The 115,343-nt window shown below is 34.3% G+C and carries 92 protein-coding genes and 1 pseudogene (2 of these 93 running past the window's edge); 59 read left to right on the top strand and 34 right to left on the bottom strand.

Annotated elements, in window-relative coordinates:
• The 3 genes from ABD676_RS11680 to ABD676_RS11670 form a co-directional block, all read left to right on the top strand.
• On the top strand, positions 1 to 1,601 hold the 3' portion of the coding sequence (locus ABD676_RS11680; RefSeq protein ID WP_344674864.1) for a catalase. It extends 523 nt beyond the left edge of the window; only the last 1,601 of its 2,124 coding nucleotides appear in the window; its start codon lies beyond the left edge, outside the window; its stop codon occupies positions 1,599 to 1,601.
• 331 nt (positions 1,602 to 1,932) lie between these two features.
• Positions 1,933 to 2,151 (top strand): hypothetical protein, encoded by a 219-nt coding sequence (locus ABD676_RS11675; RefSeq protein WP_344674863.1) that lies wholly within the window; start codon positions 1,933 to 1,935, stop codon positions 2,149 to 2,151.
• Positions 2,152 to 2,156: 5 nt separating this feature from the next.
• Positions 2,157 to 2,531: a nuclear transport factor 2 family protein gene (locus ABD676_RS11670; RefSeq protein ID WP_344674862.1), complete on the top strand. Its 375-nt coding sequence runs from the start codon at positions 2,157 to 2,159 to the stop codon at positions 2,529 to 2,531.
• Between the two features lie 77 nt (positions 2,532 to 2,608).
• On the opposite strand, the gene ABD676_RS11665 is transcribed toward ABD676_RS11670, so the two are convergent.
• Genes ABD676_RS11665 through ABD676_RS11655 form a run of 3 tightly spaced genes read right to left on the bottom strand, consistent with a single transcriptional unit; the run spans position 2,609 to position 8,697 of the window.
• Complete coding sequence (locus ABD676_RS11665) at positions 2,609 to 4,111, bottom strand: DUF4886 domain-containing protein (RefSeq protein ID WP_344674861.1); 1,503 nt, start codon at positions 4,109 to 4,111, stop codon at positions 2,609 to 2,611.
• Positions 4,112 to 4,142: 31 nt separating this feature from the next.
• The gene (locus tag ABD676_RS11660) at positions 4,143 to 5,672 is read right to left on the bottom strand and encodes a RagB/SusD family nutrient uptake outer membrane protein (protein WP_344674860.1); all 1,530 of its coding nucleotides are present in this window, start codon (positions 5,670 to 5,672) and stop codon (positions 4,143 to 4,145) included.
• 19 nt (positions 5,673 to 5,691) lie between these two features.
• Positions 5,692 to 8,697: a SusC/RagA family TonB-linked outer membrane protein gene (locus ABD676_RS11655; RefSeq protein WP_344674859.1), complete on the bottom strand. Its 3,006-nt coding sequence runs from the start codon at positions 8,695 to 8,697 to the stop codon at positions 5,692 to 5,694.
• A 705-nt stretch (positions 8,698 to 9,402) separates the two neighbouring features.
• Here ABD676_RS11655 and ABD676_RS11650 point away from each other — a divergent pair.
• Entirely contained in the window at positions 9,403 to 10,683 is a 1,281-nt protein-coding gene (locus ABD676_RS11650; RefSeq protein WP_344674858.1) for a WG repeat-containing protein, read from the top strand.
• A gap of 135 nt (positions 10,684 to 10,818) precedes the next feature.
• Here ABD676_RS11650 and ABD676_RS11645 read toward each other — a convergent pair whose 3' ends face one another.
• Positions 10,819 to 12,450 (bottom strand): ABC-F family ATP-binding cassette domain-containing protein, encoded by a 1,632-nt coding sequence (locus ABD676_RS11645; protein ID WP_344674857.1) that lies wholly within the window; start codon positions 12,448 to 12,450, stop codon positions 10,819 to 10,821.
• 172 nt (positions 12,451 to 12,622) lie between these two features.
• Between ABD676_RS11645 and ABD676_RS11640 the strand changes: the two genes are divergently transcribed.
• From ABD676_RS11640 to ABD676_RS11615, 6 genes and pseudogenes are all read left to right on the top strand, one after another.
• Complete coding sequence (locus ABD676_RS11640; protein WP_344674856.1) at positions 12,623 to 13,831, top strand: exo-beta-N-acetylmuramidase NamZ family protein; 1,209 nt, start codon at positions 12,623 to 12,625, stop codon at positions 13,829 to 13,831.
• A 120-nt stretch (positions 13,832 to 13,951) separates the two neighbouring features.
• On the top strand, positions 13,952 to 15,541 hold the full coding sequence (locus ABD676_RS11635) for a Na+/H+ antiporter (protein ID WP_344674855.1): 1,590 nt from the start codon (positions 13,952 to 13,954) through the stop codon (positions 15,539 to 15,541).
• A gap of 299 nt (positions 15,542 to 15,840) precedes the next feature.
• Positions 15,841 to 17,025 (top strand): annotated as a pseudogene (nagA, locus tag ABD676_RS11630) (N-acetylglucosamine-6-phosphate deacetylase).
• A 16-nt stretch (positions 17,026 to 17,041) separates the two neighbouring features.
• Positions 17,042 to 18,097, top strand: a complete 1,056-nt coding sequence (locus tag ABD676_RS11625; protein ID WP_344674854.1) for a substrate-binding domain-containing protein — start codon at positions 17,042 to 17,044, stop codon at positions 18,095 to 18,097.
• 42 nt (positions 18,098 to 18,139) lie between these two features.
• Entirely contained in the window at positions 18,140 to 19,687 is a 1,548-nt protein-coding gene (locus tag ABD676_RS11620; protein ID WP_344674853.1) for a beta-N-acetylhexosaminidase, read from the top strand.
• A 27-nt stretch (positions 19,688 to 19,714) separates the two neighbouring features.
• A complete protein-coding gene (locus tag ABD676_RS11615) occupies positions 19,715 to 21,040 on the top strand; it encodes a sugar MFS transporter (RefSeq protein ID WP_344674852.1) in 1,326 nt (441 codons plus the stop codon).
• Between the two features lie 18 nt (positions 21,041 to 21,058).
• On the opposite strand, the gene ABD676_RS11610 is transcribed toward ABD676_RS11615, so the two are convergent.
• The gene (locus ABD676_RS11610) at positions 21,059 to 22,090 is read right to left on the bottom strand and encodes a LacI family DNA-binding transcriptional regulator (RefSeq protein WP_344674851.1); all 1,032 of its coding nucleotides are present in this window, start codon (positions 22,088 to 22,090) and stop codon (positions 21,059 to 21,061) included.
• A 315-nt stretch (positions 22,091 to 22,405) separates the two neighbouring features.
• Between ABD676_RS11610 and ABD676_RS11605 the strand changes: the two genes are divergently transcribed.
• The 6 genes from ABD676_RS11605 (at position 22,406) to ABD676_RS11580 (ending at position 30,448) form a co-directional block, all read left to right on the top strand.
• Positions 22,406 to 25,420 carry a SusC/RagA family TonB-linked outer membrane protein gene (locus tag ABD676_RS11605; protein WP_344674850.1) on the top strand — a complete coding sequence of 1,005 codons (3,015 nt, stop codon included), beginning with the start codon at positions 22,406 to 22,408 and terminating at the stop codon, positions 25,418 to 25,420.
• A 10-nt stretch (positions 25,421 to 25,430) separates the two neighbouring features.
• The gene (locus tag ABD676_RS11600; protein WP_344674849.1) at positions 25,431 to 26,804 is read left to right on the top strand and encodes a RagB/SusD family nutrient uptake outer membrane protein; all 1,374 of its coding nucleotides are present in this window, start codon (positions 25,431 to 25,433) and stop codon (positions 26,802 to 26,804) included.
• A 24-nt stretch (positions 26,805 to 26,828) separates the two neighbouring features.
• Positions 26,829 to 28,271, top strand: a complete 1,443-nt coding sequence (locus tag ABD676_RS11595; protein WP_344674848.1) for a CBM96 family carbohydrate-binding protein — start codon at positions 26,829 to 26,831, stop codon at positions 28,269 to 28,271.
• A 1-nt stretch (position 28,272) separates the two neighbouring features.
• Positions 28,273 to 29,010: a glycoside hydrolase family 16 protein gene (locus ABD676_RS11590; protein WP_344674847.1), complete on the top strand. Its 738-nt coding sequence runs from the start codon at positions 28,273 to 28,275 to the stop codon at positions 29,008 to 29,010.
• A 50-nt stretch (positions 29,011 to 29,060) separates the two neighbouring features.
• Positions 29,061 to 29,810 carry a glucosamine-6-phosphate deaminase gene (locus tag ABD676_RS11585; protein ID WP_344674846.1) on the top strand — a complete coding sequence of 250 codons (750 nt, stop codon included), beginning with the start codon at positions 29,061 to 29,063 and terminating at the stop codon, positions 29,808 to 29,810.
• A gap of 188 nt (positions 29,811 to 29,998) precedes the next feature.
• The gene (locus ABD676_RS11580; protein WP_344674845.1) at positions 29,999 to 30,448 is read left to right on the top strand and encodes a hypothetical protein; all 450 of its coding nucleotides are present in this window, start codon (positions 29,999 to 30,001) and stop codon (positions 30,446 to 30,448) included.
• A gap of 93 nt (positions 30,449 to 30,541) precedes the next feature.
• Here ABD676_RS11580 and ABD676_RS11575 read toward each other — a convergent pair whose 3' ends face one another.
• The 4 genes from ABD676_RS11575 to ABD676_RS11560 form a co-directional block, all read right to left on the bottom strand.
• Positions 30,542 to 31,519: a helix-turn-helix transcriptional regulator gene (locus ABD676_RS11575; RefSeq protein ID WP_344674844.1), complete on the bottom strand. Its 978-nt coding sequence runs from the start codon at positions 31,517 to 31,519 to the stop codon at positions 30,542 to 30,544.
• 11 nt (positions 31,520 to 31,530) lie between these two features.
• Complete coding sequence (locus tag ABD676_RS11570; RefSeq protein ID WP_344674843.1) at positions 31,531 to 32,367, bottom strand: MBL fold metallo-hydrolase; 837 nt, start codon at positions 32,365 to 32,367, stop codon at positions 31,531 to 31,533.
• Positions 32,368 to 32,555: 188 nt separating this feature from the next.
• A complete protein-coding gene (locus ABD676_RS11565; protein WP_344674842.1) occupies positions 32,556 to 34,745 on the bottom strand; it encodes a glutamine synthetase III family protein in 2,190 nt (729 codons plus the stop codon).
• Positions 34,746 to 35,098: 353 nt separating this feature from the next.
• Positions 35,099 to 37,957 carry an alpha/beta hydrolase family protein gene (locus ABD676_RS11560; RefSeq protein ID WP_344674841.1) on the bottom strand — a complete coding sequence of 953 codons (2,859 nt, stop codon included), beginning with the start codon at positions 37,955 to 37,957 and terminating at the stop codon, positions 35,099 to 35,101.
• Positions 37,958 to 38,056: 99 nt separating this feature from the next.
• Here ABD676_RS11560 and ABD676_RS11555 point away from each other — a divergent pair, with 99 nt between their 5' ends.
• Positions 38,057 to 38,791 carry an SIMPL domain-containing protein gene (locus ABD676_RS11555; protein WP_344674840.1) on the top strand — a complete coding sequence of 245 codons (735 nt, stop codon included), beginning with the start codon at positions 38,057 to 38,059 and terminating at the stop codon, positions 38,789 to 38,791.
• Positions 38,792 to 38,853: 62 nt separating this feature from the next.
• On the opposite strand, the gene ABD676_RS11550 is transcribed toward ABD676_RS11555, so the two are convergent.
• The 3 genes from ABD676_RS11550 to ABD676_RS11540 form a co-directional block, all read right to left on the bottom strand.
• Positions 38,854 to 40,953 carry a TonB-dependent receptor gene (locus ABD676_RS11550; RefSeq protein ID WP_344674839.1) on the bottom strand — a complete coding sequence of 700 codons (2,100 nt, stop codon included), beginning with the start codon at positions 40,951 to 40,953 and terminating at the stop codon, positions 38,854 to 38,856.
• 19 nt (positions 40,954 to 40,972) lie between these two features.
• Positions 40,973 to 42,274 (bottom strand): BamA/TamA family outer membrane protein, encoded by a 1,302-nt coding sequence (locus tag ABD676_RS11545; RefSeq protein WP_344674838.1) that lies wholly within the window; start codon positions 42,272 to 42,274, stop codon positions 40,973 to 40,975.
• A 136-nt stretch (positions 42,275 to 42,410) separates the two neighbouring features.
• Entirely contained in the window at positions 42,411 to 43,304 is an 894-nt protein-coding gene (locus ABD676_RS11540) for a 1-aminocyclopropane-1-carboxylate deaminase/D-cysteine desulfhydrase (protein ID WP_344674837.1), read from the bottom strand.
• 64 nt (positions 43,305 to 43,368) lie between these two features.
• Between ABD676_RS11540 and ABD676_RS11535 the strand changes: the two genes are divergently transcribed.
• Both ABD676_RS11535 and ABD676_RS11530 read left to right on the top strand, forming a co-directional pair.
• On the top strand, positions 43,369 to 44,403 hold the full coding sequence (locus tag ABD676_RS11535) for an RluA family pseudouridine synthase (RefSeq protein ID WP_344674836.1): 1,035 nt from the start codon (positions 43,369 to 43,371) through the stop codon (positions 44,401 to 44,403).
• Position 44,404: 1 nt separating this feature from the next.
• Positions 44,405 to 45,262, top strand: coding sequence for an aminotransferase class IV (locus ABD676_RS11530; RefSeq protein ID WP_344674835.1), 858 nt, complete (start codon positions 44,405 to 44,407; stop codon positions 45,260 to 45,262).
• A 243-nt stretch (positions 45,263 to 45,505) separates the two neighbouring features.
• Here the strand turns inward: ABD676_RS11530 and ABD676_RS11525 are convergent, their stop codons facing one another.
• Positions 45,506 to 46,096, bottom strand: a complete 591-nt coding sequence (locus ABD676_RS11525) for a YceI family protein (protein ID WP_344674834.1) — start codon at positions 46,094 to 46,096, stop codon at positions 45,506 to 45,508.
• A gap of 247 nt (positions 46,097 to 46,343) precedes the next feature.
• Here ABD676_RS11525 and ABD676_RS11520 point away from each other — a divergent pair, with 247 nt between their 5' ends.
• The gene (locus ABD676_RS11520) at positions 46,344 to 46,841 is read left to right on the top strand and encodes a DUF305 domain-containing protein (RefSeq protein ID WP_344674833.1); all 498 of its coding nucleotides are present in this window, start codon (positions 46,344 to 46,346) and stop codon (positions 46,839 to 46,841) included.
• Positions 46,842 to 46,868: 27 nt separating this feature from the next.
• On the opposite strand, the gene ABD676_RS11515 is transcribed toward ABD676_RS11520, so the two are convergent.
• Positions 46,869 to 47,492 carry a hypothetical protein gene (locus tag ABD676_RS11515; RefSeq protein WP_344674832.1) on the bottom strand — a complete coding sequence of 208 codons (624 nt, stop codon included), beginning with the start codon at positions 47,490 to 47,492 and terminating at the stop codon, positions 46,869 to 46,871.
• A 124-nt stretch (positions 47,493 to 47,616) separates the two neighbouring features.
• Between ABD676_RS11515 and ABD676_RS11510 the strand changes: the two genes are divergently transcribed.
• Both ABD676_RS11510 and ABD676_RS11505 read left to right on the top strand, forming a co-directional pair.
• The gene (locus ABD676_RS11510; RefSeq protein WP_344674831.1) at positions 47,617 to 48,276 is read left to right on the top strand and encodes a suppressor of fused domain protein; all 660 of its coding nucleotides are present in this window, start codon (positions 47,617 to 47,619) and stop codon (positions 48,274 to 48,276) included.
• A 123-nt stretch (positions 48,277 to 48,399) separates the two neighbouring features.
• Entirely contained in the window at positions 48,400 to 50,064 is a 1,665-nt protein-coding gene (locus ABD676_RS11505) for an ABC1 kinase family protein (protein ID WP_344674830.1), read from the top strand.
• A gap of 715 nt (positions 50,065 to 50,779) precedes the next feature.
• On the opposite strand, the gene ABD676_RS11500 is transcribed toward ABD676_RS11505, so the two are convergent.
• Positions 50,780 to 51,832 (bottom strand): acyltransferase family protein, encoded by a 1,053-nt coding sequence (locus tag ABD676_RS11500; RefSeq protein ID WP_344674829.1) that lies wholly within the window; start codon positions 51,830 to 51,832, stop codon positions 50,780 to 50,782.
• Positions 51,833 to 52,487: 655 nt separating this feature from the next.
• Here ABD676_RS11500 and ABD676_RS11495 point away from each other — a divergent pair.
• The 25 genes from ABD676_RS11495 (at position 52,488) to ABD676_RS11375 (ending at position 79,822) form a co-directional block, all read left to right on the top strand.
• Positions 52,488 to 53,681: an MraY family glycosyltransferase gene (locus tag ABD676_RS11495; protein WP_344674828.1), complete on the top strand. Its 1,194-nt coding sequence runs from the start codon at positions 52,488 to 52,490 to the stop codon at positions 53,679 to 53,681.
• Positions 53,682 to 53,689: 8 nt separating this feature from the next.
• Positions 53,690 to 54,649, top strand: a complete 960-nt coding sequence (locus tag ABD676_RS11490; protein WP_344674827.1) for an NAD-dependent epimerase/dehydratase family protein — start codon at positions 53,690 to 53,692, stop codon at positions 54,647 to 54,649.
• Between the two features lie 2 nt (positions 54,650 to 54,651).
• The gene (locus ABD676_RS11485) at positions 54,652 to 55,659 is read left to right on the top strand and encodes an acyltransferase family protein (protein WP_344674826.1); all 1,008 of its coding nucleotides are present in this window, start codon (positions 54,652 to 54,654) and stop codon (positions 55,657 to 55,659) included.
• Entirely contained in the window at positions 55,656 to 57,173 is a 1,518-nt protein-coding gene (locus tag ABD676_RS11480; protein WP_344674825.1) for an MATE family efflux transporter, read from the top strand. The genes ABD676_RS11485 and ABD676_RS11480 overlap by 4 nt, the downstream gene beginning before the upstream one ends.
• 1 nt (position 57,174) lies before the next feature.
• Complete coding sequence (locus ABD676_RS11475) at positions 57,175 to 58,065, top strand: polysaccharide pyruvyl transferase family protein (RefSeq protein WP_344674824.1); 891 nt, start codon at positions 57,175 to 57,177, stop codon at positions 58,063 to 58,065.
• A gap of 1 nt (position 58,066) precedes the next feature.
• Positions 58,067 to 59,044: a glycosyltransferase family 2 protein gene (locus ABD676_RS11470; RefSeq protein WP_344674823.1), complete on the top strand. Its 978-nt coding sequence runs from the start codon at positions 58,067 to 58,069 to the stop codon at positions 59,042 to 59,044.
• A gap of 4 nt (positions 59,045 to 59,048) precedes the next feature.
• Positions 59,049 to 59,963, top strand: a complete 915-nt coding sequence (locus ABD676_RS11465) for a glycosyltransferase family 8 protein (RefSeq protein ID WP_344674822.1) — start codon at positions 59,049 to 59,051, stop codon at positions 59,961 to 59,963.
• A 4-nt stretch (positions 59,964 to 59,967) separates the two neighbouring features.
• Complete coding sequence (locus ABD676_RS11460; protein ID WP_344674821.1) at positions 59,968 to 60,945, top strand: glycosyltransferase family 2 protein; 978 nt, start codon at positions 59,968 to 59,970, stop codon at positions 60,943 to 60,945.
• The gene (locus ABD676_RS11455; protein ID WP_344674820.1) at positions 60,909 to 61,823 is read left to right on the top strand and encodes a glycosyltransferase family 2 protein; all 915 of its coding nucleotides are present in this window, start codon (positions 60,909 to 60,911) and stop codon (positions 61,821 to 61,823) included. Before ABD676_RS11460 ends, ABD676_RS11455 begins: the two co-directional genes overlap by 37 nt.
• Positions 61,824 to 61,860: 37 nt before the next feature.
• The gene (gene gmd / locus ABD676_RS11450; protein WP_344674819.1) at positions 61,861 to 62,922 is read left to right on the top strand and encodes a GDP-mannose 4,6-dehydratase; all 1,062 of its coding nucleotides are present in this window, start codon (positions 61,861 to 61,863) and stop codon (positions 62,920 to 62,922) included.
• 11 nt (positions 62,923 to 62,933) lie between these two features.
• Positions 62,934 to 63,926 (top strand): glycosyltransferase family 2 protein, encoded by a 993-nt coding sequence (locus ABD676_RS11445; RefSeq protein ID WP_344674818.1) that lies wholly within the window; start codon positions 62,934 to 62,936, stop codon positions 63,924 to 63,926.
• 152 nt (positions 63,927 to 64,078) lie between these two features.
• The gene (locus ABD676_RS11440; protein WP_344674817.1) at positions 64,079 to 65,209 is read left to right on the top strand and encodes a hypothetical protein; all 1,131 of its coding nucleotides are present in this window, start codon (positions 64,079 to 64,081) and stop codon (positions 65,207 to 65,209) included.
• A complete protein-coding gene (locus ABD676_RS11435; RefSeq protein WP_344674816.1) occupies positions 65,200 to 66,327 on the top strand; it encodes a glycosyltransferase family 4 protein in 1,128 nt (375 codons plus the stop codon). The genes ABD676_RS11440 and ABD676_RS11435 overlap by 10 nt, the downstream gene beginning before the upstream one ends.
• A complete protein-coding gene (locus tag ABD676_RS11430; RefSeq protein ID WP_344674815.1) occupies positions 66,324 to 67,442 on the top strand; it encodes a glycosyltransferase in 1,119 nt (372 codons plus the stop codon). Before ABD676_RS11435 ends, ABD676_RS11430 begins: the two co-directional genes overlap by 4 nt.
• 10 nt (positions 67,443 to 67,452) lie before the next feature.
• Positions 67,453 to 68,571, top strand: coding sequence for a glycosyltransferase (locus tag ABD676_RS11425; RefSeq protein WP_344674814.1), 1,119 nt, complete (start codon positions 67,453 to 67,455; stop codon positions 68,569 to 68,571).
• A 111-nt stretch (positions 68,572 to 68,682) separates the two neighbouring features.
• Positions 68,683 to 69,144, top strand: coding sequence for a S24 family peptidase (locus ABD676_RS11420; RefSeq protein ID WP_344674813.1), 462 nt, complete (start codon positions 68,683 to 68,685; stop codon positions 69,142 to 69,144).
• Entirely contained in the window at positions 69,141 to 69,407 is a 267-nt protein-coding gene (locus tag ABD676_RS11415; RefSeq protein ID WP_344674812.1) for a PqqD family protein, read from the top strand. The genes ABD676_RS11420 and ABD676_RS11415 overlap by 4 nt, the downstream gene beginning before the upstream one ends.
• A gap of 11 nt (positions 69,408 to 69,418) precedes the next feature.
• On the top strand, positions 69,419 to 70,516 hold the full coding sequence (locus ABD676_RS11410; protein ID WP_344674811.1) for a nucleotidyltransferase domain-containing protein: 1,098 nt from the start codon (positions 69,419 to 69,421) through the stop codon (positions 70,514 to 70,516).
• Between the two features lie 9 nt (positions 70,517 to 70,525).
• A complete protein-coding gene (locus tag ABD676_RS11405; RefSeq protein ID WP_344674810.1) occupies positions 70,526 to 72,151 on the top strand; it encodes an ABC transporter ATP-binding protein in 1,626 nt (541 codons plus the stop codon).
• A 6-nt stretch (positions 72,152 to 72,157) separates the two neighbouring features.
• Complete coding sequence (locus ABD676_RS11400; RefSeq protein WP_344674809.1) at positions 72,158 to 73,054, top strand: hypothetical protein; 897 nt, start codon at positions 72,158 to 72,160, stop codon at positions 73,052 to 73,054.
• A 3-nt stretch (positions 73,055 to 73,057) separates the two neighbouring features.
• Complete coding sequence (locus tag ABD676_RS11395; RefSeq protein WP_344674808.1) at positions 73,058 to 73,861, top strand: polysaccharide biosynthesis/export family protein; 804 nt, start codon at positions 73,058 to 73,060, stop codon at positions 73,859 to 73,861.
• Positions 73,862 to 73,871: 10 nt separating this feature from the next.
• Positions 73,872 to 76,280, top strand: a complete 2,409-nt coding sequence (locus ABD676_RS11390; protein WP_344674807.1) for a GumC family protein — start codon at positions 73,872 to 73,874, stop codon at positions 76,278 to 76,280.
• A gap of 488 nt (positions 76,281 to 76,768) precedes the next feature.
• Entirely contained in the window at positions 76,769 to 77,959 is a 1,191-nt protein-coding gene (locus tag ABD676_RS11385) for an OmpA family protein (RefSeq protein WP_344674806.1), read from the top strand.
• Between the two features lie 29 nt (positions 77,960 to 77,988).
• Positions 77,989 to 78,165 carry a hypothetical protein gene (locus ABD676_RS11380; RefSeq protein ID WP_344674805.1) on the top strand — a complete coding sequence of 59 codons (177 nt, stop codon included), beginning with the start codon at positions 77,989 to 77,991 and terminating at the stop codon, positions 78,163 to 78,165.
• A gap of 10 nt (positions 78,166 to 78,175) precedes the next feature.
• Entirely contained in the window at positions 78,176 to 79,822 is a 1,647-nt protein-coding gene (locus ABD676_RS11375) for a hypothetical protein (protein WP_344674804.1), read from the top strand.
• Positions 79,823 to 79,893: 71 nt separating this feature from the next.
• Here ABD676_RS11375 and ABD676_RS11370 read toward each other — a convergent pair whose 3' ends face one another.
• Positions 79,894 to 80,778, bottom strand: a complete 885-nt coding sequence (locus ABD676_RS11370; protein WP_344674803.1) for a bestrophin family protein — start codon at positions 80,776 to 80,778, stop codon at positions 79,894 to 79,896.
• 48 nt (positions 80,779 to 80,826) lie between these two features.
• On the opposite strand from ABD676_RS11370, the gene ABD676_RS11365 reads away from it, so the two are divergent.
• Both ABD676_RS11365 and trxA read left to right on the top strand, forming a co-directional pair.
• Positions 80,827 to 81,678, top strand: a complete 852-nt coding sequence (locus tag ABD676_RS11365; RefSeq protein WP_344674802.1) for a glycoside hydrolase family 25 protein — start codon at positions 80,827 to 80,829, stop codon at positions 81,676 to 81,678.
• Positions 81,679 to 81,691: 13 nt separating this feature from the next.
• On the top strand, positions 81,692 to 81,988 hold the full coding sequence (gene trxA, locus ABD676_RS11360) for a thioredoxin (protein ID WP_344674800.1): 297 nt from the start codon (positions 81,692 to 81,694) through the stop codon (positions 81,986 to 81,988).
• 30 nt (positions 81,989 to 82,018) lie between these two features.
• On the opposite strand, the gene ABD676_RS11355 is transcribed toward trxA, so the two are convergent.
• Positions 82,019 to 83,338 carry a hemolysin family protein gene (locus ABD676_RS11355; protein WP_344674799.1) on the bottom strand — a complete coding sequence of 440 codons (1,320 nt, stop codon included), beginning with the start codon at positions 83,336 to 83,338 and terminating at the stop codon, positions 82,019 to 82,021.
• A gap of 229 nt (positions 83,339 to 83,567) precedes the next feature.
• Here ABD676_RS11355 and ABD676_RS11350 point away from each other — a divergent pair, with 229 nt between their 5' ends.
• Both ABD676_RS11350 and ABD676_RS11345 read left to right on the top strand, forming a co-directional pair.
• The gene (locus ABD676_RS11350) at positions 83,568 to 84,683 is read left to right on the top strand and encodes a phosphotransferase enzyme family protein (RefSeq protein ID WP_344674798.1); all 1,116 of its coding nucleotides are present in this window, start codon (positions 83,568 to 83,570) and stop codon (positions 84,681 to 84,683) included.
• Between the two features lie 3 nt (positions 84,684 to 84,686).
• A complete protein-coding gene (locus tag ABD676_RS11345) occupies positions 84,687 to 85,325 on the top strand; it encodes a carbohydrate-binding family 9-like protein (protein WP_344674797.1) in 639 nt (212 codons plus the stop codon).
• A 71-nt stretch (positions 85,326 to 85,396) separates the two neighbouring features.
• On the opposite strand, the gene ABD676_RS11340 is transcribed toward ABD676_RS11345, so the two are convergent.
• On the bottom strand, positions 85,397 to 85,963 hold the full coding sequence (locus tag ABD676_RS11340; protein WP_344674796.1) for an NADPH-dependent FMN reductase: 567 nt from the start codon (positions 85,961 to 85,963) through the stop codon (positions 85,397 to 85,399).
• A 97-nt stretch (positions 85,964 to 86,060) separates the two neighbouring features.
• Here ABD676_RS11340 and ABD676_RS11335 point away from each other — a divergent pair, with 97 nt between their 5' ends.
• Together ABD676_RS11335 and pdeM are read left to right on the top strand one after the other, a co-directional pair.
• Positions 86,061 to 88,505: a ligase-associated DNA damage response DEXH box helicase gene (locus tag ABD676_RS11335; RefSeq protein WP_344674795.1), complete on the top strand. Its 2,445-nt coding sequence runs from the start codon at positions 86,061 to 86,063 to the stop codon at positions 88,503 to 88,505.
• Positions 88,498 to 89,148 carry a ligase-associated DNA damage response endonuclease PdeM gene (gene pdeM, locus ABD676_RS11330; RefSeq protein ID WP_344674794.1) on the top strand — a complete coding sequence of 217 codons (651 nt, stop codon included), beginning with the start codon at positions 88,498 to 88,500 and terminating at the stop codon, positions 89,146 to 89,148. Before ABD676_RS11335 ends, pdeM begins: the two co-directional genes overlap by 8 nt.
• A 29-nt stretch (positions 89,149 to 89,177) precedes the next feature.
• Here pdeM and ABD676_RS11325 read toward each other — a convergent pair whose 3' ends face one another.
• The 14 genes from ABD676_RS11325 to ABD676_RS11260 all read right to left on the bottom strand — a co-directional run bounded on the left by ABD676_RS11325 (position 89,178) and on the right by ABD676_RS11260 (position 106,796).
• Positions 89,178 to 89,516, bottom strand: a complete 339-nt coding sequence (locus ABD676_RS11325) for a DMT family transporter (protein ID WP_344674793.1) — start codon at positions 89,514 to 89,516, stop codon at positions 89,178 to 89,180.
• A 110-nt stretch (positions 89,517 to 89,626) separates the two neighbouring features.
• Positions 89,627 to 90,448, bottom strand: a complete 822-nt coding sequence (locus ABD676_RS11320) for a ChaN family lipoprotein (RefSeq protein WP_344674792.1) — start codon at positions 90,446 to 90,448, stop codon at positions 89,627 to 89,629.
• Positions 90,445 to 91,476, bottom strand: coding sequence for a hemin-degrading factor (locus ABD676_RS11315; RefSeq protein ID WP_344674791.1), 1,032 nt, complete (start codon positions 91,474 to 91,476; stop codon positions 90,445 to 90,447). The genes ABD676_RS11320 and ABD676_RS11315 overlap by 4 nt, the downstream gene beginning before the upstream one ends.
• An 11-nt stretch (positions 91,477 to 91,487) precedes the next feature.
• Positions 91,488 to 92,261, bottom strand: a complete 774-nt coding sequence (locus ABD676_RS11310; protein WP_344674790.1) for a heme ABC transporter ATP-binding protein — start codon at positions 92,259 to 92,261, stop codon at positions 91,488 to 91,490.
• Entirely contained in the window at positions 92,262 to 93,311 is a 1,050-nt protein-coding gene (locus ABD676_RS11305; RefSeq protein WP_344674789.1) for a FecCD family ABC transporter permease, read from the bottom strand.
• On the bottom strand, positions 93,308 to 94,174 hold the full coding sequence (locus ABD676_RS11300; RefSeq protein WP_344674788.1) for a heme/hemin ABC transporter substrate-binding protein: 867 nt from the start codon (positions 94,172 to 94,174) through the stop codon (positions 93,308 to 93,310). Before ABD676_RS11300 ends, ABD676_RS11305 begins: the two co-directional genes overlap by 4 nt.
• A 1-nt stretch (position 94,175) precedes the next feature.
• A complete protein-coding gene (locus ABD676_RS11295; protein ID WP_344674787.1) occupies positions 94,176 to 95,240 on the bottom strand; it encodes an HmuY family protein in 1,065 nt (354 codons plus the stop codon).
• A gap of 4 nt (positions 95,241 to 95,244) precedes the next feature.
• Entirely contained in the window at positions 95,245 to 97,215 is a 1,971-nt protein-coding gene (locus ABD676_RS11290; RefSeq protein ID WP_344674786.1) for a TonB-dependent receptor plug domain-containing protein, read from the bottom strand.
• Between the two features lie 656 nt (positions 97,216 to 97,871).
• Entirely contained in the window at positions 97,872 to 99,125 is a 1,254-nt protein-coding gene (locus ABD676_RS11285; RefSeq protein ID WP_344674868.1) for a TolC family protein, read from the bottom strand.
• A gap of 46 nt (positions 99,126 to 99,171) precedes the next feature.
• Positions 99,172 to 101,547, bottom strand: a complete 2,376-nt coding sequence (locus tag ABD676_RS11280; protein WP_344674785.1) for an ABC transporter permease — start codon at positions 101,545 to 101,547, stop codon at positions 99,172 to 99,174.
• 40 nt (positions 101,548 to 101,587) lie between these two features.
• Entirely contained in the window at positions 101,588 to 104,005 is a 2,418-nt protein-coding gene (locus ABD676_RS11275) for an ABC transporter permease (protein ID WP_344674784.1), read from the bottom strand.
• Between the two features lie 17 nt (positions 104,006 to 104,022).
• Positions 104,023 to 104,769, bottom strand: coding sequence for a GIN domain-containing protein (locus ABD676_RS11270; RefSeq protein WP_344674783.1), 747 nt, complete (start codon positions 104,767 to 104,769; stop codon positions 104,023 to 104,025).
• 44 nt (positions 104,770 to 104,813) lie between these two features.
• Positions 104,814 to 105,515, bottom strand: coding sequence for an ABC transporter ATP-binding protein (locus tag ABD676_RS11265; protein WP_344674782.1), 702 nt, complete (start codon positions 105,513 to 105,515; stop codon positions 104,814 to 104,816).
• Between the two features lie 39 nt (positions 105,516 to 105,554).
• Positions 105,555 to 106,796 (bottom strand): efflux RND transporter periplasmic adaptor subunit, encoded by a 1,242-nt coding sequence (locus tag ABD676_RS11260; protein ID WP_344674781.1) that lies wholly within the window; start codon positions 106,794 to 106,796, stop codon positions 105,555 to 105,557.
• A gap of 156 nt (positions 106,797 to 106,952) precedes the next feature.
• Between ABD676_RS11260 and ABD676_RS11255 the strand changes: the two genes are divergently transcribed.
• The 6 genes from ABD676_RS11255 to ABD676_RS11230 all read left to right on the top strand — a co-directional run bounded on the left by ABD676_RS11255 (position 106,953) and on the right by ABD676_RS11230 (position 114,059).
• Positions 106,953 to 108,296, top strand: coding sequence for a sigma-54-dependent transcriptional regulator (locus tag ABD676_RS11255; RefSeq protein ID WP_344674779.1), 1,344 nt, complete (start codon positions 106,953 to 106,955; stop codon positions 108,294 to 108,296).
• An 85-nt stretch (positions 108,297 to 108,381) separates the two neighbouring features.
• Positions 108,382 to 109,626, top strand: coding sequence for a sensor histidine kinase (locus ABD676_RS11250; protein ID WP_344674778.1), 1,245 nt, complete (start codon positions 108,382 to 108,384; stop codon positions 109,624 to 109,626).
• A 73-nt stretch (positions 109,627 to 109,699) separates the two neighbouring features.
• Entirely contained in the window at positions 109,700 to 110,257 is a 558-nt protein-coding gene (locus ABD676_RS11245; protein ID WP_344674777.1) for a Crp/Fnr family transcriptional regulator, read from the top strand.
• 244 nt (positions 110,258 to 110,501) lie between these two features.
• The gene (locus ABD676_RS11240; RefSeq protein ID WP_344674776.1) at positions 110,502 to 111,899 is read left to right on the top strand and encodes a TolC family protein; all 1,398 of its coding nucleotides are present in this window, start codon (positions 110,502 to 110,504) and stop codon (positions 111,897 to 111,899) included.
• Positions 111,900 to 111,901: 2 nt separating this feature from the next.
• Positions 111,902 to 112,867, top strand: a complete 966-nt coding sequence (locus tag ABD676_RS11235) for an HlyD family secretion protein (RefSeq protein ID WP_344674775.1) — start codon at positions 111,902 to 111,904, stop codon at positions 112,865 to 112,867.
• Positions 112,868 to 112,877: 10 nt separating this feature from the next.
• Positions 112,878 to 114,059 (top strand): ABC transporter permease, encoded by a 1,182-nt coding sequence (locus tag ABD676_RS11230; protein WP_344674774.1) that lies wholly within the window; start codon positions 112,878 to 112,880, stop codon positions 114,057 to 114,059.
• A gap of 92 nt (positions 114,060 to 114,151) precedes the next feature.
• Here ABD676_RS11230 and ABD676_RS11225 read toward each other — a convergent pair whose 3' ends face one another.
• Together ABD676_RS11225 and ABD676_RS11220 are read right to left on the bottom strand one after the other, a co-directional pair.
• A complete protein-coding gene (locus ABD676_RS11225; RefSeq protein ID WP_344674773.1) occupies positions 114,152 to 114,808 on the bottom strand; it encodes a L,D-transpeptidase family protein in 657 nt (218 codons plus the stop codon).
• A 4-nt stretch (positions 114,809 to 114,812) separates the two neighbouring features.
• A protein-coding gene (locus ABD676_RS11220) for a pentapeptide repeat-containing protein (protein ID WP_344674772.1) crosses the window boundary here: on the bottom strand, positions 114,813 to 115,343 show its 3' portion. Its footprint extends 45 nt past the window's final position; the window shows 531 of its 576 coding nt (coding positions 46-576); its start codon lies off the right edge, out of view; its stop codon occupies positions 114,813 to 114,815.

Raw genomic sequence — 115,343 nt, 5'->3', positions numbered from 1 at the left:
CTGCCTCAGCACATGATACTTTTTGGGATTTTATTTCTTTAATGCCTGAATCAGCACACATGTCATTATGGTTGATGTCTGATCGTGCAATTCCACGTTCATTACGAATGATGGAAGGTTTTGGAGTGCACACCTTTAAGTTTTTAAATGATCAAGGAAAAGCAACTTTTGTAAAATTTCATTGGAAACCTCGCTTAGGCGTGCATTCTGTTGCTTGGCAGGAAGCACAAAAAATATCTGGATACGATGCAGACTTTCATAGACGTGACCTATGGGAGGCTATTGAAAAAGGTGATTTTCCACAGTGGGATTTAGCAGTTCAATTAATTCCAGAGGAGGATGAAATGAAATTCTCCTTTGATCTATTAGATCCTACTAAGATTATTCCTGAAGAATTAGTACCATTAAAAATAATTGGTACAATGACTCTTAATCGTAATCCTGAGAATTTCTTCGCAGAAACAGAACAAATAGCTTTTGATCCAGGAAGACTGGTTCCAGGGATAGATTTTAGTAATGATCCACTTTTACAAGGTAGGGTATTTTCCTATGCTGATACGCAAAACTACAGATTAGGAGGTCCTAACTTCCATGAACTTCCAATCAATAGACCAGTCAATGGTAAATTCAATAATCAAAAAGATGGTTTTGGAAGACAGGATATATTAAAAGGAAATGTTTCTTATTTTCCAAATAGTCTTGCAGAAGGTTGCCCATATCATGCCATGTTAAAGGGAGAAAAAGGATTTGAATCTCATTCTGAGAAGATTGATGCTAAAAAAATAAGAGGTAGATCGCCTTCTTTTGCAGATCACTTTACACAAGCAAGACTTTTCTTTCAATCGCAGTCTGAATATGAAAAAGAACATATTATTAATGCCTATAGTTTTGAATTATCCAAAGTAAAGGACCTTAATGTTCGAAAACGTGAGTTAGCTATTTTAAATCAAATTGATCCTAACTTGGCTAAGCAGGTCGGAGTTAATCTAGGTATAGAACCGCCAAAAGAATTGGATCCTTTAACTTTACAGTTTGCTCGACAAAACTTTGAAAAGTATCCTATTAAGGCACCTAAACCAGAAATTACTAAATCTTCAGCATTAAGTATGGCGATTAATCCGGAAGAGGGAACCATCAAATCTAGAAAGGTAGCTATTTTAGTTGCAGATGGAGTAAATAAGAAAAGCGTGGATCTTATGCGGAATGCCCTTCAGAAAGAAGGAGCACATGCAGTCTTGATTTCCACCCATGTCGGTAACCTCAAATATAATGACGGTTCGGAAGAATTAGTACAATTTTCATATTTAACAGAAGCCTCTGTATGCTACGATGCTTGTTATACGCCTGATGGTGATTCCATTGCTGTTCTTTCTCAAGAACCTGATTATTTTCAATTTATAAATGAAGCATTCCGTCATTGCAAAGCTTTAGCGTTTGCAAAAGGCGCAGAAGAGTTGATCGATAAAAGTCTTTTCAATAATGAGAAAAAGGATAAAGGAGTAATCTTAGAATCTCAAGGAAATATGGTTAAAGATTTTATTTATATCATGAAAGGTCACCGAATTTGGGACAGAGAAAAAGCTCGAAAAGTCGCAGTATAATTTAATATAAAATGGAAAGGCATTAAATATATCAATTTAATGCCTTTTTAGTATCTCTGGATATTTGATGATACTTAGTATGGTTCTAAATAATAACAATGCCCTAACCTGTCTTAGGGCATTGTTAGTCCATTACAAAGCGGATTGTAATTTCTTTTACTGACAATACGAAACTGTTTGTAGTAGTATATTTAAATATTGAATCAACTAAGCTCAAAATAGTTCTTATGTTTTTAAAATTTTTTTATCATTTTTTTAATATTTCCGAACATTCCATTTTAATAAAAACAAGTTCCTTCTTGAGATTGTTTCTTAGATAAACAAAAAGAATATGAATATGGAAATTAATCCGGAAATGAATAAAAACTCGAACGAGTTAACCAAGAAGCCTGATCAAATATACTTGGATCGCCTACAAGTAGAAGCTAAAGAGAAGTCCAATGCAGAAGATCCAACAATAGGAGAGAAGGTTATCCGCGAAGGTTTGCAACAGTGGCCGGAATATATAGACCAAGAATTGCAACGATTTAAAGAACAACTAAATAAATAATCCTGATGGAAATATTAGAAAAAGAAAAGGCATATTGGAAAGGCATGGAATCTTACGATTATGAAATTGTAAGTCAGCTAACTGAATTTCCATGTATTGTTGCCAGTAAAAATGGTGTTCGTGAAGTTGATGAAATAACATTTAAAAAGCTATTTGAGCAAGGCAAGGATTACAAGATTAAAATCTTGAATATCGATCATGTTGTGGAAAAGAAATTATCAAGTGATACAGCAGTTATTGCTTATGAAATTGAGATGGAAACTGGAATGGAAGGAAATACACAACGATCTATTTGCTCTTGTACCTCTACTTGGGTTAAAAAGAATGAGGAATGGAAATGTATCCTTCATACGGAAGTAGAAAATCAAGCCCAGCAATAGATTCTAAATTTTTATATCCTCATTAAAATTAAAAGGACCACCAATTGGCGGTCCTTTTATAATTATATATTAACTGTTTAATTTGATGACATCAGCCTAACTGCAGAAATATAATAGAATCCTGTTCCATTATTATTGTTTTCTCCAGAAGTTACGGTAACCTTTATTTTTCCAGAAGCATCAGGTTTAACACCTTTAGCAACAACAATTTTATTGGTATTACTTGAGGTGTTTAATGCTACTGAAACTTCATTGGTTCCGGTACAAATGTATTTTGTTTCTCTATTATCCGAAACATTACCTCTAGCTCCAAAGAATGAAATGCTATAAGTAAGGTTTTTATCTAAACCTGTCAGCTCAAATACAGATTGTTTAATTGTCATTCCTCCAAATGCACCCTTGGAATTTCCAAAATACGAGTATTTGGAGACGGTAGCTGGCATATTTAAAGGAGTGTTAGTAGTTGTGGGCCCATCTGCATTAACTCCGTTAAATCGCTCTATAAGACTTAATTTGATGCCTACATAAGAACCCAAACTATCTTTCATGTTGATCTGTGTTCCTGCTAAGAATGAATTGACTTGATTCCATCTTTCGGAAGGTGTATTATTTCCAAAATCAATTAACACGGCACTTGTCAATGGTCCACCTGCACCTCCTTGGAAATCTGTCATTGTAGTGACTTCATATGGTTTTAGTACCGCCATGTGCGCTGCATTCTGTGCAATACTAATCTCAAAAGCAGATAAACCTTCAGGTTTATAAGCCATGCCAACAGCAGATTGACCAAATAAGGTTTCAAACCATGTGCATGCAGCCGTAAAACGTCCCATAGGAATGGTCAAATGGTAGCCGTCTCTTGTGAAATTATCTCCAACAACAGAAGTTCTTCCATTTTGAATAGCTGTTCCTGCAGGAATAATGATATCAACAGGTACGATATTTTTTACCTTTTGGGATACATCAACTATGGCTTGGTACATTTTCATTTGATCCTTATCGTAATTGGCAAATCCAGAATGTGTCGAATTTTGAGCATATGCCCATGTTTGATGATAAATGTATTTAACATTTTGATTCAACACATTTTCTTTGACAAAATTAAATACGGTAGGTAATGCAGCTTGAACAGTTTCTAATTGTCCTGAATTCTGACTGACTTGTTGAAAAGAAATATAATCCCAATGTTCATCAGCTAGGGCTGTTTTAATGGATGTTTTTTCAAATGTTCGTTTAACGCCATCAGTTCCTATCTTGCGGTAAGAGTAAATAGAGGCATTCTTTTCAACATTCAATTTATGTTGTTCTAATGAAGCCCCACCAATATAAAGATTGCCTATAATAACGGTTTTGCCAGCTTCTTTTGCTAGGTTGTATAAATGGGTTTCAATAGCATCTTCGGAGAAGCTATTTCCTATTGCTAAGATTCGGATCACACCATCATTAGAACCACCTTGTTGTCCAGTCAGATCAGCAGGTCCAATTTTATTTGGATTCCCATCCTTGGAACAAGAGAAGAAAAGCGTTAGGACCATTAGGACCGCTAATCCATATTTTAGTTTATGATATATCGTATTCATAATTTCTTAAGTATTAAGTTAAATCGCTGGTTTAATAACCTGGATTTTGAGTCAATAAATTCTTACTTAAGTCGATTTGTGTCTGCGGTATTGGTAACAAGACATCTCGGCTATTTTGAAAGTTTGTTTTTCCTGCAGCATGTAAAGCTGTTTGCGCAGTTCCCCAACGAACCAAATCAAAGAAACGATCGTGTTCCATACCTAATTCTACTCGACGCTCTTGTCTTATTCTGGTTCTTAGACTTGCCTGATCAGTTTCTGTAATGTCTGGTAGAATACCTGCTGCAGCACCTCTTCTAGCTCTTTCACGAATTTCATTCACAGCTGTACGCGCTTCTTCAGATTTACCTAATTCATTGGCTGCTTCTGCAAACATTAGGACAACATCAGCGTAACGTAATATTCTAACATTCATCCACCAAGATCCTCTACTGATTGTATTTCTAAGGTTTGGACTACTCAATACTTTATGATTATACCTTGGATTTGGAACATCCGTTGGATAAATAGGCATATCCTCACCAAAAATGGATTTATTCTTTACTGTCGAAGTACTTGAATATAGAATAGTCCTTGCTTTTCTAGGATCTCCGGCTTCATAAGCTGCCTCTAATGATTCACTTGGTGTATTCCAACCCCAACCTAAATTCCAGTTATTCGAACCACGAACACCTTGTAAGCTCGCGTATTGTATTCCATTTGCCTGCGTAACAGCAGGAGATGCTGTAGCTTGAATTTCAAAAACGGATTCTTTCGTATTTTCTCCTTCTTCACTAAAGATCTTGTTATAATCCACTGAAAGATCATATTGACCTGAATTTCTGACCAAGTTCGCTGCATCATAAGCTTGTTGCCACTTATGTTGTTGTAAGTAAACTTTTGCTAGTATGCCATTAGCTGCTCCTTTGGTAACACGACCATTGAATTTAGCATCCCAAGAAGGAGGTAAATATTGAATCGCATACTTTAGATCTTCTTCAATAAAAGTATAGATTTCAGCGGCGGTACTTTGAGGAATGTTAACTGGTGAACTTACATTTTCAATTTTCTTGTCCATTTTTGGTACACGGCCAAATAAACGCACTAAATTGAAATATGCATATCCTCTTAAGAAACGCATTTCTGCAATTCCTTGTAATCTTAATTCCTCAGTGCCTACACTTTCACCAACACTATCGATAAAACTAATAGCTGTATTACATTTATTGATAAGACCAAAATGTCCTGTCCATAAAGCGTTTGCACGACCAGAACTTGGTAACACCGGGAAATTATCCATAGAAATTACATCTGCTCCACCGTCAGAAGCTGTACTACCTTTGTCGGCATCATCACTACGAATAGAAAATGCATTGACGAATCCATCAACATGGATATTATAACTTCTTAATTCATTATATGCACCGAACAGGTAGCTATCAAAGGGACCTCCACCAGCCGGATAGGGGTAATTATCTTCTGTATATTCTCCTTGAGGCTGCGTATCAAGAAATTTGGAACATCCACTCCACAGTATCATAGATACAGCTGCTAAGAGGGTAAATTTTATATAATTTGACATAACTAATCTCATTTAATAATTAAAAACCAAAATTTACTCCGAAAGTATAAGTTGCAGGAACTGGATATGAACCATTGTCCACTCCACCAGCTGTGATGCTACCAATAGAAGCCTCTGGTGAGAATCCTGTTACCTTACTCCAAGTCTTTAAGTTTTGGGCATTAAAGAATATCCTTGCTTTTTTGACGAATGAATCACCAAAGATGGTATTCGGCAAGTTATAACCAATTTGAACTGTCCTGATTCGGAAATAATCACCTGGCTCCAAAAAGTAGTTACTGAAAAGGTAATTGTTTCCACGGCTGTTGTCTAGGATAGGTTCAACATTACTGCTGCCTGGACCTGTCCATGCATCTAAACGATTGGTTTCATAGTTTAATGGAGCAAAATTACTTGTTCTACGAATAGCATAGATTTTATTTCCAGCAACACCATTTCCTTCCAATTGTAAGTCAATTCCCTTATAACTTAAATTGAAATTCAATCCAAAAATATGTGGAGGGAAAGGGGTTCCTAAGTAAGTACGATCCTCTGGATCTATTTTGCCATCGTTATTAATATCTTCGTATTTGATGTCTCCAGGCAATGAATTCGGCATGGAAGGAGTATTGGCTACCTCATTAGCCGTTTGATAAATACCTGCTTGTTTGTATCCGTAAAAATATCCAATCGATTGACCTGATTCCGTTACGTTGGCTCCATTATTACCTAAGATTTGGAAATCTATGTTTTCTCCAATAGAATTCACGACGTTTTTGTTGAAACTGTAGTTTGCACTGACACTGTATTTCCAGTCGCCAAAGCTATTGTTCCAACCTAATGTTGTTTCAATACCCTTATTGGTAATCTTTCCTAAGTTGGAAAAGTAAGGAATAGATTGCCCAGGTGCTAAAAAGGAAGTTAAAATATCAGACGTTGTACGGTCATATAGATTGAATTCAGCACTTAGTTTGTTTTCAAATGCTTTGATTTCTAAACCTAAATCCATTCCTCGAACGACTTCCCAGTGTAAATTAGGGTCAGGGATTAATTTAGCCTCTACTGATGTATAGACATTATCGCCAAAGATAGCGGTCGCAGAGTTTCGTACTCCTGGTAGGTAGATGAAATCTGGTACACCATTCTGATTTCCAATCATCCCCCAAGCGAAGCGTAGTTTCATGAAATTAATCTTCTCCACATTCTTGAAAAAGTTTTCTTCAGAAAGTACCCATCCTAAACCTATTGAACCAAATGTTCCCCAACGATTTTTAGGAGCAAATTTAGAACTACCATCACGACGCACAGTGGCATTTACTAAATACTTATCTTGGAAAGCATAGTTAACACGGGCAAATGCACCAATGATACTGCTCTTTGAACCATAACCACTGTATGAACCCTGTGGATTACTGGTTTGGTTGATAATATTCCAATACCATAGATCAGGGTTGTTCGGAACATTTAATGTAGTATCTCTTCGAGAACCATTCATTCCCGTTTGATCATTATAAACAGTGGTCATACCGGCAACAGCAGTCAATCGATGGTCCTCATCTATTGTTTCCTCAAATGTTAATGTATGATCCTGTTGAAAGCGTCTGAATTCTTCTGAAGATTGAGAAACAGAAGTTTTTTGGTTTTCATCAAATGTTACCACGTTTTGTCCTCCATTTTCACCAATATTCATATAATGGAATGGGAGAGGTGTATAACCACGAGAGTTATTAAAACCTAAATCAGCATAAACAGTGGATTTCCATTTTAAGTTGTCTAGAATGCTAATTTCAGCAAATAAGCTTCCTACAAAACGGTAACCACGCGGTAGGGAAGTCCCTGCCAATCTATTTAAGGTTGCCATTGGGTTTCCCACTTGTGCTCTTTGGAAAGAAGGCATGCTGTAGTAGGTATTCTCATCAAATTGTATAGGTACTATAGGTGCTGCCCATAAGGCATTGGTAATGCTTACATTAGTAGGAGTCATGTTCCAGTAAGATCCAGATAAATCACCACCAACCTTTATGCGATCAGAAATTCTGATTTCTTCATTTAGGCGAGCTACAAATCGTTCATAATCTCCATTTCTAACCACACCTTCTTGTTTACTGTATCCAAGGCTAATGTAAGTAGTGGTCTTTTCACTTGAATTGCTAATACTTAAGTTATTATTGGTATTGAAAGCAGTGCGTAAGATTAAATCCTGCCAATTGGTATTTGCCGTATAGCCACTGTAATCAAAATCTGCTGAGCCAAGGTTTGCCAATTGCATATTATACAATTTCTTAAAACCCTCCGCATCAGTAACAGAAATCCGGTCTCGAACTTGATTGAATCCATAAGATCCAGAGAAGTTCACATTAGTTTGTCCTCTTGCGGCCTTTTTTAAGGTAATAGCTATAACACCACTCGCACCACGAAGTCCGTAAATGGCAATGGAAGATGGATCTTTTAAAACATCCATACTTTCAATGTCCTGAGGACTGATAAAGTCGATGTTGTCATGCAAAACACCATCAACGACGTATAGTGGATTTGAATTGTTGGTGCTATTAACACCACGAACCCGTACAGTAGGTGCTGCACCAGGAGAACCAGAGTTACTGATGGTTAAGCCCGCCACTTTACCTTGTAATGAACTGATTGGGTTTGTGTTAGGCATATTGGCAATCTCTTCCCCTTTAACTTGAGCAATAGCTCCCGTTAAATCTACTTTACGTTGAGTACCATAACCAACGACAACCACTTCTTCCAATTTCTGGTCTGTACTTTCTAAGAAAATTTGTAAATCTTTTTGGGAACCAACGGTGACAGATTGGGCGGTGTAACCTAGGTAGGCAATTTGTAAGACATCAGTAGCTGTTGCCTCAATGCTGAACTTACCAGCATCATCGGTTTGGGTAGCTTCTGCTGTCCCTTTAACCGAAACTGTCGCCCCCGCAATTACCGCCATTGTACTCGCGTCCTTTACAGTTCCTGTTATCGTGTTCTGTGCAAAAAGTAAGTGTACAGAAAGCACGAAACATAATAGAGTAAATAAATGCTTCATGTAATTTCGATTTATATTGGTACTAGAATAGTTTGTTAATTATCTAAACAAAGATTATGACGTATATGTTTTAAAACAAATTTATTATTTACACATTACTACATCAGTATATAGTGGGTATCTCACTATGTATGTGGAGTGTAATTATTTCTCTGATGTTCAGATATTTATGGAGGTTTTTAACCTATACATTTTTAGTGTATAGTGTTTTAATTACACTAATATTATTGTGTAGTAATGATGTAGTAAAATGGGGTAATTATACAGCTATTTGATTGAGGTTGTGGGCAAATATTCATAAAATTATAACTATAGAATATAAGAATATGCTAGCTGTTTCTCTTCTATTTTTGTTGGATTTTCTACTGCTTTTTGTCTGTTATCTAAAAGTCTTCCTACTGGTTTCCTTTTACACGCTTTCGGAACTCCTTCGGAACTTGTTCGGATCTCCTTCGGAACTCGTTCGGTTAGAAGCGTACGAGATCCGAAAGAGATCCCTATCAGTTCCAAGGAAATTCCCTGTGAATATCAAAGGAAAGTTGTGCGAAAAAGCATGTAAATAGTAAGTTAATAGCAAGCTAAATCATTGGAAAGGATACACATCAGCATCAAGCTACATTGGGGGAGAAAGTTATATGTCTAGCTATTTAATTTTCCTAAATTAGATGATAATATATATTAATTCGAACCTAATTTGCCATTAACATGAAATTACGTGCATTTACTTTAACTTTTACCGGTTTATTACTTAGTTCAATTGCATTTTCGCAAGCTAAAATTATTAGAGGTTATTTCCCTTCGCCAGGGATTGCTATCGAGTCTGAATTTGTTGATGACCGATTTTTTATTGAAACCGATCAAGGATTTGCAATCTTTAATTCTAAAGGTGATCAACTTGCAAATGGAATTTCCACAAATAATTCTTTAGGAGGAAAAAACCTCAGTTTGAAAAATTCAGTTTTTTTAATAAAAAATAAAGATTTGACCAATAGCCTAATGAATACTGATGGAAAAATTTTGGGAACTGGAAAATATAAAAGTGGTTTGTCTTTTATTACTGATAATACTTTTGTGAAATTTGATGATGGGATGTTTGGCTATATTAATGAAAAAGGAGAGGTAATTAATAAGTTTGATAAGAAACGTTATAAACTAATCACGAATAAACCCGATAAGGCTGGTGGATTTTCAAGTAGTGATATGTTTATTGCCAGTACAGTATTCTTGTCACATGCTGATTTCCCCCCTTATTCAGCTGAAGGGTTAACTAAAGTTTCTGATTATGAAAATAAGCTTGATGGCTTTATGAATAAGAAATTAGAATTAGTTATTCCAGCTAAATATACTGCTGTCTCCCGTTTTTCTGAAGGCTTAGCAGCGGTGTCAAATGAAAATAATTTGTGGGGATTTATAGATACTCATGGGAAGCAAATTATTGATTTCACCTATTCAATTAGACCTCGTGATTTTCATTCAGGATTAGGTTTGGTTATTAACCGTAATAGGAAAATTGGCTATATTAATAAATCTGGTGAATTAGTAATCCCTGCAGATTATGAAAGGGCTACTGACTTTTATAAGGGTTATGCCTTAGTAAAAAAAGATTACTATACTCCAGTTCAATTAATTGATTCTACTGGCAAGGAATTGGTGAAGTTTCCTAAACAAATTGTTTTTATCGATGATAGTGTTTATAAATCTAATTATTCAAATAAAAACATTGAGGTTACCTATGATGGATCTGAAACGTTAAGACAATTAGTGGATTATGGTAAAGGAATCTTCATGCATGGTAATAGTTATGGTTTAGTTGATAAGGAAGGAAATGTGGTTTTAGATTTTAAGTATACAGCATTAAAAGACTATGCAAATGGAAAAATGTTAGCTTCTCTTCGTGAATTCGTAGATAATAAAATCATAAAAACCAATGGTTTAATGGATGAAAAAGGAAATTGGTTGGTTATTATTAAAGCTCCAGAATTTTAAAAAAATAACTTATTACAAACAAAGGGCTGTATTGTTTAACAGCCCTTTGTTTGTTGGTATATTCATAAGTACATGAGTATAGAATTTTTAATATCTCAAAACTCACGTCTCACATAACATATCTCATCTCCCCACTCACTTCTCAATTTCCTTCAAGCTACTCATCTTCTTATACTCCAAGAAGCCTTTAATGTCTTCGAAGTGTTCTCTAACGCGTTTGTTTCCAAACTCAAATACTTTTGTTGCTAAACCATCTAAGAAGTCACGATCGTGAGAAACCAAAATCAATGTACCATCAAAGTCTTGTAAAGCATCTTTGATAATATCTTTGGTTTTCATATCCAAATGGTTGGTTGGCTCATCGAGGATAAGCACATTTACTGGTTCTAGCAATAATTTGATCATTGCTAGACGTGTTTTTTCTCCACCTGAGAGAACTTTCACCTTTTTGGTGGTATCATCTCCACTGAACATAAAAGCTCCTAGGAGGTCCTTTATTTTCACGCGTACATCGCCAAAGGCAATTTGATCTATTGTGTCAAAAACAGTCAGGTCTTCATCCAGTAGAGAAGCTTGATTTTGTGCGAAATACCCAATCTTCGCATTGTGACCGACTTTAAGGGAGCCTTCATAATCTATTTCACCCATAATAGCTTTGATCATGGTAGATTTACCTTCGCCGTTTTTACCTACGAAAGCGACTTTTTGTCCGCGTTCAATTACCATATTGGCATTCTTAAATACAACATGGTCTCCATATGATTTTGATAAGTCCTCCACCATAACAGGATAGGTTCCGGAGCGAGGAGAAGGCGGGAATTTCAATCGTAATGCAGAAGTATCAACCTCATCAATTTGGATAATTTCCAGTTTCTCCAACATCTTAACTCGGGATTGTACCTGTAAAGTTTTTGAATAGGTGCCTTTAAAGCGATCAATGAATTCTTGATTATCTGCAATAAAACGTTGTTGTTCCTCATAAGCTTTAAGCTGATGCTGACGACGTTCCTTACGTAATTCTAAATAATGACTGTATTTGGCCCTGTAATCATAAATCTTACCCATAGTGACCTCTATGGTTCTATTGGTGATGTTGTCAACAAAAGCACGGTCGTGGGATATGACGATTACGGCTTTTGCTTGATTTACCAAGAAATCCTCTAACCACTGAATACTTTCTATGTCCATGTGGTTCGTAGGCTCATCCAATAAGATCAAATCAGGTTTCTTCAATAGAATTTTCGCCAATTCAATGCGCATACGCCAGCCTCCTGAAAATTCAGAAGTCATTCTGTTGAAGTCTGAACGTTCAAAGCCTAAACCTTTTAAGACTTTCTCGATTTCAGCATCATAATTAACCTCTTCGATGGAATAGAATTTTTCGCTCAACTCGGAGACTCTTTCAATGAGTTTCATGTAATCATCGGATTCATAATCCGTACGTATATTCAATTGCTCATTTAATTCTTCCAGTTCTTTTTGCATTCCCTGGGCTTCATCAAAAGCCTTCGCAGTCTCTTCAAATACGGTTAAATGATCCTCTGTCAATAAATGCTGTGGAAGGTAAGCTATAACTGCCTCTTTAGGTCCAGTTACATTTCCCGTGGTTGGTTTTCCAACTCCAGCAATAATTTTTAATAAGGTAGATTTACCTGCTCCATTTTTACCCATAAGGGCTATTTTATCATTTTCATTGATGGAAAAGGATACATCGGAGAATAGGGTAGTTCCACCAAACGAAACAGAGATGTTATTTACATTTATCACGATATGCGAGGTTTTATTTTGGCGCAAAGATACTATTTCAGCTTTAGTTTAAGCAATTGGATTTATAATTATATTCCACAATAAAATCGCATGATATAGGCATGAAGACTTTTGATAAAACATAAGCTTTCAGTATCTTAGACCTGTAAATCTAAAATCACCAAACATAACAATGAAAAATCAAACCTTATTAATCCTTGTTCTTGTATTATTATTTCCAACTGAAATATTTGCCCAAATCCATTATTCCAATGCTTCAATTAGGACAGGGGCCGAACAAACTGAAAAATATATTCCTAAGCTAAAAGGGAAACGTGTTGCTTTGATCGCTAATCAAACAAGTATTATTGGCGATAGTCATTTATTGGATAGCCTAGTCAAAAGAGGCGTACAAGTTGTGAAGGTTTTTGGTCCGGAGCATGGTTTTCGAGGAAATGCAAGTAATGGGACTAGCGTAGGCGATGAGGTAGATAAAAACACGGGGGTTAGGATTATTTCCTTATATGGAAACAAGAGTAAGCCAACAAAGGAAGATTTGGCGGATGTGGATATTCTAATTTATGACATTCAAGACGTAGGCTGTCGATTTTATACAAACATCAATGTCTTACGTGATGTGATGGAATCAGCTGCTCGGCATGGTAAGGAGTTAATGATTCTAGATCGTCCAAATCCAAATGCCTATTTTATTGATGGTCCTATATTGGACATGAAGAATAAGTCAGGAATAGGACAGTTTCCAATACCCATTGTACATGGATTAACCGTTGCAGAGTTTGCACAAATGGTGAATGGAGAAGGTTGGTTAGCTGATAATTTAATATGTAAGCTGAGCGTGGTTAAGAATGCTAACTATAAGCACGATATGCTGTATAATCTCCCTGTAAATCCATCTCCAAATTTGAATACTCCTGAAAGTATCTTATTGTATCCAAGTACTTGTTTGTTTGAAGGGGTGTCCTTAAATCATGGTCGAGGAACCAATTATCCATTTACACGTGTCGGAGGCCCAATGTATAAAGGTATCTACAGTTTTAATTTCACACCATTATCGATGCCCGGAAGAGCAGAAGATCCACTATATCAAGATCAGGTATGTTATGGATTAGATTTAATGCAAACCGACCTTAACAAACTTGTGAAATCTAAAAAAATCAATTTACAGTGGATGATTGAATTATATGCTAAACATCCGAATAAGGCAAAGTTTTTTGATCGAAGTTCCCATCGACAAATTGGAAATATCGATTTCTTGGTTGGCGTTTCGGAATTTAAAGAGCAAATCAAGAATGGGATGACCGAAGAGCAGATCCGAAAATCATGGGAACCAGGCTTAAGCAAGTATAAAACCATGCGTAAAAAATACCTGCTTTATAAATAGGAATTTAGCATTTTTTGTTGTTGGAATAACTTGCGAGCAAGAATTAGCTACTTTTTTCTAAGAATATATTAAAGAGATTATGGATTTCTCTAAATTTATTCTTAGAAAAATCACACACGTATGCTGCATCATTTGTTGCCAATTATTTTGGTCTTGATCTTATTGATCGTTTTATTAACTATTTGGGCCAAAAAACTAAGAATTGCATATCCTATATTATTAGTTTTAGCAGGTTTATTAATCAGCTTTATTCCGGGTTTACCTGTTATACGGATAGATCCAGATGTTATTTTCTTTTTAGTTTTACCGCCTTTATTATTTGAGGCAGCATGGACGGTTTCGTTTAAGGAAATGAAAAAGTGGTGGAGAATCATTGGGAGTTTTGCATTTCTGGTGGTTTTCTTTACAGCTTTATTGGTCGCTCTTGTTTCTAATCAGCTCATACCAGGCTTCAGTATTGCTTTAGGTTTTGTCCTTGGCGGTATAGTTTCACCCCCAGATGCTGTTAGCACAGGAGCCATAACCAAATTTGTCAAAATCCCGAGGTCAACTACTGCTATTCTGGAAGGCGAGAGCTTATTGAACGATGCTTCATCTTTAATCATTTTTCGCTTTGCTTTAGTAGCAGTTGGTACCGGACAGTTTATTTGGCAGGAGGCAGGTTTGCAATTCCTTTGGATGTTACTTGGTGGGGTTGCTGTAGGTATTTTTGTCGGCTATATCTTTATTTTGATTCATCGACATCTTTCAACGGATACTCCATCGGATATTGCCTTAACACTAATCGAACCATTTTTCATGTATTGGATTGCTGAGCAAATTCATTGTTCAGGTGTTTTGGCTGTGGTGAGTGGAGGTTTGTTTATGTCCTCCAGACGCTTAACCTACTTATCAGGAAGTAGTAGAATTGCAAGTACTAATGTTTGGGAAAGCTTTGTGTTTCTACTGAATGGGATTGTGTTTTTAATTATTGGATTAGACCTCCCTGAAATTGTTTTAGGGATACGTTCGAAAGGAATTTCGCTTAATACGGCAGTATTATATGGGGTAGTTATAACGGGCGTGTTGATTTTAGCTCGTATTATCAGTGCATATGCGGCCATGTTGGCTACCATCATTTTTAGGCCTCAGGTAGCTCATCAAAATCAATTCAGTAGAAGACGGTGGTACATTCCGATTCTATTAGGCTGGACTGGTATGCGTGGGGTAGTTTCGCTCGCTGCAGCTCTGGCTATTCCTTTAACTCTTCCTTCAGGGGAGGCCTTTCCTTATCGTAATATGATCTTGTTTATCACCTTCATTGTTATCTTACTCACGCTATTAATTCAAGGATTAACCTTGCCTTATTTAATAGGTAAGTTCAAGTTGGCGCAAGGGCAAGAAGATGAGGAAGCAAAAGATGAAGAAGCCAGAAAGATTATGAAGGCAGCTCTAAAAAATCATGTGTATGAGTTTTTAAAAGTTAGAGTTGCATCCACGGCAGAAGGACATTTTGGAGCAGAAAGAATCCTTAAGCATTGGGAGGAACAGGCAAATCTACAGGATTCGAATTGGTTAGATGATACAAGTAGAGGATTGCTAAAAGAGATCTTTCAAGTTCAACGAGAGTTTCTCGCTGAATTAAATAAGGATTCTTATTACAGCGAAGAACTTATTAGGCAGCAAATGTATCAGGTAGATCTGGAGGAAGAGCGAATGACGGTGGTTTAGGGTGAGTAAATGATTTAATATATTCTTACAGGTTGATATTTAGTATTAAGCAAAGGATTTGATTACGGTAGAAGATTTTTCATTTCATTATCCATTAAATTCAGGACAGATGAAGTACTGCTTTACTTTACATTTACCCTAATATTTCCAATTATTTTCATGTTTATTTTGGCCATCTATTTTGGAAATTAGACTATTGCCTAGTTAAATTGTTACAACAATAGATTTGTAGCTTTATCCTTGTTTATTATATTTGTTATCGATAACAGTTCAAGTGTTAATCTCCAATTATAATAAAAATGCAGTCGATTTACATCAATAATGCTCGTTTAATAAGCAATGATCGGATTGTTTATCCCGGATATGTTTATGTACAAGGATCAAAGATTTCTGATCTAGGAGAAGGCGATATTAATGTAGGAGAAGATGTAAAAAAAATAGACGCATGCGGAAAATATCTTTCTCCTGGTTTTATTGATATTCATATACATGGAGGTGGGGGTTATGACTTTATGGATGCCACAGTAGAGGCATTTTTAGGAATAGCAAACACACATGTTCAGTATGGAACCACTGGGATGTGTCCGACTAGTCTAACAGCAGAAACCGAAAACATATATCGAGTATTAGATGCTTATGATTCGGCACTAAAAGAGAACAAACAAGGTTCTAAATTTTTAGGTGTTCATTTGGAAGGTCCCTATTTAGCTATGGGGCAACGAGGGGCACAAGATCCAAAATATATTCGAAACCCAAATCCGGAAGAATATAAAGCCATTTTAGCTTATTCAGATCATATTGTTCGTTGGAGTGCTGCGCCCGAATAACCTGGGGCATTAGAATTTGCCGATTATTTATTGCAATTGGGAAAGATTCCTGCATTAGCACATACAGATGCGTTATTTGAAGAAGCTGTATTGGGGTATGAACGAGGGTACAAGCTTGCAACACATTTTTATTCGGCAATGTCAGGGATTACCCGTCGTGATGCCAAGCGATATGCTGGTGTTATAGAGGCAGGCTATTTACTTGATGACATGGACGTAGAAATAATAGCAGATGCTGTACATGTACCTGCGCCACTTATGAAACTTATTTATAAAATAAAAGGTCCAGATCATATTGCCCTAGTTACTGATGCTATGCGTGCTGCTGCCATGCCTGAAGGTCCAAGTGTTTTAGGTCGACTAAGTGATGGGTTACCAGTAATCGTTGAGGATGAAGTGGCCAAACTGATGGATCGTAGTGCCTTTGCCGGAAGTGTGGCTACATGCGACAGGTTGTTGCGTAATTATGTTTATAAAGCAGAGGTGTCATTGCCTGAGGTGATTAAAATGCTGAGTGCTACTCCTGCAAGAATTCTTGGAATACATAATCAAAAGGGAAGTTTACAAAAAGGAATGGACGCAGATATTTTGTTGTTAAATAAGGATTTGTTCGTGGAAATGACAATGGTCGAGGGAGAAATTCGATATCAGGTTTAAATTCAGATATTTCACATTGGAAAAGAATTCAACATTAGGAGTTAAAGAAATTGCGAAATTATCTGGAGTTTCAATTGGAACGGTTGATCGAGTTTTGCATAACCGTCCTGGAGTAGCTGCCAAGACGAAGGAAAAGGTACTGGCTGTACTGGAAAACCATCAATATGAGCCGAATTTGATTGGTCGAGCCTTATCAAAAAAGAAACCTATTCACTTTGTTGCTATCATTCCAATTAGTTCACCTGAATCAGCTTATTGGGATGCTCCTAAAAAAGGAATAATACAGGCCCTGGATGAATTGAAAAATTATGAGGTCAAAATTGAAATATTACTGTTTGATCAGAATAATCGATTAAGTTTTGATGAGCAAGTGGAAACTTTCAAATCTATGGAAGTAGATGGGCTGGTGTTAGCTCCAACTTTTCTCAAGGAATCATTAGCGTTAAGTGAGTATTGTGATGAAAAAGGAATTCTTTATACTTATTTAAATTCGGATTTACCAGATACCAATAACATCGCATATTTTGGTGCTGATTTGTTTCAGACTGGATATTTAGCGGGGAGATTATTGCATAATTATGGAAATTCAAACTGTGAATTCTTGATTATTCATATTTCTAAAGAAATGGAAAATAACCATCACCTAATTAGAAAAGAAGAAGGTTTAAGAGCCTATTTTACGGATAAAACTTTAGATGCTGACATCAAAGTACTGCATATAAATGATACCAATATTGATCTTATTGCAAAGCAATTGTCTGATTTTCTAAAAATCAACCCTGTAAAATATTGGTTGGTGACAAACTCGCGAGTTTCTTCAGTTGCTAAGTTTATCCAGGATAATAAAATTACCGATGTCAAATTAATTGGATTTGATTTTTTACCAGAGAATGTTTCTTATTTAAAGTCTGGGATAATTGATTTTCTGATTTGCCATAAGCCAATTGAACAAGGTTTTAATGCGGTTATGGCTTTATTTCATAAAAAAGTACTTTATAAATCATTCGAAAAAATCAATTTCATGCCTATTGATGTCATCTGTAAAGAGAATTATATGTATTACGAAAATTGATTTGTTTAAAGACAATTGATTTTCATCTAAACCTATAACATTATGATAAGAACACTTTTTCTCCTAGCCGTATTACTTATTGGAAATTTAAACTTGTTCGCACAAGGACAATCCAAATCAAAAGATTTTAAGGTTAAAGGCTTTCACCTTGACCTTAGGGTGCAAGTTATGAAAATGCCTGCGCTCAAGAAATTCGCCAAGCAATTGAAAGATAATGGCATGAACACCTTGATTATGGAATGGGAAGCAACATATCCATTTCAAAATCATCCCTTAATCCCGAATCAATTTGCATACTCTCGCGAAGAAGTAAAAGAGTTTGTAGGTTATTGTGAAGGTATGGGGGTTGATGTGATTCCTTTACAGCAAAGTTTTGGACACGTGGAATACATTTTAAGACATTACCGTTATAAGGATTTACGCGAGGACCAAAAAGATTATTCACAGATAAATCCGTTGAAGGAGGATTTGGCAAAAGAACTTTTTACCGATTTGTTTAAAGATATGATTAGTACGCATCAATCAGAATACATTCATATTGGTGGGGATGAAACCTATTTACTTGGACACTCCAAAGAGTCGCAAAAGAAAGTTGCTGAGGTTGGAAAGGGGAGACTGTATGGTGATTATATTAAGCTTCTGTGTGAATTGGTAGTATCCTTGGGTAAGAAGCCGGTGTTATGGGCAGATATAGCTTTGAAATATCCTGATGCTTTGAAAGGTCTACCAAAAGAAACTGTATTTGTGGATTGGAATTATGGATGGGATATCAATATGTTTGGCAAGCATGAGAATCTCTTGAATTCAGGTTTTGAAATTTGGGGTGCTCCATCACTAAGGAGCCATCCTGATAATTATTTTATAACACAATGGGAAAAGCATTTTCGTAATATCCGGGAATTTATTCCGTTGGCTAGAGGATTTGGATATCAAGGGATGGTAATTACCTCTTGGTCCACATCAGGTTTATATTCTAGTTATTGGGAAAGTCCAAAGGATATCGTTGAGCTTTATCCAGTGAGACGGGTTTATCCATTGTCCGGATTTAATTTATTAGTAGAAGCATATTTTAAAGCTGCAAATCAAGAAAAACCATTGGAAGTGGATGCTTTTGTAAGAAAATACGCACAAGAAAATTATGGTTTGTCATCAGAGGAGTCCATTCGTTTTTGGAAGGTATTAGGGGCAAATCCTTATGAAATTAATCAAGGGGTGGTGAGTGATCCTAAATTGAGTATCCGTGAGGTAAAGGATTCAGCGATTTGGGTTCAAAATGAAATGAAGCGTTTTAACCCTATTAAAAATAAAGAAGAATTTAAACATTATCAATTGATGTCTGATATTCGAGCTCGTTATTTGGTTTACATGGATGTGGAGGAAGAATTAAATAGCAAGACCTTTGATAATACTAGATTGCCCGTATTAATCAAAACCTTGAAGGGATTATTGGATCAAGAAAAAGAGTTGAATGCACGGTTTATGGCTTTGAATAAAGACTTTTTATTTGAAGAAGAGATTGCACAAGAGGATTTTTTACGAAACAGCAAAATTCAACTCTTATACAATCGATTAACTCGATTAGCCAATTAATTATTCCATAAACACTAAGTCGAGAATATGTCAACTATAAAAGAGGAAGTTTCAGTATCAAGTCTAACCAAAGGACAAATGCGCTTGTCAATTGGCATAATTGCAATGATGTTTTTTGTCTTTGGTTTTGTAACCTGGATAAACGCCATACTTATTCCATATTTTAAACTAGCCTTTGAACTAAATCATTTTGAATCTTATTTAGTAGCATTTGCTTTTTACATTGCTTATTTATTAATGTCGTTGCCTTCAGGGTATTTACTGAAGCAGGTGGGCTTTAAAAAAGGAATGATGATTGGATTCTTCATCATGTCTATTGGGGCTGCCTTATTTGTTCCTGCTGGCGCCATTCGAAGTTATCCATTATTTTTAGGGGGATTATTCACGCTGGGTGTTGGTTTGTCCGTATTGCAAACAGCTGCAAATCCATATGTAACCATACTAGGGGATAAGGAGCGTGCTGCCCAGCGTTTCAGTATCATGGGCATATGTAATAAGTTTTCTGGAATTGTTGCTCCATTATTATTTGCAGCCGTGATTTTAAAGCCTGAAGATCAGGTGTTTTTAGAATCATTGAAGACTTTGGTTGGTGAAGAAAAGGAAGCTGGTTTAAGTAGTCTCCTGGAACGTGTTATGCTGCCTTATACAGTGGTTTCTATCGTGCTAATTGGATTAGGTTTGATGATCAAATTTTCTCCTTTACCTGAAATAAGAACGGATGATCAAGAGGGGGCAACTTTTGATAATAAGCAAGTAGGAGGAAAGCGTTCAATTTTGGAATTCCCACATTTGGTACTAGGTGCATTTGCTATATTTTTTCATGTTGGGTCTCAGGTAATTGCGGTCGATAGCATTATCAATTATGCACAGAGCACGGGATTATCCTTCTTTGAAGCAAAAACCTTTCCATCATATACCTTGTCGGCAACTATTGTCGGCTATTTATTGGGGATAACATTTATTCCTAAGGTCATTAGTCAATTAATGGCTCTAAGGATTTGCTGTTTGTTAGGATTGCTGTTGTCTTTTGGGCTAATCTTTATTTCTGGAGAAAGTAAATGGTTTGGTTATGATACAGATATTTCTGTTTGGTTTCTGGTGATGATGGGATTTGCAAATTCCATGATTTGGGCAGGTGTTTGGCCTTTGGCATTATCTGATTTAGGGAAGTTTCTGAAAATTGGCGCATCCTTATTGGTCATGGCGCTTTGTGGTAATGCTATATTGCCGATGGTTTATGGTTACTTTGCTGATAAGATTGGATTAAAAGATGCGTATTGGGTATTGATCCCATGTTATGCTTATTTGATATTTTATGCATTCTATGGTTTTAGAATTCGATCGTGGAAATAAGTATCTTGTAATCAATTCCTAGTGACTACTAGATTCCCTAACAATAAGTTCAGTCTTTATTAAAACTTCTTGGTAATCCAATAAATCAAGATCTCGGTCTTCGATTTGTTGGATTAATAATTTGGCAGCAACTTTTCCCATATGGTATGCACTATCATCAATAGTAGATAGTTGAGGTTCAATCATAGTTGATATTGGGTAATTACTAAAACCTATGATTTTAAGATCTTCAGGGATTCTCCTTACTTTTTTCAAGGTTTGAATAGCAGCTGCAGCAGTATAGTCGTTTGCACATACTATACCATCGAAGCTTGTTTTTCCTTGAATAAGTTCCTGAGCTAAATTTAGCCCTTCTTGATGACTTAAATGTTTGGCCTCCTTAATCAATTCTTCACGGATTTCTAAGTTGTATTGTTCTAAAGCCTTCTTGTAACCTAAAAGACGAGCTTTAAAAATGCTGACTTCCTGATCGCCTGAAATATGAGCTATGGATTTACAGCCAGCTTTAATTAAATGTTCTGTGGCCTTAAACGAGGCTTCTAAATCATTAATCATTACTTTATTGGTTTTTAATCCATCCGTACTGCGGTCGTAGACTACTAAGGGAATATTTGCTTTTTTAATTTTCTTTAGGTGATCATACTTTCTTGTTTCTAATCCAGGGCAAATGATTAATCCGGCGGCTAATGTTGATTCGATCATTTGTACAATCTCTTTCTCCTTTTGGTAATTATCCTGTGACTGGAAAATAGTTATCTGATACCCCTGTTGATATGCATACTCTTCAATACCGCTAATAACCTTAGAATGGAAGTCAATATCAATTCGAGGACATACCACGCCGATAGACTTCGTCTTTTTACTTCGAAAACTCGAGGCAATTGGGTCTATAGAAAAACCCATTTCTTTCACTTTATCATTGACTAATTTCCTTGTAGCCTCACTGATCGCAGGGTGATTGGATAGTACTCTTGAGACTGTTGATATGGATACATTTAAGGCTTTAGCTATGTCTTTAATAGTGACACGCGACGAATCTATATTCTTCATGATGTAAATCAATTTAGCTAGACAGTTCGAATTTAAAGTAAATTATTTGTTATTCAAATTTTTTATAAGTTATTGTTAATGCAATTGTTTGCATTAATTTATATGTGCAAAACATTATTAAAGCTATTAATTATGAAAAATTTAATTTTATTTATGCAAATGTTTGCATAAATAAAATGATTTTTCTAATTTGGTTATTCGAAACAACAGATTATAAACTCTAAATCTGAAATTATGATAATAGCCAACCTTCAGCTCCGATGGTCTTGTGCATTAAGAATTAATAAAAGGTTTGTACTTTTTTTGATTTTATTAATGTTTCATTTTTCCTACGGATATGCACAGCAAAGAACAATTAATGGAACAGTTCTAGATGCGAGTAGTAAAAAAGCACTTCCGGGTGTTACCATACAGGTAAGTGGGACAACTAATGCAACGAGCACCAACGAACAAGGGAATTTCACCTTGGAAAATGTCACTAACGGTCAGGAAATAGTGGTTAGTTTCATTGGTTATAGCAGTTCCCGGTTTAAAATTGATTCAAAATCTACTTATTCAATCGAACTGACTTCTTCAGCAACGGCAATTGAAGAAACAGTTGTTGTAGGTTATGGGCGCCAAAAGAAACGGAACTTGACGGGTTCAATTGTTTCTGTTGGGGCTTCTGAGATTGAAAAAACAGCTTTGCAAGATCCAATATCGGTTTTGCAAGGAAGGGCCGCCGGTGTACAGATAACTTCAAATTCTGGAGCGCCAGGAGGGGAGATGTCTATACGCGTGCGTGGTAATTCATCCTTAAATTCAGGAAACACACCACTTTTTGTTGTTGATGGTATACCCATTGAATCCAACTCGATCTCTTCATTAAATGGTACAGAAAACTTTGGGTTAAATCCATTAGCTGACATCAATCCAAATGACATTGCTTCTATCGAAGTATTAAAGGATGCTGCTTCTACAGCTATTTATGGGTCGAGAGCAGCCAATGGTGTCGTAATGATAACCACTAAAAGAGGGGCTTCGGGTAAACCAGAGATCTTGTTAAATGCTACTACTGGCGTGAGTGAATTAACCCGTAAACTAAGTGTCTTAAACGCGCAACAATATCGTGAAGCTGTATTAGACTCCTATTTTGCTGTTCCTAATCCAGAAGAACCTTATTATACCATTATTGACTCTTTAAACCCAATGAATAGTGGAGATGTTGATTGGCAGGATGAATTAATGCGAACTGCCAAACAATATAAAATCGACTTGTCAGTTCGTGGTGGAAATGAAGGGACCAAATATGCATGGAGTACTTCATACCTTGATCAAGATGGGATTATATTAAATTCGAATTACAAAAGGTTTACAACCCGTCTAAATACAGATTTTAACTTAACTGATCACATTCGTATAGGACAAAGTATTTCTTATACCAATGGTGTAAATAATCGAACAAATGCTTCTGGAACAGGTAATCTAAGTATTATCCGAAGTCTATTGGTTCGGCCGCCTAATATGTCGATGTATTTACCTGATGGCTCTATCAACGGTTATATGATAGGGATGCGAAATCCAGTAGGAATGGCACTCTATGCTACTAACTTGAATAAAAGTAATCGTATCATAGGTAGTCAGTACCTAGAGGTAGACATCTTCAAGGATTTGAAGTTTAGATCCAACGTGAACTTAGATTACATTGCGATGAAGGAGGAAGAGTTTATGCCTTCTATTCTTGATTATCGCGAAGGATATAACACAGGAGGCGTTCGATCAACTGGAAGTTTGACTTGGGGAAATGAAAGTTATTTCACTTATAATAAGAGTTTGAATGATGCCCATAATTTTGGTGGTGTATTAGGGATGAGTTTTCAGAAGTGGCGTTACGACCGAACAGGACTTGATGGAATGTATTTTCCAAGTGATGATATTAGAACCTTAAATGCTGCTTCTGTAATTTCCAATCAAGGTGTGAATGTCGCATCAGAACATGCTATGCTATCTTATTTCGGCCGAGCTACCTATGATTATTTAGGCAAGTATTTATTAGAATTCAATCTTAGAGCTGATGGTTCATCTCGTTTTGGACAGAATAAAAGATTCGGATTCTTTCCTTCTGCATCAGCTGGCTGGAGATTTAAAGATGAAGATTTCCTGAAAGACTCTAATGTGTTGAGTGACGGTAAAATAAGATTCAGTTTAGGTAGTACTGGTAATGAGGCTATAGGTGATTACACATCGCAAGGAGAATTTACATTAGGAACTAATTATCTTGATTTTTCTGGTGCAGCACCGACAGTTATGCCGAATGCTAGTTTAACATGGGAAACTACGAACCAATATAATCTTGGTTTAGAATTGGGTTTCTGGAATAACCGCGTCTTGTTTACCACTGAAGCATATTTGAAAAAAACTAGTGATTTGCTTTATAATGTTCCAATTCCTAATACAACAGGCTTTGAGTTCATTACGCAAAATATTGGAAATATTGAAAATAGGGGTTTAGAATTCAGTTTACAGACTAAGAATTTGCAAGGGCCTTTTACTTGGAGTACAGGTCTTAATGTAAGTTTAAATAGAAATAAAGTAGCATCCTTACCTGAAGATTTATTGACGAATGGCTATATCAACAACGGGAATGTCCATATTTTAAAAGTAGGCTTACCTATTGGAGTATTTTACGGTTGGAGATATCAAGGTGTTTATGCACGTGATGAAGATAACGTAAATAAAATAACGAATGGTGCAACAGGTCCAGTTTTCGTTGGAGGTGACCCGATTTGGAAAGATGTCAACAATGATAATATCATCAATCAAGATGACCGTGAAATCATTGGATATGCAGAACCAAAGTTCTTTGGTGGTTTCTCAAATGATTTCAGTTATAAAAATTTCCATCTTAATATTTTCTTACAATATTCTGTAGGAAATGAGATCTATAGTGAGCTTAATCATCAACGCAACTCCATCGTTCGCTATAATAACTTATCTACGGATGCTTTGGATCGTTGGAGAGAACAGGGTGATATCACCAATTTTCCGAGATTGATTCGTGATGATCCTAAGCAATCAGATTCTAGAGTACAAAGCCGCTGGGTTGAGGATGGATCGTACATTAAATTGAAGAATGTCAATCTTCGATATAGTTTAAAACCGGAATGGACACAGAAATTGGGGTTAAGGAAAATTGATGCTTTCGTAACAGCAAGTAATTTAATCACATGGACGAAATATACAGGATTTGATCCTGATGTGAATTCATACTCTGGATTACGTGTTGGGTTAGATGAAGGTTCTTACCCTCAAGCAAGGAGTTTTATGTTTGGATTAACCTTTGGCCTTTAATCGATTAGTCATGAAAAAAACAATAATTTATATATTCGGAACAGTTGCAATGACTTTTGCAATGAGTTCATGCTCCGATTTCTTAGATAAAGATCCGATCAGTAGTTTTTCTGGACAGGGTTATTATAAAAAGCCAGCTGATGCTCAGGCAGGGGTAAATGGAATTTACAATTCTCTACAATCCTTATTTCGGATAAATTTTGCTTATTGGGGCGAAGGAAGAGCAGACAATGTAACTACAAGACACTCTGGTGATCCATTTGCATTACAGCAAAATCAATTGACTCCAATCATCACATCGGCAAGATGGGATAATTTCTACACCTTGATATCAAGAGCAAATTATGCTATTAAGTATATTCCAGAAGTTTTTGCTGGTGAAGAAAGTGCCTTTGGCAGAGAACTTATGGGTCAAGCACGAGGATTAAGAGGATTGGCCTATTTTTATTTAGTTAGAATTTGGGGAGATGTTCCATTAGTAACGGAACCCTATGAGAGCACTGATCAAAACTTATTTGTGGAGCGAAATTCTGTTGCTGATGTGTTGAAATTAGCTATAGAGGATTTGGAATATGCGGCAGAAAATTGTGTTATAAGTTATGGAGGAGAAAGAAATCGTGTGTTTTTCACAAAAGGAGCTGCAAATGCCTTCTTGACCCAAATTGCAATGTGGCAAAAACAGTATGAAAAGGCGATTGAATATGCTACGAAAATAACAGATGATAGTCAGTACAATCTGACGAGCATTGCGGAATGGAATACAATATTCCACAAGGGCGCTGTATCTGAAAGTATTTTTGAAGTTGGTTATAATGAAGTTCAAACGAATTCATTACGTGTATTGTATGCCATCGGTTCTGATCCTGATTATGTTCCTAGCAATCGATTTATTGCTTCCATTGAACAAGATGACAAGCGTAAGCCTTTGATATATGATATAACACAGAATCCTCCTAAAAAGATATGGAAATTCTTCGGAGTAGGTTTTAACGACGAAAGTGCCGATCCTTCATCCAATAATATTGTACTAACCAGATTAGCTGATATTATGCTATTAAAAGCAGAAGCACATGCAAATATAAACCAAACTAATGAAGCGTTGGAATTATTAAACAGTATTCGTAGGAGAGCAGGTTTGGGGAATTTAGATGTTTCATCAGCAAATAGCCTTTATGGAGATTTAGTATCTGCAATTTTACATGAACGTTCCATAGAGTTATGTTTCGAAGGTCATCGTTGGTTTGATTTAGTTCGAACAGGTAAGGCAATCAACATTATGGGACCAATCAATGGCTTGTCTGATGAAAAGAATCTGGTTTGGCCAATTGCGGAGAATGCCATCATCAGAAATCCGAAACTACAACAGAACGAGTTCTATAAATAATCATGCAAACCAATATTTAGAACAATGAAAAAGTTTAAAAACATATATTCTAAATTCCTGGTAGGAATAGGGATATTGAGTTTCCTTTATAGTTGTGAAATTCAAGAGAATTTTGAATACAATCCTTCACCTGATAATACGAAATTAAACATGGATGCGTTGAGTTACATCAATAGCAATGACTCCTTGTCTTTCATGGAAGAAGCAATAAAATTGGCTGGAATGGAATCATTCTATAATAGTCAAAAAGAATATACTTTTATTGTACCCAATAATCAGGCGTTTCGTGCATATTTTAAAGCAAATGGATACAGTAAGGTAGCAGATGTACCTGTACCTATATTGAAAAACATGCTAAAATATCATATTGTCAATGGAATTGTGAATTTTAATAATCCAGAATTATCTGCCAGCAACAGACCAAAACCTTATGATACCGAGAATGGTCAGATTATGTACCTATCGCATACAAGTACATTTGTAGGTATCATCAATGAAGGAACAAAGAGTCAATGGCAAATACGAACGTCTAATTTAGTGCCTGACAATGGAGTGATTCACATAAGTAATTTTATTACTTTTTATTCTGCACCAACTGGGGATACTAATACCCAAAATCCAAACTTGATTTTAGATACTATCTACCCGAAACATGATACGTTTATTAGAGGAGGTATTGATAAAGAAAAAAACTTTGGTACTGAAACATTAATGAAGGTAAAGAATGTGACAAATAATGGTGATTATGATACAAAATCATTAATGTTATTTGACTTTAAGGATTTTGAAAAACCTGGTATTGTTACTGACTTAAGGTTACAAGTGTCGGTTTCCTTTACCCATGCCAAATCAGTGGACATGAATTTATTTGAGACTCCAAGTACATCATGGACAGAAACATCAGCTAAATTCAGTAATACGCAAATGCCAACAACACCAAGGATTGCTTTCATTAAAACAAGTAAAGTGAGCTTTTTTAACTTTGATATTACGGATTACTATAAGTCCAAGAAACCAACTGGCCTTGTATCCTTGATGTTAGACAATCAAATTGCAACAGATGAGACTAACGAGTTTGCAACAAAAGAACATCCAACGCTATTACCACCGATGTTAATTGCTACATTCGCATCGGGTTTGGCCAACCTAGTTCTAGAACATACTTTGCCTTTGGAGGTCGAGAATGGGGGAGTTTCCGTCTTTACGAAGTCTAACTTGGAAGTGTCAGGAGCATCTCCAATGGATGTGATTTATACAATTGATACTGCACCTAGTTTTGGCTGGATATTAAAAGGCGCTGATGTGTTGAAGGCTGGTAGTAAATTTTCTCAATTAGATCTGGATTTGAATAACCTATTGTTTATACATGATGGAAAAACGGTAGGATCACAATCCATCATGCTGACTGCGAGAGATCGTGCAGGTGCCGAATTGGAGAATATTGAGTTAAAAATTAACGTGAAATAAAATGGCAAAGCTTAAATTATATAAAATGTTTTATGCATCTACCATTATTCTATTTTTGAATTGTGGTACCACACCTGCTGATATGCCTGAACCAAAGCCTATTGATCGAGTTATTAAATTCTCTGGATTAGATTGGATTGTTAGAACAAATCCAAATGCTAAACAAGGACCTGGACCTAATTACTTTTCAGACTCAGAGGAAAATGTTTGGGTTGATGATAATGGAAAATTGCATTTGAAAATTACACAACGTGGTGGGAACTGGTATTGCGCTGGTGTATTTTCCAAAAACAGTTTTGGTCATGGTAAGTATACTTTTTACGTGAATTCTGATGTTACGAAGTTAGATAAGAATGTTGTCGCGGGGCTATTTACTTATTATGATGATACACAAGAAATAGATGTTGAATTTTCTAAATGGTCCTTGGAGCAGAATATGAATGCACAATTTGCGGTTCAACCATCTTCAAAGACTGGGAATGTCAAGCGTTTCGATATTCCTGCCAATGCTGGACCTACCATACATTCATTTGACTGGAGTAGTAATGCAATTCATTTTTTCAGTGGTAAAAACACAGCAGGTGGGGAAGAGTTTGCTCAATGGAATTATACCGGAGTAGATGTTCCTTCTGCACTTACAGAACGTCTAAGGTTGAATCTTTGGCTTTATAAAGGACAAATTCCATCTGATTTAAAAGAACAAGAAATTGTAATTGACAGTGTCAAATTTGAAAAATAATCTTAATCATTTATTTATTCATCACAACTAAATCTATTAATAAAAATTGTATGGATGTAAAAGAACAGAAGGTATCTGTATTTGAGCGTAAAGAAGAAGCTGGATTGGCTGCCGGAAAAGCAATTGAATCGTGTATTCTAAAGTTACTAAAGACAAAAGAAGAAATTCGAATGATTTTTGCAGCTGCTCCTTCACAGAATGATACGTTGGCTTATTTGTGTAATTCTGCAAAGATTCCATGGAATCGGATAATTGCCTTTAATATGGATGAATATATCGGCTTGCCTAAAAATTCGAAACAATCATTCTCTACTTACTTACAAGAGAATTTGTTTTCTAAGGTAGATTTTAAAGAGGTTAACCTTATATCACCGAGTAATGGTGAAAAAGAAGAATTAGTACGAATTAGCAATAAACTTGAAGGACAAGAAATAGATGCTGTTGTGCTAGGGATAGGTCAAAATGGACATATCGCATTTAATGATCCACCGGTAGCTGATTTTAATGATCCTTTAACTATTAAAGCCGTTCAGTTGGATGAGGTATGCAAACAACAGCAAGTCAATGATAATTGTTTTTCGAGCATTGATTTGGTTCCTTCCAGAGCTTTGACTTTAACAATCCCAACGATCATGCGTGCTAAACATTTGTTTTGTATAGTATCTGGGAAAAATAAGGCAGAAGCAGTTAAGCACACATTTGCAGGTAAATTGACAGTTGAATGGCCATCTAGTATTCTTCCTTTACACGATAGTTGTAGTTTTTTCTTTGACAAAGATGCTTATGCTTTAATGGATTAGAAAAGATATTGAGGGAATCGCTTAACCTGAAACGGCATATTTAATACTATAATATGCCGTTTTTCTATTTTCAAATACTTCCCCAAAAAAAATAAATAATTAATGTTATTCAGATAAACTTACGGCTTCCCGTAAGTTATTGCATTAAACTCTGCCTAACTTGCTTTCGTTTTAGGAATCATTCAGCCATGAATACTTTAGAAGCGAGTCAACCGAAATCTTTTTTTATTAGCCAAGCACTGCGTAATGTTCAATTGAGTAATAGGGCTTTTCTACAAGTGGAAATAACTGATAAACAACAAGAAGTTATTTGCAAAAGTTTGGTGGAGGAATATGAAGTGGCCATAGAAATTGATGAAGTAAAGAGTCCAAAGCATTTGTTCAAAATTCTTCAGAATCACCAAGAAAACATTATTGTTTTTAATTGTGATCTTTTGAAAAAAAGAAGGGAATATATGGTTGTATTAGAGGGTGCTGTCTGTGCTAACCCTTATACTGCAGAAAATTGGAAAGTTTCCTTTGATGGTGAAAGTTTTGATTTTAATGGTCGTGTGGTTTTGTTTAGTCCATTAAGTCTACAAAAATTAAATAAAGCAGAAAAACTATATTTTATTATGCGTGATTGTTATCGGATTTAACCAATCTATTATATCTAATTATCTATTTATCAGGTAATTTTTAAGGCTGTCGGATTTTCTGACAGCCTTTATTTTTTTGATGATTAGTAAACCCTATAAATTTACTGACATGTTTTTGCCCATAGCAAATATCAGGTTTTGCATTGTCTGACGCATATTTTCAGGTTCTATAACCTCGATATGGTCTGCAAACATCATTAACCATCGGGGGAATTCTTGATTGACATCCCTAGATTCAAAATGCATGATAATTCTATCGTTGATAATCTCTTCCTTAGTAAATCCATAGTGATTCCTTTGCCAACGGATATAGGGTGCAAAATCTCTATTGACTGCAATAACAACTTTTGTTTTCGGATAATCTATTGGTGGATGTTGTTTTATATATTCATCAATAGAAGGATGAGCGTTTAAGAATGGTAAATCTAACAATTCGGCGTGAATGATTCGGTCACTTCGAAATTGTCTAAAATCACTACGCTTAAGACAGTATGCAACGATATACCAGTAGCCTATCTCATGAACAATCCCTATGGGTTCCACTATTCTATTTTGAGCAATATCGTCATGTATACCTTGATAGGATATCTCCATTTGCTTTTGATGAGCAATCGCATTTAAAGCATGACTTAAAACTTCCGGAGCTTGATCGAGAAATAATGGAGAGTTCTGTTTTCTCATAATAATTTGATCTTGCATACTATGAACCATATCTTGATCATTGCTTTTTAAAATAGCCTTGATCTTCAACATAGCTGAATGGATTTGCTTATTGCTTTCTTTATCCAGGTATTTTTCAGCAAGTTTTTCTAATGCAACAAAAGTTAATGCCTCATCTCGAGTGAAACTGACAGGAGGGAGCCTATATCCATCCATAATGGAATAGCCATTCCCGGCTTCACCAATTAATGGTACCCCAGCTTGTTCTAAGCTTTTAATATCTCGGTAAATAGTGCGAATACTTACTTCAAAACGATCAGCTAAATCTTGCGCTTTGACAATCTTTTTGGATTGTAATTGAATAAGTATATCAACTATGCGATCAAATCTTTTCTTTATATCAACAGACATAATTATTATGATTAAATATCGGCAAGTTTGAAAGTGTCTTTAAGTCGAATTCCTTTCTCGGTGTATTGCAATGTGCAACATTCATATACAGGGTCGTGTTCTAAGAATAATATATACTCTCCATCTACAATCTCTTTCCAATAATCCTGACGTTCCTGCATGGTTACTAATGGCCTAACGTCATAACTCATAACATATGCAATTGGGATATGACCAACTGATGGCAAGAGGTCAGCCATATAGAGGATGGTTTTATCTTTGTAAGTTATTTGAGGCAGCATCATAGATTCGGTATGACCATTTGCAAAACGCATTTTTATGTGTTTATCAAATACGGGATTTTCCTCAGCTATAAAGTTTAATTGTCCGCTCTCTTGAATTGGAAGGATATTCTCTTTTAAAAATGATGCTTTCTCTCTTGGGTTTGGATTGGTAGCCCAGTTCCAATGTTTCTCATTAGACCAGAAATGTGCATTTTTAAATGCCGGACTAAGTCTGTCCCCTTCGCGTATAATTGCTCCTCCACAATGATCAAAATGTAAATGGGTTAAGATTACATCCGTAATATCATCTCTTTGGAATCCTAGTTTTTTTAATGATTTATCTAAACTATCATCACCATGAAGGAAATAATGACTGAAAAATTTATCATCTTGTTTATCGCCTAAGGCTGTATCAACAAGTGTTAATCGATTAGAATCCTCGATTAACAGCAATCTAGTTGCCCAAGTACATAAATTTTTATCATCTGCAGTATTGGTTTTTTGCCAAATTGATTTTGGAACAACACCAAACATAGCGCCTCCATCTAATTTGAAAAATCCAGTATCAATACTATGTAGTTTCATGCTTGTTATATTTACAGCCTTAAATTTTAGTTCTATAAATTTGAGGTTTTATGTTTGGAGTGGCAAATATTAATTGATTAAAACTAATCACTCAATTGGTTTTTGTTTTTTTAAATTGAAATTATTGGAAAATAAAGAATCCCTTAGGTCTACTAAGGGATTCTTTATTTATTGAGTTATTAATCTTATTAATGAATGAACAATAATTCACGTAATTTAGGCAATGGCCATTTCGAATCATCAACAATTTTCTCCAATTTATTAACGTGGTATCTAATCTCGTCAAAGAAAGGCTTAACGATCTCATCGTACATAATTGCTCGCTCACGCATATCTTCTACACTATTTGCTTTTTTACGCGCCTGACGCATTTCTTCAGCTTTCTCTAAGATCAAGTTAATGTGTTTGGAGATACGCTCAATATAATTCAATTGTGAGCTATAAGATTCAATACCTAATCCAATTTCTTTTAATCCTTTAACATTTTGAATTAATTCATTTTGGTAAATGATACAAGCAGGAGCAATTTGACTGGTAACTACATCACCGATAACACGAGCTTCAATTTGTAATTTCTTGAAGAAGTTTTCTAAAAGAATCTCATGTCTAGCTTCTGATTCACGTCTATTAAAAATTCCTAAGTTTTCAAATAAGGTAAGCGATTCTTCAGTTACATAAACATCTAAAGCTTTTGGAGTAGATTTTATGTTAGATAATCCTCTTACAGCGGCTTCTTTCTCCCATTCTTCACTATAACCATTACCTTCAAATCGAATCGCTTTAGAGTCCTTAATGTATTTACGAACTACGTTTAAAATAGCTAGGTCTTTCTTAATTCCCTTTTTGATTTGTTTATCAACTTCTATTTTAAATTCGATTAATTGATTGGCAACAATCGCATTTAAGATCGTCATTGGTAATGCCGAGTTCGCGGAAGAACCAACAGCACGGAATTCAAACTTATTACCTGTAAAGGCAAAAGGTGAAGTTCTATTACGGTCTGTATTATCTAATTTCAAATCTGGAATCTTAGGAATGCCATGCCATAAGTTAGCATCAGCTTTTACCTTCTTAGCCACTCTTGCAGATTCAACTTCTTCCAAGATTTCATCCAATTGAGAACCTAAGAAAATGGAGATAATAGCAGGAGGAGCTTCATTAGCTCCTAGACGGTGATCGTTTGAGTGACTAGCAATAGAGGCTCTTAATAAATCTGCATGCTCAAATACGGCTTTAATTGTATTTACAAAGAAAGTCAAGAACATCAAATTGTTTTTTGGAGTTTTACCAGGAGAAAGCAAATTAACACCAGTATTGGTAATAAGGGACCAGTTGTTATGTTTTCCAGATCCATTTACACCAGAATAAGGCTTCTCGTGTAATAATACCTTGAAATTATGTTTTATAGCAACTTGTTCCATCACATTCATCAACAATTGATTGTGATCGATCGCAAGGTTAATTTCTTCAAACATTGGTGCACATTCAAATTGAGAAGGAGCAACCTCATTATGACGAGTTTTTAATGGAATACCAAGTTTTAAAGCTTCATTTTCAAGATCAACCATATACGCCAATACGCGCTCTGGAATGGCACCAAAATAATGATCTTCCAATTGCTGGCCTTTAGCGGACATATGTCCAAATAAAGTACGACCAGTCAATTGTAAATCTGGACGTGCGTTGTATAAAGATAAGTCCACTAAAAAGTATTCTTGTTCAATACCTAAGGACCCAGATACCTTTGTAACAGCTTTATCAAAGTATTGAGCAACCTCAGTAGCTGCTTTGTCAATCGTTGCGATTGCTTTTAATAAAGGAGCTTTATAATCTAATGATTCTCCAGTATAAGAAACAAAGACAGTAGGAATACATAAGGTTTTACCAGCTGCAGTTTCAAAAATGAAAGCAGGGGAAGAAGGATCCCAAGCAGTATAGCCACGAGCTTCAAACGTATTACGAATTCCACCATTTGGAAAAGATGATGCATCTGGTTCTTGCTGAACAAGTGCATCTGCATTAAATTTCTCAATTGCACTACCATCCATATCTGGTTCAAAGAAAGCATCGTGCTTTTCGGCAGTAGATCCAGTTAAAGGTTGGAACCAGTGGGTGTAGTGAGTTACTCCATTTTCAATAGCCCAAGCTTTCATGGCTTGAGCAATGAAGTCAGCCATTTCTCTGCTGATTTTATTGCCACCATCAATGGCGCTTTCTAATTCTTTAAAAGTTGGCTTCGGTAAATAATACCTCATTTTGGATGGCGTAAAAACATTTTTGCCATAAATCTCAATGGCTCTTTCTGATTTTACTGCATTAGTTACATTGAAGTGATGTTTGGTTGCTGCTTCTACGGCTGCAAATCTGGAGTTTGACATATTGGTTGTTGAAGTTAATGCAAAATTAAACTCTATTTTTTCCGTTTTGTTTAAAAACTGATTCAAAAATACTGTAAAAAAATTATTTCAAACTAATTTTTGATGAAAAAATATAAAATTTTAACATTTCATTTCAAAAAAGTATAGTTTTTAATAAAAATTATAGATGAAAATAGTTTTTAACATGTGTAATTTGATTCTTTTATGAATATTTTGATATGATTTACAGCTTTTGTTTTACAATAGTATGAAATTATAGGGTTTGGTATTGAAATTATATAATTCTGATCTTTGGAATGAAAAAAGGCGGACTGTTATTTAGTCCGCCTTAGCAATTTTGATAAATAGGTTTTTTAGTTGACTTCTAATCCCCAGTCAATACCTTTCTCTGTCGCTTTTACACCTTTCTTGATCCAATTGGCAGCAGGAGCTCCTTTTAGGAAATGGTCAAAAAATTGTGCTTCGCGAATTTGTATGTCTTTTCTGTTTTGTCTTTGAATTAAATTGTGGTCATCACCATTGTAGTTCAGCAACCAAACTGGTTTATTTAAGCGTCTCAATGCCGTAAAGAATTCAATTCCTTGATACCAAGGCACTGCACCATCATTATCATTACTCATAATAGCTACTGGTGTATTTACGCGATCCATAAAAAATAAAGGTGAATTCTCAATATACAGATCTAATGCGTCCCATAAAGGTTTACCAATTCTACTTTGCGTATTTTCATACTGAAACTGTCTAGACATTCCTGTACCCCAACGGATACCACCATACGCGGATGTCATATTCACAACCGGAGCACCAGCCCAAGCTGCTGCATACATGTTGGTTCTTGTAATAAGATGTGCCACTTGATAACCACCCCAGCTTTGTCCTTGGATACCCATTTTAGTAGAATCAACCCAATTATTATTACGTGCAAGATATTGCATGCCTGAATTGATGTACTCTTCAGCTGAACGTCCAGGATATCCAGTCTCATAACGGATATCTGGTGCAAACACCAAATATTCATTACTTACAAAATATGGAATATTTAATCTTGATGGCGTAGGAGCAGGGGCCTGATAGGTATAAAGACCATCACTTAATAACTCATAGAAATATGCAATAATTGGATACTTCTTATTTGGATCAAAGTTTTCTGGTTTATATAAAATTCCTTCAGCTTGATGACCTTTTGGAGTAGTCCATTTCACTAATTCGGCTGTTCCCCAATTATAATTAGCTTGTTGCGGATTGATATTACTTAGTCTAGTTTCTTTTGTCAAGTTACTACGTAAGTATAAATCTGGTGAACTTTGATAATCTTCTTTGGTATAAATAATTTGATCTAATTTTTCATCAGTATTTAACATACGGTAGGTAAATGGACCAGACCAAAGCACATCCATATTTCTTTTACCTAATTTATAAAAACCATTTTCTTTAGTCGTTCTGTTAAATCCAGCTAAATAGATTGGTTTCTTTTCATCAATATAGGTATTACGATCTCTGGGATCTTCTTCCCTGGAAACATTAAGATAGCGGTAGCTAATTAATTGCTCTCTACCTTTACCCAATGTGATCATTTTCTTTTCTTTCCCATTCAAACTTACTTTCCATACATCAAAACGGTCATTTAAGTATACGGTATTTCCATCTTTCGACCATCCGGCTATCCCATAAGGACCCGGAAGTGCTGGAACATCATTTTCCTCATCTACAAAACTAACTTCAATACCTTCATTTAATTTTTTAGTTTCTTTGGTTTTAATGTTATAACTATTCCAGGAAGCTTCTTCTCTATTGAAATACAAAACATATTGTCCGTTTGGCGACAATAAAGCCATACCAGACAGTGCTTTAGCAACTAATTGTTGTTCACCAGTAATAGTTGAAACCACATATACATCTGATTTCATACCACCATCCCATTGAGAAGCTATTCTATATTGATTGTCACTTGTAGCTAAAGCCCACTCAGAATCGCCGTCAGAAGTTAGACTAATACGATTATAGGTTTCATCGGATAAAGGTTTAACAGCACGATTTCCATCCAAATTTAACATAGCTGTATAACTTCTTGACATGTCCCTTCTAAGGTTTGATAATTGCATTGGCTGCAAATAATCATCCTGCCAATGCCAGATATCTAGCTTAGCTGTTTCAAAGTCGACCAAAGTTGTGTCTCTTACGCGTGGTACAGGTGCTAAACCAAAGAATAATCTTTTACCACTTTTACTAAAGGATGTACTTCCGTCACCAGATACATACCAGTCTTTTGGCATTCCACTACTATTCTTATCCACAAGAATATATGCAGTATCCTGTCTTGGGGTATAGTAGTATAGTTTATATTCCTTAAGCAAAGATTTTTCTGGTGATTTATCCGCTAAGAAACTAAGTTGATTAACTTGGTCATCAAAACGGAAGGACTTATAAGTACCTTTTCCATTACTGATTTTCTTATGCGTCTTTTTTGCAACATCATAAATGTATAATCCAGCCTCATTTACGGTGTCTTTTGCAGCACCTTTTCTAGTGTACAATAAATAGGCTTCATTATCACTCCAATAATAATTGTCTGTTTTATGAATTTGAACTGTATCACCTGTTTGAAGATTCAAAATATGTAGAACTGGTGTCGGTCTTTCTTTTCGGGCTACCGGTCTTCTTACTTTAATACTATCAGTTTCAGCCTTTTCATTCTTATCTGTGGTTTTTGTGCTGTCCACTTCATCTTTTTTGTCCTTAGCAATTGGGACAATAATTTCAGAAACAAAGGCAACATAATTATTAACCTTTCTAGCAATTTGAGAGGACTTTAATGCCGGATACTTTTTAATGTTATTTTTTAAGATATCAACAACAAACAAGGAATCCTTTGGCATTTCATCTGGTCTTTTCTTTTTAATTCTCGCCTGTCTTACATCCTGAAAAAGAGGTTTTACGGTTGTGATTAAGAAGTTCTCATTCTCAGATAACTTAATGTCAGTAGCACGAGGGATTTGAAACAATACCTGATCCTTATTGTTTTTAACCATAGCGATTCCATCTCCTTCTTGAGGATTAATGGTATAGTACAATAAGTTGCCAGATTTACTGATTTCTGCACGACTAATGGACTTCCATTGGTCATAGACAGAATGGTCAATTGGTTTTTTTTGTGCATATGCTGCATTCAATGCAAAAAAACTAATTAATAAAATGCTAGAACTTCGTTTCATAAATTATGAGTTTGGAGGTTCAATATTAGGTAAAATAATCTTAACTTAGGCTTAAACAAACTATAACATTTTTATTATAAATATCCAAAATCACGCGCTATGAAATCAACAGGAGTTATTATAAGTATAATTTCAGGATTAGCATTTATTGTTTTTGCTATTGTTTTTGCGAATGCATATAAGTATAAATACAAAAATGCAAATACGATCAATGTGACCGGAAATGCCAAAACAGACTTTGAATCGGATATTGTAAAATGGTCTGCTTCCTATAGTAGGAAATCAATGGACTTAAGCGAAGCTTCTGAGCAATTGAAAAATGATAGAAATCTAGTTCGAGATTTTCTTGTAAAACAAGGAATCAAAGAATCAGAAATACTATTCAATTCTGTAAATATCAGCAGAGAGTTCAATACACAATCCGATCAAAATGGTAATAGCTATAGTACTTTCTCTGGTTATAGTTTATCACAGAATGTAAGTGTAGAATCCAAAGAAATAAATAAAGTAGATAATGCTTCTCGTGAAATCTCTGCCTTAATTTCTCAAGGTATTGAATTAAGCTCTAATCAGCCTAGTTATTATTTCTCTGGATTGGAAGACCTTAAATTAAAACTAATATCCCAAGCATCTCAAAATGCACGAGTTAGAGCTGAAAATATAGCTAAAGAGGCCGGTTCTTCATTAGGTGACTTGGTAAAAGCAGATTTAGGGATTTTCCAAATAACTGGACAAAACGATAATGAAGAGTATTCTTATGGTGGTGCATTCAATACAACATCCAGAAGTAAAACAGCTAATATTACAGTCAAAACCAGTTACTTATCCAACTAGGAGTTAATAATCTTCACTTTTGACTCTTAACCCATTAGTTTAGACCAAATTGACGAGCATTATTAAATACTAATCTTCATTCCCAGGTAAAAGTTACGAGGTGCAGAGGCATTGAAAAATCTATTGCCTATAGCATTGATGTCATTACCTAAGGAATATTTCTGGTTTAAGATATTATCAGATCCTACGAAAATACTGCCGTTATATTTGGCAGCAAATGTCTTATTCCAAGATACCTTAGCTTGTAATAAATGATATGACTTGGCGTAAAAATTGTTAGCATCTGTCAATGGGATTTTTCCGGTGTAATTGTGAAATACATTGAATTGAATACCTTGATCAAACTGAAAGCCCAATGTATTGACCCAAATCCATTCAGGAATGGAAGTCACTTTATTCCCTGCATAATTTTCATCAGCAATTTTATAATCTTCAAAACGATACTTTTGATAAGTTAAATTAGAAGAGAAAATTAAGCCTTGTAAAACTGAGGTCTGTGTAGGTTTAATCAATTGGGTCAAAACACTAGCTTCAACACCTTGCTGCTTTATTTTACCGGCATTTACAAAATATTCTTGTCCTTCTTCATTCAATTGACGAATAATACCATCGGTCAATAAGTAATGATATGCTGAAACATCCGCGATAATTCTTCGGTCAGTGGACTCCATATGAATTCCTATTTCATAATTAATACCTGTTTCTGGATTCAAATTCTCATTTATACTGTTGTCGGATGAACGGACTTCAGCAATGGTAGGTGGGGAATAACCTTTAGAAATTGATGCTCTAAATGCCAGGTTATTCCATGCCTGGTAAGATAATCCAATGCGTGGCATCCATGTGTTTTTGAAATGAATGTTGCCCTCCGAAGGATTTAGTTCAGGATAAAAGCGTTTAAAGTAATAGCTGTTCAAATTCAATCCCAAGGAAGCTTCTACAAATAACCTATGATATAAGGAAGCCCTTGCTCGATAAAATATATTAGCTTGATTGGCTGTTAAAGAATCATGATCGGTGAGTACACCCATTACGCCAAGGTTATTTTTATGATTTTTTATTCCATAAAAACCTTTCTGAATTTCCGTTCCCAATTGCATCTCCCAATTTAGAGCTTCATGATCGGACTGATCATAAGAGAAAAAGGTTCTTAATCCAATGTTTTTCTCTTTTCTTTTCTCATAATTGGTCACAAAAGGATTTTTAAAGTCGGTGGTAGTACCAAATACACTAAATACATGCTTTAAACCAAAATCAAAATTATATTCATGCGTTAGACCTGCAATAAATGTCTTATTATAGATGGCAGCTTTTTGATCCTTTGCACTAGGAAAAGGACCTCCTGCAGGTCTAGCTTGGCTTGGGTCTTCATCATATTGAGCTTGGGTTAATCCACCAGGGGTTTCATAGCCTAAGTCACTATATAAGGCAAATAATTTAAGTTTTCCACAATTATTATATGCCCATTGATGAGCTGTTTGAAAAAACTTCTTATTTAAACCACTTTGGACACGGTATCCATCTGAGCGAAGGAATGCTTGGTCAAAAGAAAAATTATATGCCTCGTTTACTTGATGTTGAACAGTTAATTGTTCATGAAAAAGACCATAAGAACCAGCCTGTACCAATAGCGATTTCTCATTGCTAGGCTGCTGGAGACCATTAGGTATTATTCGAATCACTCCTGAAGAATTGGCGCCGAATAAAGAACCATCTGGACCTTTCATGATATGAATTTGTTGTATACCTATAGGATCCAACAAATTTAAATAAGTATTGCCACTCGCATCGGTCATTGGTACTTCATCCAAATGGACTTTTGTGTTTCGAACTCCGAATGGAGAACGAATCATACTTCCGCGCATAGCCAATCTATAGCTTCCTGGAGAGCGTTCTTCCATTCGGACACCTGGAGTAGCATTTATTGCTGAAATTATCGTAGAAGTGCTTTGTGCATCTAACAAACGCTTTGTTAATACACGACTACTATTGGTCAGATTCTTTGTAGGCTGTGCATTGAAATAAATCTTTACATCAATAGGCGAAATGGCATTTATACTACTATCTTGATCTGTCGATTTCTCAGATTGGGCAAACAATGTATTTCCAACTAATATAAATAGGGCAGTAAAGTAAATAGCGCTGTTAATAGAAAATTTCATTAGTCTGATTAATAATATTTTAGAATGCTTCATTAAGACCTAGGAAAAGACCGCGCTGTCCGAATTTACCGAAAGCATAATCAATACAAAGGTTTGTTCGGGTTGCTTTATTGAATAATAGTCTTAAACCAGCACCAGCTGCAGGTTGCCAAATTTTAAAGAGTTTAGTGCCCATTTGATCATTTGCCGATTGAACATTTGTAAAGACAACTCCACTTAAAAATTGATTTCTCATTAAAGGAAAGCGATATTCCAGTTCAGAATAAAAGAAGGACTTTCCTTTAAAATAACCCATCGTATATCCACGACCACTTCTAGCATAAGGATCTTTGGCTGTGCCTGGAAGATCTACATAAGGTAATGTACCTCCTAAATTATAGGACCCAAAATTCCAAAATGCCAATACATGATTCGGCCTACTTTCTGATAATTGCCAATATTTCCTAAAGTCTGTTTGTAATTGATAGGCATTATGCTCACTACCCATCCATGATTGATTCATCCTTAAAACAACATCCACATAGTACCCTTTGTATGCACTATTTGGATTATCCCTTGTCATATACTGCATATTTAGCATAAGTCCATTGTTATTAACTCGGTTTGGGTTAAAGTTGTTCCAACGGCTGTATATCTCTACTGGTGCCATCCCTTCCTGGCTACCTACAGTCTGAAAATCTCGTTTCATTTCAAAGAAGAAACCAGCACCTACAAAAGCACCGGGAAATAAATTTTTATAAACCCGCTCACTAACGGAATACACCATAAATTTATTCACATAACGAGCCCTATCAGGGTTGTTCATGATCAACTCCTCCTCGGTAGGATTAGTCAGTGTACCACCAATCCCCATACCGTAATCTAATCCAACTGCCTTAGCAACCATCATATTTCCCTTGATATTCCAAGAGTTACCAGGTGTATAGATGTCATGAATGAGATAGCCAACAACAATCCCTCGTGTTGTAGCACTTACTGCAGCTGCTGCAATGGACATGGCAGTGTTTGGCTGATTACCTAAAACTTTACCACCAACTGCCTTAATGCCTATCTGAGCACCAATAGATGGATTGTAATTCAGATTCGGAAGGTAAGTAATGGCAGAGCGTTTATTGGATTTAATACTAGTTCCTTGATTTTTCTTTTTAAAAGGATTAATATCTTTAAATAAATCAACTACATCGTATAACTGTTGGGTAGGATGGACCGTATCCCTTTCTAATTTTGTTGTAATAGTATCTTGAATTTCTACTTGTGCATGAACATTTGAATTGCTGAATAATAGAATAAGAAAAGGGAGAAAATAGTGCCGAAATGCCATATGTTGTGAAGAGTTCCTGATATTAAGTTATTATATTCAAGGTGATATTAATTTCTCCCTAAAATTAGGATTTATTTCATGTAATTGAAGAAAATCCATGTAATTGCTAAAGGATTGTTACCATTAAATTTGATTTTTAATCGAAATCCATTTTATCCAAATGCCCCAACAAGCCAGTCAATCCACCTGTATGAATGAATAGTATCCGACTTCCTTTAGGATAGTAATCTTTATGTATCAAATCAAACATGCCATAAACCAGCTTCCCTGTATAAGTAGGCTCTATTAGAATACCACTTTTGGCAACAAAATCTTTAATAAAATCATTTAGTTCTTTTTTTGTTTTAGCATATCCTCCAAAATGATATTCAGTCAACAAATTTATCTTATCAATAGGGGCACCAAGTTCCTTAACATCCTCCAGGATAAAATCAGCATTTTTCAATACAGGAATAACCAGAAGGTTAGTGGCTAATTTTTGAGACTCAATGCCTACTGCTAATCCGGCAGCTGTTGTACCAGTACCTGCAGCCACTAAAATATGAGAATAGGTTTGTGTCAGCTCCGAAATAATCTCCTTACAACCTTTAACAGCTAATGTCGATCGACCTCCTTCATCTATGAAATAATGCGTTGACCCATCAAAATTTTCTTGGAAATATAGTGCCTTGTCTTTGTAGGGCTGCCTATCTATAAAGTGAAGGTCCATACCAAAAAGTTGAGCCATTTGCAGAACAGGATTGTTAACCTCTTCTCCACGGATAATACCAATCGAATTAAATCCAAATTGTGCTGCCGCCGCCGCAGTGGCCAAGATATGGTTCGACCATGCACCACCAAAAGTAACTAGATCTGTTTTCCCAAGTTGATGAGCATAACTTAAATTATACTTTAATTTCCGCCACTTATTACCTGAAATAAAGGGATGTATCTTATCATCTCTCTTCACAAAGACCTGTACTTGCTTCTCAATGAATAATGGATCATGCAGTTCCTCTTCAGGACTATATATCGGAAGATTAAAAACCATGGTCTAAAGATAGCTTTTTTGTCTATTGAGTTTGATAGCAGCTTAAAAATACTACTTTTGTAGCATGTTAGACCAATTGGAAAATGAGCAAGATGAACAGGAGCTATTTGAACATCTACGAATAGTTGCTGATAAGGGCCAAGCCTTATTGCGGATTGACAAATTCCTAATGAATCGTGTGGAGAACACATCTAGAAATCGTATTCAAAATGCTATAGATGCTGGTTCAGTAAAGGTGAATGAGAAGGAAATTAAGGCTAGCTATAAAGTAAAACCCTTTGATGTTATCACCGTCGTTTTACCAGATCCACCTCGTGATACAGAAGTCTATCCAGAAGATATTCCTCTAGATATCATCTATGAAGATGATGATGTGTTACTGGTTAATAAAGAGGCAGGTATGGTAGTTCATCCTGGTTTCAATAATTATACGGGTACTTTAGTTAATGCTCTAACATTTCACCTCAATCAATTACCTACATTACCTGGAAATACTGGACGACCAGGATTGGTCCACAGAATAGATAAGGACACTTCAGGTCTATTAGTCATTGCAAAGAATGAATGGGCTATGACTTTTCTGGCCAAACAGTTCTATGAGCATTCGATCAGTAGAAAATATGTTGCATTAGCTTGGGGCGATATACAGGAAGATGGAACGGTGACTGGGTATATTGGTCGCAATATTAAAGACCGTCGAATTATGGACTTATATGATGACCCTGAAAAAGGGAAATGGTCTGTAACGCATTATAAGGTTTTAGAACGATTGGGTTATGTTACTTTGATTGAATGCCAATTAGAAACCGGAAGAACCCACCAAATTCGTGCACATATGAAATCTATTGGTCATCCCTTATTCAGCGATGAATCATACGGTGGCAATAAAATTATAAAAGGAACTCAGTTTGCCAAATACAAACAGTTTGTAGAGAATTGCTTCTCCTTATTAAACCGACAAGCATTACATGCTAAATCTTTAGGCTTTATACATCCCAAAACCAAAGAATATTTACACTTCGAAGTACCAATGCCGGAAGATTTCCGTTTAGCATTAGAGAAATGGAGATCTTATAACACGAATAACCAAGAACAATAATATGCCAATTCAATATATCAATTTTAATGGAGCTATAGTTCCAGAAGACATGTCTATTTTAACTGCCGATAGCCGAGCGTTTCGATATGGTGATGGATTATTTGAAACCATGCTTTGGAAGGATGGAGATATCCGGTTTTTGGATTTCCATGTTGAACGCTTACAAGAAAGCATGAAGATCCTTTATTTTGAAGACTTTGAACAATTTGACACCTATTTTATTCGTCAAAAAATAGAAGAACTTGCTCGTAAAAATAATATGCTGGGTCAAACCTTACGTGTAAGGTTTATAGTTTTTCGTTCAGGAGGAGGGCTTTATGGTCCAGATAGCAATAAACCTAGCTATATCATTCAAATTGCAAGAAAGGCAGAAAGTCTTCGAGATAAAAAACTAGGCTTAATTATCGATGTTTATACTGAATACAAAAAACCTTATTCGGAACTGTCTAAAATAAAATCCAATAATGCATTAATTTATGTGATGGCAGGGCTATACCGTAAAAAATATGCATTTGATGAAGTGTTGATTCTTAACCAACAAGGCAATTTATGTGAAGCCTTATCTTCCAATATCTTTGTTTATTACGATAAGGTACTCTATACCCCAGCTCTTTCAGAGGGATGTATTGCAGGCGTTATGCGTCGTGTTATTATGGATATAGCGCAAGCTGAAGGTATTGAAGTCGTTGAAGCAGAAATAAAACCAGAGATCCTAAAAGTAGCAGATGAAATCTTTTGCACGAATGCTGTTGAAGGTGTGCAATGGGTGATGGGCTATAAACAAAAACGTTATTTCAATAAAATATCCAGAATCTTTCAAGAGCGTTTAAAATCATGGAGTTACGAGGAGGAGATATGATACCGCTTCGCTATTAGACGATAGATTTGAGATATGAGATAGAAAGGGAAGCCCTGCGGACAGAATTGTTAGTGTTAAGTAATTAGACATAAAGTGAGTTATTTCTAGCAGTTAAAAAATGTATGTCCGATGCATGCATCAACCGCACAGAATATATTCTATAAAATTTTATCAACTAAAAAAAAGGTCAGCTATTGCCGACCTTTCTTCATTAACAGTTAGTGTTTGAAAATATCTTCTGTATTATTTTTTGTTGATTTCAACATTCACGGTGATATCTACATTTGAGGCTATAGATTCTGCACCTGAAGGTAATTTATCCGCAGCTTTAAAATTAAATTCGGTTCTATTAATTGTGGTTTTTGCAGTAAAGCCTGCTTTGGATCTTCCTTTTTGATCAGTTACAACACTTCCGTTTTGAACAACTTTAAAAGTTACTTTTTTCGTTACGTCTTTCATGGTTAAATCACCTGTAAGACTGTAGTTGTTGCCGTTTTCCTTTTTAAGAACAGCATTCTTGAATGTTATCTTAGGGAATTTCTCAGCTGAGAAAAAATCATCACTTCTTAAATGATTATCTCTTGCTTCAATTCGTGTATCGATGGATTGAACATCGATATCAAAGTTGATTACTGCACCATCAAAATTAGTAGCATCTTTAGTTTCGATGTTTCCAGTGATCTTTTTAAACTGACCATCAATAAATGATAAACCCATGTGACCAATTTCGAAGCGTACATTACTATGAGCCGCGTCTACAGACCAAGTTTCCTGTGCAATACTTAAATTGGATAAGAATATAAATCCAATTACTAAGCTTAATAGTTTTTTCATAATTCTGCTCTTTTAATTTTACTTAAGACAAATTTCCATTATTTATTTTTTATTGGCATTGATCTATGATAAGAAATACAAAATTTTAAAATGTTCTAAAATTCTAGTTTAGATACAAGTTTTTTAAATAATTAATCCCATTCTGTAATTTAAACTTAACTAATTAGGGTTTTCAAAGAATATTAAATCGTTTTCCAATAGGAATTGTTCATTAGATACTAAAACATAAAATTTGGAGGATAAAACTATGGAACATCATCAGCAACACAACAAACCACATAAACAACATGAAAACCCTTATAGAAATTTTCTATACATGATGATTATCATGTTTGTAGCCATGTATTTTTTAATGTATGCTATGATTGATAAAATGGGTGATTTTTATTTTCACACGAACAATCTTTATATGACATTACTTATGGTATGTGCTATGATTCTTATTGAATTAGGATTTATGCTAAAGATGTATCAAAAGAAGGTTTGGAATTTAAGTATTGTGATTCTAACGATCATTGTTGCGGCATTTTCATGGGTGGGGATACGCAAGCAAATGAATATTGGCGATTCAGAATATTTAAAAGGAATGATTCCACACCATTCTGCTGCCGTATTAATGTCTGAGGAAGCTATTCTGAAAGATCCGCAAATTATAAAATTACAACAGGATATTCTGGAAACCCAAAAAAGAGAAATAGAATTTATGAAGCGAAAACTTCAGGAATTGAAGGACAAAAAGAATTAGGATGTCAGATTTATCGAACTATAATTATTACTTATTCAATTTCTGAATAACCTTTAATACTCGTTTCATTTTACTTTCTTTCTCGATTTCACCTAATCTAGCGTTTAAAGTATCAATAAACACATCCTTTGTTGATTGGTTTATCTTTGAAAGCGCCATTTCAGCATACATAGGTAACTGGTTGGTTGGACAAGTTTCCATCTGTTTAATTAAATAATCAAATGCTTTATCATGATAATCATGATTTCCCATTAAACCAACTAATATGCCTATAAAATTATCCTTGGTTATCACGGATCCTTTATTAGCAGCGTCCTGAAGATTCTCTAATTCAGCATAAAGTTCGGCTTCATAGCTGTTAATTAAAGACCTTAAAGCTGCCATGGATCCCCATTGTAAACGATTATTTTTGCTGCTTAATCCGGTAATAAATGGTGGAATGTATTCGGCGATCAGGTTAGGATTTCTTTCACCTATTTCATAAAGAACTTTTATGCTATCATTTTGATAATCTTTGTTCTTACCATGAATTAGTTCAATTAATGCTGCAACAGCCTGATGATCATTTTTATCGACAATGGCAATTGCCAAATCTATGTTGGGTTGTTCATCCTTTCTACCTAAGGCTGAAGCTAATTGTTGTGATATCATAGCTTAAAAATTGTAAAACAAGTATATGATTTCTTCCAATTAAATAAAACAAAAATGTTTAGTATTTTAAGAACACCTAGCACTAAAGCTTCATCTTGAACGTTTTAATAAAAACACATGGAATATGACTAAAGAAGAATACGAGAAATTATATCATGCTGATGATGCAGTAGGATGGATGGCAATTGATGAAAATTTAAAACGCATTTATCCAGAATTAGAACCAAGGCATTATGGACCACTTTGTGGTATTCATTATGTCGCAGGTGGAACTGATCCCATTGACGGAATTAGTGTTTATGACCATCCAGGCCAACCTGCTCATTACCACTTAGTAACTTATGGAATGAGTCAATTATACTATTCTCCAGATTCAGTGAATGAAGAATTTTCTAAATGGGGCTTTGAATTTACCTTCCGACTCGTACCCTTTGCCGAAGATGATAAAGATCCATTTTGGGCAATGCAGGTATTCAATAATTTAGCGAGATATGTTTATAACAGTGGCCGTTGGTTCGAAGAAAACCAATTTATCCCAGCAAAAGGTCCCATTCGATTGAATACGGAAACCGATATTGTTGGCTTTGTTTGTGCTCTCGATCCTGAATTAGGTAAAATCCAAACTGCTCATGGAGAAGTTTCTTTTATTCAATTAGTCGGAATCACTCAAAAAGAACTAGATTCCTTAATGGAAGCACCCTCACAAAATCAGGTAGCTAGTTTTATTGAGGATATGAAGGTTAACAATCCTTTATTGCTTACTGACCTTACTCGTAAATCATAATCGAATTAATTGTCCAAAAGGAGTAATATTTTAGAGTACTACCACTTGGCTAAATCTTTTCGGAGCAAATTTTGTTATTTTTAATGGGTTCTTTTAAAACAGGAGCTTTAAATTATCTTGTTTATGATGCACATTAATGGATTTCAGAAAATCAAACGCGTAGGACAAATTCTAAAGATTCTTTCTAAACATGGTTTTGATGAAATTATTTCTCGATCTAATCTAGACCGAATATTACCTGATAGCTTTTTATTTTGGAATAATCATGCCCGTAAGATATTTGAAGACGATTTCAATGTGCGCATTCGCTTAGCGATTGAAGAATTAGGTCCAACATTTATCAAGTTAGGGCAATTGCTAAGTAACAGACCGGACATTATTCCAGAAGATCTGCAAGAAGAGCTTATTAAGTTACAGGATGAGGTACCTGCTGAATCCATTGATATAAGAATTCGTATAGAGAATGATTTAGAAATACGATTTGAGGATCATTTCTTATCTATTGATCCAGTTCCAATTGCATCGGCATCAATTGCTCAGGTATATAAAGCTGTATTATTAGATGGTAAGGAAGTCGTATTTAAAGTCAAAAGAAGCCAAATTGATGAGGCAATTCGGGCTGATTTAGATTTTATTAAAGATCTCGTCAAACTATTGCAACGTAAATATGAGGTCATCTATAAAATGAACCTTTATCAGATTGTTCTTTCCTTTGAAAGCTCATTGCTGAATGAATTATCTTTTACAAATGAACTTAATAATATCGAAAGATTCAGAAGGAATTTTGCTGATAATAAGGAAGTTCATGTGCCTAAGGTCTACCGTAAATACAGTACTGATACCCTAATCTGTATGGAATTTATTGATGGGGTAAAGGTCAATGATGAAGCGGGATTAAAACAATATGGGCTATATCCAAAGTCCGTTTTACAGAATCTATTAGACCTGTATTTAGAACAGGTTCTTATGCATGGCTTTTTCCATGCCGATCCGCACCCGGGAAATGTATTTGTAAACCAGAAAGGGCAGGTGGTATTTATTGATTTTGGATCTATGGGTTTTATGATTCCTGAAGATCGGAATATTATTGAAGCCATGGTATTGGATTTTTTAGCCAATGATGCCAAGGGTTTAATAAAGAACATTAAAAAATTAGCCATAGTTCACCATATTGAAGATGAAAGACGTCTGGAAAGAGACGCCTACGAAATCTTTGAAATGATTAAACAAAATGCTTTAGATGATATTGATATCTCTGTTATGCTCAATAAGTTGAATATCGTCTTGCAAAGTAATCATATCCTTCTTCCTGATTTTGTTTACATCTTATTGCGTGGAGTTTCCATTTTAGAAGGAACAGGTAGACAGATTGATGCTGAATTGAATGTCCCTGAAAGTATTGCACCATTTGCGAAAAAGATAGCAGCCCAAAAACTATCTCCGGAATACCTGATTGCCCAATTAAAAGAAAAGGCAAAATTCGCCAAAGATGTTTTAACCGAAGTACCTGAGGATTTACTGGATTTATTAGAGAAAGTAAAAAATGATAAGGTGATGCTTAATCATAAAATGCAGGACTTTGATAATCTGCAATTGATCCTCCACCGAATGGGTAACAAGTTCCTATTATCCATATTAGCTATGACCTTTGGCGTAGGAGCCAGTATCCTTGCGCATGGGCGCGTTGGATATTTAATTGGGGGTATACCAGTCCTTTCTTGGTTCGGTTTCATCATGAGCTTTATAATATGCTTTATGCTGTTAAACCATTTGTATAAGAGTAAGTAAAATTAATTCTGGACTTGGTAAATAAACTTTGATGGTGAAACTCAGAGAATGCATAGTTGCTAAATAAACCTTTTGCACATACTTTCTACATCACACTTATTTAAAAACATTATGATTCTGTTTTAACTCATTATGAGTACTTATTAAGTATGATTTTGCATCGAGAACCCTAGGGAATTTCTAAGGATCTGATAGGGATCTTGTTCGGATCTCGTTCGCTTCTAACCGAACGAGATCCGAAGGAGTTCCGAACAAGTTCCGAAGGAGATCCGAAGAAGTGTCGAATCAAACCCCTAGAAAACCACTAAAAAACCTTTTGCAATAACATGGAAACTCCATGTCTTGCGTAGTGAAAAACAAAGGAAAAGAGAGGGAGTTAAAAGGATAAATAAATTATAATAGATTTTATTAGGTAATTGGTATTATTGTCTGATAAGAGTGTCTCATAAAAAGAATGACTTATTCAGGTGAAATATAAATTGAAATGTTTCAATTACTTAATAAAAATCCAACTTCTTATTAGTGTTTGTAAAGATAGTATTAGGTTACAATTTGATATTAAGTTAAAGTGAATTTGATGCATTAATAAGTACAAAATTGATTCAGAATTTTTTTTGAAATTTTAATCTTCATTTATACCAACTAAAAATAATCCAAATTATCACCATAGTTGTGAGTTCATTATTACATGAAATCACCTCTTTAATTTAATTTATTATTTGTTTTTTTTCCCCCATCTAATAAATGGTTCCTCGATATATTTGTATGTGAAAATTGAAACTAAAATAGAAATAAAAATTCCTCCAACTACTATTATTGTTGTATTCAATTTGGCATCTGTTAAAGAACACCTTTGGGTAAAAAACATTAATATTATTAAAACAATTATATGTACACAATAAATTGAATAGGATATTTTTCCTAAATATAATGACAGTTTATTATTGAAAAATAAATCTCCAATTTTATTATTGCTTTTTTGCATCCATAATACTATACACCAAAGTAACATAACGATTAAATAATGATAGCTAATTAATGATACGAATATTGTCGCAAAAAATAAAAATATAAATAAATGATTTGAACCTTTTTTAACATATCTTTTATATAGAGGATAAGAAAAAAATCCTATTAAAAAAAAGTGAAACATATTCGGTAAAAATGAAATCTGGTTCATATATCTTAAAGCAATTAGAAATAAGCTACAATAAGTAATTCCAAAAACTAATAACTTAAATTTATCTATTGGACTTTGAATCAATTTATATAAAAGCGGTATAATTATATAAAATTGCCATTCAAGAGTTAGTGACCAAGATTGGCCCATTATTGTGTACGAAAATGGAAATTTTTCATTTGGAAATAATCCATGTGTAAGAGTTAGATGACTAATTATATTAAGGAATAAATTACTATTTAAAGATTGATCCAATAAATTAAGGCGGTTAGCATTTATTGGATTTGAAAAAGATAAATTTGAAAGTATATTAAACGAAATATTAATCATAGATAGACTAATAATAAAAGCAACAATATAAATTGGAAATAATCTTAATGCTCTTCGTTTTAAATAAAATTTGTAACTTTCTTCCTTTGTTAATAATATATGGGTAACAAATCCACTCAATAAAATAAAAACTATTACAGGAAGTTTGCCATTTGTAAAAAAACCTTCAAAATAAAATGGTGTAAATGCAATAGCATGAATAAAAACAACCCAAATTGCCATATATCCTCTTAATCCTTCCAGATATGGTAGTCTCATAATTTTACGTTAATTAATTCAGCTAAATAAATTTTTTATATATTAAAAATGCAATTTTGCAAATAAGAAATTAGAAATACAACAGGAAATTTTTGTGTAATGGCTTAAAGTTAAATTTTAATTACTCAATTACTACCATCAAGAAAGAATCAAATAAGATTTTGTTTAATTTAATTTAATGTTTTCATTCAATTCATGTTTTTAAAAAAACTACCATTTAAGTATAATTGATCAAATTCACCTATTAATATTAAATATTTTTTATTAAAACCATTCCGTGTTTAAAAGAGTAAGTATTACACTTGAATATTACCTTCCCTTTGATAATTTGATTTAAAATTTCAGGACATCAATTTCATCCATTTTCAATGGAATAAGTAAATATTTTAATAATTCCCTAAATTATCCAAATATTAACTGCAGTTTAAAGGAAAATCCATCTTTAAATATGGGTTAAAGTAGCTGTAAACCATTTACTACAAAAAAACAAATAGAAGCCTATTCCGAGTTAAAGTACATATTCAAGGTGGAATAATGTTTTACCTTTGTTCAAAATAGTAGCGTTGAAGTGAAGAATTATCTAAAAATGCGAACAGAATATTTAATGCATTCTTTTATAATGAGTAAACAATACTAAAACGAATAAGCAAAAATTATGGAATACTTAATCCTATTAATTCCTTTTCTACTTGCTATTTACCTTGGAAAGGTAATTATCCCATACATTATGCTTATTACGTATAAGAAAAGGTTATTTGACCCGGTTGATGCCAGAAAATTACACCAAAGTATTATTCCAAGGTTAGGAGGGGTAGCATTTGTTCCTATACAATGTGTGCTTTTAGCAATAACCGTCATTATAGTTTATAAAATAAACTTTGTAAACCTTAATATTCATACCAACGACGTATTTCCCATGTTTATCATGCTTATCTGTGGAATGGTGATGTTATATATTATTGGCATTGCAGACGATTTAATTGGCGTAAGTTATAAATGGAAATTTGTTGCTCAAATTATGGTTGCCTGTCTATTTCCGTTGGGAGGCCTTTGGATTAATGATTTATACGGGATTTTATTTTTGGTGGATCTTCCAGCATGGGTAGGCATGCCTTTAACGGTATTTGCCGTTGTTTTGATTATAAATGCCATTAATTTGATTGATGGCTTGGACGGACTTTGTTCTGGATTGGTAGCCGTGGGCTGCTTGGTCCTTGGTGGTTTATTTGCTTACTACGAAGCTTGGATTCATGCACTTTTAGCCTTTATTACCACAGGTATCTTGATCTCATTCTTTTACTACAATGTATTTGGTCAATCCAAGCGAAGACGTAGAATCTTTATGGGTGACACCGGTAGTATGACCCTAGGATACACCATGGCCTTTCTTACCATTAGTTTTGCCATGCACAATGACCATATCAAACCTTTTTCAGAAGGTGCAATAGTAGTTGCATTTTCAACATTAATTGTCCCTGTTTTTGATGTCATCCGTGTAATCATTGTACGTTGGTTTAATAAACAGCCACTTTTTAAAGCTGATCGTAGTCATATACATCATAAACTTTTGCGTTCCGGAATCTCACATAAATCGGCGATGTTATCTATAGTTGGTCTATCATTGTTTTTTTGTATATTCAATGTGATTATGGTACAATACATCAGTAATAATGTAGTTGTCCTACTAGACCTGTTGTTATGGATAAGTTTTACATTAATTTTTAACTTTGTTGTGAAACAGAAAAAAGTAAAACTAGCTAAAAAGGAAATTGTTGAAGTGCCTAATAATAAGACTAACCTGGTAGAGAAGAAGGTCTCTCTTCCACTTGTCAACAAATACAACTATTAATTTTACACATGAAAATTTCCATTATTGGAGGTTCTGGTTTTGTCGGAACAAAACTGATTGAACGTTTACAAGATGAATCGGCATATGAACTTCTAAATATTGATAAGGCTCCAAGTACTCCATATCCCCAGATTAGTCAAATTGGAAATGTTCTCGATAAAGATCTCCTAAGCAAACAATTATCAGGAACGGATTTGGTTATATTATTAGCAGCAGAACACCGAGATGATGTAAGTCCTATTTCTGCTTATTACGACGTCAATGTTCAAGGGATGCGTAACACCTTGGAAGCGATGGAAAGTAATCATATTACCCGTATCATCTTCACGAGTTCAGTCGCGGTCTATGGCCTGGATAAAGATAATCCAGATGAAAGTTTCCCTGCAGATCCTTTTAATCATTATGGAAAAAGTAAATGGGAAGCCGAACAAGTATTGCAAGAATGGTATAAAAGCCATGAGGATTGGAATATTAATATTGTTCGACCAACAGTAATATTTGGTGAAGGTAATAGGGGGAATGTTTTCAATTTGCTAAATCAAATTGCTTCCGGTAAATTTATGATGATTGGAAATGGCAAGAATCAAAAATCTATGTCCTATATCGGTAATATTGTTGCTTTCCTTAAGTTCTTAATCGAGGACCGTACTTCAGGCTATCAGGTGTTTAATTATGTCGATAAGCCAGATTTTACGACCAATGACTTAGTTTATCATACAGGAGAGATCTTAGGCAAGAGTATTCCAACTACACATATTCCTTATTGGTTAGGGATGATGGGCGGATACGGATTTGATGTATTGGCTTTTATTAGCAGAAAGAAGTTATCTATTAGTTCTGTAAGGGTAAAGAAATTCTGTGCTGTGACAAAATATGATTCTAAAAAGGCTATGAATTCCGGTTTTATTCCTCCATTTAGTATGGAAGAGGGATTAAGAAGAATGTTAAAAGCTGAGTTTGGTAAATAGGAATGTCTATACAAGGAATTAATAACAATGTAAATTTTAATGGACTTGATCTATTTAAGTTTGTTATGGCATTCCTAGTAGTGGCAATACACGTGATACCTACAATAGACACAACAAGTTTATTTAATTCCTTATTTCAAACTATTTTAAATACAGCAGTTCCATTTTTTTTCATCACAACAGGTTACCTGCTCGAGATGAAAATAGAAAGAAGAGGTAATACATCCAAAAAAATCTATTATGGGTTTCTTAAATCCTCATTAAAACTGTATTTAATTTGGTCATTAATATATTTTCCACTGTCATTATATGGATTATGGATAAACAATGAACTAAACACAAGAGGAATAGGTCAGATAATAAAAAATATTTTAATAAAAGGAGATAATTATTTCTCTTGGCCATTATGGTATCTATTAACTTTAGTTTATTTTGGACTATTGTTATTAATAAAAGAAAGGTTAAAATGGGCTTTGTTAGTAATCTTTGTTTTAATTTCAATAATTACAATATTTTCATCGTTACTTTCTACATATTCATCTATATTTTTTATTGAAAAAGTTAATGAAATTCTTTATTCACATTTTGGTGGTTTACGCATAGTTTTTGGATTTCTATATTTATTACTAGGAATGTTAATTATGGAAAAAAAAATTTATATTCCGTTAGCAATTTCAGTAAGTCTCATATTATCATCATTAGTTTTTGAAATCGTAATTAATGATTTATTTTTTCTTCCCATAAGTGGTTTAATTGCATTTTTTGTGTTTCAAGTAGCACTTAAAGTCAAGTTAGGTAATATGATATTTTCAAATAACCTTCGGAAAAGTAGTTCCGTAATTTTCTTGACTCACATGCTGTTTTACTTTATTATTCTTAACATTTCATCAACTTATATTATTTCTAATCCAGTTATATATATCCTTGTAATTTCTTTAACACTAATATCAAGTGTTATAGTGATTAAAAATTGGGCTAATTTTCGGATTCTTAACTATATTTTTCCATGATGAGTTCATCAAATAGAATTTTTAAAAACACTATGTTTTTATATGTTCAGATGATAATTGGAGTAATAATTGGACTATATACTTCTAGAGTTATTCTTAATGTATTAGGTGTTAATGATTTTGGATTATTTAATGTTGTTGCTGGTGTAGTCACCATGTTTGGTATCATAAATTCTGCAATGACTTCATCTACAAGTCGTTTTTTAACATTTGAAATTGGAAAAGGTAATGAAAAAGAATTAAGGTCAATTTTTTCAAATAGTTTATCAATCCATTTGTTTATAGCAATTTTAATCGTTATTATTTCAATTGGTTTTGGTCCTTGGTTTATAAAGAATCAAATGCAAATTGATATAAATAGAATAGATGCAGCTGAATTTGTCTTTTATACTATGCTTGCATCTTTATTTATTAATATTGCATTTGTCCCCTATGGTTCAGCAATAATTGCACATGAAAAAATGTCTATTTTTGCTGTATTTTCAATAATCGATTCTATATTAAAATTAATCATAGTTTTTCTTATTGAAATTCTTCCATATGACAAACTTAAAGGTTATGGGATGTTATTATTAATATCTCAAATTATTATTCAAAGTTTGTACGTTTTTTATTGTTTATTTAATATTCCAGAATCTAGAATTACACCTAAGTATGATAAGAACCAATTTAATAAATTATTAAATTTTGCAGGTTGGAGCCTTTTTGGTGATGGGGCAGTATTACTTTATACACAAGGTGTGAATATATTATTAAATATCTTTTTTGGAACTACAGTAAATGCTGCGAGGGGAATCACTGTACAAGTCCAGGGAATGGTAATGAGGCTTGTTGGAGGCTTTCAAACGGCTCTTAACCCTCAAATCACGAAAAGCTATGCAACAAATGATTTGAAATTTATGCATAAACTAATTTTCTCAAGTTCCAAGTTTTCATTTTATTTATTGTTAATTATAACCATCCCACTTTTTATTGAAACAGAATATTTATTGAAAATTTGGTTAGGAAATATACCAGTCCATACTGTTTCATTTATTAGATTTATGTTAGGTATTTCTTTATTAGACAGCTTAGCAAACCCATTGGTTTTTGCAGCCAAAGCTACTGGTAAAATCAAATTATATCAATCTATTTTAGGTACTATACTTTTACTTATTTTACCAACGAGTTACGTCTTTTTAAAATTTGGATATCCACCTGAAACCGTTTATCTAATCCATTTGGTATTTGTAATAATCGGACAATTCTTTAGAGTTTATTTATTAAAAGACATGATAAAATTATCATTTAAATCTTATTTCAACAATATAATTACACCATGTTTTTATGTGTTGTTAATCACAGCACCATTCACTTGGATATCACAATATCTTTTTGAAAATTCAATTATTAAATTAATCACTATATGCAGCGTTTCATTAGTTAGTTGTATTTTTTCTACATATTTATTTGGAACAACTAAGGAGGAACGCATCTTTTTACTAAATAAAATCCCTATCCTGAACAGAAACTAAAATGAAAAAAATAAATCTTATTTATTGGAATGAGAAGAACTTTGGGGATTTATTGAATCCATGGTTAATTGACAAATTAACACCATGTGAAATTCAATATAAAAAATTCGAAGCTTCCCGTAAAAAAAGATATTTAGAATATATAAGTTCTATTTTGAAACTTGATTTTATCAAAGCAAAAGAGGTAATTATGCCTTGGCAAAAGACTTTTATTTGCATAGGGTCTATTGTCAGATGGTCAAATTTTAACACAAAAGTTTGGGGAGCTGGATTTATGAATGATCATGAATCGTTTTGGGGTGGGAAAATTTATGCAGTTCGAGGTAGATATACTTATTCTAAATTAAAAAAAGCAGGTTGGGAATGCCCTGAAGTTTTTGGTGATCCAGCATTATTACTACCAATTGTTTTTAAAAATAATATTTTAAAGACAAAAAAAATTGGAATTATTCCCCACTGGAAAGAAGTGGATTTCTTTATTAATGAGTATGGTACTAAATATTCAGTAATAGATTTTAGAACCGACAAAATTGAAAAGACCATTGAAAAAATAAATGAATGCGAATATATTCTGTCTAGCTCTTTACACGGGCTCATAGTAGCACATGCTTATAATATCCCTGCTATTTGGATAAAAAAAGGTTATATCGATACGGATGGTTTTAAGTTTAAGGATTATTTCAGTTCTGTTGATATAAAAGAATATGATGGATTTGAAAATTTTGATCTTATTCTAAAGAGTTTAGATACTATAGAAGATTTTTTTTATAAAAACAAAAATATTAGCTTAATTCAAAATTCTTTGTTAAAAATTCAAAAAGACTTGCTTAAAAGCTATCCATTTACATTAAAAAATGATTATTCCAATTATTTGGAAGAAATAAATAATTAATATGTCTCTAGATAACTATAAATTCTTAATTAGTGTAATTATTCCTGTATATAATGCGAATAAATATTTAGATAGATGCTTTTCTGGATTAATTAACCAAAGCTTAGATAGTATTGAGTTTATTTTTATAGATGACGCCAGCATAGATGGCAGTTATGAAAAAATTATTGATTTGATATCCTTGCATCCAAATAAAAAGTTCAAAATCCATAGACATACTACTAATTTAGGATCTGCATCAGCACGAAATAGTGGGTTGAAATTAGCCGAAGGAGAATATATTGGTTGGCTTGACGCAGATGATTATATAGAGTTTGATATGTTTCAAAGCCTTTATCCATTTGGAGGAATTGTAAAACATGATATGACATGGTGTGATTTTGATCTGGTTTTTTCTGATAGGTCAGAAAGAAAACCTCAAAACTTCCCTACGGACATAAGGGAATATTTAAATAAATTACTATCAGGGGAGATACAAGGTATGCTATGGAATAAGTTAATGAAACATGATATTATCAAAAAGCATGATTTAAAATTTTTGGCTGGAGAAAATATGGGAGAAGACAGGGCATTCCTGTTTAAATTTTTGTTTTTTTCAAAAACAATACATCATGTTCCTGAAAATAAATACTATTATGTTCAGACCAGTCCTGGTGCATTAACTCGAGATCCTAAAGTAGAGAGGATTTATGAAGAGATAAATAACAATAAGGATATATTGAATTTTATTTTCGAAAATAATATTCATTGGATTTCTGATTCAACTATCAATAATTTTAAATTATGGTCCAAACATAAACTATTGTTTTCCACTAGGATTATTGATTTTAAAAATTGGAAATCAATATTTCCGGATGTCAATTGGAAAATCATGAAGAGTAATATTGGGTTTCGCCATAAATTTCTTGGTATTGCAAGTACAATAGGAATATGGCCATTGATAAAATTTTGGATTTTTTTGAAGACAAGTTTTAAATAATATTATGAGTACTATTATACCTATAGTTTTTTGTTTTGATGATAACCTTTTAATGCCAGCTGGTATTTGTTTAAATTCGTTATTATTACATGCCAATAAAGATACTTTTTATGATATTTTTATTCTTCATGATTATCGCAGTAGTTTTCCAAGTAGTAATCATTTGGAAAGATTACATGAGGTTTATTCGAATTTTAAAATTCATTATCGAAACATCGGAAATTCCTTTGATAATGCATTTGAAATTAGAGGTATAACCAAAGCAGCTTATTATCGTCTGTTAATACCTGAAGTTATCAAAGAATATGAAAAGGTATTTTATTTCGATGTCGATATCATTTTTCGATCAGATTTATCGAAAATATATCACGAAACCAACTTAGACAATTTTTATGTCGCAGGTGTTGCCACTCCATATACTGACTTAGAAACTTATGTACAGAAAAATATTAAAATGAATCCCTCAGGATATATTTGTTCCGGAACTATTTTAATGAATTCTAAAAAAATGTTGGAAGACCAATTAGTCCCACAATTTAAAAAAGAAGCTGAAAAGGAATGGAAATACCAAGATCAAGATGTTCTTAATTTAGTTTGCAAAGAGCGAATTAAATTATTACCACCTTGGTTTGGAGTAGTTGGAACGGTAAATGAAATCGTAAGTAATCATGATCAGGAATATTATGATACTAATACAGTAAATGACATCCTGAATTTTGGCACCATCCATTATAATGGAGCTAAGCCATGGAAAAGTTGGTGCTATAATTTTGATATCTGGTGGGAATATTACCGAAAATCAATTTATTTTGACCAAACATTTTATTTTGAATTCTATCATAATAAATTGGTTGAACTAGATAATCTCCCACTAATAAAAAGAATCAAAATATTATTAAGATATTTTTTTGTTCGATAAGCAGATGAAACCTTGTTTAGTATCAATAATTGTCCCTATTTACAATGTATCACAATATATTTCAAAATGTATATCATCACTTTTCAAGCAAACATACTGTGACCTGGAATTTATTTTTGTAAATGATTGTACTCCTGATAATAGTATTGAAAAATTATTAAATGTTATCAATGAATTTCCGAACCGAAAAGATCAAGTAAGAATTATTAATCATGAACATAATAAAGGCTTAGCTGCTGCTCGAAATACAGGTCTATCATTTGCTAATGGTACATATATCTATCATTGTGACAGTGATGACTGGATGGAACCTACAGCAATTTCTGAAATGGTTTCAAAAATAGTTTCTGATAAGGCAGAAATTGTTTATACCAACTTTTACTTTTCTTATGCTAATAAGAATGTTTTAAGTGTTCAGCAAAAAACATCAAATTCGGAAGAATTCATTAAACTTATGTTTAAAGAAGAAGTACATGGAGCGATTTGGAATAAATTATATAAAAAATCTTTGTTTATAGATAATGACATTAATTTCCCAAATGGAAATGATATGTGGGAGGATTTATATACAAATTTTTATTTATTTTATTTTTCTAATAAAATAAGTTATTTAAATTCTTCATTTTATCATTATAATCAAGAAAACATAAGTTCGCTAGGTAGAGAAGTTAATTCTAAAAAATTGACTTCCATTTTTTCTAATATTTCACAAATAGAATCTTTTTTAAAGAAACAAAAAGACGCACGCTTTACCACCGAGCTTATATATTTGAAGTTAGCTGCAAAACAAACTTTATTATTCACATGTGATATAAAGAATTTTAGAAAATGGTTAACTATTTACCCTGAAACAAACCCTTATATTCTTAGTTATAAATCCTTACCACTACATTTACGGTTACTTGGATTTTTGTCAACAAAAAAACTTTGGACTTTTATTAGACTTTGGATATTGGTGAAGAAAAATTTGAAACCACAATGAACATTGCAATTCTAATTACTGTATTTAACAGGGTCGAAAAAACATTGGCTTGTTTTACAAGTTTAAGATATTCTTTAAAAAACTCTAAGGATGTACATATAAAAGTTTTTTTGACTGATGATGGTAGTACAGATGGTACGAAAGAAAAAGTATTAACTTCTTTTCCTGATTTAGATATTGAAATTCTCCCAGGTAGTGGACAATTATTTTGGAATGGAGGAATGATTAATTCATGGCGGGAGGCGGTAAAAGAAGGGGATTTTGACGGATATTTATGGTTAAATAATGATAGTATTATTTTACCAAATCTATGGGAAGAATTAATAGCTGCTGATAAATATTCAAAATCTCAATTTGGTAAAGGAGGAATATATGTTGGCTCTACTTATAACTTAAGCAAAACTAATATCAGTTATGGAGGCTTCAATTTTATAAATAAATGGACATTGAAAGATGAGTTTGTTATTCCTAATGGGGAGTTTCAAGCTTGTGAAGCAGCTCATGGCAATATTACATATGTATCCAATGATGTCGTTAAGACAGAAGGCGTATTTTATGAAGGCTACATTCATAGCGGTGGTGATCATGATTATTCTTATCTAGCCCACAAACATGGTTATCCCGTTTTTATTCTTCGAGATTATGTAGGTATTTGCGAAAATGATCATAAAGAAAATTATGGGTCAGATTTTAAAAGTTTATCAATGAAAGAACGGTTTAAGTATTTAAAATCTCCATTGGGTTATAACCTCAAAAATACCTTAATATTTCAAAGAAGATGTTTTCCTTACAGGTATATTCCAGTTCTAATTGCTGGTTATTTCAAAGCCTTATTTCCAAACTTGTCATTCTTTATATATAGACAATTAAGAAAATAAATATTCACAAATAATAATATTATTTACTTCATCATCAATGAAAACAGCATTAATTACAGGGGTCACAGGACAGGATGGATCATATTTAGCCGAATTGCTATTGGAAAAGGGTTATATGGTACACGGTATTAAGCGTCGAGCGTCTTCCTTTAATACGCACCGTATAGACCATTTATATGTCGACCAACATGAGGAGCATGTTAATTTCAAGCTTCATTATGGTGATTTGACTGATTCTACCAATATCATTCGGATAATTCAGGAAGTTCAACCCGATGAGATCTATAATTTAGGTGCCATGTCACATGTGAAGGTGTCATTTGATTCCCCAGAATATGTAGCCAATGTAGATGGGATAGGAACCCTTCGGATTTTAGAAGCCGTTCGGATTTTAGGCTTGGAGAAAAAGACGCGCATTTATCAAGCTTCCACTTCAGAATTGTATGGATTGGTACAAGAAGTTCCGCAAAAGGAAACAACGCCTTTTTATCCGCGTTCACCTTATGGAGTGGCTAAAATTTATGGTTTTTGGATCACCAAGAATTATCGGGAAGCTTATAATATGTATGCCTGCAATGGTATTCTGTTCAATCATGAATCACCAAGACGTGGGGAAACATTTGTTACCCGAAAGATAAGTATGGCCGTGGCAGCAATTGCCTTAGGAAAACAGGAATGCTTGTACTTAGGTAATTTAAATGCACAACGCGACTGGGGCCATGCCAAGGATTATGTAGAAGCCATGTGGCGAATTCTACAACAAGATATCGCAGATGACTATGTCATAGCAACCGGAAAGACAACTTCGGTACGTGAATTTGTTCGATTGGCTTTTTTGGAAGCTGGAATTGAATTGGCGTTTGAAGGTGCAGATGATGGAGAATATGCCATAATTAAAGCCTGTCATGATGCTGCTTATCAACTTCCGATCGATCAGGTGGTGGTTCGAGTTGATCCACAATATTACCGTCCTACTGAAGTAGATCTTTTGATAGGTGATCCTACAAAATCAGAAACAGTTTTGGGTTGGAAACCTAAATATGATTTAATGGGTTTAATTAGAGAAATGGTCCAATCCGATTTGGCATTATTAAAATAACTAATGACAATATGAACTATTCCGTTTCGGTCATTATTCCCATGTTTAAAGTGCAAGCATTTGTTGGTCAATGTGCCAGACAATTGTTTTCTCAAACGCTGCAGCATGTAGAGTTTATTTTTGTGGATGATTGTTCTCCTGACGAGAGTAGTAATATTGTTAAAGAAGTATTGGAAGATTTTCCTGCTCGTAAGCCACATGTGCAGATTGTTCGACATGAACAAAACAAAGGACTTCCTTCAGCACGTAATACAGGATTATCTTTGGCAAATGGAGATTATATTTTTCATTGCGATGGGGATGATTGGTTAGAGACAAATGCTTTGGAGCTGTTATGGAATAAAGCGCAAGAAGAGCAGGCTGATCTGGTTTTCTGTGATTGGTACTTGTCTTTTAAAAATAATGAACGTTATATGACCCAAGACCCTGGAATAGTTGATTTGGATGGCCTAGAGCTAATTAAGTTAATGTTGTCTGGCAAAGTAAAATATAATGTTTGGAATAAGTTGGTGAAACGAGATCTATATTTAGATCATGACATCAGATTTCCTGATGGTTATGGTATGGGGGAAGATATGACCATGATTAGATTAAGTGCAGTAACAAAAAAGGTTAGTTATCTTCCAATGGCACTTTATCATTATGTTCAATTGAATAATGACGCTTTTACAAAAAAACATAGTGATAAACATTTCGAACAAATAAGGTTTAATGTCAATCAAACCCTATCATATTTAAAGGATCGTTTTGGAGATAAACTTTTGGAGGATATGGAATTCTTTAAATTGAACATTAAGCTGCCATTTTTGATTAGTTCAGATATTGTATCTTATAAACGATGGAATGAATGGTATCCAGAGTCAAATAAATTTATAGATAAAAATCCTAGTTTTAATTTCCGGACCAGATTCATACAAAAGGCCGCTATGAGAAAACAATATTGGCTGATTAAAGGCTATTATTATTTGGTTATTCGGATAGTTTATGGTTTGATTTATCGTTAAATGCTATGCGAGTTATTCTGATACTTTTAGTTGGCTTATTAACGAGCTTTTATTATTTCCCAATCGATTTTCGCTTTTTACCTTCTGGTCTGAATACTAAGCTATTATTAGCATTAGTTGGCTTGGTTGTGATGGTCTATCATTTCATTAATATGAAAAGGATTATCCTTTCCAAAGAAGTATTAATTGCCTCCTTTGTTGCCTTAATATTTTCATTGGTTGGTTTTATTTCAACAGATATCAATAATACGAGTGACTATGCCTATTCTACTTATATAAGTTCCATGTGGGTTTGGTTTTCAGCCTCCTATGTTATCATATCTTTAATTGCTGCGTTACATGGTAAAGTGAGTATAAAAATATTAACAAACTACTTAATTGGAGTCTGTTTATTTCAATGTACAACTGCCTTATTAATTGATTTTGTGCCGAGCTTTAAAATGTTTGTTGATAGATTTGTTGATATGAAAATCAATGAATTTCTTGATGAAGTAGACCGCTTGTATGGTATTGGAGCTACCTTGGATGTTGCTGGAATTCGCTTTTCAGTGGTTTTAATAATGATTAGTTTTTTATTATCAAATGATTCAGAGGTAAAAACCAAAAATTGGGAAATATTTCTCTATACATTATCATTCTTTTTGATTGCAGGAATTGGAAATATGATGTCAAGAACAACCTCGGTTGGAATGGTTATAAGTATTGGCTATATGATTTATGCGAATAACGTCGTTAAGAATAATATTTCCGTTCTAAACATTAAGTTATGGAACATGATTTTAATGACACTATTATTGATAGTAGGAATAGCTACTTATTTTTATCAAACAAATAAGGATGTTTATGAGTTGCTACGCTTTGGTTTTGAGGGCTTCTTTAATTTTGTAGAAAAAGGAGAGTGGCGGACAGACTCAACGGATAAACTAAATAAAGAAATGTGGATATGGCCAGCAGCGAATGATACGAAAACCTGGTTAATCGGTAAAGGGGTCTTCTCTAACTGGTTTTTAGTAAAAACTGATGTTGGGTACTGCCGCTTTATATTCTATAGTGGAACCATTGGCTTATCGGTGTTTATATTTTTCTTTGTATATCTTTCCTATGCTTTATGGCATAAATTCTTAGAATATAAGCCTTTTTTCTTCATTCTTTTTGTCTTGGCCATGATTAATTGGATTAAAGTTTCCACGGATTTGTTTTTGGTATATGCCTTATTCTTATCGATGGGGAGTCCATTTATTTACGAGAGATATTATCAAAAACCGGAGGAAGAATGCGCATAGTTTATTGTATTGCCGGCACCTATAATTCTGGTGGAATGGAAAGGGTTTTAGCGAATAAGGCAAATTATCTTGTGAAAAATGGATTTGAGCTGATAATAGTGACCTCAGATCAAAAAGGTAGAATGCCCTATTTTCAATTGGATCCTGCCATTAAACAATATGATTTGGAAATCAATTATTGTGATACGGTTCATGCTAAGTTTTTGAGGAAAGTAATGGCTTATAAGGCTAAACAAAAGAAGCATGAGCAAAAACTGAATGCCCTATTAAATGATTTGAAAGCTGATATCGTTATTTCCATGTTCGATCATGAAGTAAGTTTTCTTCATAAAATAAAGGATGGTTCGAAAAAGATAGTTGAAATACATTTCTCGAGATATAAGCGTCTTCAATACGGAAGAAAAGGCCTTTTAGGTTTAATAGATCAATATAGAAGCAAACAAGACTTGTTTACAGTTCAGCAATACGATGCTTTTGTGGTACTAACAGAAGAGGATAAAGGTTATTGGGGTGAATTGCAGAATATCTCCGTTATACCTAATGCGAATAGTTTTGAAAGTACTGAAATTGCTGCATTAGAAAATAAGCAAGCCATTGCTGTGGGTCGATACGATTATCAAAAAGGATTTGAGGATTTGATCAATATTTGGTCTATGGTGCATCAACAGGTACCAAATTGGAAATTGAATATTTATGGAAAGGGAGAATTGCAGTCTAACTTTGAACAAATGATCAAAGAACGTAATTTAGGTTCTTCTATTCAACTATGCAGTCCAGTCAAAGACATTGAATCGGCCTATTTAACAAGCTCCATGTGTTTATTGACTTCAAGGTATGAAGGTTTACCCATGACGCTTTTAGAAGCTCAGTCATGCGGTTTACCATTGGTGGCCTATGCTTGTAAATGTGGACCTAAGGATATAATTAAAGATGATGTCAATGGATATTTAATTGAAGAGGGTGACCAGAAAGGCATGGCAGAAAAAATAGTTTTCCTTATTCGAGAAGAGGATAAAAGAAAAGCAATGGGAGGTGAAGCTAAAAGTTTATCTTCTAACTTTGGAGAGGAAAAGGTTATGCAACAATGGATTTCCTTATTTAATAAGCTTCTTTCATGAAAAAGATAGTGATTTCTGCCGTAAATATTGTTGAAGCTGGAACTTTAGCAATACTAAAGGATTGCCTTGCTTATCTCTCCAAATTAGCAGAAAAAGAGGATATTGAAATCATTGCTGTTGTTCATAAAAAGGCATTAGCTGATTTTCCAAATATTACTTACATCGAAACAACATGGCCCAAAAAGCGATGGATTAATCGATTATGGTATGAATATGTGAGTTTAAAAAAGGTTTCTAAAGAAATTGGATCTGTTTTTCTTTGGTTCTCCTTACATGATACTAGCCCCAGTGTGATTGCTAATCGTAGAGCCGTTTATTGTCATAATTCCTATTCTTTTTATCGTTGGAAATTTCATGATTTAATATTTGCACCGAAAATTGCCTTATTCGCTATGTTTACCAAATACATTTACCAAACCAATATTCATAAGAATGATTATTTGGTTGTACAACAAAATTGGTTTAGAGAGGCGATGTCGAGGATATTCAAAATCAATAAAAATAGGATCATAGTTGCTCCAGCGCATTTTAATAAAGCTATAACAGATACAGCTGCTAATACGAAGGATTCAGATTCGTCTGATACTTATCAATTTCTTTTCCCAGCATCTCCCAATAGCCATAAGAATTTTGAAGTCATCTGTAAAGCTGCAGAACTACTAGAAAAAAGACATCTATTTAAACCATTTAAAATCGTACTTACAGTTTCAGGTGCTGAAAATAAGTATGCAAGTTGGTTATATAAAAATTGGCATCAAATTCAACCAATAGATTTTCGTGGATTTGTAAAAAAGGAAGAATTAAAGGAATTGTATCAACAAAGTAATTGTTTGATTTATCCTTCAAAGGTGGAATCTTGGGGTTTACCTATCAGTGAGTTTTCTGCATATAATAAACCAATGTTATTAGCCGATTTGCCATATGCTAAAGAAACAGCCGCTGGGAGTATTAAAACAGCATTTTTCAATCCTGAGAATGCTGAGGAATTAGCTATGCTTATGGAAAATTTAATTAAAGGAGAGGAAAAGGATTTGAAAGCAGTTCCATTACTAAAGATTGCAGAGCCTATAGCTAATAATTGGAATGAATTGTTCACTATTTTAATGAGAGATTAACTGAATAGTTATGAAAGTATTGCAATTGGGGAAATTCTATCCCATTAGAGGTGGTGTGGAAAAAGTCATGTATGATTTGATGTTAGGTCTTTCAGCCGCTGGTATTGATTGTGATATGCTATGTGCTTCTACTGAAAATCATCCTGCTGCAGAAATACAATTAAATAAGCATGCGAAATTAATGGTCATGCCCACTAATATCAAAGTTGCAGCAACCATGTTAGCTCCAACCATGGTAATTAAATTAAGGAATATTGCCAAACAGTATGATATCATCCATATTCACCATCCTGATCCAATGGCTACCTTGGCGCTTTTTTTATCTGGTTACAAAGGAAAAGTAATATTACACTGGCATTCGGATATTCTTAAGCAAAAAACATTGCTCAAACTGTATAAGCCCTTGCAGAGTTGGTTAATTAAACGAGCTAATCTTATTGTGGGAACTACGCCGGTATATGTGAAAGAATCATCGTTCTTAGATAAAGTACAAAATAAGGTAGATTATATTCCAATTGGTATTGAAGCTAATACGGGTAACCCTGGTTTAGAGAGTTCTATAAAGGCACAATATCCAGGTAAATTTATAGTTTTCTCCCTAGGGAGATTAGTAGAATATAAAGGTTTTGAATATTTAATAAGATCAGCTGCTTTATTACCTGAAAACTTCCAAATTCTGATAGGAGGGAAAGGTCCTTTAGAGGGAGAGTTAAAAGAATTAATTTCTGAATTAGGCTTGACGGATAAAGTGAAACTATTAGGGTTCCTTTCGGATGAGGAGGTAGATGCTTACTTTGCTGTTTGCGATATCTTCTGTTTAAGTTCTATTTGGAAAACAGAGGCGTTTGCAATTGTTCAAATCGAAGCAATGGCAAAAGGTAAACCAATCGTTACAGCAGATATCCCTGGATCGGGTGTAAGTTGGGTAAATAAAGATGGAGTATCGGGTATTGTTGTGCCTATAGAAAACCCGCAAGCATTAGCCAATGCCTTCATGAAATTAGAAGAAGATAAAGAATTTCGAGAAAAATGTATTGAAGGAAGTATTTCCCGATACCATGATTATTTCTCTAGAGATAAAATGGTAGGAAAGTGTCTACAATTATATCGAAAAGTCCTTTCAAATTAGTTGTATAATAGGTTTAGAAGTACATTTGCGATGGATTAAAACATTAAATTCTTCTGTCTAAAATAACGAAGTGACGTTTTAGTTTAAGATAATGATTTTGTAGTAATCCGAATGAAAGAAGCTACCAATGAAATTAAAACAATAAGTAATCTGCAATATTTCGAAGAGGTACGGCGATTATTAATTTCAGGTAAGGAAATACAAATTCCTGTCCGTGGGCATAGTATGAAACCTTTTATAAAAGAAGGAAACTTTGTTCAATTGGAAGCTTTTCAACAGAGACATTTAAAATTAGGAATGATTCTTTTAGCATTACATGAAGGACGTTATGTCTTGCATCGATTAGTAAAGATCAAAAATAACATTTTGGTTTTGGCAGGAGATGGAAATATTAACCAACTTGAATATGTAAGCCATGAAGAAACCTTTGCAGCTGTCACGATAAAAACTTTTGATGGAAAGAAAAAAGACATGCAAGGCTTTATTCCAAGGATTTTAGGTCTTAGCTGGTACTATAGTCGAGGGATTCGACTATTTATTATTCGATTAAAAAAGATATGGAACCTACTATGAAGCTGAGAAACGATCTTACCTTGCGTAAAGTAGCAGGCGAATACATCATTGTTGATCCTGGAAAGGATATGGTTGACATGTCTAAAGTCTTTACTTTTAATGAAACGTCTGCCTTTATTTGGGAAGAGCTTCAAGGCAAAGAGTTTAATGAAGAAGACATTGTAGCTATATTGCTAGAAAATTATGAGGTTTCTATTGAAATTGCTCAGGCAGATGCTCGAATATTGATTGATCAATTTCATAAATTTGGATTGATTATATAAATACCTTTGAAGTGGAAACTCGAGTACAAGCCGCATTTTTCAGTTTATTACGTTCAGGTTTATGGGAAAATAACATAGATCGTATTGATCTATTTCCACTAAATCAAGATGAATGGAATTGGGTTTTGGAACAAGGGCGTATTCATACGGTTGAGGGTTTATTATTTCAAGGTATACAGAAACTGCCCATGAATCTTACAGGTTCAAAAGCACATTTATTTGAACTGGCTGTACGAGTTGAAAAAATAGAACAGCGTAATCAATTAATGAATGATGTCCTTGCTGAACAATGGACCTATTTTAAGAATTTAGGAATAAATGCTTATTTATTAAAAGGTCAAGGACTTGCCAATTGTTATTCTCAACCCAATCTACGGGTATGTGGTGATATAGATTGGTATTTACCTGTTCAAGATGATTATAACCGCCTAATTGAACACTTAAATAAACGCGGATTTGAAGTTAAAAGCGATACTAACTATAGTTCAAATTTTATATGGAATGGATTTGAAATCGATCTACATCAAAAGCTATTTGATCTCCACAATCCCTTTAATCGTGGTTATCTAAAGGACTTTGAACTTAAAGAATCAAATAACTTTACTTTATTAGCTATTCATGATCAGAAAATTAAAGTTCCTTCAATAGCCATTCAATTAGTTCAAACAAGTTCGCATATACTCAAGCACCTTCTTTCTTTTGGTATAGGTCTACGTCAATTATGCGATATTGCTCGTCTTTATTATCATTATTCAAATCAGCTTGCAACATTAGGATTACCAAAAATATTCAATAGATTAGATATATATTCCTGGGTAAAACAACTGAATAAATTATTAATAGATTATTTAGCACTTCCTGCTGATCTTATTAAAAACGTAGGTTATAGTTCAAAAAATGCCGATTGGATGATGAAGGATATCATGCAATCTGGTAATTTTGGGTATTATGATAATGAATACATTCAGTTCGAAAATACAGGGATATTATCTCGTCGTAAAACTTTAAAAAAAATCAGTGGAAATATTTTCAGATATTTACCTTATGCTCCAATGGAAGCAATAAGTTTTCCTATTGCACATTATTTCTCAAGGTCTGCTATTAAATAAACCAATTGATTGAACGCATCATTATCATATCAGCTTAGATGGTCTTGGAAACAAACACTAGGAGAACGTAGTCGACTATTGTTATACTTTATATTGGAATTAATTTCAATAGCCCTTTCATTAATATTTGTACTTCTATCTAAACAATCAATTGATATTGCTACTCAAAAAGTATCTGGTGATTTAACCAAAAGTCTTTATTTGACAGCTGCTGCTTTAATGGTTGGGATGACTTTAAGGATTGCAAGTTCTTGGATAAATGAACGTAGTAGAATGAATTTATTAAAAGTTCTACAAAACAAAATTATTAAATCGCAGATGCTTGCTACTTGGAATTATGTAAAGCAGTTTCATAGTGGAGATGTTCAAGTAAGAATTCAAAACGATTGTCAAGAAATAGCACAACTCTTAAGTTCACATTTCCTAAATTTTGTATTGACGCTAATACGACTGATCAGTTCTTTCGGACTGTTGTGGTTAATGGATCCTATGCTAGCTTGGTTAATATTAGCTGTAACACCATTATTGTTTTTTTCAAAATTATATTTCAAAAGACTTAGAAGATTAAATCGATTGGTTAAGGATTCTGAAAGTAAACTGGGTCAAGTAATTCAAGAAAATCTACGATTTAGATTATTAATTCGGGCTTTAGGGGCACATCAATTACGATGGAGAAAAACAGAGAGTACTCAAGATGATTTGTTAAGACACCGTCAAGGATTATTGAATTTCTCGACAGTTTCTCAAGGTATGATGCGTCTGGCTGTCAATATTGGATTTTTAGTGACATTTATTTGGGGTGTATATAAGTTGCATTCCCAAGAAATAACCTTTGGAACATTAACCGCCTTTTTACAACTGGTAGGTAGAATACAAAATCCAATTTTAGGATTAATGGCTTTTGTTCCTTTATTCATTAAGTATCGTACATCTGCTGAACGTGTTGAAGAATTATTACAAGTAGAACAAGAGGTCGAGAATGATAAAGTACCGTTGAAGAATGTAAAGCAGATTGAATTAAATCATGTTTCTTTTCAATACGATGACTTGGATGTCATTCAAGATTTAAATATTAAATTTAATAAGGGTGAATCTACTGCTATAGTTGGTGCAAGTGGAAAAGGAAAAACGACTTTAATACGTCTATTACTTAATTTAATTCCTGTAAATTCTGGAGAGATTAATTGGATAGGGGAAGATGGAAAAGAAGCATTAGGAGCTCAACACAGGAAAGAGATTGCTTATGTCCCTCAAGGTGACAAACTATTTAGTGGAAGTATCTTAGATAATTTACAAGTTGGCTTAGAACAAGCTTCGGAAGCCGAAATAAAAGAAGCCATTTATTTAGCATGTGCAGAATTTATATATGACCTTCCATCCGGTTTAAATACCAGCATTGGTGAAATGGGTTATGGATTATCAGAAGGTCAGGCAGTTCGTATTGCTTTAGCAAGAGCATTACTTAGAAATTCATCAGTTTGGTTATTTGATGAGCTTACTGCAGCATTAGATGTAGAAACATCTAGAACACTATTGAAAAGATTAGAATCTAAAGGGAAAGATAAAATAATTGTTTTTGTAACTCATGATTTAGAATTGGCGGAGCAATGTTCACAAACAATTTATATTCGTTAAGGGTTTATGAAGTTAACTGAGAATAAAGAAAAATATTTTCAAATTGCAGGTTTAATACTTTGTATTAGCTATCCGGAAGGTTTTCCTATGGCTAATTATTTGTTTTCTTTTAGACCATTTTATTTGGGTGATAACCTAACTAATTGGGATATATATGTTGAAGTGAAATTGGAGAAACCAAATAGAAAAGAACAAGACTATAAGTTATTGAGCGACATTTCGCAGGTGTGGGGAGATAGATTTCAATTGGAAGAATCAGAAGATAATTATATTACTACAATTAAAACGGTAAAGGGTGAACCCTGGGAAATGCATAGTCAAAAGGATTTTAAGAAATCCATGATTTATGTTGGAGAAATGGAAGATTTGCAATCCAATCATTTGTCTTGGTTATTAATGGTAGCTTTTGGACAACATGGTATTTTTCATAAAGGAATTTTGATTCATTCTTCTGTTATTTTAAAAGATGGTTTGGGATTTGGGTTCCTTGGGAAAAGTGGTACTGGAAAAAGTACGCATAGTCGAATGTGGCTGGAACATTTAAAAGATACTGAATTGTTAAATGACGATAATCCAATGATTCGGATTATGCCAGATGAAACAGTAATGATTTTTGGTACTCCCTGGAGCGGTAAAACAGCTTGTTATAAAAACAAACAAGCACCTTTAAAAGCTTTAATTCGTTTGGAGCAGGCACCTGAAAATAATTGGACAGAGATGCATGGTAAGCAGGCACTACTTCAAATTTTGCCTAGTTGTACTGGATTACGTTGGAATGCCAACCTTTATAATAAAATGTTGGATAATATTGAAGAAATATTAGCAGTAACGAAAATAGCATACTTAAAATGTTTGCCTAATGGAGAAGCTGCTCGATTAAATTATGAACGATTAATAGATTAAATAATGAAAATTAAATTTGTTTATGGCATCCTACTTTTAGGATTGGTACTTTTAAATTCTTGTATAAGTTCAAAAAAAGTGGTTTATGTTGGTGATATGATCCCAAAGGTAGATTATGTTGCTGCTGAAATTCCTGAAGTTAGAATTCAAAAGTTTGATCGTCTACAAATTCGAGTAAGTTCTAAAACTCCTGAATTAACTATTCCCTTTAATAGTGGTGTTGATGGTTATATAGTTGGTGAAGGTGGACAAATAAATACATCTAGCCCTTCTAATGTAAACCCAGCAACCGTTGGATATTTGGTGAACTCCCAAGGACAAATAACTTATCCAATATTAGGCGTTATTGCTGCTGAAGGAAAAACTATTCCAGAATTGCAAAATATCATTCGATCAAAATTGATTGATGGAAAGCTAATAAACGATGCTACTGTTCAGGTTGATTTATTGAACTTAAAAATCAATGTAATCGGAGAAGTAAATAACATCGGAATACAAAATGTTCCAGATTCAAGAATTACAATTCTAGAGGCTATTTCAAATGCAGGAGGTTTAACGCGTAATGGAGCTCCAGATCGTATTACTGTCATAAGGGAAGAGAATGGTGTGAGAAGACAATATGTAACCAATATTGAATCAAAAGATATATTTGATTCTCCGGTATTCTACCTCAAACAAAATGATTTAGTATATGTGGAACCAATTACAGCCGTTACAACCCCTAAAGAGGAACGAAATTGGCGATATTTAACAACTATTATGGGCTCGGCTACTTTGATTATTTCCATTATTTCATTAATTAAATAATAATTCGATTATGAATAATAAGGTATCGAATCACGGAAATTCGAATGCTAACCAAGGAACGATTAATGTATTAGATATACTAAAATATTTAATCGCAAATTGGAAATGGTTTATACTATCTGTTGCTGTATTTGTAGGTTATTACTACTACCAATATAGTAAGTCTCCAATGATTTATAGTCGTTTTGAGACTGTGATGATTAAAACTCCAGAAAATACTCCAACAACCGCAAGGATTACTAGAACCAATTCAAGTTTTAATTCGGTAAGTGTTGCTTCAGAGATATTACAATTAAAATCGGCTGAATTAATGCGACAAACGGTAAGTAGGATTGGGGCTGAAATGAGTTATAGCATTCAGAATAACTTAAGAACAATTGAACTTTACAAAAAGTCTCCAATTACGATTGTAGTTGAAGGGATTAAACCTGAAAGTTTCTTTTCCTTAAAAGTAACTCCTTTAGATGCTAAAACAGTTGTTATTTCAAACCTAAGTAGTGATAAAGAATCCAATCAAATTAAAGTTAGGTTGAATCAGGAGATCAATACGTCCTTAGGGAAATTGAAAATTATTCCAACTGATTATTATTCTGTTGAATATTATGATGAAACCATTAAGGTAACTAAAAATCAACGAGAAGGAATGGTTGGTTATTTTATGTCAAATCTGTCTGTTACTCAAATGGAAGATGATGCCTCCTTACTTCAAATCGTTATTGAAGATCAAAACCCAGACCGTGCTTCGGAGTTGATTACAGAATTGATCACTGTATATAATGAAATTTCATTACGTGATAAGACACAAATAGCTGTAAATACGGAGAATTTTATTCAGGATCGTTTAGCAATTATCGAAAAAGAGTTAGGGAATGTTGAGACCGATATTGAAAAACTTCGAATTGCAAATCAAGGTGTCGATGTAGGCTCTGCCGGAAGTATGTATCTCTCCGATAGTCGACAATTCCAAAGTGAAAGAACCAAGATTGAAACAGATATCAAATTGGCATTGATGATGCGTGAATACCTGACTCATCGTTCAAGACAAGCTGATTTAATACCAAACAATACGGGTTTAGTAGATGGAAGTGTTGAAAACCAGATTAATGATTATAATACCACTTTATTAAGGCGTAATCGATTAGTAGAAGGTAGCAGTACAGCCAATCCTGTAGTTCAGGATCTAGATCAGGCTTTAAGTTCTATGCGTTCAAATATTGATCGTGCCGTAGATAACACCTTATCAGGTTTAGAAATAAAAGCCCGAAATGCAAGACAAGAAGAGATGGCTGCCCTAGGAAAAGCCATGTCTATCCCTCAAAAACAAAAAATGATGCTTTCTGTTGAACGGCAGCAAAAGGTCAAAGAGGAACTCTATTTATACTTGTTGAACAAACGTGAAGAGAATGCTATCAATAAGGCAATGACTGATGAGAATATTAGGATTATAGATCCTGCATCAGGCAGTAATTCACCAATTGGACCTAGTAAGTTTAAGAAATTAGCTTTAGGTACGGCCATTGGTTTAGCATTACCAGCAGTCATTCTATTGCTGATTTTAATGTTAAATACCAAAGTCCGCTCTCGTCGTGATATTGAAGGACAAATACATGTTCCATTTGTTGGAGAAATACCTTATTCAACAGATCTTAAAAGCAAACCCCATGAAATAGTTATTAAAGAACAAGGGGTGGATTCTGTTACCGAATCATTTAGAATATTTCGAACCAACCTTAGCTTTATGTCTGCTGGAGAAAAGGAACAGAAAGTTTTAATGTTCACCTCCTTTAATGTAGGAGCTGGAAAAACATTTTCTGTTATCAACCTCGGAGTATCTATGACTTTCTTGAAAAAACGTGTAGTCCTTCTTGATTTGGATTTACGTAAGGGAACTTTAAGTAATAAATCAAAAGTACCTATGTCAAAAGGGGTAACTCATTTTTTATCGGATAATCGAGTAACAGTAGATGATATTATTTATAAAGATAGAATTGCACCAGGGTTAGATATCATTCCAATTGGTACCATTGCTCCAAATCCAGTGGAACTTTTACTGAGCGAGCGCTTAGATGTTTTAATCCAAGAACTTAAAAATCGATATGACCATATTGTTGTAGATAATGTTCCTTTGGGCATAGTCGCAGATGCGAAAATTGTAAATCGTATTGCTGATGTAACTGTATTTGTTATTAGAGCTGGTAAAATGGATAGAAGACAATTGCCAGAGGTACAAAATATCTTCGAGTCAGGCGATCTTACAAATATGGCCATCTTATTAAATGGTGTAAACTTTAACGATTCTCGATATGGTTATGGATATGGCTACGGTTATGGTTATGGCTATGGGGGTTACGGTTATGGATATGGCTATGGATATGGCAATGAAAAGAAAAAGAAATCAATTTTCAATTGGTTTAAATAATTATACTCCTTGTCAAATAAAAAAAGGTTCTTCAAATTGAAGGACCTTTTTTTATTTTATGTTAGTTCAAAGTGCTTTTGAGTATGAATTTATAGGAGGAAGGTTGCTTTTAAAATAGTAGTTTCTTTAGGTAATTTATAAATTTATTATAATAATAATCTAATTCAATATAAATTTCACCTCATATATAATATTTTTTACAGTAATTAATACCATAGCAGATAATATCTTTCATTATTATAATTATATACTTTCAAACATTTTCCTGATTAATATTATAAAGAAATAATAGCAATTATTGTATGCTAAAATTACAATAAACCTCTTAAAATTATCTTTAAGGTAAATATTATTCCTACGGGTGTAATATAAATACTACACGAATTATTAAATTTCGATTTGAACCTCAATTCATTTATTATTAATTATATTTTTGACTTGTAATTTTTAAATAACTGATTGGAATAACAATTAATTCAATATTTAAATTGAAAAAGCGATTACTTATCTTTTTAAGCTGTTCTGCTTGCTATTTAGTAGGGCACAGTCAAGAAACAACCATTCGAGTTGACACAACAGTAGTTGAGCGTAAAGACTCTAAAGAAATCATCCTTAATAAATTTAAGAATAACTGGTTTATTCAAGGTGGAGCAGGTGTTCAACATTTTTTTGGAGATCACAATCGACAGGCGAAAATAACAGAAATGATGAGTCCATATTTTGGCTTACATTTTGGAAAATGGTTTTCTCCTCTGGTTGCAGGACGTATAGGGGTAAATGGTTACCAAATTAAAGGATTAACACAAAACGGCTCTCATAGCACTGGAGAAATTTATGATGCCAGCCAATCATTATCTCATCAGGAATTTAAATATTGGCATGCCAATGCTGATGCTTTATTGAATCTTACTAATCTCATTTCAGGCTACAATCGCGATCGTAAGTACAATATTAGCACCTATTTAGGATTGGGTTGGATGGTCACAGAAGAACCTCAACAACGCGAGGTTAGTGCAAATATTGGATTTTATCAATCATTAAACTTATCAGGTGGTTTGGACTTATTCTTAGACATCCGTGGAGCATTCGTAAATGATCGTTTTGATGGAGAGATAGGAGGAAGAAGAAACGAAGGTCAACTTTCTTCCTTATTGGGTTTAACGTATCGATTCAAGAAAAGAGATTGGGACAAACCAAAAGAAACAATCATCAGCTATGACGAGCAGGAACTTAAAAATCTAATAGCCCGTGTAAATCAACTTGCAAAAGATAATGACGTATTAGCAAAACAATTAGCAGAAGCAGAAGGAAAAACTATTACAGATATAGTAGTTGAGAAAAAAGTATTAGCAGCTCCAATACTGGTAACTTTTGAAATCAATAAAAGCATCCTTTCAAATGAAGCTCGTGTAAATCTAGGATTCTTTGCTAAAGTGATTCAACAAGGAAATCCAGATATAATTTATCGCGTAACTGGTTATGCAGATGCTGGAACAGGTACTTCAGAAATTAATGAAAGACTAAGTACAGAACGTGCTAATGCTGTTTATAAATGTTTGGTAAATGAATTTCAGGTTTCGCCAAAACAGTTGAAAGTTGACCATAAAGGCGGCGTGGAAAACATGTATTACAATGACCCTAAATTAAGTCGTGCAGTAATTAGCATTGCAGAGAATTAAGCCATCTATAAAAAATCACCTCATTCGAAATGAAACAAAAACTACAATACAAGAAACCTAATATCAAAGTTGTGGGTGTATATCTAGAACATGGTATTGCTGCATCCTCCGCAACAGTTGTTCCAGGGAATGGACAGTCAGGCAATTATTCACCTGAGGTTGAAGATTGGATGGACGAGACACAAGTACATCAACAAGATTTTTAATTCCAAGACAATGAAAAAGAATAAAAATTTAAAATCCTTTATATGGATCACTTCAATAACTGCAATTTTACTGATTACTTTCTTTTCTGCTTGTTCTAGGAAAGAAGTTAGTGATTTTGATGGTCCAATCCCTTTGGGAAAAGAAGCTATTCTATCTGTTTCAATAGCTGGAATTGAAGACCCAACGGAGAAGGAAATGGAGAGCAAGGCAAAGGCTGGTCGCGTTATGATTAAAGGACAGTCTTTAAAACCACAAGTGAACACTGCTGAAGGTAGTTTATATGAACTTCCAGAATTTGATGCATTCGTCCAATCGACATCAGGATCAATTTCTGATAATAAGAAATTGAAAATTGGGTTCGATAGATCATCCAATTCATCTGGTAGCAATAAAGCAGAAGCAAAACCTATGGATAATTTAGTTACTTATCAAATTCTGCTGTATAATCCTGACGGAAGTCTGTTCAAATCTGTTCAAGCAAAATCCAATCAAAAGCTTGCCATCGAAGTATGGAAGGGTATTGAATATAATTGGTATGCCTATTCGTATAATGAAACAGCAGATATGCCTGCCTTAAATAATGCTGCTAATCCAACAATTGAATCAAGTATTAGCAAAGATTTATTATATGCTAATGGAACTGTAAAAGTAGATGGTGCTGGAAATATTGAAAAACCTTTGACTATTTTGTTTAAGCATAAAGTATCCAATATTGTTATTGAGCTAAATGCCCAAGGACTGTTTGCCGGATTGAATACTGTACAAGCAACTTTTGCCGGCAATTACTTCAAAAAAGGTACTTTAGATATTAAAACAGGTAATATGACCAATTTGACAACTGTCACCACTGGTCCATTAAACTTTTTTAGAACACATGATGATTATAAAGACACTATTAAACGCGTTTCCTATTTTACAGCAGATGAAGCGGCGATTAATAATTTCACCTTTAATCTAAATTCATTTACACTTGCTTTAGATAGAGGAGACACAAGAACATTCACTACTACCACAAGCTATCCTTTTACTGTAGTTCCCACACATGGTACTCGATTAACAGGCACAGTAGTGATGGTCGAATCTGCTTTATCCATAGCAAATACCAGGTGGGCAAGAGCAAATCTTTATTTCAGTGATGCTGATTTGGCTTATCGCTTTAGACATCAAAGTGAAGATGTGTATCCTCGTGATCCTAATGAATATTGGAAATTTAAAACTCCATTCCCTGGTTCAAGCGAGTTAGAAATCGGTACTCAAGACCCTTGTACCAAAGTATATCCAAAGGGAGTTTGGAGAATGCCAACGGATGGAGAAGTGGACAACCTTGTTAATCAGAATGGCAGAACCGATAACACTAAATTTGCAGAATTTCAAGCTTCTGGTGTGGCAAGCCCTTATCCAAGTAATAAACTAAGGATAAACAAAATCGGATATTTACACTTGATAGGCCAAATGTTTGGAGTTACTGAAGATGGAGACAATGCGTATCTATATTCTTCAAAAGCAAGGACCTTAATAGGTGGTTTATTTGGTGGAGTTTACATGTTTAAAGCAAGTAATATTAAGCAATATATTATTACCGGAGAAAAGGTATGGGGAGAATGGTCTGCCTCTTCTTGGGGTGGACGTGTTAATGTAAGATGTGTAAGAAATTAAAATTTTATTAATTGTAGAACCTATGATCAACAGGAAAGCTCCAAGGATGGGGCTTTTCTTTTTAAAATCAATTAAGGAAGTAATATTTCTTGACTATGTTTCTTAATATTTGCCGCCATTTTATCTATAGGTAAATCATCTGAGTCCGTTCCGAATGGCTCTTCAATAGATTCTCCAATCATTTCTAAAGCAGCTAACACATAAAATACAAATGGTACAGCGGCAATAACAAAATATCCCAATGAGAAAACATAACCTATCGGAAGTGTTGCTGTGTATAAGATAATAAAGGTTTTGATAAATGAACTATAACCCAAAGGTATTGGAGTATTTTTTATTCGTTCGCAAGCACCTGTAATCTCGGTAAAAGCATTTAACTCCTTATTTAGTGTAATGAGTTGTTCTCCTGATAATTTACCTTCTTGATAAAGCTTATTCGTTTTTTTAAAGATTAATGCGGCTACCTGATTTGGGCCATGCTTTTTATCGTCTAATTCTTTAAGTTCAGGATGTGCAGTTTCATCTAACATGAACCGGGTATAATCTGATTTAAGATATTCAGCGAGCGTTTCCGCAAATAAACTTATGGATTTCCTATAAAAGCTTCGATTTACTTTATCTTCAGGATCTAAATAAGCCTGCATTTTAATAGCCAATATCCGACTTGTATTTGTAAGGGCACCCCATTGTTTCCTTGCTTCCCACCATCGATCATAGGCAGTATTTGTCCGAAAAACCAATAATAAGGATAATACAAATCCCAATAAATTATGTACAATATTGATATTCTTTAGCCAACTCTTGTCAGATAATTTTAAATACTCCAACTCCCAATAGGCAATCCCCCAAGAGAATAAAATAGATATTATTAAGTAGGGTAGAAGACGCTTGAAGATCTTAAACGTATGGAGGTAAATACTTGTGCTGAGCCAATCTTTGGGGTTATATACAATCATTCAAATTTTTCTTTGACTATAGTCAGAAATACTCTAATTTCACGCAATATGACAAAAAACAGGAAAACTGTCAAGCGAAAAGTAATATCTGATCAAACCTATAAAAAACGGCTATTGATTTGGAGCATTGTTATCCCTGCTTTTTTGGTTTTATGCATATTTGCCTGGCAACACCGAGCAGGACTTGCTTACCTTTGGATTAAAGTCTTTGAAAAAGAAAAAATCAGTCAAGAAGACCAAGGAAAATTTGATGTGCGAAATATTGAATTAATGCGGAGGCATGACGATAAAATCTACGGAATTGATATCTCACAATATCAGGGAAACATTAGCTGGGATGAGGTAATGACCATCAATGATGAATTTCCAATAGATTTCATCTACATTAGAGCAAGTATGGGCGAATCTGCAAAAGACAGCAAGTTCAGTAAGAATTGGAATGCAGCTAAGAAAAAAAATAAACTACGAGGTGCATATCATTATTTTAGACCAAATGAAAACTCGGTAAAACAAGCTAAAAACTTTATCCGAATGGTTGATTTAGAACCAGGGGATTTACCACCTGTTTTGGATATTGAAGAAATGCCTAGAAACCAATCCATGGATAGTTTAAAAATGGGACTTAAACGTTGGTTAATTCATGTAGAAAAACATTATAAAGTAAAACCTGTTCTTTATTCAGGTGATAAATATTTTGCAGATTTCCTTGAAAAAGAATTTGGAGAATATACCCTATGGATTGCTAATTACAATTTTTGGGTAGAGAAACCTAAAAAGCATTGGAATATATGGCAATTCTCTGAAAAAGGAACAGTAAAAGGAATTAAAGGACCAGTAGACCTAAATATGTTCTCTGGAGATATTGAAGATTTGGAAGAGCTTTGTCTTCCTATAAATTAATTAGTATAAAAATATGGCATCATTTAATGAAATAATCCAAAGCAATGCATTAGTATTAATTGATTTCTCTGCAGGCTGGTGTGGACCTTGTCAAATGTTAGCACCAATCTTAAAGGAAGTTAAAGATGAAATGGGGGATCAACTTACTATTATAAAAATTGACGTCGATAAAAACCAGGCAATTGCTGCTAAATTCCAAGTCCAAGGAGTTCCAACATTGATTCTATACAAAAATGGAACACAAGTATGGCGTCAAAGTGGATTGCAACAAAAACATGAACTAGTTCGATTGATAAAATCTCATTTATAATCCCAAATCTCAATATTATGGGATTATTGATTAATCTATATTAGCAGTTTCATCAGAGGATGGATCTACCTTAGTCAATATCAACTTGTCAATCCGGTGTCCATCCATGTCTAAAACTTCAAACTCCAGGTTCTTATAGACTACTGTTTCTCCTTCTTGAGGGATATGATCTAACAATAGGAAAACAAGGCCTGCTACTGTTGTTAGATTTCCAATCTCATCTTCATCATCCTCATTAAGGTCTAGATTAAATAATTCGATAAAGTCATTTAATTGATAACTTCCATCAATAACAAATGACCCATCCTCACGTTTGCGGATTGTTTTCTTTTCTTCGTTTTCAGGAGAATCAAACCCACCAACTAATGAAGCTACGATATCGGTCATTGTAATGATTCCTTGTGGACTTCCATATTCATCTACTACAGCTGCTTGAAGAACCTTTGAGGACTTTAAGGTTTGTAGTACATTGTAGGCATAAGTGTTTTCATTGACATACGGAATTGGTTGTATTAATTCCGTCAAATCAGGCTGTCGTCCACTTAAATACTCCTTAAATAAGGTCTTAACATGAACCAAACCAATTACATGATCAAAATTACCATTACAAACTGGATATTCTGTATGTTCATCAGCTAATATAAAAGCCTTATTTTCATCAAAAGTTCGCTGAATATCTAAATAAGTGATTTTGCTTCGGTGTACCATTAAGTTAATAGCCTTTTTATCACCAAGGCTTAATACTCGGTCCACCATATCGTGCTCTATACCTTCAATCACACCACTATCTACACCTTCATCAACTAAGGCTTTGATTTCTTCTTCGGTTACAGTGTTCTGATTTGATTTAATATTAAAAAGCTTTACGATAAAGTCTGTTGAGACACTTAATAGCCATACGAATGGTTTTACAATGACACTCAAAATGGACATGGGTACAGCAATAAAACTTGCGTATTTCTCCGGAATAGCCATACCAATACGTTTTGGGACAAGTTCTCCGATTACTAAGGAAAGGTAAGTAATGACCAATACGACTAAAATAACGGAAACCTGGTTCGCATAGGGGCTTATTGCAGGGATGCTTGCCAATTGTGTTGCCAAATAAGTGGATATTGTCCCTCCAGAAAAGAAACCTGTCAAAATACCAATAAGCGTAATACCAATCTGCACAGTCGAAAGGAAACTATTGGGATGTTCTTTTAAGAATAAGGCTGTTTTAGCACCTTTATTTTTGTCAGCATGTGCTGCTAAGCGAGCTCTTCGACTTGATACAATGGCAATTTCAGATGCGGAGAGGATTCCGTTTAAAACGATAAGGATAAGAATAATAACTATTTCAGTGATCATAAATGTGAATGCACGATTTAAGCTCCAAAATACAAAATTTTCTAGGCAATGCAGATATATTTCTATTTTGATTTTAATATAACTGTAAAATCTATTCTGTTTTGCCTAATGAAATCTAAAATCCTAGCTATTTCATGCAACCGATTGATTAAAAAAAATATTTTATTTATTGATTGCTTATGTAGATATTGCGTTTACTTACATAGAATTATGAATGAAAAGTGAAGTAATGTCAACCAAAGAAACTGAAAAAAGCATTTTATCGGCAACAAAATTTAAGCTCAACGGAGAAGTACTATCTGCCACTCCATTTGGATCGGGGCACATCAATGATACCTTTAAAATAACAACAAACGCAACTTCCAATAATCTATATTTATTGCAGCGTATAAATCACCATATCTTTAAGGATGTTGATGGTTTAATGAATAATATTCAAGCCGTATGTAACCACCTAAAAATGAAGTTGGCACATTTAGGTGAAGAGGAGGTTTTGAAGAAAACAATGACCTTAGTTCCATGTTTAGATGGTAAAAAATACCATAAAGATGAGGAGGGTGATTATTGGAGAATCTTTTTGTTGATACCTGATACTCGTAGCTACGATATCCTGGAAACTACAGAACAAGCTTATTCGGGCGGTATGGCATTTGGACAATTCCAAAAACAATTAAGTGATTTAGACCCTAAAGAATTGGTGGAGATCCTGCCAAATTTCCATAACATCGAGTTTCGCTTGAACAACCTTAGAGATGCAATTGCTAAAGATCCTGTAAAGCGTGTTACTGAGGTTCAAGACCTATTAGATTATATCTTTGAACGAGAAGATAAAATGCGATGGATCCTTGAGATGGGACGTGCGAACCGTCTTCCTTTACGTATCACTCACAACGATACAAAATTCAATAATGTCCTTTTAGATAAAAATGATCAAGTACAGTGTGTTATTGACCTAGATACGGTTATGCCAGGCTATGTGGCTTATGACTTTGGAGATGCCATCAGAACGATCATTAACTCCGCTGCAGAAGACGAAGCAGATTTAAATAAAATACAGTTAAACTTTCCTTTGTTTCAATCATTTACCGCTGGATATTTATCGGAGGCTAAAGAGTTTTTAACGGATGATGAAGTCGATTCTTTGATATATGCAGTACATTTGCTACCTTATATGCAAGCCGTACGTTTCTTAACAGATTATATTGATGGAGATACCTATTATAAAATAGCTTATCCTGAACATAATTTAGTGAGAACTAAGGCGCAATTAAAGTTAGTTAAAGAATTAGAAGCCAATCATGATAAATTATCAGAGATCTTGGCTGAGTACCTGACAACAAAATAAAAAATGAAACATCTTGAAGTAAGTGAGATAAATGCGAACCATATTCAGTTGGATTACCACAGTATGGCCAGTATGTTGGAAGATCAAGCTTGGCATGGAATTGATGAAGTTAGTTGGAAAGCTGAATTCCCCTATGTTCCCAAAGTTAGATTCCAAATCGCTTATTCCAGTTCGCATATTTTTGTACATTATGATGTAGAGGAGGAGTTTGTTAAAGCAGCTAATATTCGACCAAACGAAAGTGTTTGGGAGGACAGCTGTGTAGAATTCTTTATTTCATTCGACCAAAAGAAAAACTATTATAATGCTGAATTTAATGTATTAGGGACAGGTTTAATAGGTTATGGTCCTGCCATTAAGGAAGAAAGATCTAGATTAGAAAATTCAGAAATTTTAAAAGTTGACACCTTTACACAGGTCAGAACATTAAATGGTGTTAAAACTTGGCAACTAATCCTTGCGATTCCAGTGGAAATCTTTGGTCTAGAGCTCAATGCTCTTAAAGGAACATCAGCTTATGCTAATTTCTATAAATGTGGAGATAGTTTACCGAGACCGCATTTTATTTCTTGGAATTTCATCGATAATCCAACGCCAAATTTCCACCTTCCAAATTATTTTGGTAAAATCAATTTTAGATAAGTAATTACTTTTAAGAACATAAGAAAGAGGTGTATTAGTTAATAATACGCCTCTTTCTATATTACTTGGACTTATTTCTTTGCGTTTATCAATTCAACCCAATTAATATAAGCTTCCAAGAATTTCTTCAAATACTTTGCAGTATCTTCATTGGTCAACTTTCCTTTATCATCAAAGCTATCACCTACATTCCCAATATACATCTCTGGCTGAGCTAATGTCAAGACATTTACGAAAACCAAACTTTGTCTTAAATGATGGTTGGAACCAAAACCTCCGATTGCACCAATTGATGAACTTATCACGCCTCCTGGCTTTCCATTCCAAACCGACTTACCATAAGGTCTAGATGCAATATCAATTGCATTCTTTAAAACGGCAGGCATAGAACGATTATACTCCGGAGTCACGAATAATACCGCATCTAATGCTTTTACCTCTTCACGAAAACTTGAATAATTTGACGGCTGTGATGGACTATCATCATAATCCTGATTATACATGGCTAATTCGCCTATCTCTATGATTCGAAAATCATATCCTTCAGGCTGATTTTCTATAATATAGTTTGCTATCTTACGATTAAAGGACTCTTTTCTTAAACTTCCAACAAAAATTCCTACTTGTTTATTTGCCATAATATTTTAGTTTTATTATTTATATAACAAGTTTCTTTTAGAATTGTTAGAAAGGATAAAGAATTATCTACCCATAAATTAGTAGAATTGTGTAATAATGAAGAATGAGTTCGCGGAAGTATGGTTTTATAATCAAGGGTGGCAAGCACATCAATTTCAGAAGGATTGTTGGGAGGCTATTGCTCAAGGCAAATCAGGAATTCTCAATGCTCCAACTGGTTATGGAAAGACCTTTGCCATTTGGTTTGGAGTCCTTCAACATTTTTATTCCCATAATCAAGATACGCTTACCTCAAAGTCTAAAAAACGAAAAGGACCGCATACCTTATGGATTACGCCATTAAGAGCATTGTCGAAAGAAATTCATAAAGCTACCAATCAAGTTTCCTTAGATCTTGACCTCGAATATCAAATAGAACTTCGTACTGGCGACACCAATACAGCTGAACGTCAAAAACAACGTAAAGCACCTCCTCATGCACTCATAACTACTCCTGAAAGTGTTCATCTCATATTGGCAACAAAGGCGGGACAGGAATATTTCAGCAATTTAGAGTTCATCATCGTGGATGAATGGCATGAATTAATGGGATCTAAAAGGGGAGTCCTTATCGAGTTAGCCATAAGTAGAATCAAAACTATTAATCCAAATCTTAAGATATGGGGAATATCTGCAACGATTGGTAACCTCGAATTGGCTAAAGAAATTTTATTGGGCCAATCTAATCAAGGCGTTTTAATCCAAGCAAATATTAATAAGGAGATTCAAATTCAAACGGTATTTCCCGATAGCTTGGAAAAGTTTCCATGGGCTGGCCATTTAGGAATCCGCTTATTAGATAAGGTAGTCGATATTATACATCAATATCGAACAACCTTGATATTTACCAATACCCGATCACAAGCAGAAATATGGTACCAACAAATCATAAGTCAATATCCCGAATTTGCAGGTTTATTAGCTATACACCATGGTTCTTTAAGTGATGAAGTTAGGATGTGGGTTGAAGAAGCAATACATGAAGGAAAACTTAAAGCGGTGGTCTGCACCAGTAGTCTTGATTTAGGTGTGGATTTTAGACCCGTAGACTGCGTTATACAGGTAGGATCACCCAAAGGTATAGCTAGGTTCTTACAGCGCGCAGGCCGATCCGGTCACCGTCCTGATGCAACTTCAATAATCTATTATGTACCAACGAATTCTTTGGAAATCATTGAAGGTGATTCGCTCAAGTACGCCGTAGAAAACCATATTGTCGAAAGTCGTATACCTTATGTCAGATCATTTGATGTTCTCATACAGTACTTAATGACGCTAGCAGTTGGAGATGGTTTTTATGCTGATGAAGTTCTTCAGGAAATAGCCCAGACACATTGCTTCGCTAGTATTAGCCAAGAAGAATTTGATCAATGTATGGCCTTATTAATTCACGGAGGAACCAGCTTACAAGCTTATGATGATTTTCATCGCTTAGAACTTGTTGATGGAAAATATAAAGTGACCAACAGAAGGATAGCCATGCGTCATAGACTTTCTATTGGAGCTATTGTATCAGATTTAATGATGCGGGTAAAATTCCTTTCTGGAAAGTATTTAGGTTCTATTGAAGAATCCTTTATTGCTAAATTAAATTTAGGTGATGTATTTTGGTTTTCTGGAAGACAATTAGAATTGGTACAAATAATTGCAAATGACGCCATTGTAAAAGCCTCTGAGAAAAAGAAAGGTGTTGTGCCTTCTTGGATGGGCGGTCGTTTTGCCATATCTCCAGACTTAGGAGTAGCTATTCGGCATAGCTTTAACAGCATTCATAAATCAAAAGGCATATCTGAAGAAATCGCCTATTTAAAACCTTTATTTCAAGAACAAAAAAGGTTATCTGCTTTACCAAAAGAAGATGAACTACTAATTGAATACATACAAACAAAATATGGAAATCATATTTTCTTTTATCCATTCGATGGTAAACTAGTTCATGAAGGTATGGCGCAAGTAATCGCTTATCGACTAGGAAAAATTAAGCCAGCCACTTTTAGCATCGCTAGCAATGAGTATGGCTTTGAATTATTAAGTGATACCGACTATGAATTAGATGAAGATCTACTTCATGAACTATTTAATCCTGCCAAGCTACATCAGGATATCAATTCGGGAATTAATGTGCAAGAGCTTGCTAGACGTAGATTTCGAGATATTGCAGGAATAGCAGGCCTAGTTTTTCAAGGATTTCCTGGAAAACAAATGAAAAGCAAACATTTACAGGCTAATGCTAGTTTATTCTTCTCAGTTTTCAGTGATTATGAACCCAACAACCTCTTATTACGAGAAGCATATGATGAAGTATTTGATTTTCAATTGGAAGAAGGAAGAATGCAACAAGCATTTAACCGCATAGCCACACATAAAATAATTTTTAGTAAGACAAATAAGCTCACTCCATTTTCATTTCCGATATTTGCTGAATCTTTCCGTGAAAAATACAGTAACGAAGATTGGCAAAGCCGATTGGAAAAAGTGAAAATGCAATTGTTAAATGAGTAAAAAGATCGTATTAAATGGGCTTGATGTCTTTCTATTAGCTCAAAAAAGTTTATATATCCCACAATATAATCTGCTTGTTATTTCAGATTGGCATCTTGGTAAACTGCAGCACTTTAGACAAGAAGGAATATTTGTTCCTGCTCCAGATCCTGAAGAAGAATTCCAAAAACTAAAAGTCTTAATCGAAGAATTAAAAATAAGGGAAATTATCTTCCTTGGTGACCTGTTCCATTCCAAATGGAATAAGCATTGGGATTTATTTAAATCCTTTATCCATAACTATAGGTATCAAATTCAATTCATTTTAACAGTAGGTAATCACGATATATTAGAAGAAAGACATTTTAAGGATACAGCTTTAGAATTGAAACATCATCATCTATTACCGGAAGGAATAGTCTTTTCTCATGAACCATTATTAGGGTTAGAGGATCATTTGTATAATATTGTTGGACATATACACCCCGGTTGTTTAGTGGAGGCAGGAGCAAGGCAAACCCTACGATTACCATGTTTTCACTTAGAAGGTAAATTGTTGACTATGCCTGCATTTGGAAAATATACAGGGCTTCATATCCTTCAAGTAAATGGAAAAAATCAATTATTTGCTATCGTAGGCGATAGTGTTATTGAATTAAAATAGGAGAGTTGTACAGAACCAATAAAAGGCTATTATTGATTTACTGGCGTTTTATTGCCAAAAGTTACCATAACCATACCGACAATAATAATTAAGGAACCGAGAATCTGCATCCAACTTAATGATTCCTTAAACCATAGAGCCATAGCCAATTGTACAGTTAAGAAAGTTCCTCCAGAACATAAGGCAATAACAATTGGTTGAGGTACGGTTTTGAATAATTGTACTAAAAACCACGATGCTGATAATAAAATCACATTGCCCAAAATTAAGCCTGTCCATTTGAAGGAAGGATTTATCCCACCATATTTAAATAAAATACTGGAACTGATTTGGCAAATCCAGAAGGCTACAAAGTATGCGATTTTCATAGGTATAAAATAAAAAGCTAAAATTAAGAAAGAATAGCTGAATATCCGACATATCAAAAAAGAAGGTCAACAAAATAACTTGTTGACCTTAATATAATTTGCTTAAATACTTATTTTAGTACTAATGTATAATCAGCAAGATTTAAATCCTCTTTCTGAAAATCTGCTTCCTTTATGCTGTTTATGGTAATGGTCAGTTCCTGTAATTTCTTTGGAAGGAAAGTGATGATTCCTTCTTTATTTTTACTGTGATACGCTCCATTAACGTGTAATAATACATGTCCCTTTTTCCAGCTTTTCACAATAAAATGAGCCATAGTAGCATCTTTTAATGCTTGTGAATAAATCATGTTGCTGGCATCATGTCCAGGTAACATCGCACTCATTTCGCGATAGGTGCTCAACGTGGTATCTACCTTCAATGGTAATGGTACCATCCATTTTTGACTTGATTTTGGAAAATCACTTAACACATTTACGCCCTTATGGTATACGGCATTCGCATAACGCCTTGGCACATTACTAGCAACTAACTTCAATTGATTTTCTCTAGCAAACTCCAGCATAGGCTTATAATCCTCTTTGTAATTTGGCCAAATTCGTGATTCTTGTTCAAAACTCTTTTGGTTTATTAATCCTGCAAAGTATTCATCAATTACAAATTGAACATCTGCCTCAAACATTTCCATGGCAAGTATGACTTGCTTGGAATTAGCCTTATGCAATTCCTGTAATAACTTCATCTCAAGCTGGTGTCCTGCTGCATTATCGTGTAATTCCCCAAAAAATAATAATGGTTTTACTTTTGCTTCGTCTACAATAACTTGAAGATTGACCTCTTTACCTGTCCGATCTAAAATCCTATTGGAATCTTGGGACCAAGTAAACAAACTGGTGAATAATAAAATAAAAAGCAGGCTTATTTTTCTCATACTACGTTTTCTAAGGACTGAATGACTAAACGCCAATCTTCACTTTCAGGAATATTTGGCTTTCTTTTACCAAAAAACTGGATTATTAAATTCCCTACTTTGTCAAAAGCCTCCACACTATGAACCAAACCCATATCCGTTGGCTTTTTAACAATCCATACTTGGTCTATTGCCTCATCTTTTAGGTGTAAATTGAATATTGGATCCAAAACATTGAGCCAAGGTCCGGTCCGAATAATTTTCTCTATTGGCCCAGTATGAATTTGCAAACAATTTGAATTTCCTACAAAGACCATGATGTCAAGCTTTAATGAAGATACTAAATTCATCAGACTTTCTACTTTCTTATTTGGAATCTGAAGACTGTATCCTTTTGGGGCTAATCGTAACGCCTGTAGTCTGGACAATTTAAATTTCTTTAACATGGGGAAGAAAGCATGTGTATCTTTCAAATCCTGCCAGGCAGCTTGAAATCCCATAACATCAATTTCTTTATCTGGGGTTTCAACTTTAGCCTCTTCTTCGAAGGGTAATACTGATACTTCCTCCTTATACCTATTTACATATTTGTCTAAAAATTTCTGATAAGCAATTACATTACTGTTTTCCGTTAAATATACTTTATGAATGGCAACACCATATTTATCAAAGAACTGAATGCTATTTCTATTGTTCTCACTTACCGCATATACGTATTTCCAATTTGTCATAAACAACCGGAGGTCGATATCTGGATTGACAATAAGTCCAATATGTTTATTGATACTTGCTTTACTATATGTTCCCTTTCGCTCATGAACAGCATAATCGTTTCTGGTAATAGCTAGTATTTCCTTCAAACTCTTAAATTCATTTAGGATTGCTTCAAAATCTGAATTTAATTGAATATTACTTTCATTGCAATTCACAAAATCTACCTCTGTAACCCCTAATTCTTTTGCAGCATCACGTATTCTAACTTTTGGATTCTTTATTTTGTATTGTTGATAGCGTTCAAATAATTCGCTTGTATTTTTTATAAGTTCCATGGTTGTATGTTTTAATTTTTTGGTAGTATACCTGGATAACCCAGGTTCATATCATTAATTCGCCTCACTTTAGTATGATAAATACTAAATATGGTTTCCTCACTTAATACTTCCTTAGGAGGCCCCCACTTCTTAATCTTTCCATCCTCCAATAGCAAGATATTATCGGCATATTGGGCAGCTAAGTTGATGTCATGGAGAATACAAATAACAATCATTCCTGCATTGGCCATTTTTCTGGCTTTCTCCAAAATAATTTGTTGATATTGAAGATCCAATCCGTTGATGGGTTCGTCCATTAATAATATCGCATTTTTCTGATTATGAATCTGTGCAAGAATTCGAGCCAAATGCACACGTTGTTGTTCCCCTCCAGAGAGTGTATATATTAATCGTTCCTTATAGGCCTGTAACCCCAATTCTTCCAAATAAACATCCACTATCTTTTGATCAAGCTGAGATGGGTTTCTATCAAAATGAGGATATCTTCCCATCATTACGATATCATTAACCCGTAGGTTAACACTCATGCTGTTATTTTGAGGGAGTACAGCACGAAATTTGGCTAATTCATTTATCTTATAGCCGCTTAATTCCTTCCCGTGAATCATTACTTGCCCAATTTGATTTGATATTTCTTTACTAATCAGTTTCAGCAAACTGGATTTTCCAGCCCCATTAGGACCTATTATAGCCAATAACTCATAGGCCGAAGCCTGAAAATTAATATTCTGTAAGATATTGTTCTGTTGAATTTTATAATTTAATCCCTTTACTTCAATCATCTACATCCTCCTTTCTTTGGTTGATTTTAATATAATGGCAATGAACATTGGCACACCCATGAACGCGGTTAATATTCCAATTGGTAACTCAGCAGGAATTACAATCGTACGAGCTATTAAATCGGCTAAGACCAATAGGCTTGCGCCTAATAGGATAGAGGCAGGAAGTAAGAACTTATGATCAGCAGATACTCCCATTCGTAATAAATGTGGTACGAGCAAAGCTAAAAAGCCTATGATACCCGATAATGCAACACATGCACCAACCCCAATTGCGCATAATATAACAATAGAACGTTTGGTCTTTTGTAAGTTAATACCCAAATGTTGTGCTTGTGATTCACCTAAGGTCATCGCATTCAGAGACTTTCCAAAATACATTAAACCAAACATGCTTATCAAGGCAAAAGGCAAAATCGTAATAACTGATTTCCAATTTGCACCACCTAAACTGCCCAAATTCCAGAAAGTAATGGTTCGCAACTGCTCATCATTAGCTGTAAAAGTCATTAAACCAATTAATGCACCAGCTAAAGCATTGATAGCAATACCAATCAATAAAAGCGTGGTAATATCCGTTTTCCCATTTCTCACTGAAAATTTATACAGCAATGAAGTCGTCAATAAGGCTCCGATGAAAGCAACAACAGCTAAAGCATAATAGCCTAAAAACAAAGTCAAACCTTTAAAAAGTGTGTTTCCAATCACGATGAACATCACGGCAAAAAGTGATGCACCAGATGAAATACCTATTAAACCTGGTTCTGCCAAAGGGTTTCTAAAAATCCCTTGAATAGCACAGCCCGAAATACCAAGTGTACCTCCGACTAAAACCCCTAATAATACTCTTGGAATTCGAATAGCCATCAATACAGCTTCTTGTTGATTATAGATGGTTTCCGAATTACCTGAATCCAACTGTTTTAATATGATCTTTCCTAAACTTTCTAAAGGTATTTCTATCGCTCCTACACATATGGAGAGTGTGCAGGAGCTAAATAGAAATAAAAGTAGAGAGATAATGAAGACCTTTTTATATTTTTCTATCATTCATGAATTTTAGTATGCAGTTCCTTTATGGCATTAGGCAACCTTGGACTAAAACCAGATAATAACTGCCCATCCATATTGATGATCTTTCCTTCTTTACCAGCACGCGTTTGTTTTACGCCTTGCACTTCCATAAATCCATTCTTATCACCTAAGCTGGATAAACCAGAACTAAACAATAGAATGACATCAGGATTGTAATTCACTAAGGATTCTGGTGTCAATGGCTTGTATTCTTCAAAGTCTTTGGCAACATTTAATCCACCTGCCAATTGAATCATTTTAGCAACTTGTGTATTATTTCCACCAACCATCATCGTTCCTGTACCACGAGCATAGATAAATAGAACTTTAGGTTTAGGATTTTCCGCTTCAAATGCTTGGACCAACTGAATATCTTGATCAAATCTTTTCAAAATGGAATCGCCTTTTACTTTAAGTTTCAAAGAGTCAGTTATAGACTTGATCATATTTCTAGATCCGTTAATGCTATATTCCTGATCAACAAGAATTACGCGCATTCCAGCTTGTCTGAACTGTTCAACCGTTTCTGTTGGTACTTCCTTAGTTCCTATTATCAAGTTCGGATTAAGAGCCAAAACAGCCTCAATTGGAATCTTTTTATTATGACCTACTTTGGGAACTTCCTTAAGACTTATAGGGTAGGTGGAGGATACATCAACGCCCACTAATTGTTTTTCTAAGCCCGCATCACAGAGAATTTCAGAAACCGTCCCATTCAAAGAGACAATCCGTAACGAATCAACTTCGATATTTCCATTGTCTGTTTTTCCGGAAATATTACATGAACTTATAGTAAAGCTGATTATACCAAAGAAAAATAAAGGGTTAATTCTTTTCATATTATTTTCCTTTTACAAGTTTGTATTCAATTTCAGGATAACCTCTTTTACCACCATCTTTCCCTGCACCCATCGCAATAAACTTTAACTTATAGATGTTACCAGCTTTATCTTTAATGACGTAAAACCTATCCTTTAGCGCTCCTGTACCCAATGTATTCCGCCATTTTGAACCAATTACATTACGTCCAGTTTTCAAGTTAATAGCGCTTAGTTTGCTAGCATCAAACTCATCATAGGATGGTTTACCATTTGTCTTTCCTTCTTTATCCAAAAAAACCACTTCAGCAGCTGAAACACCAGTTTCATGATTCAAGAATATCAAATCAGAAAAAGCATATGGAACTGGAGTATTAGGCCCCATCATCGTATAGAAACTAGCTTTGGTCCATACAAAGTCCCAATCATCTTTTTTAGGTTCTACATTCACTGCACCTTTACTAAAGGAGACATGTTTGAAATTAAAAGTATTGTCTTTTGTAATGGTTAAGGTCTGGATATTGGTTGCATCTATTGGTGCATATTGCAAGTTGTATGCATTTGTACCACTTCTAGTAACTTTAACTTTCCATAGTTCATCTTTCTTTACGGATGCAAATAAAGGATTTACGATGTACACCTTGTTTTGATTTTCCGTCGCATTTACCTCTGTAATAACACTTTGATTTACACGTCCAGCGGTATCATCATAAAGCTTTATTTTTTCGGGTTTCGTGTCGTAATCCAATTTACTAAGATCAACATTCGAAGAGTTAACTGCTTTTATATCTGTTTGAGAAGTTTCAATTGCAGACATTCCAACTTGATAATTTAAAATTACCCGAAAATCAGCAGCACAATAAAAACCCAATGACCAATCTTTCCTTTTTACGGAATCTTGTTTATCAGTACTAAGGTCAACATAAACAGCATTTGCGGCATCCAGTCCGCCAATTCCCCCATTTAAGGTCAATTTATTGCCATCTGAAGGTTTTATTTCCGGTAATGGACTTTCTGTTCTTTCACAGGATCCAAAAGTTATAAGTGCTAGTAAAGCTACGGCAGCGTAAATAGTATTTGTTTTCATTTTGTTATTTATTCAAATTATAGAGTAATCCAAAGAAGTAGGAGCGTCCATAAGCAATGGGTACCGACGATACATTTGATGTATGTGCTCCTGAACCGGTATTTGCAGTATTGTTGATATCTGTAGTATTTGTTAGGTTTCGAACGCCAGCTTGGACGCTTAGTCCTCGGAAAAGATCCTTGTTCAAGCTAAGGTCTAACTGATGAAATGCTGAAATAGAAGTCTGTCTAGCAGAAATTTGATTGTCAGTCTCTTGAACTGTTTCAAAGCCAGGCCGTTTTCCATTGTATTTATAGAAAATAGAAATGTTGGATCTCCACGTTGGTATATCCTGCGAAAATGAAGCATTCAATTCCGGTGTCCATAAAAATTCCTTTAAGTCCGGATACTGTTCCTTAAGCCTATTGAATCTTCCTACCAGAGCTAAGCCCAAATCTAGACGACTGTTTTTATAGTGAAGTTGATTTTCTAAACTTCCACCAGTAGTTTTATAGAAATCTAAATTCTGATAGGTATTTATTCTATTATCCCCTGGTTTTAAACTCAATATTATCAGGTTATTAAATCGATTATAAAAACCGTTTATGGAACTTTTTAACAGGAAATCTTTCGTTAAGGACTTTTGATAATTAAGGTTTGCAATAAAACTATTGTTGTTTTCTGCTTTCAAATTTGTATTCCCCTCAATTTGGTGATTCGTATCAAAGAAATTAAAATAGAGATCACGTAAGTTTGGTGCTCTGAAACCCCTAGCATATGATAGTCTCAAATCAAAATCTGAATTGATGATAAACTTACTGTTGATAGATGGAATAACAGGAGGGGAGTCATAAATGGAATTATGAATGAACCGTAACCCAGGGCGAACCAACAACCATTTGAATGGCTTATAATCTGCAGAAATATAGGCTGCTACATCATAAAGCTCTGCATTATTTTGTATTCGAGCCCCGGATCCACGGTCAAAATCAAAATCTAAACCAGCAAGAATGTCTATGGTAGAATGCAGCTGGTAATTAGCAGTTAACCGCGCAAATGTTTGTGAAAATTTAGAAATATCTTGTTCTCCAGCCTGAGTACTCAATTCCACGGTACCTGTTTCCAAATTATGTATTTTAGTAACAGTCGAACGCTTATAGTTTTGTTGAGTAAGTGACCCCAATAAATGGAACCGATCAGTGAGAGACCATTTGCCTTGAAGAACTTGGGTAAAACGATCTGTAAAATAATTTTTATCGGTATATCGATAGCTAGGCAAAATTTCTCCAGGAGTAAAAATATCCTCATTTAGATATTGAAGTTGATAGAATATATGCAGATGGTCTTTATGATAACCTAGTTTACCACTGGTCAACCACTGTTCTTTAGGTTGCCAAGTTAATGCCCTTCCAGTTTCCTTTCCTTGATATCCACCAAAAGTATTGCGACTACCAGTCCAGTTTATATACCAATCCCTATCTTGAAATTGAAGATTAGCATGTACGTTATGTTTTCCTTCTTTATCACCCGGTCTATATTCCGTATTGACCGTTTCTTCGATCATTCGCAATCCTACATTCCATTTCTTTTTCGATTTGGTAGGATCTATACTGATGATATTGATAGCACCAGCTAAAGCATCCGTGCCATATAATACGGAAACAGGACCTTCAACAATTTCTATTCGTTCAATATTGTTCACATCAATTTGTGACAGACTCTGTTTCGTACTCCCTCGATCAATTATAGGGATGCCATCCAATAGAATCTTTACATTTTGTCCGGACATCCCCATTAATTGAATATCCGACTCGCCTAACACTAAATCATTTGAAAATCGAATACCTAATTGGTTTTGTAATATTGTCTGCATATCTGCAGTTCCGCGTCGAATAATTTCCTCTCGGTTAATCACTCTCACATTATAAACAGATTGTTTTAATGAGGTTGGTTTAAACTGCGCAGTTACCACAACTTCATCTATTTGCTTATTCATTGCTATAGAATCTTTGGTTTGAGCATGTATAGCACTGTTTGTAAACAGAAGTAGAGAAAGGATATATATTTGTTTCGACAACATTATTTAGAATCATTATAAACAATGATACAAACATAGGTCTTGTTTAGAATTGTTCCAAATAACTAAAGGACGTAAAAGGAAATTTTAATTTAATAATCGGAAATTTTTAAAAATATTAAGCAATAATAATCAACTAGAGTAATAGGGGAATACATCCATAAAAATAAGATGCTGATTAAATATTAATACTAATCCCCCTATATATACTTAGGTAGTAGATACATGATTGCCTTAATACACTATCGGAATTTCAAAGGAAATTATACGGATCTTTTTCGGATCTCGTTCGCTCCTAACCGAACGAGATCCGAAGGAGTTCCGAACAAGTTCCGAAGGAGATCCGAAGGAGTGTCGAAGGAAACTCCTTTAATTAGATAGGAGATATGAGACATGAGATTTGAAATATTAGTTTGAAAGTAGAAGAGAATGGGAAGTGGATTTAATCTTATAATGTTGAAATTATTTAAAATAACTGAAGAGATTCTTAAAAAAGAAAACCGTCTAATAATTAATCAGACGGTCATTCAGTATAAACAGTAAAAGTTCTCAATTATTTGTTTAGGAGCTATTTATTATTCTATCATTGTTTCCATAATATTGATAGACATTGCCTTGTATAATTGATTTTTAAGATAATCATAAGAAGCATTAAGCACTTGATTTTTTGCTGCATTATAGGCAGATATATCTACTCTTCCGAATTCAAATTTTGTCTGTGTTGTTTCTAAGGATTTCTCTGCAAAATTCATGTGTACAATCAGACTAGGTTGTAATTCGTCGAACTGTTTGATTTTCTGTCTTTCTAATTGAAGTTTATTGTTTAGGTCCAAAGTAGTCTTGGAAATCAGCTGTTCTTGTTCTAAAAACTCCATCTTCTTTAAACGCCTGGCTTGTAGACGATCACCACGAGAAAAGATAGGAATACTTAAGTTCAAGCCTAAAAATTGATTTTTATTATTTCTTAATTGACTGCCAAACTGTAAGGAAGTATCAAAAATATCTTTAATCTTATTGGAATAAAATGTTCCATAATCATAGGATAGACTAACTCTTGGAAGCACAGGGCCTAATAGTTGGGTATATTCATGCTCCATTTTTCCCAATCTCAGTTTTTCCAATTGAATAGCTGGATGATTTTGAATTTCTAGGGTATTCGGAACAGCAATTGCCTTGTTAAATACTAAAGTTATGTTATCAGGCAATAAATCCTGATTATTAATCAATTGCATTAAGCTCAACTTCTGATTAGCCTCTTCTTGTTGTGTTTGGAGGAGCAGCTTTTTTTCTTGAATGACTACCACTTGTATATCTTGTTCATCACTCTCTGGCTTTGCGCCATCTTCAACCTCTTTCTGGATCCTTTCTAATTGCTGTTTGGAATTTACTAGTTGACCTTCAATAACTTTTTGCCATTCCTGTGCTGCCAAGGCATCATAATACTTCTGAATAACTTGAAGGATAAATTCACGTTCGATTACTGCTTTATTTTGTTGAGCGATCAAAAAGTCATCGTTACTAAGTTTTGACTCCCATAGTTCATTAAAATTAAATAAGTTTAAAGAACCTTCAATTCCCAGGTTATCCGACTGTATGTTGGAGCTCACACGTGTATTAGAGGCAGGATCAATGGATGATCCAAACAAATATCGATGCGAACCGTAGGCATTGATTTGAGGAAGGAACCTGCTGGCAGTTGAACGTTTTGCCTTCTTCATACGTAAAACCTTAAGTTGTTCAATTTTAAAGTCAAGTTTGTTTTCCAAACCGAGCTGAATGCATTCGTCTAGTGTTAACACCTTGGTCTGTGAGAATGCCCATGTTGGCATTCCACAGAGAAGGCTAACTAAACTCAAACAAAATATTGTAATAAACCTATTCATATTTTAGGTAAGATAAAGTATTGATTTTCGTTGCTTTGTAAGCTTTGCTCAGAACAGTAACCATGGTTAATAGTAACAAACCGACAAAAGCTATGAGGTAAGAAATCCAAGATATTTCAATGCGATAGGCGAAGTTTTCCAACCAAGATTGAATCAAATAATAGGAGGGAACTACGGTCAGTAAAAATCCAAGCAGAAACAGTATAAAGTAAACCATTGTCAGTTGCTTTAACAGATTTGGCGTTTCTGCACCCAATACTTTTCGAATGGCAATTTCCTTAAATTTACGCTCAATGGTAAAGGATGCCAATGCAAATAAGCCAAGTAAAGCAATAAATACCACAATGCTATTTAGGATATTGAATAAATTACGTTGTTGTACATATTTGGCATACGTATTCGCAAATGCTTTATCCACAAATTCATATTCAAAGGGGAAATATTGATCCACTCTTTTCTTCCAAAAGCTTTCTAATGCAGAAATACCATTTTCAAATTTGCTAACATCCATCTTTACGTAAATGGAATTTACATAGGCATTTACATCAGGATTTCCATTGAGGTTAACAAAAATCATGGGATTCACATTTTGTTCCAGGTCGAAAGAATTGAAGTCTTTGACCACACCAATGATTCTTCGGTCTTTACCCCACCATTTGATGACTTTATTTAGCGGATCAGCCATTTTTAATTCATTTACAGCTGTCTCGTTAAGGAGAATAGATTCCAAGGAGTCTGATGCCAATTTAGAATCAAATGAACGGCCAGCAGCTAATTTGATCTGAAGCATGTCCAAAAAATGCTCATCCATCCCGATATTAGTTACCTGAGAGGTATTCGTCTGGTAATTTACAGTGGTACTGCTGACCGTCACTCCATCTGATAAGGAGAAGTTCGTTACGGACAAGTCCTGGACACCAGGTACTTTCCGGAGTTCCTGCTCAAATGTCTTATAAAACTCAAAAGCATTCTTCTTTTGATTGGGTTGAAAGTTAATACGGATAATTTGATCTCCTGTAAAACCTAAATTCATTTTACCTAAGAAATCGATTTGTTTATTGGCATTTACACTCACCAAAATAAAAAAGGTGGCAATTGCAAACTGAAGTACCAGGGAAGCATTACGGACAAATTTGCCAGCCTTACTACTTCCATATTGCCCCTTCAGCATATTTTGCAAGTGTATATTTGATAAGAAGAGGGCTGGAAAACTACTCACCACAAGAACCATAAGGATCATGCTGATAAAGAAAATTGATATTTCTTTTAGTCCAACAACTATATCGAAGTTCAATAATTGATTATAGAATGGGCTAGTCCACTCCACCAAAACGAGTGCAAGTACAAAGGAACTAACAAAAATTAGGCTTGTTTCAAATAGATATTGCAAGTAAAATGTCCATGAATTACTTCCCATAACCCTTCTTAATCCCATTTCTTTTCCACGTTTTAAAGCTTGGGTAGCTGTAAGGTTAATGAAATTGATGAGTGACAATAATAGAATCAATCCAGCAAAACCAATATTCAAATAGAGAAAAAGGTGATTGCTTAAACCTTCTGGAAGGAGAGAGGCCTTACTTTCCTGGTACAATCTAGATAAGGGCTCTAAGGTGAAGATTATATCATTACCTTCTTCTTTATAGGCTTCCAGACTAATTCCCCTATTTTTTGCACTCATGGCTAAAAGGTGGCTTTCATAGGCACTATAAATCTCTTTAGTTAATGTTTCTTTTGACACATTTTCCTTTAGTTTGATCAATGATCCTGCACCGAAATTAAACCATCCATAATCTTCTGTCTGAACATTTTTATTCCAATAGGTATTGATGGCTATTGGAAGTACAGATGATTTTGCATTTAACCTATAGATTAATTTAACGGTCCATGCTTTGCCATAACTATCTGTAATGATTTGGTCAATCCCAGCCGTTAAATTTCCAAAAAGAGATATTGCATAAGATTCCTCTAAGGCGATAGCATCGACAGTTTCTTTAAACCCTTGATAACTTCCTGTTATCTTTTCAAAAGGGAAATACTCAAAAAAATTCCCCTGAGATCTGAAGTTCTTTTTTGTGTTGACAACCTTACCTTTGAAAGCATAACTTTCTTGATGATAAAACCCATCCAAATAACAGTAATCTGCTATCAAATCCTTCTGTTTTAGATAATAGGACATGATATTAGGTTGGTATGCTGTAGAATATTCTTTAGATAAAGGAGTACGCACAATTTGATAAATATTCTCCTTTTCCGAATTCCATTGGTTTATGGATTTTTCTGCTGTCCAATAGGATAGAGCCAACATACTTATGGCAAAACCTACCGCCAAACCGACCACAGTTAACAAGCTGAAGAACTTGTTCCTCATACAGTTATACCAGAATATTTTAAACCAGTTCTTTAACATGTTATTCGTATTTGATGTAGGTGAGTGAATTAATACGAGTTGCTGAAATTGCCTTTCCCAATACAATAAGCATGGTTAGAACAAACATCATGACTAAAGCCATAAAGAAAGCATATATTGGTAAATCAATACGATAGGCAAAGTTTTCTAACCATTTCTGCATTAGGTAATAGCTAGGAACAATCGCTAGGATAAAACCAACAGTAAGTAGAATGATGTATTGCTTGATAAGATTTAAAACTAATTCCTTTGTTTCAGCTCCTAGAACTTTTTTGATGGCAATTTCTTTATATCGACGTTCAATGGTATAGGATGCTAAGGCGAATAAGCCTAAAAGTGCAATACTAATAACAACAACCGTTAGAATACTGAAGACATTACGTTGTTTTACATATTGAGCATAGGTTTTCGCAAATTGCTGATCCACAAATTCAAAACTGAATGGTCTTTCGGCATCTACATTTGATTTCCAATACGTTTCAATTTGGGAAATGGTTTTATCCATATCTTCAGGCTTTAATTTAATAATCAAACTGTTTAGGTTAGTTTGCATCCAAGACACTGTTTTGAGGTGAAAAAAGGTCATTGGTGGTATCTTATTATCTAGTCCTGCTAAATGAAAATCATCAACAATTCCAATAACTTTCAAGTCACGTCCATTCCATTTTATTGTTTTATTTAATATTTCTTTTTCACCAATCATTTCAACCGCTGTTTTGTTCAGCAAAACAGCATCAGTGGTATCGGATGAGAGGTTTACCTGAATGTTTCGACCTCCCACAACCTTAATATTGTACATGTCTAGGGTATTAAAATCGATACCCATATTTTGAGATTGTACAGTTTTATCATTGTAGTTAAAACTAGTAGAAGAAGAAGCACCACGACCAATGACGAACGTAGCTGCAGTAACATCGCTTACACCTGGGATTTTTTTCAATTCTTGTTTCATCAGTTCATAATCTTGCAACTTATGTTCTGAACGTTTTGTCCAATCAATACTGATATTTTGATCCGCTTGAAATCCTAAATCTTTCTTCATGGCATAATTGACTTGCACAGAAACTACAATTCCAGATATGATAAAAAATGTAGCAATGCAAAACTGTAAGACAATCATGGTATTCCGTATCCAAATGCCAGATTGGCTTCTGGAGAAATTTCCTTTAATAACCTTTAAGATTTCAAAATTGGCAATATACATGGCTGGTAAAATGCCAGCGAGCAAAATAACAAGAAGGAGAAGTCCTAAAAAGAAAGGGACGTAGTTTAAAAGTTGTACATGAAGATCCTTATCCAACAAGGAATTATAAAATGGTAAAAGAACCTCTACTAAAGCTAATGTTAGAACTATGGAAATCAGTGTGGTTATTGCAGTTTCAAATATCAGTTGAAATACAATATTCTTGGTAGTGCTGCCTACAACTTTTCTAACACCTATTTCTTTGGCCCGTTTCATAGCATATGCTGTAGAAAGGTTGATGTAGTTAAAGATGGAAATAATTAATATCAAAATGGATAATCCAACATTAATATATAAGAACGTGTAATTTCCTTTGCCTGCAGGTAGCCCTGAAGGTAAGTCTGTATTATTTAATCGAACTTGATTTAAAGGCATTAAATGAACAGCAATAGCGCCATGTTTTGAAATATAATCCTCTTTAGATAATCCTGTATCTTTAGCACGAGGGCTTGTTAAGAATTCATCCATTATACTATTCAACTGATTTTGGATAATGGGCAATTGAGTTTCATCTTTCGCTTTAATTAGCAAACCGTAAAGGAAATCACCAGTGTTGTTATTAGCTACTCCATTCTTAATTTGTTCATCCAATAAGTGGAAAACCATATTAGGGCGAAAAGAGGTGCTAGGGTTGCCTTTGTAAACCGTTGTTACAACTAACATTGCCCCTGATGAAGAAGTTATGGTTTTACCAATTGGGTCTTCATCTGCAAATAGTTGAAATGCTGTATTTTCTTCCAATGCCACTGAATTGACTTCTCCCTTAAATTTCAACACATTTCCTTTGATGATTTCAAATGGAAAAAAATCAAAGAAATTGGATTGTGTATTTAAAATATCCTTAATGTAGATTGATTTCCCAGCAATTTGGAATGGTTCATTCAGCTGTTTAGGGGCATAATATAAATAACTATCTAATTCGGGACTTTTTTCTTTTAACCAAGTACCAACAGGTGCGATCATCCAAGCCCATTTGTTTTCATTAAAATCAATAGAAACTTCCGCAATTTTCTCTTTATCAGGCACCCAATTGTTATAAGCATGTTCATCTTCCCAGTATAACATGGCTAATATAACTCCTGTCATGCCTATGGCAAGACCAAAGACTGTTAACAAGAAGAATAACTTGTTCTGAAGTGAATTATATAGAAAGACTTTAAACCAGTTCTTTAACATGACTTTAAATTTTAATATTAGTTTGCACTGATACGGCCATTAGAGCTCTTATCAAAATTGGTCGTTTTAGGATTTCCACTATAACTGATACGACCATTAGAGCTAGCATTGGCATCAAGTTTTTGAGACGCATTCAATTGCAGTGTTCCATTACTTGAGGCACTTGCTTTTACATTTTTAGCATTTAGATTTGACAAATCTACGGTCGCATTGGAGGTGCTATTAGCAACTAAACTTTGCGTATTTCCTGAGATATTCGCTTTTGCATTACTACTCACATCTAGATCTAGATTATCTGCATTTAGGAGCAAGTCTAATTTAGCATTTGAACTAACATGAACCTCCGCTTGACCAGTAGTAATAGATTTAGCATTCATTTTTCCATTTGAACTTACTTTGATATCAACCTTACTTACTTTGATGGCTTCTGATAATTCAATACTTCCATTTGATTGAACTTCAAACGAGTTCATATTTGGGTTGGTATAAACTGTTATCTGCAACTGTTTGACATTTTGTATTTGGGAGTTGGGCTTTATTTGAATGACTAACTTTCCGTTTTTAGTTTCTGTTAGGATTTTATCTATATTCTTTTGGTTATCGGCTTCTACAACAACCTCATTTCTGTTAGAATTAACAATGACAGCATGTATACCGGTACTTACTGATATGCTATTTGGTTGTTGAATTTTACGAACTTCCTTAGTTTGTGCTTTTGCAAATGATGTTACTGCTAAAAGGGCAATGATGATGTATGTTTTCATGGTGTTTTATATTTTGATTGTTTTGCTTTAATAAATGTTTCTATTTAGGATTGAAAGATATCAACCACTTTTTGATTTAATTTTTCACTAAGGATTTCTCCATCTTTCATACTGATTATTTTCTCAGAATAGGCCGCATCATGTGCGGAGTGGGTAACCATTAAGATCGTAGTTCCTTGCGCATGAAGTTTGGTTAATAATTCCATTACCTCATTACCATTGGAGCTATCCAGGTTACCAGTCGGCTCATCTGCTAGGATGATTTTTGGATCACAGACCAAGGCTCTGGCAACAGCAACACGTTGTTGTTGACCACCTGATAATTGCTGTGGATAATGTTGCAAGCGATGGGAAATATTCAGCTTTTCGGCTATTTCCTTAACGCGCTCCTTACGTTCAGAAGCAGGCACCTTATTGTATATTAATGGTAACTCGATATTATCATACACATTCAATTCATCAATTAGGTTAAAGTTTTGAAAGATGAATCCAATATTTGCTTTTCGCAATCTTGATCTTTCCACTTCATTCATTCCCGCAACCTCTTTACCAACTAATTGATAGGAACCTGAACTGATTTCATCCAATAATCCTATAATATTCAGAAGGGTTGATTTCCCACATCCGGAAGGACCCATAATGGATACAAATTCACCTTCTTTTATTATCAAATTAATATTATTCAATGCCTTCGTCTGCACTTCTTCGGTAGCAAAAACTCGGTTTAAATCTTTTATTTGTATCATATTCTTCTTAATTCATTAAAGTTTTATAAATAATGGTATTTATTTACTTATTTCTATTTTTTCAATGTTTTTATAATCATCATATTTTGAGATGATGACTTGTTCATTTTCTTTGAGCCCATCAACTACCTCATAATAATAAGGGTTTTCTCGTCCCAATTGTACGGCTCTTTTGGTCGCTACATGATCTTTGACAACAAATATATATTTGCCTTGTGCAACGGTATTAAAGCTTCCTTTTGGAATGACTAATTTCTGTTCCTTTCCAGACAAGATTAATTTCACGCCAAAGGAGAGTCCCTCTTGTAAACCTTCAGGTTGTTTTCCTTCAAATTCCAATTCAACTTTAAATTGACCTGCTTTTACCTCTGGAAGGATTTTAATAACCTTAACCTCTGTTGATTTGTTCTTAAATTCTATATTCCCTTTTTGACCTGTATTGATCTTATCCAAATAAAATTCATCTACCATAGCGGTCAATTTATAGCCTTTTAAGACATCGATTTTTCCAAGTGCTGTACCGGCTTGTATATTTTCACCAAGATTAGCCTCAAAAGAACTTAAACGCCCTGAAACAGGTGCCATCACTAAGAAATTCTTCTTATTGTTACGAAGTGTTTCTAAACTCTTCTCCATTATTCCCAAGGCCTGATTAATCTGTTTCAACTGTAAGGAATTTGTTTCCTTCTCGCGTTGAATACTCCGTTGAATAATGTTTTTACGTTCATTCTGATAACGTAATTTTTCCTGCGTTACTTCATAATCATTCCTAGCTAGAATCTTCTTGTTATATAATTTGCTATTCAGATCAGATTCCATTTTAGCAGCATTGTAATCATGCTCAATCAAAACCAATTCTTTAGAAAGTTCCAATTCTTGATTACGTATATTCAATTTGGCTACATTGAGTTGATTGATTTGTTCAATGATTCCAGTTTCTTGAGCCAGGTAGTTAAATTCCGTATTTGGGTTATAAATTCTGGCAATAGGAGTTCCCTGAGTAACCATAGCTCCGTTTTCAACGTATAGTTCTTGAACAGATCCACCTTCGATAACATTGACCAAAACAGAGTTTAAAGGGTCGACTTGAGCTTGAAAAATTACAAAATCTTCGAAGGCTTCCATTTTAACAGGTTTTATTAATATTTCAGCAGCTTTAACCTTTAGGGTTTTTGGACGAGTTGCCAAGAAAGTACCCATGCCTACTAAGCCTAAAATAATAAGGCTAATTATTGCAATGTATTGTTTTTTTCTATTTTTACGAGGTACTATGGTATCCATTAGTTTATTAATTTTCTTGATAATAAACACATAAGATTTGTGCCAATAGATTTATAATTTCCAATACATTAAGTCATAGGAAGTTATAAAACCATTAAAATTTACACTTGTCCGATAATGGACATTGTCCGTACAGAAGCGTACAGTTTAATAATTATGAAGAAGATACAAAGCTCCATACTCGTTGTAGATGATCAAGATGAAGTGCTATTAGCAGCAAAATTAATCTTAAAAAGATCTTTCGAACATGTATTCACCTTGAACGATCCTAAGAAGATTTTAAATTTCATCTCCGAGCATCAAATAGAAGTTCTTTTACTTGATATGAATTTCCGTGTTGGATATGAGGATGGAAAGGAGGGGATATACCGATTCCAAGAAGTAAAAGAACATTTTCCTCATGTCAAAATTATCCTAATGACTTCCTATGCCCAGATAGAACGTGCAGTAGAAGGTATTAAATTGGGCGCAATTGATTACATGATGAAGCCTTGGGACAATGAGAAGCTCTTGGAGAATGTTAAACAAGCTGTACAACAATTCCGTAGAGCACAAAGAAACCCAAAGGAGGTGAAAAGCTCATTTTATGAAGGCGTATCCGAAAAAATAAAGGAAACCTTCAGGATAGCAAAACGCGTGGCTATAACAGACGCAAATGTACTTGTATTAGGAGAAAACGGAACAGGAAAGTATGTGTTGGCAGAGTACATACATCAACAGTCAGAGAGAAAGAATGGACCTTTCGTTCATGTTGATTTAGGCTCGCTTCATGAAAATCTTTTTGAGAGTGAACTATTCGGCTATGCAAAAGGTGCTTTCACAGATGCGAAGCAAGATAAACCGGGGAGATTTGAAGCCGCAAATGGGGGGACGATATTTCTTGATGAAATTGGAAATGTGCCTTTACATCTACAAACAAAACTGCTACAAGTTATACAATCCAAGAAAAGCATTCGACTAGGAGAAGCAAAACTTCGGGATTTAGATGTTCGTATCATAACAGCAACCAATAAAAACTTATCGAAAGCAGTAGAACAACAAGAATTTCGTGAAGATTTGTTTTATCGTATTAACACCATCAGTTTGGAGATTCCTGCACTTCGGGAAAGACCAGAGGACTTGGAAGGGATGATTCACTACTTTTTGACGGAATATGCCGAGAAATACCAAACACAAGTACCTTCTTTGGAGCCTTTCTTATTAGAGAAATTGCAGCAATATAATTGGCCTGGAAATATTCGAGAGCTACAAAATCGAATTGAACGTGCCGTCATTATGACTGATCAGGAACCTATAGGATTGAATGCCTTAGGTATTTCAGATAGTATGTTGATTCAATTCGAAAATAAGGATTCAACGCTTTCCAATTTAGAGAAAACGAAGATTGAACAAACATTGATTAAATTCCAAGGAAATATATCACGTACAGCTGAAGAGTTGGGTTTAACACGACAAGCCTTATATCGTAAATTGGAAAAATACCAGATTCAAACAAAATAATAAGATGGAAAAAAAAGAATCAGTTCATCTATTCATACGGTTGTTACTTCTACTGTCGAGCACATTGCTTGCGGGGTTTTGTTTTATGAATGAATTCTATTTTACCGGATTTATGTTAGTCGTATTTGTTTTGATCATGGTAATTGAAGGATACTATTTTATGAAACGTTATTTTAATAAAATTGACAAGGTTATCTCTTCGATGTTATATGACGATTTTACTGTAGATTATCAATTCAATGACCAGAACCAGACGTTAATAAAAGCTAATAAACTATATTATAAACTGAAAGAGAAAGACCGAGATGCTGTTTCTCAAAAGATGCTTTATGACCAGATATTGAATGGTTTGGACTCAGGACTTATCATATTAGATCTAAGCAAAGAAAATCAAGAAATTATGCTGATGAATGAATATTTCCAGCAATATTTTGCAGTTCCTGTTTTAAAGGATTGGAAATTAATGGCTAATTATCTTGGTGATTTCTATGAATTGTTAGAGGCTCGTGAATTTACAGAGTTTAAAACAACATTAGATATTCAAGTTGATCGAGGAGAGCGGCAAACTTTTGTTATTCAAACCTCTATAACTCAAATTAAGCAGGTAAAGTATTATACCGTATTAATTGATTCTATACAGCGTGTAATCTATAGCAAGGAAAATGAAGCTTGGGTAAGCGTCATGAAGGTAATCTCACATGAATTGATGAATTCATTGGCCCCAATACATGCGCTAGCACAAAACATGGATGATATCTTAAAACAAGATAAATGGTCCATAGAAGACCAAGAAGACATGAAAATCAGTATTGGGACAATTATAAATCGTAGCAATCATTTACAGGATTTTGTTGATCGATATCGTAAATTAACCATGTTGCCAAGTCCTGTACTCGCTACGGTGGATTTAAACCTTCTTGTTCATTCCATGATCAGTAATTATCAATTGATATTAAGCAAAAAGGAAATCGAATTAAAAATTACCACTGAACCTAATATTTATGCAGAACTGGATCAATCGCAGTTTGAACAAGTGCTAGTGAATTTATTTACCAATAGTCTTCAAGCATTAACTGAGGTTGAAAAAAAACTGCTCGAAATTAATATCTATCAAAATAATTCTAGGATATTTATTGAATTTACAGACTCAGGTCCAATCATCGATGAGACTATAGTTTCTAAAATATTCCTGCCATTTTATACCACACGGAAAGATGGAGCTGGTATAGGGCTATCTCTTTCTAAAGCTATAATTGAAGCTCATAAAGGTTATCTGTATTATCAATTGAAAAATAATAAGAATTGTTTTGTAATCGTTTTGATCAAGTAATAGCACATTAAAGAAATTAATTCAGAAATTTTTGATATTTTCAAGCTTTAATTAATCCATCAGCACTTCTTGTATGACCCTTCTTGATTATTTCCGTGAGTCCTACCAAATCAATGACGAATTAGAGTTGTTTTTTGATCAACACATGGAATTAAAGGAATTTCAAAAAGGAGATATCATTTTTGAACCCGATAGTCATTTGCGTTATATCTACTATATTGAATCTGGATTTACACGCATTTATTACTTCAAAAACGGGAAAGACATTACACATTATTTCTTTGGTCCCAATAGTTTTAGTACAGGAATAGAGAGTGTGTTTTATGGTAAGCCCTCCATCTTTGGCTTTCAGGCATTAGCTCCATCTAGAATTTGGATGATTCCATTTAATCCAATTGCTGAATTAGCTAAAACCGATATAACAGTTAATCAAATTATACAAAAAGTCCTGTTAGATTCTTTGATCAATTTCTCCAATCGTTTCTATAAAACCCAATTTGAAACAGCGCAGGAGCGATATCAAACTTTGATTGAGGAGAACCCAGCTTTGTTTCAGAATGCAAGCCTTGGACATATTGCCTCTTATCTAGGTATATCCCAACCAACCCTTTCGGTTATTCGTGGTAAATAAACCAAAATTTATTTCTATACTTTTTTATTCCATCTCTTACTAATTGGTATTATTAACCTATAAATAAAGGTTCTGGCAATATATTTTCTTAACCTGATTTTAATCTCTGCCTACCAAGTTTGTGACATTCTTTTCAAAAAACGTCCTTAAAAAAGGTTTTAGGGGCTATTTTTTAAGATATCTAAAAAATAATGACTCAAAACCTTCTGACCTTTGTAGTGTTAAAAGATTAATACAAACTGAAATGAGAAACCACAAGTTAAGAAGAGGCTTACTCAGTTTAAGTATATGTATGGGGACCGGATTTGGTCTTCATGCACAGAGCTTAGACTTGGGAGGCTTTAAAAATCCAGTAGAGCAGGCGGTTTTACATAACAAGACCATTATCAATGCTCAGTTAGAAAACCAAAAAGTAGCATTGGATCGGGAAAATGTAAAAGGCAAATTCCTTCCTACGGTATCAGCAAATGCCATGTATGGCTATTTGAATAGTACAATGGATGTAGATTTACCAACTAAACAACTTCCTATCTTAGGAACTCCAATTTTTGATGGTTCACAAAAGATGAATCTATCTACACAGATTGGAATGGCCGGTGTAACTGCAACTCAAGTCATATTCAGCGGATTTCAAATAACAAATGGACAAAAAGCTTTAGAGCAAAAGTTCAAGGCACAGAATCTATTAACCGAAGCCGGATATGATCAGTTGGCTCAAGAAATCGTCCATAGCTTTGATCAGTTGATGCTGTTGAAGGAAGTTGACCTGTTGATCAATGATTCAGAAAAGCGTCTAAATAAAGAGCATGAGAAAGTTGTCAAGGGAATTGAGAATGGTTTTGCCATACCTTATGACCGTGACAAGATTAAATTGGCAATGCTTGAACTGGAAAGTAAAAAGGCAGAGGTGCAAAGTAATCGAGAGTTACTATTATTTAAATTGGAAGAATTAACTGGCTTGTCGCAAGAAGATTTGCGTCAGGTTACTTATCAATTGGATGAATTGTCCTTAAACCTAAATGAGGCTACGCAAATGAATCGTAAGGAACTACAAGCTTTAGAAGCTTCCTCCAAAGCATATGATTATGTCTTGAAAAAGGAGAAAGGAGCAAAGCTTCCTCAAGTATTTGCATTTGGTAATGTTTCTTATCTGAATGCCTTTGGAACAGATTTAACGTTGAAGGATGTGCCACATTTAGGTGATGTTAAATTTGAAAGCAACCATTTACGTATGGCTCCAAACTTTGCAGTTGGGGTGGGAATGAAATGGACCATATTTGAAGGAAAAGCACATAAAACTTCTGTTGAAAAGGCAAAATTAGATCTTCAGATCAATGAGAATAAATTAGCTGATACAAAGGAGAAATTAAGTCTATTACAAAAGAAAACGGAAGTTGATTATCAATTGGCATTAAAGAAAACAAAAGTCAACGAGCAACAAGTTGCTATCGCAAAGAACAACTTGCACTTGGCATCCCGTCAATTTGAGGAAGGCTTGGCTGATGTTACAGAGCGATTGGAATCAGAGAATGAGTTCTACAAACAATCGCTCAATTATTACAATCAGATATTGAATCAGCGCCTAGCAGCAACAGAATTATTAAAAGCTAACGGAAACTTATATCAAACCATTACACGATAATCATGAAAAATCTAACATATAGTATTGCTTTCTTAATCCTATTACAAAGCTGTTCCAACGAACAAAAGAAACAAAGCAAAATAGAAGGAAAAATAGAACGTGATCAAATAGCAGTCACTACAAAAATACCTGGTAAAATACAGAAAGTATTAGTTGAAGAAGGACAGTTTGTTCAAAAAGGGGATACACTAGTTATTCTTGAATTACCAGAAGTGGATGCTAAATCCATGCAGGCTCAGGGTGCATTAGATGCTGCGCAAGCACAATATGAAATGGCAGTTAAAGGTGCTACTGATGGACAAATGAAACAATTGCACGCCAAAGTCAATGGTCTAAAAGAACAATATGACTTTGCACAAAAGTCCTTAAATCGTATGAATAACCTGTTAAAAGACTCTTTAATCGCTCAACAGAAATACGATGAAGTCTATGCAAAATATCAAGGAGCTAAGAATCAATATTTGGCAGCTCAAGCTGAATTAGCAGATGTACAACATGGTGCTCGTGTAGAGCAACAACGTATGGCATTAGGACAGAAAGAACGTGCTATGGGTGCTGTTTCAGAAGTGAATGTTGCTGCTAAAGAACGCTATATTATAGCGCCACAGGACATGAGTATTGAAAACATCAACTTGAAGACTGGGGAGTTAGCTTTGGCAGGTTATAGCTTGGTATCAGGTTATATTACCGATGGAACTTATTTCCGGGTAACTATTCCTGAAAGTAAGGTGAAAGACTTTCAAAAAGGTAGTCAAAAAACGATTGTGATTCCTTATTTGGATAATAAGGAGGTTTTGACAACTATAGAAACAGTAAAACCGCTAACAGCTTATGCCAATATTAGTACGGCTTATCCTGACTTTGAAGAACAAGAAACAATGTTTGAAGTACGATTGAAGCCTAAAAATGATAGCGAGGCTAAAGAGCTGCTAACTAAAGCTACATTCTTAATCAAACAAGATAAATAGGAGAGGTATCATGAGGAATTTTTGGAATTTAATACAAAGGGAATTTCGTTTATTCTTTCAAAATAAAGTTCTGCTTGTTCTATTTCTTGGAGCACCCATATTATACGGGGTCTTAGTTGGCGGAGTTTATAAAAAAGGTAAAGTAACGAACCTTCCGATTATTGTCGTGGATGAGGATAGAAGTCCATTAAGTAGACAATTGATTGATATGTTTAATGATGGTGAAGTGATCTATGTAGCTAAAGTCTTAAACGATCCATTCTTAGCGCATGATGAGGCGATGAAACATGAAGCTACCGTTGTGGTACAAATACCAAAAGGCTTTTCATCTGCTGTAAACTATAATCGTAGTACTGAAGTGACAATGTTTGTAAATGCTTCAAACACCTTGACCTCAAATTATGCGATGATGGCAGCAAATGTTGCTGCTGGTACTATGAAAGCAGGTATACAAATCAAAGCTCAACAAAAGAAAGGTGTTCCTGAATATGTGGCTTCACAGCAATACGAGCCTTTTAAAACAACCATTATCAAACAGAATATCCGTAGTGGTAACTACTTGTATTTTATGTTGCCAGGTGTATTGTTAACTGTATTGCAACAAGTCATGATGTTGGGATTGGCATTAAGCTTTGCATCTGAATTTGAGAATGGAACTTTCTCTGAATTGGTTAAAAGATCAAGTAATGTTTTTGTCTTGATATTGGTTAAAATATTACCCTATATCTTGATGTCGATATTGATTTATGGATTGTATTATGGTTATTCCATCTGGTACAGAATGCCAATGGATGTTAATGGACCAGCTTTCTTCTTAAGTAGTATTTTATTTCTATTGGCGGTTAGCTTCATTGGTATTCTAGTCAGTATCGCTATTCCAAGTCAATTAAAGGCTACTGAGATTCTGATGGTCATTGCAACCCCAAGTTTTATCTTAAGTGGTTTTACATGGCCACTGAGTCAAATGCCAGAATGGGTGGTTGGTATTGCGAAATTAATTCCATTGACGCATTACCTGCAAATATTCAGAACATTGATTATCGAGAAAGGAACTGCAGATTATATTCACGGACCTGTAATTGGATTGGCTGTTATTGCGGCTGTGACTTTGGTGCTATCAATTATCTTATTGCAATTGAAAATCAACAAGGTCAAGAAAGCAGCCTTAAATCAACCGGCAATAGCTGTTTAGTTAAAGAAACTCCAATTAAATATTCAGTTTAATTGTCTTTTAACAATAGAGTAGGCATCAAAGCGCGAGGCTTTGGTGCCATTTTTTTAAGTCTAATATTCGATCTGATTGCCTTTAAATTCATAAGACAGAGGAGCCTTATTTTCTTGAAAATACTGATAAGAAGTGGCTAGTCTATCCCAAAAATGTGCGGTAGCTTCATCCGTTGTTTTCAGCATAAGCTTATGCTTCTCTGTATGCATAGCATAAGGATAAATCAATACAGAAATTTCATTTTGATCATTTTGTTGGGCAATATCAGTCAATACATATATTTCTTCAATAGCATCATCCCCAATTGCGATACATCCTACAGATTCCATTCCTCCATGAATAAAAATAGCAGATCCTGTAAAACCATTGGCTTGATCGTATGGATTAGGATAGTTTATACCCAATGATAAATGGTATTTACTTTTTGGATTTAGGTGAGTAATTTGATAAAATCCTTCTGGAATTTGCTTATCACCTTCTTGTTTTTTAGGGCCAAGTACGCCAGAAAATGTACTGAATAGATAGCTTTTGAACCATCGAAATTGCTTTTGTGTCTTCCTTTTCACATAAACTTCTAGGATTTTTGCTTCTTTAATAGCAATAAAAAGAATTTCAAGGTTCTCTGCCTTAATATCCAGTTGCTGCAATTCAGCTAATAGATTTTTTTCTTTTCTTCTTTTTGCTTCGACTACACGGTTATCATCAATAGATTCCATAAGCTTAACCTTTTATTACAATCTTGTATTTAGTTAATAGTCCAGCAAGGCTTTGACTAGAGAATTTAGCACCCTTTAATCGATTATTTTCAGGATCCAATTGAATATTAATGGAGCTGGACAAATCGGCTTTTTCTAGATTGGTTTGTACAAAACTAGCATGAAGCAAGTCACAATCCATCAGCTTAGCCTGACTTAAATCACAAGATTCAAAATCAACCTCATGCAGTTTACAAGATTGAAATAGTGTATTCTTTATTTTGCAATTATAAAAAGATGAATGATCCAAGATACTTGATTCGAATGAAAAGCTAAGATTGAACTGATTTGCACTATCAAATCGCAATCCTAAGAGTTTACAATCTTGAAATTTGCAATCCTGAAACATAGCATGTTCTATCGTCGCTAAGCTGAGATTGCAATGCTTAAAAGTACAATCAACAAACTTGTAGTTGTTAAGATTAGCTTTTTCTAGGTTACAATTTTCAAAACGGCAATACTCATATTCAGCGGGTTCTAAAAGTTCGCTTGCGTT

Source organism: Sphingobacterium kyonggiense (assembly GCF_039536825.1).
Taxonomy (GTDB): Bacteria; Bacteroidota; Bacteroidia; order Sphingobacteriales; family Sphingobacteriaceae; genus Sphingobacterium; species Sphingobacterium kyonggiense.
This window is presented reverse-complemented; position numbering and strand designations above follow the sequence as displayed.

Excerpts from the sequence above, each read along its gene's own strand:
- ABD676_RS11675 (WP_344674863.1), top strand. The coding sequence starts at position 1,933 with ATGAATATGGAAATTAATCCGGAAATGAATAAAAACTCGAACGAGTTA.
- ABD676_RS11670 (WP_344674862.1), top strand. The coding sequence starts at position 2,157 with ATGGAAATATTAGAAAAAGAAAAGGCATATTGGAAAGGCATGGAATCT.
- ABD676_RS11665 (WP_344674861.1), bottom strand. The coding sequence starts at position 4,111 with ATGAATACGATATATCATAAACTAAAATATGGATTAGCGGTCCTAATG.
- ABD676_RS11660 (WP_344674860.1), bottom strand. The coding sequence starts at position 5,672 with ATGTCAAATTATATAAAATTTACCCTCTTAGCAGCTGTATCTATGATA.
- ABD676_RS11655 (WP_344674859.1), bottom strand. The coding sequence starts at position 8,697 with ATGAAGCATTTATTTACTCTATTATGTTTCGTGCTTTCTGTACACTTA.
- ABD676_RS11650 (WP_344674858.1), top strand. The coding sequence starts at position 9,403 with ATGAAATTACGTGCATTTACTTTAACTTTTACCGGTTTATTACTTAGT.
- ABD676_RS11640 (WP_344674856.1), top strand. The coding sequence starts at position 12,623 with ATGAAAAATCAAACCTTATTAATCCTTGTTCTTGTATTATTATTTCCA.
- ABD676_RS11635 (WP_344674855.1), top strand. The coding sequence starts at position 13,952 with ATGCTGCATCATTTGTTGCCAATTATTTTGGTCTTGATCTTATTGATC.
- ABD676_RS11620 (WP_344674853.1), top strand. The coding sequence starts at position 18,140 with ATGATAAGAACACTTTTTCTCCTAGCCGTATTACTTATTGGAAATTTA.
- ABD676_RS11615 (WP_344674852.1), top strand. The coding sequence starts at position 19,715 with ATGTCAACTATAAAAGAGGAAGTTTCAGTATCAAGTCTAACCAAAGGA.
- ABD676_RS11610 (WP_344674851.1), bottom strand. The coding sequence starts at position 22,090 with ATGAAGAATATAGATTCGTCGCGTGTCACTATTAAAGACATAGCTAAA.
- ABD676_RS11605 (WP_344674850.1), top strand. The coding sequence starts at position 22,406 with ATGTTTCATTTTTCCTACGGATATGCACAGCAAAGAACAATTAATGGA.
- ABD676_RS11600 (WP_344674849.1), top strand. The coding sequence starts at position 25,431 with ATGAAAAAAACAATAATTTATATATTCGGAACAGTTGCAATGACTTTT.
- ABD676_RS11595 (WP_344674848.1), top strand. The coding sequence starts at position 26,829 with ATGAAAAAGTTTAAAAACATATATTCTAAATTCCTGGTAGGAATAGGG.
- ABD676_RS11590 (WP_344674847.1), top strand. The coding sequence starts at position 28,273 with ATGGCAAAGCTTAAATTATATAAAATGTTTTATGCATCTACCATTATT.
- ABD676_RS11585 (WP_344674846.1), top strand. The coding sequence starts at position 29,061 with ATGGATGTAAAAGAACAGAAGGTATCTGTATTTGAGCGTAAAGAAGAA.
- ABD676_RS11580 (WP_344674845.1), top strand. The coding sequence starts at position 29,999 with ATGAATACTTTAGAAGCGAGTCAACCGAAATCTTTTTTTATTAGCCAA.
- ABD676_RS11575 (WP_344674844.1), bottom strand. The coding sequence starts at position 31,519 with ATGTCTGTTGATATAAAGAAAAGATTTGATCGCATAGTTGATATACTT.
- ABD676_RS11570 (WP_344674843.1), bottom strand. The coding sequence starts at position 32,367 with ATGAAACTACATAGTATTGATACTGGATTTTTCAAATTAGATGGAGGC.
- ABD676_RS11565 (WP_344674842.1), bottom strand. The coding sequence starts at position 34,745 with ATGTCAAACTCCAGATTTGCAGCCGTAGAAGCAGCAACCAAACATCAC.
- ABD676_RS11560 (WP_344674841.1), bottom strand. The coding sequence starts at position 37,957 with ATGAAACGAAGTTCTAGCATTTTATTAATTAGTTTTTTTGCATTGAAT.
- ABD676_RS11555 (WP_344674840.1), top strand. The coding sequence starts at position 38,057 with ATGAAATCAACAGGAGTTATTATAAGTATAATTTCAGGATTAGCATTT.
- ABD676_RS11550 (WP_344674839.1), bottom strand. The coding sequence starts at position 40,953 with ATGAAATTTTCTATTAACAGCGCTATTTACTTTACTGCCCTATTTATA.
- ABD676_RS11545 (WP_344674838.1), bottom strand. The coding sequence starts at position 42,274 with ATGGCATTTCGGCACTATTTTCTCCCTTTTCTTATTCTATTATTCAGC.
- ABD676_RS11540 (WP_344674837.1), bottom strand. The coding sequence starts at position 43,304 with ATGGTTTTTAATCTTCCGATATATAGTCCTGAAGAGGAACTGCATGAT.
- ABD676_RS11535 (WP_344674836.1), top strand. The coding sequence starts at position 43,369 with ATGTTAGACCAATTGGAAAATGAGCAAGATGAACAGGAGCTATTTGAA.
- ABD676_RS11530 (WP_344674835.1), top strand. The coding sequence starts at position 44,405 with ATGCCAATTCAATATATCAATTTTAATGGAGCTATAGTTCCAGAAGAC.
- ABD676_RS11525 (WP_344674834.1), bottom strand. The coding sequence starts at position 46,096 with ATGAAAAAACTATTAAGCTTAGTAATTGGATTTATATTCTTATCCAAT.
- ABD676_RS11520 (WP_344674833.1), top strand. The coding sequence starts at position 46,344 with ATGGAACATCATCAGCAACACAACAAACCACATAAACAACATGAAAAC.
- ABD676_RS11515 (WP_344674832.1), bottom strand. The coding sequence starts at position 47,492 with ATGATATCACAACAATTAGCTTCAGCCTTAGGTAGAAAGGATGAACAA.
- ABD676_RS11510 (WP_344674831.1), top strand. The coding sequence starts at position 47,617 with ATGACTAAAGAAGAATACGAGAAATTATATCATGCTGATGATGCAGTA.
- ABD676_RS11505 (WP_344674830.1), top strand. The coding sequence starts at position 48,400 with ATGATGCACATTAATGGATTTCAGAAAATCAAACGCGTAGGACAAATT.
- ABD676_RS11500 (WP_344674829.1), bottom strand. The coding sequence starts at position 51,832 with ATGAGACTACCATATCTGGAAGGATTAAGAGGATATATGGCAATTTGG.
- ABD676_RS11495 (WP_344674828.1), top strand. The coding sequence starts at position 52,488 with ATGGAATACTTAATCCTATTAATTCCTTTTCTACTTGCTATTTACCTT.
- ABD676_RS11490 (WP_344674827.1), top strand. The coding sequence starts at position 53,690 with ATGAAAATTTCCATTATTGGAGGTTCTGGTTTTGTCGGAACAAAACTG.
- ABD676_RS11485 (WP_344674826.1), top strand. The coding sequence starts at position 54,652 with ATGTCTATACAAGGAATTAATAACAATGTAAATTTTAATGGACTTGAT.
- ABD676_RS11480 (WP_344674825.1), top strand. The coding sequence starts at position 55,656 with ATGATGAGTTCATCAAATAGAATTTTTAAAAACACTATGTTTTTATAT.
- ABD676_RS11475 (WP_344674824.1), top strand. The coding sequence starts at position 57,175 with ATGAAAAAAATAAATCTTATTTATTGGAATGAGAAGAACTTTGGGGAT.
- ABD676_RS11470 (WP_344674823.1), top strand. The coding sequence starts at position 58,067 with ATGTCTCTAGATAACTATAAATTCTTAATTAGTGTAATTATTCCTGTA.
- ABD676_RS11465 (WP_344674822.1), top strand. The coding sequence starts at position 59,049 with ATGAGTACTATTATACCTATAGTTTTTTGTTTTGATGATAACCTTTTA.
- ABD676_RS11460 (WP_344674821.1), top strand. The coding sequence starts at position 59,968 with ATGAAACCTTGTTTAGTATCAATAATTGTCCCTATTTACAATGTATCA.
- gmd (WP_344674819.1), top strand. The coding sequence starts at position 61,861 with ATGAAAACAGCATTAATTACAGGGGTCACAGGACAGGATGGATCATAT.
- ABD676_RS11445 (WP_344674818.1), top strand. The coding sequence starts at position 62,934 with ATGAACTATTCCGTTTCGGTCATTATTCCCATGTTTAAAGTGCAAGCA.
- ABD676_RS11440 (WP_344674817.1), top strand. The coding sequence starts at position 64,079 with ATGAAAAGGATTATCCTTTCCAAAGAAGTATTAATTGCCTCCTTTGTT.
- ABD676_RS11435 (WP_344674816.1), top strand. The coding sequence starts at position 65,200 with ATGCGCATAGTTTATTGTATTGCCGGCACCTATAATTCTGGTGGAATG.
- ABD676_RS11430 (WP_344674815.1), top strand. The coding sequence starts at position 66,324 with ATGAAAAAGATAGTGATTTCTGCCGTAAATATTGTTGAAGCTGGAACT.
- ABD676_RS11425 (WP_344674814.1), top strand. The coding sequence starts at position 67,453 with ATGAAAGTATTGCAATTGGGGAAATTCTATCCCATTAGAGGTGGTGTG.
- ABD676_RS11420 (WP_344674813.1), top strand. The coding sequence starts at position 68,683 with ATGAAAGAAGCTACCAATGAAATTAAAACAATAAGTAATCTGCAATAT.
- ABD676_RS11415 (WP_344674812.1), top strand. The coding sequence starts at position 69,141 with ATGAAGCTGAGAAACGATCTTACCTTGCGTAAAGTAGCAGGCGAATAC.
- ABD676_RS11400 (WP_344674809.1), top strand. The coding sequence starts at position 72,158 with ATGAAGTTAACTGAGAATAAAGAAAAATATTTTCAAATTGCAGGTTTA.
- ABD676_RS11395 (WP_344674808.1), top strand. The coding sequence starts at position 73,058 with ATGAAAATTAAATTTGTTTATGGCATCCTACTTTTAGGATTGGTACTT.
- ABD676_RS11390 (WP_344674807.1), top strand. The coding sequence starts at position 73,872 with ATGAATAATAAGGTATCGAATCACGGAAATTCGAATGCTAACCAAGGA.
- ABD676_RS11380 (WP_344674805.1), top strand. The coding sequence starts at position 77,989 with ATGAAACAAAAACTACAATACAAGAAACCTAATATCAAAGTTGTGGGT.
- ABD676_RS11375 (WP_344674804.1), top strand. The coding sequence starts at position 78,176 with ATGAAAAAGAATAAAAATTTAAAATCCTTTATATGGATCACTTCAATA.
- ABD676_RS11370 (WP_344674803.1), bottom strand. The coding sequence starts at position 80,778 with ATGATTGTATATAACCCCAAAGATTGGCTCAGCACAAGTATTTACCTC.
- ABD676_RS11365 (WP_344674802.1), top strand. The coding sequence starts at position 80,827 with ATGACAAAAAACAGGAAAACTGTCAAGCGAAAAGTAATATCTGATCAA.
- trxA (WP_344674800.1), top strand. The coding sequence starts at position 81,692 with ATGGCATCATTTAATGAAATAATCCAAAGCAATGCATTAGTATTAATT.
- ABD676_RS11355 (WP_344674799.1), bottom strand. The coding sequence starts at position 83,338 with ATGATCACTGAAATAGTTATTATTCTTATCCTTATCGTTTTAAACGGA.
- ABD676_RS11350 (WP_344674798.1), top strand. The coding sequence starts at position 83,568 with ATGTCAACCAAAGAAACTGAAAAAAGCATTTTATCGGCAACAAAATTT.
- ABD676_RS11345 (WP_344674797.1), top strand. The coding sequence starts at position 84,687 with ATGAAACATCTTGAAGTAAGTGAGATAAATGCGAACCATATTCAGTTG.
- ABD676_RS11340 (WP_344674796.1), bottom strand. The coding sequence starts at position 85,963 with ATGGCAAATAAACAAGTAGGAATTTTTGTTGGAAGTTTAAGAAAAGAG.
- ABD676_RS11335 (WP_344674795.1), top strand. The coding sequence starts at position 86,061 with ATGAAGAATGAGTTCGCGGAAGTATGGTTTTATAATCAAGGGTGGCAA.
- pdeM (WP_344674794.1), top strand. The coding sequence starts at position 88,498 with ATGAGTAAAAAGATCGTATTAAATGGGCTTGATGTCTTTCTATTAGCT.
- ABD676_RS11325 (WP_344674793.1), bottom strand. The coding sequence starts at position 89,516 with ATGAAAATCGCATACTTTGTAGCCTTCTGGATTTGCCAAATCAGTTCC.
- ABD676_RS11320 (WP_344674792.1), bottom strand. The coding sequence starts at position 90,448 with ATGAGAAAAATAAGCCTGCTTTTTATTTTATTATTCACCAGTTTGTTT.
- ABD676_RS11315 (WP_344674791.1), bottom strand. The coding sequence starts at position 91,476 with ATGGAACTTATAAAAAATACAAGCGAATTATTTGAACGCTATCAACAA.
- ABD676_RS11310 (WP_344674790.1), bottom strand. The coding sequence starts at position 92,261 with ATGATTGAAGTAAAGGGATTAAATTATAAAATTCAACAGAACAATATC.
- ABD676_RS11305 (WP_344674789.1), bottom strand. The coding sequence starts at position 93,311 with ATGATAGAAAAATATAAAAAGGTCTTCATTATCTCTCTACTTTTATTT.
- ABD676_RS11300 (WP_344674788.1), bottom strand. The coding sequence starts at position 94,174 with ATGAAAAGAATTAACCCTTTATTTTTCTTTGGTATAATCAGCTTTACT.
- ABD676_RS11295 (WP_344674787.1), bottom strand. The coding sequence starts at position 95,240 with ATGAAAACAAATACTATTTACGCTGCCGTAGCTTTACTAGCACTTATA.
- ABD676_RS11290 (WP_344674786.1), bottom strand. The coding sequence starts at position 97,215 with ATGAATAAGCAAATAGATGAAGTTGTGGTAACTGCGCAGTTTAAACCA.
- ABD676_RS11285 (WP_344674868.1), bottom strand. The coding sequence starts at position 99,125 with ATGCCAACATGGGCATTCTCACAGACCAAGGTGTTAACACTAGACGAA.
- ABD676_RS11280 (WP_344674785.1), bottom strand. The coding sequence starts at position 101,547 with ATGAGGAACAAGTTCTTCAGCTTGTTAACTGTGGTCGGTTTGGCGGTA.
- ABD676_RS11275 (WP_344674784.1), bottom strand. The coding sequence starts at position 104,005 with ATGTTAAAGAACTGGTTTAAAGTCTTTCTATATAATTCACTTCAGAAC.
- ABD676_RS11270 (WP_344674783.1), bottom strand. The coding sequence starts at position 104,769 with ATGAAAACATACATCATCATTGCCCTTTTAGCAGTAACATCATTTGCA.
- ABD676_RS11265 (WP_344674782.1), bottom strand. The coding sequence starts at position 105,515 with ATGATACAAATAAAAGATTTAAACCGAGTTTTTGCTACCGAAGAAGTG.
- ABD676_RS11260 (WP_344674781.1), bottom strand. The coding sequence starts at position 106,796 with ATGGATACCATAGTACCTCGTAAAAATAGAAAAAAACAATACATTGCA.
- ABD676_RS11255 (WP_344674779.1), top strand. The coding sequence starts at position 106,953 with ATGAAGAAGATACAAAGCTCCATACTCGTTGTAGATGATCAAGATGAA.
- ABD676_RS11250 (WP_344674778.1), top strand. The coding sequence starts at position 108,382 with ATGAATGAATTCTATTTTACCGGATTTATGTTAGTCGTATTTGTTTTG.
- ABD676_RS11245 (WP_344674777.1), top strand. The coding sequence starts at position 109,700 with ATGACCCTTCTTGATTATTTCCGTGAGTCCTACCAAATCAATGACGAA.
- ABD676_RS11240 (WP_344674776.1), top strand. The coding sequence starts at position 110,502 with ATGAGAAACCACAAGTTAAGAAGAGGCTTACTCAGTTTAAGTATATGT.
- ABD676_RS11235 (WP_344674775.1), top strand. The coding sequence starts at position 111,902 with ATGAAAAATCTAACATATAGTATTGCTTTCTTAATCCTATTACAAAGC.
- ABD676_RS11230 (WP_344674774.1), top strand. The coding sequence starts at position 112,878 with ATGAGGAATTTTTGGAATTTAATACAAAGGGAATTTCGTTTATTCTTT.
- ABD676_RS11225 (WP_344674773.1), bottom strand. The coding sequence starts at position 114,808 with ATGGAATCTATTGATGATAACCGTGTAGTCGAAGCAAAAAGAAGAAAA.